Raw genomic sequence first — 110,802 nt, 5'->3', positions numbered from 1 at the left:
ATCGAGCAGCGCCATCTCGCCCAGCACCTCGCCGGGCCCCAGCACATTGACGGTGAGCGGCTGGGCGCGGTGCATCAGCTGGGATTCCACCGTCACCTCGCCTTCGACCACCAGGGCCATGAAGCCCTGGCCGCCGCTGGCGTCCTCACCCTCGCGCACGATGGCCTCGCCGCGCGAGAAGCGCCGCAGCTGCATGTAGGCCACCACCGTGACCGCGTCGTCCTCGCTGAGCTGGGCCAGGGCCGACGGCGAGCGCAGCAGGCCGGCGGCCTGCATGCCGTGGGGTGACGCCCGGACCCGCAGTCGGCGCCGCCGGGTTTCGCGCTGGCGCAGGAGTCGGTCAAGCAGTTGCATGGTGGCCTTCGGTACGGGGCAGGGTGTTGGCCCCGATTGTCACCCGATCGCGAGACGGGCCGGCCGGCGGTGGCACGTCGATTGCTATGACCCGGCATGCAACCGGCGTCTTCCCCGTCAGCCCTGGCCACCCTGGCCCCCGAACAGCAGGTCTGGCGCGACCCCCTGGCCCTGATGCTGGACTCCACCGGCGAGGGCGTCTTCGGTGTGGACCTGGACGGCCTGTGCGTGTTCATCAACCCGGCCGGCGCCCGCATGATCGGGTTCGAGGCGGCCGAGCTGCTGGGCAGCAACATGCACGACCTCACCCACCATTCGCACGCCGACGGCGCAGCCTACCCGGTGGAGGACTGCCCCATCTTCAATGCCTTCCGCCAGGGGCTGCCCTGCCGCATCGACAGCGAGGTGTTCTGGCGCCGCGACGGCTCGTGCTTTCCGGTGGAGTACAGCAGCCATCCCATCATCGACGCCGGGCAGGTGGTGGGCGCGGTCGTGACCTTCGTGGACATCACCGAGCGCAAGCGGGCCGCCGATGCGCTGCAGCGGGCCAAGAGCGAGCTGGAGGCCCGGGTGCGCGAACGCACGCACGAACTGGAGACCGCGCTGCACCAGGTGCGCGAACTGGCGGCGTGGTCCGAAACCGTGCGCGAGGAGGAGCGCACCCGCATCGCGCGCGAGGTGCACGACGAGCTGGGCAGCCTGCTGGTGGCGCTCAAGATGGACGTCAACTGGATGGACAAGCGCCTGTCCGAGCAGGAGGCCCGTCCACCCGAACAGGCCCAGGACATGCGCCAGCGCATGCGCTGCAAGTGCCAGAACATGAGCCGGCTGATCGAGAACGCGGTGGACAACGTCGGGCGCATCATCACCGACCTGCGCCCCAGCATCCTGGACCACCAGGGCCTGTGGGCGGCGCTGGAGTGGCAGGCCCAGGAATTCGTGCAGAGCGCCGAGATGGCACTGGAGTGGTGCATGCAGGCCGAGCCCGATGGCCCGTGGCCCGAACCCCCGGAGCCGCTGGCCATGGCGGTGTTCCGCATCTTCCAGGAAGTGCTCAGCAATGTGGGCCGCCACTCCCGCGCCGATCGGCTGGTGGTGCAGGCCGTCGTGCGCGGGGGCGTGCTGCGCCTGAGCGTCCATGACAATGGCGTGGGCGCATTGCCCCAGGCTTTCGAGGCGCCGGACGCCTACGGGATCATGGGCATGCGCGAACGGGCACGCCACTTCGGTGGCGTCATCGACATCCAGAGCGCACCAGGACAGGGCACGCGCATGTGCCTGACGGTGCAGCTCCCGGCAGGAGCCACGGCGTGAACACGCAGTTCGATCTGTTGACCGACACCATCCGGGTGCTCATTGGCGACGACCACCGCATCGTGCGCGAGGGTCTCAAGCAGATCCTGGCCGAGGCGCCGGACGTGCAGGTGGTGGCCGAGGCCCAGACCGGTCCCGAGGTGCTGGAGCAGGTGCGCGCCCTGGGCGGCCCCGAGGGCCTGCACCTGGTCATGCTGGACATCGCCATGCCTGGCCTGGACGGCATGGACGTGCTGCAGACCCTCAAGCGCGAATACCCGACCCTGCCGGTGCTCATGCTCAGCACCTACCCCGAACGCCAGTACGCGGTGCGCTGCATCAAGCTGGGCGCCTGCGGCTACCTGAACAAGAGCGCCGACCCCGACGACATGCTGATGGCCGTGCGCAAGGCCGCCGGGGGTGGCGTGTTCCTGTCGCAGGCCACGGCCGAGGCGCTGGCCGCTGCGGTGGGCCAGGGCGGCGCGCAGGCTGGGCCGGAAGCCCTGTCGCACCGCGAGTACCAGGTCTACCGGCTGCTCACCCAGGGGCGCACCGTGAGCGAAATTGGTGCGCAGCTCGGCCTGGCGGCCAACACCGTGAGCACCTACCGCGCCCGCATCCTGGAGAAGACCGGCACCAAGAACGATGTGGAACTGGCGCTGTACGCCCAGCGCCATGGCGCCACGCGCTGATTTGTAGGGCCAGCCCTACAGCGGGTGGTGCTGCCACCTGCGATCTGCATGCCTGAACGCCGGCTGGCATGCTCCCCACGGGTATCTGGCCCGTTGCTTGCAAGGGGCACCTCGTCCATCAACCCACGAGGTGCGCCATGTCCGAATTCTTTGACCCGTACAACGCCGACCGTCCCCTGATGCTCAAGTGCAGCTGCGGCCGTGACCACACGGTGGCCGAGCACCAGGCAGAAGAAGCCGTGCAGCGCGCGTCCGACCAGGCCGCGAAGACCCTGCGCGAACGCAGCGAGACGGCCGAGTTCGAGGCCTACAGCAACGAGTTCATCGAGGCCACGCTGGTCAAGGCCATCTTCCCGCACGACGAGCAGCGCCGCCGTTTCCTGCGCGCGGTGGGCAAGGGCACGGCCATGGCCGCCATTGCCAGCGTGGTGCCGGTGGCCAGCCTGCAGGCCATGGCCCAGGAGAAGGGCTCGCTGGAGAAGACCAACCTCAAGGTCGGCTTCATTCCCATCACCTGCGCCACGCCGCTGATCATGGCCCACCCGCTGGGCTTCTACAGCAAGCAGGGCCTGAATGTGGAAGTGACCAAGACCGCCGGCTGGGCCCTGGTGCGCGACAAGATGATCAACAAGGAGTACGACGCCTCGCACTTCCTCTCTCCCATGCCGCTGGCCATCTCGCTGGGTCTGGGCAGCAACGCCACGCCCATGAACGTGGCCACCATCCAGAACATCAATGGCCAGGCCATCACGCTGTCCCTGAAGCACAAGGACAACCGCGATCCCAAGAACTGGAAGGGCTTCAAGTTCGCGGTGCCGTTCGATTACTCGATGCACAACTTCCTGCTGCGGTACTACCTGGCCGAGAACGGCATCAACCCGGACACCGACGTGCAGATCCGTGTGGTGCCGCCGGCCGAGATGGTGGCCAACCTGCGGGCCGGCAACATCGACGGCTTCCTGGGCCCGGACCCGTTCAACCAGCGTGCCGTGTTCGACGAGGTCGGCTTCATCCACGTGCTGACCAAGGACCTCTGGAACGGCCACCCCTGCTGCGCCTTCGGCACCAGCACCGAGTTCATCCAGAAGAACCCCAACACCTTTGCCGCGCTGTACCGCTCGGTGCTGACCGCGGCGGCCATGGCGCGCCAGCCCAAGAACCGCGAGCTGATCGCCAAGGTGATCGCCCCCAGCCAGTACCTCAACCAGCCCGAGGCGGTGCTCAACCAGGTCCTCACCGGCCGTTTCGCCGACGGCCTGGGCAAGATCCAGAACGTGCCCGAGCGCGCCGACTTCGACCCGATGCCGTGGCAGAGCATGGCGGTGTGGATGCTCACCCAGATGCAGCGCTGGGGCTACATCAAGGGTGACGTGGACTACAAGGCGATTGCCGAGAAGGTGTTCCTGATCACCGATGCCCGCAAGTACATGAAGGAACTGGGCCAGGACTTCAAGGCCGGCCCGTCCTACGAGAAGCACACCATCATGGGCAAGGTGTTCGACCCGGCCAAGCCGGCGGACTACCTCAAGAGCTTTGCCATCCGGAAGGTCTGACCATGAAAACTCTCGGATTGCAATGGCGCGCTGCGCTGGTGTCGCTGCTGCTGCTGGTGCTCTTCCTGGGCGCCTGGCAGCTCGGCACCACCGGCCCCTCCATCGGCGGGGCCTCCACCGGCATGACGGCCGAAGAGATCGAGTACGCGAAGATGATGGGCAAGGACCCGGGCGCGGCCAAGGCCAGCGGCTTCCCGCCGCCGCTGGAAGTGGCCAAGGCCAGCTGGGAACACCTGTCGGACCCGTTCTACGACAAGGGCCCCAACGACAAGGGCATCGGCATCCAGCTCGCGCATTCGCTGGGTCGGGTGGCGCTGGGCTTCCTGCTGGCCATGGCCGTGGCCATTCCGCTGGGTTTCCTGATCGGCATGTCGCCGCTCATGCAGAAGGCCTTCAACCCCTTCGTGCAGGTGCTCAAGCCCATCAGCCCGCTGGCCTGGATGCCCCTGGCGCTCTACACCCTGAAAGATTCGGACGTGAGCGGCATCTTCGTGATCTTCATCTGCTCCATCTGGCCGATGCTGATCAACACCGCCTTCGGCGTGGCCTCGGTCAAGCGCGACTGGCTCAACGTGGCCGCCACGCTGGAGGTCAACCCGATCCGCAAGGCCTTCCAGGTGATCCTGCCGGCCGCGGCCCCGACCATCCTCACCGGCATGCGCATCAGCATGGGCATTGCCTGGCTGGTGATCGTGGCCGCCGAGATGCTGGTCGGCGGCACCGGCATCGGCTACTTCGTGTGGAACGAGTGGAACAACCTGTCGCTGACCAACGTGATCTTTGCGGTGCTGGTCATCGGCGTGGTGGGCATGCTGCTCGACCTGATGTTTGCCCAGGCGCAGAAGGTGGTGACCTATGTGGAGTGAATCCAGCGACCGCGAGGTCGTCATCCAGACCCTGTCCGCCGAGCCCGTCTCGGTCCTTCCGAAAGATCCCAAGATGAGCGGTTTCCTCAAGGTCGAGCAGCTGGCCAAGGCCTACCAGGCCGACAAGCCGGTGTTCGCCGACGTGTCCTTCGGCATCGACCGGGGCGAGTTCGTCTGCATCATCGGCCACAGCGGCTGCGGCAAGACCACCATCCTGAATGTGCTGGCCGGTCTGGACACCGCCAGCAGCGGCCACGCCTTCATGGACGGCCGCGAGATCGCCGGCCCCAGCCTGGAGCGTGGCGTGGTGTTCCAGGGCCATGCCCTCATGCCCTGGCTCACCGTGCGGCAGAACATCGCCTTTGCCGTCAAGTCACGCTGGCCCGACATGGCCCGCACCGACCTGGACGCGCATGTGGAGAAGTTCGTTGCGCTGGTGGGCCTGAGCCATGCCATCGACAAGAAGCCCAGCCAGCTCTCGGGCGGCATGAAGCAGCGCGTGGGCATTGCCCGGGCGTTCGCCATCCAGCCCAAGATGCTGCTGCTCGACGAGCCCTTCGGCGCGCTGGACGCGCTCACCCGGGGCACCATCCAGGACGAGCTGATGGGCATCGTGCGCGACACCCAGCAGACCGTCTTCATGATCACCCACGACGTGGACGAGGCCATCCTCCTGGCCGACCGCATCCTGCTCATGACCAACGGGCAGGACACACCCGCCGGCTACGTGCCCGGCGGCCTGGCCGAGGTGGTGGTCAATCCGCTGCCCCGCAGCCGCACCCGCAGCCAGCTCCACCACCTGGAGGGCTACTACCCGCTGCGCAACCACATCGTGGACTTTCTGGTCAGTCGCGCCAAGGCTCATTGAGCCCCCCTGCGCCGCTGCGCGGCTTCCCCCCACGGGGGGGACGGCACCAGCGGCCCGGCGAAGCCGGTTCCGCGGTGCCCCGCGGCTGGGGGGTGGCTTGCCGGCGCTTTTTGAATCCGGCTGATCCTTTGCTTTTCTTTTTTCTCTCTCTTTTCTTTCTTCACCACAACGAGGCAACACCATGAACCGTCTGGACGTCACCGAAAAAATCATCAGCACCAAAGTGGCCAAGGGCCTGACCTGGGCCGGCGTGGCCAAGAAGGTCGGGCAGTCCAAGGAATGGACCACGGCGCTGTGCCTTGGCCAGATGACCGCCACGCCCGAGCAGGCCAAGGTGGTGGGCAAGATCTTCGGGCTGACCACTGAGGAGCAGAAGTGGCTGCAGGTCGTGCCCTACAAGGGTTCGCTGCCCACCCCGGTGCCCACCGACCCGCTGATCTACCGCTGGTACGAGATCGTCAGCGTCTACGGCACCACCATCAAGGAACTCATCCACGAGGAGTTCGGCGACGGCATCATGAGCGCGATCGACTTCAGCATGGACATCGAGCGCCAGGCCGACCCCAAAGGCGACCGCGTGAACGTGGTGCTGTCCGGCAAGTTCCTGCCGTACAAGCAGTACTGATCGGCACACGGCCCATGGACCCGCGCCCGCCGCTGCCGCCGTTCACGGCCGAGACCGCCGCACAGAAGGTGCGCATGGCCGAGGACGCCTGGAACACCCGCGACCCCGACCGGGTGGTGAAGGTCTACACCGAGGACACGCGCTGGCGCAACCGCGCGGAGTTCCCGGTGGGGCGCGACCAGGTGCATGCCTTCCTGGTGCGCAAGTGGGCGCGCGAGCTGGACTACCGGCTGATCAAGGAGCTGTGGGCCTTCGAGGGCGCGCGCATCGCGGTGCGCTTCGTCTACGAGTGGCACGATGACTCCGGTCAGTGGTTCCGCTCGCATGGCAACGAGAACTGGCAGTTCAATCCGCTGGGCTACATGGAGCAGCGCCACGCCAGCATCAACGACCGACCCATCACCGAGGCCGAGCGCCTGTTCCGCTGGCTGCCGGGCCCCCGCCCGGCGGACCACCCGGGTCTGACCGAACTGGGCCTCTGAGCCCACCGCTCAGGGCAGCGGAATCCACTCGCGGTCGTCGTCGGGGGGCAGGGCGAAGCGCCCGGCCTTCCAGTCGGCCTTGGCCTGCTCGATGCGCTCGGGCCGCGACGACACGAAGTTCCAGAAGATGTGGCGCGGCCCCAGCGGTTCGCCGCCGAACAGGAACACGGTGGCCGGCTCCGGGGCGCTCAGGTCGATGTCGGTGTCCTGCCCGAACACCAGCAGCTGACCCGGCAACACCGCCTGGCCACCGAAGCTCAGGCTGCCGCGGGCCACATACACCGCCTGCTCGGCATGCTGCCCCGGCAGGCGCAGCCGGGCGCCCGCGCGGCATTCGGCGTGCAGGTAGAACAGGGGCGAGAGCGTGGCCACCGGGCTGCGCTGGCCGAAGGCCTCGCCGGCCACCAGGCGCATCCACACGCCGTCCTCGTCCCAGGCGGGCAGGGCGTGCTGCGGGGTGTGGGCAAAGGCCGGTGCGGTCTCTTCGTGCTCGGCCGGCAGCGCCACCCAGCTCTGCATCAGCTCCAGGCCGCTGCCGGCAAACGAGTCCGGGTGGCTGAAGCGTTCGCTGTGGCTGATGCCGCGCCCGGCGGTCATCCAGTTCACGTCGCCGGGGCGGATGAGCTGCTGCGTGCCCAGGCTGTCGCGGTGGGTCATGCTGCCGCTGAGCAGGTAGCTCACGGTGGACAGGCCGATGTGGGGGTGCGGTCGCACATCGGCCGCCCGGGTCTGCTCGGCGGGCAGGGTCACCGGACCGGCATGGTCCCAGAAGATGAAGGGGCCGACCATGCGGCGCTTCGCATAGGGCAGCACCCGCCGCACCTTCAGGCCGTGGCCCAGATCGGCCTCGCGGGCTTGGATCAGCATCTCGAACATGGCGCACTCCCCTCGGACCGCCGGCCGGCCCGCAGGGGCATTGTGGCCGCAGCCCGGGCCGGCAGGGGGTGCGCGACAATCCCACCCCCATGGACATTGCCGACATCCGCCAACGACTCCAGGCCTTCGGTGCCGGGCCGCTGCATGTGCAGCGCGTGCTGCGCACCTGGGCCAACGCCTTGCCGGTGGATGGCGGGCGGCGCAAGCCGCAGCACCACTTTCCGCGCCCGTTGTTCGAGGCGCTGCCGGCCCTGGTGGACGAGCTCCAGGGCCTGGCCACCCTGGGCTCGGTGCACCCCGGCGAGGACGGATCGGCCCGGCTGCTGGTGGCCCTGCGCGACGGCCAGACCGTGGAGAGCGTGCTGCTGCCGCGCGGCGGTGTGTGCGTGTCCACCCAGGTGGGCTGTGCGGTGGGCTGCACCTTCTGCATGACCGGCACCGGCGGCCTGATCCGCCAGCTGGGCAGCGCCGAGATCGTGGCCCAGGTGGCCCTGGCCCGGCGCCAGCGCGCGGTCAACAAGGTGGTGTTCATGGGCATGGGTGAGCCGGCCCACAACCTGGACGCGGTGCTCGAGGCCATCGACCTGCTCGGCACGCTGGGCAACATCGGCCACAAGAACCTGGTGTTCTCCACCGTGGGCGACGAGCGCGCCTTCGAGGCCTTGCCGCGCGGCCACGTGAAGCCGGCACTGGCCCTGTCGCTGCACACCACCCGTGCCGACCTGCGGGCGCAGCTGCTGCCGCGTGCCCCGCGCATCACGCCCGACGAACTGGTGGCCCATGGCGAGGCCTATGCCCGCGCCACCGGCTACCCGGTGCAGGTGCAGTGGACGCTGCTGGATGGCGTGAACGACACCGACGAAGAACTCGACGGCATCGTGCGGCTGCTGCAGGGCAAGTACGCGGTGCTCAACATGATTCCGTACAACGCGGTGGCCGGCCTGCCCTACGAGCGCCCCTCGTGGGAGAAGGCGGCCGACATCGCGCGGCGGCTGCACCGCCGGGGCATCCTGACCAAGCTGCGGCAGTCGGCCGGTCAGGACGTGGACGCCGGCTGCGGCCAGCTGCGCGCCCGTTCGTTGTCCAGCGGCGAGCAGGTGGTGGCCGTGCGCCGGCGCCGGCTCAGTGCAGCGTCAGCGGACACGACGTCGTCTTGACCCGCACCGGCACGGCGCGCGCCTCGAACGGTGCCTCTGCCGTGCCGCACAGTGCGGCGGCAATCGCCTGGGCCTGCCGGGCGATGGGCTCGATGTAGCGGCTGGGCTGGCCGTCGATGGCGATGCAGTCGCCCAGCGCATGGATGCGCGGGTCGCTGGTGCGCAGCGTGGTGGCGTCCACCGCAATGCCGTTGTGCCAGGTCAAGCCGGCGCTCTGTGCCAGCCGGGGCGGCGTGGCCAGGCCGGCGGCGGCAATCACCTGGTCGGCCGCAAAGCGTTGGCCGCAGGCAGTGGTCAGGCGCAGGGCGCCGTTCACCCGTTCCAGCCGTTGCACCTGCACCCCGCCCACAAAGCGGATGTTGAGGTCGGCCCAGGCCGCCAGCAGCGGCTCGGCGGCCTGCTGCTGCGGCCAGCGGCCCAGGGGGTGGGCGGCCTGGTCGAGCAGGGTGATGCGGTGGCCGCCCAGGGCCAGGTCGTTGGCCAGCTCGCAGCCGATCAGGCCGGCGCCCACGATCAGCACGTCGCGCGGTGTATCGCCCAGCGCGGCGCGCAGGCGACGGTAGGCATCGAGGTGGTTGATGCGCCAGCACAGCTCGGCCGGCAGCGCCGGCGGCAGGCAGGCCTGGGCGCCATGGGCCAGCACCAGGTGGTCGTAACGCAGCACGCCGCGTGTGGTGCGCAGGCTGCGGGTGTCGGGGCAGATGCGCACGGCCTCGGTGCGGGCCACCAGGCGCACGCCCAGGCGGGCGGCAGCAGCGGCACCGCTCTCGCGCACCAGGGCGCCGTCGTCCAGCCGGCGGGCCACAGCCACCGAGAGCAGGGGCTTGTCGTACACGTCACCTGCGCAGCGTGTGACCAGGGTGATGGGGAGCGCCGCATCGCGTTCACGCAGGGCCTGGGCCATGGCCCAGCCGGCCCGTCCGGCACCGACGATGACCACGCCGGCCGCGCCACCCCGCCGCGCCACGGGGACCGCAGCAGCGTCCGAGCGGGCCAGCAGTTCTGCGCGGCTGGGGGCGCGGTAGAGCCGGAAGTCGGCCTTGGTCACGCCGCACAGCGGGCAGGCCCAGTCGTCCGGGATGTCGGCATACCGCGTGCCGGCGGCCAGGCCGCCGTCGGGGTCGCCAACGGCCTCGTCGTAGATGTAGCCGCAGGCGTCGCAGATGTATTGCTGGTAGGGGGCGGCCGCAGCGGCCGTGGGTGTGTTCATGCCGGCATCACCTCGGCGGACAGCCGGGCGATCTCCTTGCGCAGGTGCTTGATGGCCGGCGTGACGATGGCCACGAAGTGCGATTCGCGCACCCGCCGCTGCACGTCCGAGCTCATGAGGTAGCCGCGCGCGCCCTGGTGCAGCAGGGCCGACTGGGCGGCGCGCAGGCTGAGTTCGGCACCGTGGGCGCGGGCATCGAGCACGTCGATGAAGAAGGCGGGCGAGGGGTCGAACGGGGTCTGGGCCAGCTTCATCACCCGGGCTTCCAGCGCATCGAGTTCGGCCTGCAGGTCGGCCGGGCGCTCGTCCAGGTGCTGGTTCACATGGCCGAGCTGGTCTTCCACCGCCCACATGCTGTCGATGGCGCCCTGCGTCACGCCCAGGGCCATGCCGCACTGGAGCATGACGAAGGCCCCGCGGATGCGGGCGATGAAGGGCTTGGCCGGGTCGGCCATGATCTCGTCGGTGCCGATGAAGTGGTCCTTCAGGCGCAGGGCCCAGGTGCCGGTGCCTTCCATGCCGGCAAAGCTGGGGCAGTCGCGCAGCTCCACACCGGGGGCGTCGCAGCGCAGCAGGAACATCACCTCGCGCACCACCTCGCCACGCTCGTCCACCACGCCGGCCAGCGCGCCGCAGGCATGGTCGGGCCCCAGGTTGCTGACCCAGGGCAGGCTGCCGCTGACCCGGTAGCCACCGTCCACCGGCACCGCCTTGAGCAGCAGGCTCTCGATCTGGGCATAGCTCTTCATGGGGTTGGACATGGCGGTGCCGCCCAGCGTGCGGCCCGTGGCGTGGGCCATGAGGGCCTCGCCGTTCAAGGCCGGGTTGCCGCTGGCCTGCATGTACAGGCCGCACACCGCCTGGCACCAGGCCATGAAGCCGGTGGCTCCGCACACCCGCGAGACCTCGGCCATGGCGCGGATGGCCAGGCCGTAGTCGCCGCGCCCGGCGGGTGCGTCCAGGTGGGCGCTGAAGGCCCCCAGGGCGGCCAGCTGCTGCAGCACCTCGCGCGGGTAGTGGCCTTGCCGGTCGATGGCCTCGGCCACGTCGGCCAGCGGCCCCCGGGCCACGGCGCGCACCGCGTCCAGCAGGCCATCGGCGCTGGTGGTCACGGCGTCGCGGGGAAGGTCGGCGGGGTTCATGCGGCCTCCTTGCGGCTCAGTCGGCCAGGGCGATGGTGAAGGGAATGGGGTTGCGCATGGTGTTGGCCACCGGCGAGTAGAAGTTGGCGTGCTGCACGATCTCGTCGAGCACCTCGCGCGGCGCATCACCTTCCACCACCACCTTCACCCGGATGGCCTGGAAGCCCATCTCGGGTGGCGTCTTTTCCAGGGCGCCACCGGCACCCCAGGCGGCCGGGTTGCCGATGTCGCCCTCCAGGAACACCTCCAGTTTGCTGAGCTTCACGCCCTTCCAGGTGGCCACGGCGGTGATGCCCACGGCCAGGCAGCCGCCCAGGCCGGAGAGCACGATCTCGCCCGGGGCCGGTGCGGTGTCCTGGCCGAACAGGTGCAGCGGCTCGTCCACCACCACCGGCGCGTGGCTGCCCACGTAGCTGAGCGACCGGTACTGCCCCTCCATGACGGTGTGGACCTTGTTGGTGCCCCGGCTGCCGGGGTTGGCCTTGCCCTTGGCGGCGAAGGTGGCCAGGCCGGCCGCGTCGATCGGGCGCAGGTACGCCTTGACGGTGGTGGGGGTGGTGGGGGCGAGGGTGTCGGACATGGTGTCTCCAGGGTTGAACAACAGGGTGGGCGGCAGCCGCATGGGGGATCAGGCCGCCAGGGCCAGTGCCGGGCGCGAGGTCTTGACCGGCAGGCCGGTCTCGATGGGCAGGCTGTCGTTGCGCGACCACTCGTTCCACGAGCCGAAGTACATGCGCACGTCCGAGAAGCCGGCCTGCTTGAGGGCGAGGAAGGTGTTGGACGCGCGGGCGCCCTTGAAGCAGTAGAGGTAGATGGTGTCGTCGGTGCCGATGCCGGCGGTGGCGCATTCCGCGCGCACCTCGTCGGGCGTCTTGAACACCGGGCCCTGCGGCGAGGGCTTCATGAAGCGGTACCACTCCACCCAGCGCGCACCGGGCAGACGGCCCTTGCGCGGTGCGAAGTCCTTGCCATAGGGCGAAGAGCTGTCGCCGATCCACTCGTCCACATCGCGCACGTCCAGCAGCACGGTGTCGGTGCCCAGGGCGGCCATCACGTCCTCCTGGGTCAGCATCACGTCGGTCATGGGCAGCTCGGGGAAGGTGGCCGGGGTCGGGGTGACCGCCTCGGTGGACACCGGCAGGCCGCTGGCCTTCCAGGCGCTGAAGCCGCCGTTGAGCACCTTGATCTTGGGGTAGCCCAGCCAGGTGAGCAGGTAGTAGCCCCGGCACGACTGGCCGTAGCCGCTGTTCATGGCGTCCTCGTAGAACACGGCCGTCTCGGCACCCGACAGGCCGGCCTTGCCCAGCGCATCGGCAAAGGTGGCCTTGAGTTCCATCAGGCCCTCGGGCGTGGAGGTGGCGAGATACGTGAACACCTCGCGCAGGTTCACCGCGCCCGGAATGTGGCCGGCGGCATAGGTGTCGGCATCGCGGGTATCGATGAGCACGACGGGTTCTGACGACATCAGGGCATGGAGCTGGGCAGGTGCGATCAGGGTGGCTTCGATGGACATGGAGACCTCGCGATGAAAGAGGGCAGGCAGGATGGCCTGTGCCTCTCATCGCAACGGTCGTGCCAGCAGGACGGCCCACCGCAAGCCCTTGATTTGCAAGGGATTCGACCGTTTGACCGCAGCGTGTCGCAGCCACTGTGTCGACACAATGTCGACATTGGGTCAACCGCTCGGGAGGGCCCTCAGCGCAGCCCGGCCTTCTTCAGCCGGTACGCAAACTGCCGCAGCGTCAGTCCCAGGCTCTGCGCAGCACGCGACTGGTTGCCGCCATGCTGCGCCAGGCAGTCGGCCAGCTGTTGTGCGTCGTGCGAATCGGCGCGCTGGTAGTCGCGCACCAGGGGGGCGGGCGCCGTGGTGGTCCGCTCGGGCCTTGCCGCCGGTGCAGCGCCGCCCGGCATGAAGCGCTGCAGCAGCGCCTCGTCCACCGCGGTGCGGTCGGCCAGCAGCACCACGCGTTCGATCAGGTTGCCCAGTTCGCGGATGTTGCCGGGCCAGTCGTGCGCGTCCAGCACCGCCAGGGCGCCGGGGGTCAGGTGCACGTTGCGCTGGTGGGCCTGGTTGGCGCGGCTGATGAAGTGCAGGGCCAGCGCGCGAATGTCTTCGCGCCGCTCGCGCAGGCTGGGCAGGCGGATGGGCACCACGTGGATGCGGTAGTACAGGTCGGGCCGGAAACGCCCGGCCTGCACGTCGCTCTGCAGGTCGCGGTGGGTGGCGGCCACCAGCCGCACGTTCACCCGCACCTCCTTGCGCCCGCCCAGGCGCACCAGCGTGCCTTCCTGCAGGGTGCGCAGCAGCTTGGACTGCAGCGACAGCGGCAGCTCGCCGATCTCGTCCAGGAACAGGGTGCCGCCCTCGGCCTGCTCGAACCAGCCGGCGCGCGAACCGGATGCACCGGTGAAGGCGCCCTTCTCGTGGCCGAACAGCTCGGACTCGAACAGCGTCTCGGGAATGGCGGCGCAGTTCACCTTGATGAAGGGCTGGGCATGGCGGCCGCTGGCCAGGTGCACCGCGCGGGCGAACAGCTCCTTGCCGGTGCCGGATTCGCCCAGCAGCAGCACCGTGGCCTGTGACTGCGACACCCGCTCCAGCTCGCCCAGGGCCTGCAGCAGCGCGGGCGAGCGGCCGATCAGGCCGTAGCGGGCGGTGTTCACTTCCAGCGCCCGGGTCAGTTCCTGGTTGCGCTCCTGCAGGGCGCGGGTCTGCTCGTCCACCAGGCGCTGCAGCTGCAGCAGCTGGCCGGTGAGCGTGGCCAGCAGGCCCAGCACCGCCAGGTCGTCATTGAGGTGGCGCTGCCGGCTGCGGATGCGGTGGCAGGCCAGCACGCCCTCGGTGCGCCCGTCCACCACCACCGGCAGGGCCACGAAGGCCACGGTCTGCGGCGGCAGCCGGTCGCGCGTGACCGCGCGGAACAGGAAGCCGGGTTCGGCGTCCACGTCCTGCACGATGGCGGGCATGCCGCTGGCCAGCACCCGGCCGGTGATGCCCTCGCCCGGGCGGTAGACGCCGCGTGCAGCCTCGCTGGCGGTCAGGCCGTAGGCATGGGCGATGCGGGCCACCTGGGTGTCCTGCGGGTCGCGCAGCACGATGCGCCCCCGGTTCAGGCCCAGCAGCTCGCTCATGAGGTGCAGCATCTCCCGCAGCACGAAACCCGGCGCCAGGCTGCGCCCCACCAGCTTCATGACCTCGCGCAGCAGCAGCAGCTCCTGGGCGCGCCAGTCGGTGTGGGGGGCGTCGGAGGCGGTGGAGGGCGGCGGTGGCATGTGCACAGGCACAAGCAAGCAACGCACCAGATCCACCCGGGGGTATGGCTCCGGGCGTGCATTGACACTTCTGCGATTGAAAAATATATTGCCAGCAATATGAACTGCGCCCTCGACACCAACGTCCTCGTTGCAGCGGTACGTAGCCCGACCGGGGCCTCGGCCGAGCTGCTTCGCCGGGCGTTGCAGCGCCAGGTGCCGGTGTTGTGCAGCGTGCCGCTGTTTCTGGAATACGAGGACGTGCTGACCCGTCCGGACCACCTGGCATCGGCCGGTGTGACGGCTGCCGATGTGCACAACCTGCTCGACGTGCTGGCGGGCGTGGTGCTGCCGGTCACCATCCAGTTCCTGTGGCGGCCCCAGCTCCGCGACCCGAAGGACGATCTGGTGCTGGAGCTGGCGGTCAACGGCCAGGGGCTGGGCGAGCCGGTGACGCTGATCACCTTCAACCAGCGCGACTTTCTGCCGCAGGCAAGGGCCTTCGGCATCCCGGTCATGGGACCGGCCCAGTTCTTTCAAGGAGTCTGACCATGGGAACCCCGAGCAACTACGCCCTGCGTCTGCCGACTTCGCTCAAGCAGGGCGCCGAACAGCTGGCCCGCGAAGATGGCACCACCCTCAACCAGTTCATCGTCAGTGCGGTGGCCGAAAAGGTCTCGGCCATGAAGACCGCCCAGTACTTCGTGGAACGTTCCGGCCGGGGCGATCTGCAGGCTGCCCTGGCCTTGCTGGGCCGACCGGGCGGGCAGCCGCCGGCCGAAGACGACCGCCTGCCGGGCTGATCGGCACCGATACAGCGGTACCGCCGGGTAAAATCGCCGCTTCTCAAGGAGCGTTGCAGCGCTGCCGCCCCCACCGCCGGGGCGATGTGGCGTCAGGCTTGGGTGGGCGCGAACAGGCCCGAACGACGCTCGCAGGACTGTTTTCCGAACACACCTGATGAGCACCCCGATGTCTTCTTCCGCTCCCGACGCCCTCACCCCCTCGGCCACCGTACAGCCCATGATGCTGTCCGGCCTGGAGCCGCTGCTCATTGGCCGCGACCACCTGTTCGTCAACATCGGCGAGCGCACAAACGTCACTGGCTCCAAGGCCTTCGCCCGCATGATCCTGGAAGGGCGGTTCGAGGACGCCCTGGCCGTGGCCCGCCAGCAGGTGGAGAACGGCGCACAGATCATCGACGTCAACATGGACGAGGCCATGCTCGACAGCCAGGCCGCCATGGTGCGTTTCCTCAACCTCATGGCCGGCGAGCCCGACATCTCCCGCGTGCCGGTGATGATCGATTCGTCCAAGTGGAGCGTGATCGAGGCCGGCCTGCAGTGCATCCAGGGCAAGGGCGTGGTGAACTCGATCAGCATGAAGGAGGGCGTGGACGAATTCAAGCGCCAGGCCCGACTGATCAAGCGCTACGGCGCGGCCACCGTGGTCATGGCCTTCGACGAGCAGGGCCAGGCCGACACCTACCAGCGCAAGATCGAGATCTGCGAGCGGGCCTACCGCATCCTGGTGGACGAGGTCGGCTTCCCGCCGGAAGACATCATCTTCGACCCCAACATCTTCGCCATCGCCACCGGCATCGAGGAGCACGACAACTACGCGGTCGACTTCATCGAGGCCACGCGCTGGATCAAGCAGCACCTGCCCGGCGCCAAGGTCAGCGGCGGCGTGTCTAACGTGAGCTTCAGCTTTCGTGGCAACGACCCGGTGCGCGAGGCCATCCACACCGTCTTCCTGTATCACGCCATCCAGGCCGGCATGGACATGGGCATCGTCAACGCCGGCATGATCGGTGTGTACGACGAGCTCGAACCGGTGCTGCGTGAGCGGGTGGAAGACGTGGTGCTGAACCGCCGCCCCGATGCCGCCGAACGCCTGCTGGAAATTGCCGAGACCGCGAAGGGCGCCGCCAAGGACGAGTCGCAGAAGAACGCCTGGCGCGAGCTGCCGGTGCGCGAGCGCCTGTCGCATGCGCTGGTGCGCGGCATCAACGACTTCATCACCGAAGACACCGAGGCCATGTGGCGCGAGATCGAGGCCACCGGCGGCCGGCCGCTCAACGTGATCGAAGGCCCGCTCATGGACGGCATGAACGTGGTGGGCGACCTGTTTGGCCAGGGAAAGATGTTCCTGCCGCAGGTGGTCAAGAGCGCCCGCGTGATGAAGCAGGCGGTGGCCCACCTGCTGCCCTACATCGAGGCCGAGAAGCAGGCCCTGCTGGCCGCCGGCGGCGACGTGAAGCCCAAAGGCAAGATCGTGATCGCCACCGTCAAGGGCGACGTGCACGACATCGGCAAGAACATCGTCACCGTGGTCCTGCAGTGCAACAACTTCGAGGTGGTGAACATGGGGGTCATGGTCCCCTGCCACGAGATACTGGCCAAGGCGCGTGAAGAGGGTGCCGACATCGTGGGCCTGTCCGGCCTGATCACGCCCAGCCTTGAAGAGATGCAGTTCGTGGCCTCGCAGATGCAGAAGGACGACTGGTTCCGCAGCCGCCAGGTGCCGCTGCTGATCGGGGGTGCCACCTGCAGCCGTGTGCACACGGCGGTGAAGATCGCTCCGCACTACGAAGGCCCGGTGGTCTATGTGCCCGACGCCTCGCGCAGCGTGAGCGTGGCGCAGGGGCTGCTGTCGGAACAGGCGGCGGCCTACATCGCCGAGATCCGCGCCGACTACGACCGGGTGCGCCAGCAGCACGCTTCCAAGAAGCAGACGCCGCTGTGGACGCTGGCCCAGGCCCGCGCCAACGCCACGCCGGTGGACTGGAGCGCCTACCAGCCACCGGTGCCCAAGTTCATCGGCCGCCGGGTCATTCGCAATGTGGACCTGGCCGAGCTCTCGCGCTTCATCGACTGGGGCCCGTTCTTCCAGACCTGGGACCTGGCCGGCCCCTTCCCCGAGATCCTCAAGGACGAGGTGGTGGGAGAGGAAGCCCGCCGCGTGTTCAGCGACGGCAAGCGCATGCTGCAGCGCCTGATCGACGGCCGTTGGCTCAGCGCCAGTGCGGTGGTGGGCCTGTACCCGGCCAACCAGATCAACCACGACGACATTGCGCTCTACGCCGACGAGTCGCGCGAGCAGCCGGTGCTCATCTGGCACGGCCTGCGCCAGCAGACCGAGAAGCAGGAGATCGACGGCCTCATGCGCCCCAGCCGCTGCTTGGCCGACTTCGTGGCGCCGCACGGCGTGGCCAGGGACTATGTGGGCGTGTTCGCCGTGACCGCCGGCCTGGGCGTGGAGAAGAAGGAAAAGCAGTTCCTCGACGACCACGACGACTACTCCGCCATCCTGTTCAAGGCCCTGGCCGACCGGCTCGCCGAGGCCATGGCCGAGTACCTGCACCACCGTGTGCGCACCGACTTCTGGGGCTATGCGGCCGATGAAGCCCTGTCCACCGAAGAGCTGATTGCCGAGAAGTACCGGGGCATCCGCCCGGCACCGGGCTACCCGGCCTGCCCGGACCACACCGTCAAGCGCGGCCTGTTCGACCTGCTGCAGGCCGAAGAGATCGGCATGGGCCTGACCGACAGCCTGGCCATGACGCCGGCTGCCAGCGTGAGCGGCTTCTACCTGGCCCACCCGGAGAGCACCTATTTCAACGTGGGCCGCATCGGCCCCGACCAGCTGGCCGATCTGGCGCAGCGCAGCGCCGTGGCGCAGGACGAATTGCAGCGCTGGCTGGCGCCCAACCTGTAAGCTGGCGATCCCGGATTTTTCAGGAGGAGACCACCATGAAGCACATCCGATTCGCCGCCATTGCCCTCGCGGGGCTGCTCGCCCTGCCGGCCCTGGCCCAGCAGCCCAAGCTCTCGTCCCTGTGCCCCACCTGCGGCATCGTGCAGTCGGTGCAGGCCGAGAAGCGTGAAGGCGAAGGCGGTGCCATGGGCATCGTCGGCGGCGCGGTCATCGGCGGCCTGCTGGGCAACCAGGTGGGCGGCGGCACCGGCAAGACGCTGGCCACCGTCGGTGGTGCCGTGGGCGGCGGCTACCTGGGCAACGAGGCCCAGAAGAAGCTCACCAGCAAGACCGTATGGGTGACCCAGGTCAAGATGAAGGACGGCAGCATCCGCCCGTTCGAGACCGCTGCCCAGCCGGCCTGGACCAGTGGCAAAGTGGTCCGGGTCAATGACCAGGGCCAACTGGTCCCTCTGAAGTAAGCCCTCCCACACGGTACATCGTCACGGCCACCTCGGCGGCCGTGACTTCTCGCTGTCTGCGCAAGTCGGCCACGGCACGTAATACGCGCATGCCGGGTTTAGGGTAATGCTGATCGAGCGCAGCAGCGCTCCTATGCGTGCTTGGGCAGCCTGAGGCCTTCGGAACTCTCGGGGCGAACGCATTTGCAACGACGAGTGTGGAGGCGCCGCATCGCAGTGATAGGAGGCGGCTTGAAACTGTGCTGGCTCTCATGCCGCGTTCGCATCCTCACGATCGCGTGGCTGCGCACCAAGAGCAAAAAGCACAGCACGCTTATTCCCGCTTTTGGTGCGGCAATCCATCGTAGTTCGAGTGCCTAGTGGCTTGTTGTGCCCGATTGTGGTGCGTTCGAGCAGACATGCGCTGCAACACCGGTGCATGGCGCATGCTGGACTTGTGGGTGCCGGTTCTGCCGGTGCATCCACACGAGTATGGAAGCGGCGTTACGGTTGGCTGCGGCTGGCACGGTCCGTGCTTAGGTGCTCCGGCGATTGATCAGCGCCCGTGGAGTTCCCGCGGAGCACTCAGCAACATGCGGCGCCGCAACCCCCGGGACGGCACCCTCCAGAACCCAAGAGGAAACACAGCATGAAAATGGTTTCAGCCATCATCAAACCGTTCAAGCTGGACGAGGTGCGCGAGGCACTGTCCGGCATGGGCGTGCAGGGCATCACCGTGACCGAGGTCAAGGGCTTCGGTCGCCAGAAGGGCCACACCGAGCTGTACCGCGGTGCCGAGTACGTGGTGGACTTCCTGCCCAAGGTCAAGGTCGAGGCAGCCGTGGCCGACGAACTGGTCGACCGCGTGATCGAAGCCATCGAAGGTGCCGCCCGCACCGGAAAGATTGGCGACGGAAAGATCTTCGTCACCAACCTCGAACAGGTGATCCGCATCCGCACCGGCGAGACCGGCAAGGAAGCGCTCTGATTCCCGCCCTCGAACCCGAAAGAAGACCGACATGAAAAAACTCATCGCTTCCCTCCTGCTGGGCGCGGGCCTGGCATTCGGTGGTCTGAGCGCCATTGCCCAGACCGCCGCCCCGGCCGCCGATGCGCCGGCGGCCACCGCACCTGCCGCAGCCCCTGCGGCCGAAGCCCCGGCACCCGCCGCCGCTGCCGCACCGGCTGCTGCCGAAGCCGCTGCCCCGGCCGCTCCTGAAGCCCCCAAAGAGACCGTCGACAAGGGTGACGTGACCTGGATGATGATCGCCACCGTGCTGGTCATCATGATGGTCATCCCCGGCCTGGCCCTGTTCTACGGCGGCCTGGTCCGCAGCAAGAACATGCTGTCGGTGCTGATGCAGGTCATGGTGGTGTTCTCGCTGATCTCGGTGCTGTGGGCCGTCTACGGCTACAGCCTGGCCTTCGGCGGCGAGGGCCTGATCATCGGCAACCTCAGCAAGGTGTTCCTGCTGGGCGTGACGCCGGAATCGCTGGCCGCGACCTTCACGCCCGGCGTGATGATCCCCGAGTACATCTTCATCGCCTTCCAGGCCACCTTCGCCGGCATCACCTGCGCACTGATCGTGGGCTCGTTCGCCGAGCGCATCAAGTTCTCGGCCGTGCTGCTGTTCTCCGCCCTGTGGTTCACCTTCAGCTACCTGCCGATCGCCCACATGGTGTGGGGTGCCGGTGGCTACCTGTTCGGCAAGGGCGCGCTGGACTTCGCCGGCGGCACCGTGGTGCACATCAACGCCGCCATGGCCGGCCTGGTGGGTGCCTACCTGATCGGCAAGCGCATCGGCTACGGCAAGGAAGCCATGGCCCCGCACAGCCTGACCCTGACCATGGTGGGCGCCTCGCTGCTGTGGGTGGGCTGGTTCGGCTTCAACGCCGGCTCCAACCTGGAAGCCAACGGAGGCACCACGCTCGCCTTCATCAACACCCTGGTCGCCACCGCCGCCGCCGTGCTGGCCTGGTGCATCGGTGAAGCCCTGGGCAAAGGCAAGGCTTCCATGCTGGGCGCTGCCTCCGGCGCCGTGGCCGGCCTGGTGGCCATCACCCCGGCCTGCGGCACCGTGGGCCCCATGGGAGCCATCATCATCGGCCTGATCTCCGGCTTCCTGTGCCTGTGGGGCGTGACCGGCCTGAAGAAGATGCTGGGTGCCGACGACTCGCTGGACGTGTTCGGCGTGCACGGCGTGGGTGGCATCGTGGGCGCCCTGCTGACCGGCGTGTTCTCGGCCGCTTCCCTGGGTGGCGTCAAGGCCGACGGCTACAGCATCGGCAGCCAGCTGATCGTGCAGGCCGAAGGCGTGGTGATCACCATGGTGTGGTCGTCGGTGGTGGCCTTCATCTGCTACAAGATCGTCGACATGGTGGTGGGTCTGCGCGTAACCGAAGAGGCCGAGCGCGAAGGCCTGGACATCTCCTCGCACGGCGAGACCGCCTACAACCGCTGATCCCCTGCGGTCGGGTTCCGGCCCGACCCGGCAGCGATTCCCGAAACCCGCGTGGCGATACCGCCAGCGGGTTTCGTCTTTGTGGGCTGCCTAGCATGTGGCGGCGGTCAGCTTGGCCGCCTGCCCCAGGAGACGCTGCATGCCTTCCCGTTCCATCACCTGTCTGCTGGCCACCGCGCTGGCCGTGTCCGCCACGCTGTGTGCTGCCGCTGCGGCCGACACCGACAAGCCGGCCCACAAGAAGAAGCCCGCCCGGGTGAGCGTTGTGAAGTCCGAGTCCGGCGAGACCGCCAGCGAGCGCGAACGCCGCCTCATCCGCGGGTGCCGGGGCCGGCCGGACGCGGGGGCCTGCCTGGGCTATGCCCGCTGATTTGCAGCCCCGCGTGCAAAAAATTCAAGGCCGGCCGGGGTGGTGCCCGCTACCATGCCCGGCATGTTGTCCACCCCCCCCGACCATCCGGGCGAGCTGATCGAGCGCATCCGCGCCGCCGCCGCCGACCGCAACGTGCTGCGCCTGCAGGGCGGTGGCACCAAGGCTTTTCTGTCCGAGCCCGTCCCTGGCGAGGTGCTTAGCACCACCGGGTACGCCGGCATCATCAGCCACGAGCCGTCGGAGCTGGTGGTCACGGTCAAGGCGGGCACGCCGCTGGCCGAGCTGGAATCGGTGCTGGCAGCGGCCGGGCAGTCGCTGGCCTTCGAGCCGCCGCACTTCGGCCCCGGTGCCACGGTGGGCGGTGCGGTGGCGGCCGGTCTGGCCGGCCCGGCCCGGGCCACGGTGGGCGGCGCGCGCGACTATGTGCTGGGCGTGCGCCTCATCAACGGCAAGGGCGAGCTGCTCACCTTCGGCGGACAGGTCATGAAGAACGTGGCCGGCTACGACCTGAGCCGCGCCCTGGCCGGCAGCCGGGGTCAGCTCGGCGTGATCGCCGAGGTCAGCCTCAAGGTGCTGCCGGTGGCGCCGGCCGAGGCCACCCTGGTGTTTCCGCTGGCCCAGCATGATGCGCTGGAACAGCTGCACCGCTGGGGCGGCCAGCCGCTGCCGCTGAACGCGTCCTGCTGGGTGCGTGACGACACGGCACCCGGCGCGCCCGAGCTGCTGTTCGTGCGCCTGCGCGGTGCGGTGGCAGCGGTGGACGCGGCCATCGCCCGCATGACCCGCGAGGTCAGCGGCCAGCGCATCGCCGATGCCCAGGCCCGCGCCGACTGGACCGCTTGCCGCGAACAGACGCTGCCCTTCTTCACTGCCCCGTCGCCGGCCCACGGCCTGTGGCGCGTGTCGGTGCCGCAGACCGCCCCGGTGCTGGACCTGCCCGCGCCGGTGATGGTGGAGTGGCAGGGCGCCCAGCGCTGGTGCTGGGCCCCGGTGGACCAGGCTGCCGCCATCCGCTCGGCAGCGCGCGCGGCTGGCGGCCATGCCAGCCTGTTCCGTGCACCGGCCAGCGGTGCGGCCGGTGTGGCTCGCGAGGACCTGGCCGAACCCGCCATTGCCGCCATCCAGGCCCGGCTGCGCGCCGAGTTCGATCCCGCCGGCATCTTTGCCGCCGCCTGAGCCCCACCATGCAAACCCACCTCTCTCCCGAATTCGCGCAGCGCGCCGACGGCCAGGCCGCCGAAGCGATCCTGCGCAAGTGCGTGCACTGCGGCTTCTGCACCGCCACCTGCCCCACCTACCAGTTGCTGGGCGACGAGCTGGACGGCCCGCGCGGCCGCATCTACCTGATCAAGCAGGTGCTCGAAGGCGCCGAGCCCACCCGCAAGACCCAGCAGCACCTGGACCGCTGCCTGACCTGCCGCAACTGCGAGACCACCTGCCCCAGCGGCGTGGACTACGGCCATCTGGTGGACATCGGCCGCGCCATCGTGGACGAGAAGGTCGAGCGCCCGGCCGGTGAACGCGCGGCGCGCTGGCTGCTCAAGGAGGGCCTGCCTTCGCCGCTGTTCGGCCCGGCCATGAAGCTGGGCCAGGCGGTGCGTGGCCTGCTGCCCGAATCGCTCAAGGCCAAGGTGCCCGCTCCCCGGCCGGCCGGCCGGTGGCCCACCGCCACCCACGCCCGCCGCGTGCTCATGCTGGGCGGCTGCGTGCAGCCGGCCATGGCGCCCAACATCAATGCCGCCACCGCCCGCGTGCTGGACGCCGCCGGCATCCAGACCGTGATCGCCCCCGAGGCCGGCTGCTGCGGCGCGGTCAAGTTCCACCTGAACGACCAGGACGGTGCCCGCGCCCAGATGCGCGCCAACATCGACGCCTGGTGGCCGCACATCGAACAGGGTGTGGAGGCCATCGTCATGAACGCATCGGGCTGCGGTGTGACGGTCAAGGAATACGGCCACATCCTGCAGGACGACCCGGCCTACGCCGCCAAGGCGGCGCGCATCAGCGAACTCACCCGCGACCTGTCCGAGCTGCTGCCCACGCTGGTGCCGGCGCTGCGCGACCGCGTCAAGCGCCCGGCCGCCGACCGCGTCATCGGCTTCCACCCGCCCTGCACGCTGCAGCACGGCCAGAAGCTCAAGGGCGGCGTGGAGCAGCAGCTGGGCGAGCTCGGCTTCACCGTGGCCGTGGCCCGCAACGAGGCCCACCTGTGCTGCGGCTCGGCCGGCACCTACTCGGTGCTCAACCCCGACATCGCCTACACCCTGCGCGACCGCAAGCTCGGCCACCTGAACGACCTGAAACCGGCCGTCATCGCCAGCGCCAACATCGGCTGCATCACCCATCTGCAGAGCGGCACCGAAACCCCGGTGCGCCACTGGGTCGAGCTGCTGGACGAAGCCCTGGCCTGACGCGGCACCATGATCCCGGCGCTGGCCACCCTGCTCGTGTTCCAGCTCGTGGGCGAGGTGGTGGTCATGTCGCTCGGGCTGCCGGTGCCCGGGCCGGTGGTGGGCCTGGCCCTGCTGCTCACGGTGCTGGTGCTGCGCCCGACCACGATCACCGCGATCAAGCCCACGGTGCAGGGGCTGCTGCAGCACCTCTCGCTGTTGTTCGTGCCGGCCGCCGTGGGCGTGATGCAGCACCTGCAGCGCCTGGGTGACGAGGCCCTGGCCATCGGCGTGGCGCTGGTGGCCAGCACGCTGGTGTGCATGGCGGTGTCGGCCTGGACCATGGTGTGGCTCATGAAGCGGCTGGACCGCACCGACCCACCGGCCGGGGACCCTGCACCATGAGCCCGCTGCCCGCCCTCGCCCTGCCCGGCGGCCTGGCCGATGTGTGGGTCTATCTGTCGACCACGCCGCTGCTGGGGCTGGCGCTCACGCTGCTGGTCTACCACGGGGCCTTCCTGATCTACCAGCGCGCCGGCTTCAACCCGCTGGCCAATCCGGTGGCCATCGCGGTGGTGGTGCTGGCCACGCTGCTGTGGCTCACCGGCACGCCGTACGCCACCTATTTCCAGGGCGCGCAGTTCGTGCATTTCCTGCTGGGCCCGGCCACGGTGGCGCTGGCGGTGCCGCTGTTCGAGCAGCTGCCCCGGCTCAAGCGCCTGTGGCTGCCGCTGCTGGGCGCGCTGGTGGCCGGCTCGGTGGCGGCCGCCGTGACGGCGGTGCTGGTGGGCTGGGCGCTGGGGGCTTCGCGTGCCACGCTGGCCTCGCTGGCGCCCAAGTCGGTCACCTCGCCGGTGGCCATGGGCATTGCCGAGAAGATCGGCGGCATCCCGTCGCTGACCGCGGTGCTGGTGGCGGCCACCGGCATCATCGGCGCGGCCAGTGCGCGCAGCCTGTTCAATGCCATGCGCATCCACGATCCCACGGTGCGCGGCTTTGCGCTGGGCACGGCGGCGCACGGCATCGGCACCGCGCGGGCGTTTCAGGTGAGCGACGAGATGGGGGCCTTCGCCGGCCTGGCCATGGGCCTGAGCGCGCTGTTCAGTGCGGTGGCCCTGCCGCTGCTGGGCGGGCTGCTGCTGCGCTGGCTCTGACGCGGCTCAGGCGGGGTCCGGCGGGGTCAGGTGGCGAGGGCGGCCTCGATATCGGCCGCCAGCTTGGCCGGTGCGTCCTGCGGCGCGTAGCGGCGGATCACCTGGCCGTCGCGTCCCACCAGGAACTTGGTGAAGTTCCACTTGATGGCCTTGCTGCCCAGCAGGCCGGGTGCCTCGGCGGTGAGCCAGCGGTACAGCGGGTGGGCGTCCGGGCCGTTGACATCGATCTTGGCCATCATGGGGAAGCTCACCCCGAAGTTGCGCTGGCAGAAGGTGGCGATTTCCTCGTTGCTGCCCGGGTCCTGGCTGCCGAACTGGTTGCACGGGAAACCCAGCACCACCAGGCCGCGTTCGCCATAGGTGCGGTGCAGTTCCTCCAGGCCGCCGAACTGCGGCGTGAAGCCGCAGGCGCTGGCCGTGTTGACGATCAGCAGGGGCTTGCCCTTGAACTCGGCCAGCGAGACGGTGTGGCCGTCGATGGTGGTGGCTTCGAAATCGTGCAGGGTGGGCATGGGGGCTCCTGAGTGTGGCGTGCGCGCGCCGGGTTGGCGGGCAAAAGTGACACCATCGTAGTAGCCGGCGGTCCGGCGCGGCATACTCCTGACGGATAGTCAGGCGGCCCGCAGGGTCGCCCACACCAGGAGACATTCCGTGCCGCTTCAGTACACCGTGGCGCTGGTGGGTTTTCCCCCGGCCGAGGTGACCACGCTGTCGTCGTTCTTCCGCATGGCTGCCCGCCGCCCGCCCGCCTATGTGGTGCAGGACGAGCCGCGCACGGCCGATCTGCTGCTGGTCAATGCCGACCACCCCCGGGCCATCGGCGCCGTGCGGCGCGCGGCCCTGCCGGCCAAGGTGATGCTGATCGGCCAGGCCGACGGCGGCACCGGCTGGCCGCTGCAGTCGCGCCCCGTCAGGCTGGTGCCGCTGCTGGGCGCGATGGATGCGGTGATGAACCCGCCCCCCGATCTCGAGCCGGAGCCCGAGACCCAGCCCCCGCGCGAGTTCGCCAGCACCGACGTGATGTCGCCCCGCGAATTCGTGAACACCGATGTCATGCCGCCCCAGGCGCTGCAGTCCCGGTTCCACCCGCAGAGCCGCGTCATGCCCGAAGTGCCCCGGGGCGAGGCATTGCTGGTGGCCCAGAGCCTGGTGGAAGGCCGCATCCTGCTCAAGCGGTTCCGCCAGTACGGCCTGGACATGGACTGGTGCCGCGAACCGCAGCAGGCCCAGACCATGATGGCCGCCCACCCCTACCGCCTGGTGGTGATCGACCGGGTGCAGGGCGAGCCTGACGGCCTGGCCCTGTGCCGCATGGCCAAGCAGCGCAAGCCGCAGACCCCGGTGGTGGTGATGTTCGCCACCACGGTGGGCAGCATGGAGCGCATGAAGGCCGGTCTGGCCGGTGCCGATGCCTACCTCTCGCGCTCGGTGTCCGAGGGCGAGCTGCAGCGCCTGCTGGTGCGGCACGACCTGGCCGAAGAGGGCGGGTTCCAGGCCACGAACTTCGGCGAGTTCTGACGCAGGGCCTCAGCCGTGCGCACGGGGTACCTCCACGGGTTCAGCCGTGCAGGTCGTCCCGGCGGGCGATCTCCAGCAGCCGTTCCAGCTCCACCGCGTGGTGCTGCTGGTTGTGCTGGTGCCACTTGGCGATCAGCCACATGGTGCCGGCCACCAGCACGCCGAAGGCGGTGATGGCCGCAAAGGCCGACAGGCCCATGCCGGTGGACAGGGCGTACAGCCCGCCCAGACCCAGGATGCAGGCCTGCTCGTTGAAGTTCTGCACCGCGATCGACCGGCCAGCACCCATGAGGTTGTGGCCGCGGTGCTGCAGCAGCGCATTCATGGGCACCACCAGGAAGCCGCCCAGGCCGCCCAGCAGCACCAGGAAGGGCGCGGCCACCCAGACGTTGTCGATGAAGTTCATCAGGATCACCAGCAGACCCATGCCGATGCCCAGCGGCATGACGCGGGTGGCCTGGTCCAGCCGCATCTTCATGGAGGCGATCACTGCGCCCACGGCGGTGCCGATGGCCACCACGCCCACCAGGCCGGAAGCCTGGGTGGTGCTGTAGCCCAGTGCGGCGGCCGCCCAGGCCAGCACGATGTAGCGCAGGTTGCCGCTCACGCCCCAGAACAGGGTGGTGGTGGCCAGCGAGATCTGGCCCAGGCGGTCGCGCCACAGGCGGGTGTTGCAGCGCCAGAAGTCCGGCAGCAGCTCCAGCGGGTTGCGTGGCATGGGGCGGGGCGTGACCCCGGTCAGCGGGATGCGCAGGTTGAAGATGGCGGCGGCGGCGTACACGAACACCAGCACCGCAATGGCCGCTTCGGCGGGGCGGTCGATGTGGGTGTCGAAGCCCGGCAGGTCGATGGACAGCAGCAGCGACGACAGCATCGGGCCGACCAGCTGGCCGCCCAGCAGCACGCCCAGGATGATGGAGGCGATGGTCAGGCCCTCGATCCAGCCGTTGGCCTTGACCAGCTGCGACGGCGGCAGCAGCTCGGTCAGGATGCCGTATTTGGCCGGCGAATAGGCCGCAGCACCCAGGCCCACCACGGTGTAGGCCAGCAGCGGATGGGTGCCGAAGAGCATGAGCAGGCAGCCCACGATCTTGATGGCGTTGCTGATGAACATGACCTGGCCCTTGGGCCTGGCGTCGGCAAAGGCCCCCACGAACGGGGCCAGCACCACATAGAAGAAGGCAAAGAGGGGCACCAGTGCGGCGCTTTGCCATTCCGGCGCATGGCGCGAACGGAGCAGTTCGATGGCGGCGACGAACAGCGCGTTGTCGGCCAACGAGCTGAAGAACTGCGCCGTCATGATGGTGTAGAAGCCGCGCTTCATGGCGATGATTTGGGTTGTCAGGTCCGCGGCTGGGGACGGCGCCCGCCGGTCTGGGCCGGCGTTTTATGCCACAGTGTGGCGAGCAAACCGAGTGTCTCCGGATGTATCCGGGGGTTATAGCACGGCCCCTCGCGAGGCCTTTTCACGCCCCCTCCTGCCTGCCGACCCATGCCGCGTCCCATCTCCGCCACCATCCACACCGCCGCCCTGCGCCACAACCTGCAACGCGCCCGCGACTGCGCGCCCGACGCCCGTGTCTGGGCGGTGGTCAAGGCCAACGCCTATGGGCATGGCATCGAGAACGCCTTCGAGGCGCTGCGCGGCGCCGACGGCTTTGCCCTGCTCGATCTGGACGAGGCCGAACGCATCCGGGCCCTGGGCTGGCGCGGCCCGGTGCTGCTGCTCGAAGGCACGTTCGAGCCGCGCGACCTGGAGCTGTGTTCGCGCCTGGGCCTGTGGCATGCGGTGCACTGCCACGAGCAGATCGACTGGCTGGCCGCGCACAAGACACAGGCGCCGCACCGCGTGTTCCTCAAGCTCAACTCCGGCATGAACCGGCTGGGCTTCACGCCGGACGCCTACCGCAGCGCCTGGACCCGGCTGAACGCGCTGCCGCAGGTGGACGAGATATCGCTCATGACCCACTTCAGCGACGCCGACGGCCCGCGCGGCATCGACCACCAGCTGGCGGTGTTCGAACAGGTCACGGCCGACCTGCCCGGCGAGCGCACCCTGTGCAACAGCGCGGCCATCCTGCGGCACGCCAGCCGCCCGCTGCGCGGCGAAGGCGTGCAGACGCTGGCGGCCGACTGGGTGCGCGAGGGCATCTCGCTCTACGGTGGCGCGCCCGACCACCCCGAGCACACGGCGGCCCACTGGAACCTGCAGCCGGCCATGACCCTGGCCACCCGCGTCATCGGCGTGCAGCAGCTGCAACCCGGCGACACCGTGGGCTACGGCTCCACCTTCACCGCCGACCGGCCCATGCGCATCGGCGTGGTGGCCTGCGGTTATGCCGACGGCTACCCGCGCCACGCCCCGACCGGCACGCCGGTGCTCGTCGACGGGCAGCGCAGCCGTACCGTGGGCCGCGTCAGCATGGACATGATCACCGTGGACCTGACGGCCATCCCGGGCGCCGGCATCGGCAGCGAGGCGGTGATGTGGGGCCGCAGCCAGGTGCGGCCGGATGCGGTGCTCACCGCCGACGAGGTGGCGCAGTCGGCCGGCACCATCTCCTACGAACTCACCTGCGGCGTGGCGCGGCGGGTGCCGTTCGTGGTGGACTGAGGCGCTGTCAGCGCCCGGTGCTGCGTCCCGGCGCGCAGTCGGCAAAGCCGTAGCGTTCGCAGAACGGGTTGCCGCGCACCGGCAGCCAGGCCGGGATGTCGTGGAAGTCGCGGGCCACCTGGGCCAGCACCTGGTCGCGGAAGGGCTGGAAGCGGAAGCCCTGGCCGTCGACCACCCAGAAGTCCACGCCCTGCACCGTCAGGCGCTGCACGCCGATGCGCTCGAAATAAGGCTCGAAGTCGGCGCGCACCGGCTCGTCGTACAGGAACACCCGGATCGGCTGGCCGTCGTACCGGCGGAAGTCGATGATCTGGTCGTCCTGCCGGGCGTGGTGGCGGCCCGGGCCGAACACCGGCACGTACTGCCGGTGGTGGTAGGCCAGCATGGCGGCGGGGTTGTAGGTGCGGGCCATCAGCGCGGCACCGGCCGGCAGGTCGGCCTGCAGCGCGGCCACGATGGCCGGCGTCTCGCGCAGGAACACGGCGCGGTCATACAGGCGGTTCAGCGGGGCATGGGTCCACCAGGACAGCGGCGCCCAGGCGATCAGGCCCACGGCCAGCAGGTGCGGCACCGACAGGGCCAGCGTGGCCCACCACGATGTCTTCAGCGCCGGCGCCGACAGCCGCAGCCCGGCCCACACCACGAACACCGGCACGAAGCCCAGCACCCAGTGCAGGCCCACGGTGCGGCGCAGGCTCACCAGCAGGAACAGCGCCAGCGGGAACATCCACAGCACGGCGGCCACCTTCAGCACCCGGGGCGACACGCCGTCGGCCCTGCGTGCGCGCAGCCCTTGCCACAAGAGCCAGGGCGTGAGCAGGTAGGCCGCCATGCCCAGGTAGGTGGCCACGGTGCGCCACGAGCCGCTGGAGCCTTCGTTGCGGTTGAAGACGTTGAACATCACGTTGCTCCAGCCGTGGAAGGCGTTGAAGCCGATGTTCAGCGCGATGCCGGGCAGCGCCCCCGCAAACACCACGAAGGGCGCCCAGGCGCGTTCGCGCCGCCAGCCCCAGGCGTGGGCCGCATAGGCAAAGCCCAGCAGGGCGGCGAAGTACTTGGACAGGAAGGCCAGGCCCAGCAGCACGCCGCACAGCAGGTACCAGCGCGCGGAGTGGGTGGTGGCCGCATCGGCGCGGAAGTAGGTCCAGACCGACAGCGCCATGAACAGAATCAGGGGCGTGTCCGTGGTGACCAGCACGAACATCCAGCTCCAGGGCAGCACCAGGTACACCGCGCCGGCCAGCCAGGCGCTGCTCTCGCGCGATGCCGGCAGGTATCGACGCAGCACATCGACGATGCCCAGGGCGATCAGGCTGGTCACCAGCAGCGTGACGCTGCGCAGCACCAGGGGCGAGTCGCCGCCCAGGCGCAGCAGCGCGATCAGCCAGCCCACCATGGGCGGGTGGTCGGAATAGCCCCAGGCCGGGAACACGCCCCACTGGTAGAAGAAGGCCTCGTCCCCGCTCATGGGGAAGGTGGCGGCCAGCAGCAGCTTGAGCAGCAGCGTGCCGATGAAGGTGAGTGCGAACAGCCGGCGCGCGGCGGGCAGCGAGGTGTCGTTCAGGGGCATCGACCGGGGTCCTTCAGGCGTCGAGCGCCAGCAGCCAGACGCCGGCCACGATCAGCCCGCAGCCGGCCAGCCGGGTCCAGGAAAACGGCTCGCCCAGCCAGGTGATGCCCAGCACCAGCGTCACCACGAAGCCCAGGCTCACCAGCGGGTAGGCCAGGCTCACGTCCAGCCGCGAGAGCACCCACAGCCACAGCACGGCGCTGGCCCCGTACAGGCCCAGGCCCAGCCACACCAGCGGGCTCGACAACGCATGCAGGTAGGTGCCGGCCACGTCGGTGCCGGCGGCACCGGCCGCCATGCCGCGCTTCATCACCAGCTGCGCCGCCGAGGACAGCAGCACGCAGAACACGGCCAGGGCCAGGGGAAGGGTCTTCATGCGCGTGCTCCGGGCATCAGGAGAGGTGGGGCAGGCCATGGGTGGCCAGCGCGCCGATCAGGCCCATGGCCAGCAGGGTCAGCCAGCTGAAGCGGTCGCGCAGGGCGAACTGCAGCGGGTCTTCGCCCACCAGTTCGCGCCGGCCGGTCTTGAGCCAGATGCGCATGAGCCACAGCAGCAGCACCGGCGCGGCGGCCCACAGCCAGTCGGGGTGGGCATAGAGCGCGCGGCTGTTCTGGCTGTCGATGTACAGCGCCAGCACCAGCACCGCCATGAAGCCGGCCGACAGCCCCATGGCGCGCAGCGAGGGCAGGTCGCTGGCCTGGTAGCCGCGGCCGGGGGCCAGGGTGCTGTGCTCGTCCACCAGCTCTTCCAGCTCGGCGCAGCGCTTGACCAGGGCCAGGCTCAGGAACAGGAAGATGGAGATGGCCAGCAGCCAGTTGGACAGGTCGACCCCGGTGGCCACCGCGCCGGCGCCGATGCGCAGCGTGTAGAGCGCCGAGAGCACCAGCACGTCGATCAGCGCCAGGCGCTTGAGGCGCACCGAGTACGCCAGCGTGGTGGCGGTGTAGAGCAGCAGCAGCGCGGTGAAGCCGATCGACACCGACGCCGCCAGCACGAACGCCGCCACCAGCATGATCCCCCCCAGCACCACAGCGGTGGCAATGCCCATGCGCCCGGCCGCCAGCGGGCGGTGGCGCTTGATGCGGTGCACCCGGTCGCTGGGCAGATCGAGCAGGTCGTTCACCAGGTAGGTGGCCGAGGCGCACAGGCCGAAGGCCACGAAGGCCAGCAGGGCCTGCAGCCAGGCCTGCGGTTCCAGGGAGTGGGCCGCCAGCAGCGGCACGAAGATCAGCGCATTCTTGGCCCACTGCTTCAAGCGGATGGCCTTGAGCACCGTACCCAGGGTGAGCGGTTCACGCGCGAATACGCGGGCCTGGGGATGGTCGGCCCGCAACGCCTGCAGCACGCCGGCCGGTGCGTTCACGGCCCAGGCCTCGGCCGCGCCGTCCCACACCGGCAGGTCGTCGCGGCTGTTGCCCACATAAGCCCAGCGCTCGTAGCCCAGGCCGCGCGCATGGCGCTCGATGGCCTGGCGCTTGGCGGCACGGCTCAGGTTGGGGCCGCCGGCCTCGGTGCCCAGCACGTCGGTGAAGCAGCCCAGGTGGTCGGCCACGGCGCGCACGGTGCGGATGTCGGATGCGCTGGCCAGCACCACCGTGCGGCCCTTGGCGCGTTCGGCCCGCAGCACCTCGATCAGGTCCTCGCGCCAGGGCAGGGTGGCCGGGTCGGGCGTCACCTGGTCGCCCAGCTGCTGCTTGAGGGCGGCCTTGCCGCCGGCCAGCCACAGCGGCAGCCGCAGCAGCGCCAGCGGTGTCTGCCGCGCCAGCCGCATGACCGACTCGTGCAGCGTGTCGCTGGGCGTGAGCGTGCCGTCGAGGTCGACGTACAGCGGCAGCAGGTCGGTGGGGGTGGAGGCGGTCAAGCGGGCGGTCCGTCGGAGGGAGCCGCGATTTTAGGCGGCGACCGCCCGGCGCCGGGTCACATGCCCAGCCAGGGGCGCACGCGCTCCAGACCGCTGTTCAGCAGGTCCAGCGCCACATGGCCCAGGGAGGCGGTGTAGGCCAGTGCGCCCACGCCCACCAGGCCCGAGGCCAGCAGCGCGATGCCGTCGCGCGCCATCCAGCCCAGGCTCAGCAGGATCAGGCTGATGCTGGGCAGCACGTTGCCGAAGGGCAGCGGCAGGAAGATGACCCCGGCCATCAGCACGATCCAGCCGCTCCACAGCACCCGGGTGCCGCCATGGCTCCACACCGACCAGCGCGGGCGCAGCCAGCGGTGGGCGCGTTCGTAGGTCCAGGCCAGGCCGTGCAGGCAGCGCCGGGTCCAGGTCTCGTTGAGGGTGAGGTCGCCCACGCGCCGGGGCAGCGGGAATTCGTCGTGGCCGCGCAGCCAGGCCCAGGCCAGGGCCACGATGGCAAAGCTCAGCACGGTGCCGGCGCCCGCGATCGGGATCACGGTGAGCGACGACATGAGCATCAGCAGCACAGCGGTCGAGGCATCGCCGTGCAGCTGCACCAGCTCGCGCACGTTGAGCTTCAGGTCGGGGGACTGTGCATGCTGGTCGGCCGCTTCGCGCAGCCGGCGCGCCAGGGGCTCGCTCATGCCGGGCGCGGGCCGGACACCCGGCCGGCCAGCCAGTGCAGGCCGCCGCAGACCACCAGCAGGGTGATCAGGCCGATGCCCCAGCCGATCCACACCAGGGCGCTCACCCAGCCGCCCAGGCCGTCGATGGAGGGCAGCACCTGGGAGAGCCACTGCACCACGTCCAGCCACATGAGCTGCAGGCCCTGGATCCAGGCCGGGTCGATCCACAGCGCCGCCCAGGTCGGCACCGGCCACTGACTGATGGTGGTGGCGGCGTCGGCGGCCACCTGGGTGGCCTCACCCGAAGCCACGGCCCCGATCAGCCACTCGGCCAGCCCGGCCGAGGCGGCGGCCAGGCCGGTCCAGATCAGCGCCAGCAGGGCAAAAGCGGCCCAGATGAGGGTCTTCATGCGGTTTCTCCGTGGTTCATGCCTCCACAGACAAGGAATTCGCCACGGAGTTCCGCGGGCTCACCAGCACCGCATCGCCTTCGCGCAGGCTCAGCTGCTCGAACGCAGCGGTGGCCAGGCGGGCCTCGATGAGTTCGCGCTCGCCGTGCGAGGGCTCCAGCTCCAGCCGCACTACCGGGTCCAGCACCAGGGCGCGGCGCAGCGTGGCGGTGACGGCGCCGGCCGGCACCGGCTGACCGGGCAGCAGGCGCTGGATCTGCAGCTCGTGCGGGCGCAGCGGCCGGGTGCCGTCGCCCACCAGGGGCACGCCGCCCAGGAAGCTGGCCACGAACGGGGTGGCCGGGTGTTCCCACACCTCGCGCGGGCTGCCCACCTGTTCGATGCGGCCGTGGTTCATGAGCACCACGCGGTCGGCCACTTCCAGGGCCTCTTCCTGGTCGTGGGTGACGAAGATGCTGGTCACGTGCAGCTCGTCGTGCAGGCGGCGCAGCCAGCGGCGCAGTTCCTTGCGCACCTGGGCATCGAGCGCACCGAAGGGCTCGTCCAGCAGCAGCACCTGCGGCTCCACCGCCAGGGCGCGGGCCAGGGCGATGCGCTGGCGCTGGCCGCCGGAGAGCTGCGACGGATACCGGTCGGCCAGCCAGTCCAGCTGCACCAGGCTCAGCAGCTCGTGCACCTTGGCCTGGATCTGTTTTTCGCTCGGGCGTTCGCGGCGCGGCTTGACCCGCAGGCCGAAGGCCACGTTGTCGGCCACGGTCATGTGGCGGAACAGCGCGTAGTGCTGGAACACGAAGCCCACGCCGCGCTCGCGCACATGCTTGTCGGTGGCGTCCTCGCCGCTGAACAGGATGTTGCCGGCGTCGGCCGTCTCCAGCCCGGCAATGATGCGCAGCAGCGTGGTCTTGCCGCAGCCCGAGGGGCCCAGCAGGGCCAGCAGTTCGCCCGAGGCTATGTCCAGATTGATCTGGTTCAGCGCGTGGAAGGTGCCGAAATGCTTGGAGATGTTCTGGATGGCGATGCTCATGACGCTTCCTTCAGGATCAGGCTGGCCGGCGCCGGGCGCTCCGGCGGCAGCTCGGCGGCGGCGCGCAGTTCGCGCTCGTGACGCCATTCGATGACGCTCTTGATGACCAGGGTGACGATGGCCAGCAGGGCCAGCAGCGAGGCCACGGCAAAGGCCGCCACCGACTGGTATTCGTTGTAGAGGACCTCCACATGCAGCGGCATGGTGTTGGTCTGGCCGCGGATGTGGCCCGAGACCACCGACACCGCGCCGAACTCGCCCATGGCCCGCGCATTGCACAGGATCACGCCGTACAGCAGGCCCCACTTGATGTTGGGCAGCGTCACATACCAGAAGGTCTGCCAGCCGCTGGCGCCCAGCACCTGGGCCGCCTGTTCTTCCTCATTGCCCTGGGCCTGCATCAGCGGGATGAGTTCGCGCGCGATGAAGGGGAAGGTGACGAAGGTGGTGGCCAGGATGATGCCGGGCACGGCAAAGATGATCTTGATGTCGTATGCGGCCAGCCAGGGGCCGAGCCAGCCCTGGGCACCGAACACCAGCACATAAATCAGGCCCGCCACCACCGGCGAGACCGAGAACGGCAGGTCGATCAGCGTGGTCAGGAAGGCCTTGCCGCGGAAGTCGAACTTGGCAATCGCCCAGGCGGCGGCCACGCCAAAGATCAGGTTCAGCGGCACCGCCACGGCGGCGGTGATCAGGGTCAGGCGGATGGCGGCCCAGGCGTCGGGCTCCTTGAGCGCCTCCAGGTAGGCGTCCAGCCCCTTGCGCAGCGCCTCGGTGAACACGGCGGCCAGCGGCAGCACCAGGAACAGGGCCATGAAGCCCAGGGCCAGGGCCACCAGGGTGATGCGCACCGCGCGCGATTCGGTGGTCTGGATGCTCATGCCGGGGCTCCCGAGCGGCGGCGCTGCCAGGCCTGCAGGCCGTTGATGATGAGCAGCAACACAAACGAAATACCGAGCATCACAGATGCAACCGCCGTGGCGCCGGCGTAGTCGTACTGCTCCAGCTTGCCGATGATGATCAGCGGCGTGATCTCCGACACCATGGGCACGTTGCCGGCGATGAAGATCACCGAACCGTATTCACCCACCGCGCGGGCAAAGGCCATGGCAAAGCCGGTCAGCAAGGCCGGGCCGATGGTGGGCAGGATCACGCGGGCAAAGGTCTGCCAGCGCGTGGCGCCCAGGCACATGGCGGCCTCCTCCAGCTCCTTCTCGGCGTCTTCCAGCACCGGCTGCACCGTGCGCACCACGAAGGGCAGGCCGATGAAGATGAGCGCGATCACCACGCCCGCCGGCTGGAAGGCCAGCTGGATGCCCAGCGGCTCCAGGTACTGACCGATCCAGCCATTGCCGGCCAGCAGCGCGGTCAGCGAGATGCCGGCCACGGCAGTCGGCAGGGCAAAGGGCAGGTCGACCAGGGCGTCGGCGATCTTCTTGCCCGGGAACTCGTAGCGCACCAGCACCCAGGCCACCAGCAGGCCGGCGAACACGTTGACCACGGCCGCGATCAGCGAGGCGCCGAAGGTCAGCCGGTACGAGGCCATGACGCGCGGCGAGGTGACCGCCTCGACGAACTGCACCCAGGTCAGCGAGAAGGTCTTGAACAGCAGTGCCGAGAGCGGGATCAGCACGATCAGGAACAGGTAGAACAGCGTGTACCCGAGCGTGAGGTGGAAGCCCGGCAGCACGCGCCGCGTGGCGCGCCGGCCCGCAGGGGCCGTGCTGGCAGGAAGGGTGGCGGTGTGCATGGGGGTGTTTACCGATTCGTGTACAGCGAGTCGAACTTGCCGCCGTCGTTGAAGTGCACCTTCTGCGCCTCGGCCAGCGAGCCGAAGTACTGCTCCACGGTGAACAGCTTGATCGGCTTGAAGGCGCTGGCGTACTTCTTCAGCACCGCCTCGTTGCGCGGGCGGATGTTGTGCCTGGCCGCGATCTCCTGGCCTTCGGGGCTGTAGAGGTAATCCAGGTAGGCCTTGGCCAGGGCGCCACTGCCCTTCTTGGCGGCGGTGCGTTCGACCACGGCTACCGGGTTCTCGGCCACGATGCTGGCGCTGGGGTGCACCGCATCGACCTTGCCGGCGCCGAATTCACGGTCCACCGACACCACCTCGGACTCGAAGGTCACCAGCACGTCGCCGATGTTGCGCTGCAGGAAGACGCCGGTGGCGTCACGACCGCCCCGGGCCAGCACCGGCACGTTCTTGTAGAGCTTGCTGACGAACTCGGCGGCCTGCTCGTCGGTGCCGCCGGTGCTGCGCACATAGCCCCAGGCGGCCAGGTAGGCCATGCGGCCGTTGCCGCCGGTCTTGGGGTTGACCACCACCACCTGCACGCCGGGCTTGATCAGGTCCGGCCAGTCCTTGATGTTCTTGGGGTTGCCGTTGCGCACCAGGAACAGCATGGTGCTGGTGGTGGGCGCGGCACCGTGGGGGAATTTCTGGCGCCAGTCCTTGGCCACCACACCCTTGTCGGCCAGGAAGTCGACGTCGGTGGTGGTGTTGAAGGTCACCACGTCGGCCTCCAGGCCATCGGCCACGGCGCGGGCCTGGGCGCTCGACCCGGCGTGCGACTGGTTCAGGGTGATGTCCTGCCCGGTGGTCTTCTTGTGGTGCGCGGCGAAGGCGGCGTTGAAGTCCTTGTAGAACTCGCGCGCCACGTCGTAGGACACGTTGAGCAGGCTGGTCTGGGCCTGGGCCAGGCCGGCGGCGCCGAGGGCCAGGGCGGCCAGGGTGGAGCGAAGGGCGGTGTTCATGGTCGTGAAGGGGGCAGAAGGGACAAAACGGGGGGCAGGTTCGGGAAGGGTGTGGATTCTGGGTGTGAGGCTTCAGATCACAAACGACAGTTTTCTTGTTTTCTTATGACGATCAGGCATGAGATGCCTCGGCCACCGGTGGTGCCGGCAAGGGCGCCAGCAGCGACTGCAGCAGGCCCAGCCCCAGCGGCCAGGGCCCGTGGCCCGAGGCCACATTGATGTGGCCGGCGTTGTTCAGCCGCAGGAATTCGCTCCCCCAGGCGCGGGCATAGGCGGCGGCCAGGCGGGGCGGGCAGTAGGGGTCGTTGCTGCTGGCCACCACCAGGCTGCGAAAGGGCAGCGCCTGGTAAGGCACCGGGGCGAAGTCGGCCAGCACGCCCCGGCGTTCCGGGTCGGCCGGGGCCACCAGCAGGGCGGCGCCGATCTGCGCCAGGGTCGCGGGCGGCAGGTGCGCGGTGGCGATGCAGCCCAGGCTGTGCGCCACCACCACCACCCGCTGGCCACCAGCGTCCTGGCTCGCCTGGCCGATGGTCTCGGCCAGCCGCGCCACCCAGGCGTCGCGCCGGGGCGCGACCCAGTCGTCCTGCTCGACCCGGCGCGCGTGGGGCAGCTGTTCGGCCCACAGGCTCTGCCAGTGGCCGGGCCCGGAATTGCGCCAGCCGGGCACGATGACGATGCGCTGCGCCATGGGGGCCGCCTTCACTTGCGGGTGTAGATCTGGTCGAAGGTGCCGCCGTCGGCGAAGTGCACCTTGCTGGCCTGGGTCCAGCCGCCAAAGGCGTCGTCGATCCTGAACAGGTTGACCTTGGGCAGCTGCTTGGCGTACTTGGCCTGGGCCTTGGTGGAGGTGGGGCGGTAGAAGTGCTTGCCGATCAGGTCCTGGGCTTCCTCGGTGTAGAGGAACTCCAGGTAGGCCTGGGCCACGGCGCGGGTGCCCTTCTTGTCGACGTTCTTGTCCACGATCGTCACGGCCGGCTCGGCCAGGATGGACAGGCTGGGGTAGACGAAGTCCACCTTGTTGCCGAACTCCTTCTCCAGCAGGTAGGCCTCGTTTTCCCAGGCGATCAGCACGTCACCCTGGTTGCGCTGCGAGAACGAGATGGTGGAGCCGCGCGCACCGGTGTCGAGCACCGGCACGTTGTTGTAGAGCTTGCCCACGAACTCCTGCGCTTTCGCGTCGCTGCCGTACTTGCGCTTGGCAAATTCCCAGGCGGCCAGGTAGTTCCAGCGGGCGCCACCCGAGGTCTTGGGGTTGGGGGTGATGACCTTCACGTCCGGGCGGATCAGGTCGTCCCAGTCCTTGATGTTCTTGGGGTTGCCCGCGCGGGTCACCAGCACGATGGTCGAGGCGTACGGCGTGCTGTTGAGCGGCAGTCGCTTCTGCCAGTCCTTGGGGATCCACTGGCCGTTGGTGTGCAGGGCGTCGGTGTCGCCGGCCAGGGCCAGGGTGGCCACGTCGGCGTCCAGGCCGTCGATGATGGAGCGGGCCTGCTTGCCCGAGCCGCCGTGGCTCTGCTTGATGGTCACGTCCTGCCCGGTCTTCGCTTTCCAGGCCTTGGCGAAGGCGGCGTTGATGTCCACGTACAGCTCGCGGGTCGGATCGTACGACACATTGAGCAGGGTCACCGGCGCGGGGGTGGCCTGGGCGAGGGCGGCGGTGGGCAGGGCCAGGCCGGCGGACAGGCTGACGAGTGTGGCGGTGAGGGCGGCGGCCGGCAGGGCCTGGATGAGTTGGCGGCGGGTGGTCATGGTGGGGTCCTTTCAGAGGGCCTGGGGCCCGGTGGTTGATGGACCGCATGATTCCGCCGCGCCCTCAGAAAGGGAACGAATACGTTTTTGCTTGTTTATGACGAAAACATCTGAGTGAGCGGCCGGCGATGCGCGGGTCGGCCACCTTGGCAGCGACGTTGCATCTGCTTACATTGAGGCCACAACCAAGGAGTTCGTCATGCCCATCCTGCGTGTTCCCTTGTTGCGTCGCACCGCGGCCCTGGCCCTGATCGGGCTGGCCTGCACGGCCGCATCGGCCCAGACGGTGCTGCAGCAGATCGCCTTGCGGGGCCAGATCAACCTGGGTTACCGGGTGGATGCGTCACCCTTCTCGTTCCGCGACGGCCAGGGCAAGCCGGCGGGCTACATGGTCGACCTGTGCCAGTCGGCGGTGGAGCGGGTGCAGGCGGCCACCGGCAAGGTGCTGCGGGTCAATCCGGTGGAGGTGTCGGCCGACCAGGTGGTGCGGTACCTGCAGGCCGGCACGGTCGATCTGCTGTGCTCGGCCACGTCCGACACGCCGGAGCGGCGCAGTGCCATGGCGTTCTCGCACCCGGTGTTCATCGCACAGACGCGGGTGCTGGTGCGGGCGGCCGACGGCATCTCGAATGTGGATCAGTTGCGCGACCAGTCGGTGGTGGTGATCGGCCGCACCACGGCCGACACCCTGGCCACGCAGCGCGCGGCCGAGCGGGGCTGGAAGGTGGCGCGCGCCCTGGACCCGGTGGCGGCCATGGGCCAGCTGGAGCTGGGCTGGGCCAAGGGCTACCTGCGCGACGAGGTGCTGCTGCTCACCCAGCTCTCCCAGGGCCGCAACCCTGAGGCCTACACCCTGCTGCCCCAGGTGCTCTCCAGCGAGCCCATCGCCATTGCCGTGCGGCCCGGCGATCCGCAGCTGCTCCAGGCGGTCAACGATGCCCTGGCGCAGGCCAATCGCAGCGGCTTGCTGGTGTCCACCTACCAGCGCTGGTTCATGGCGCCGCTGCCGCCGTTCAACCGGTCGATCAACCTGCCCATGTCGGCGGCACTGAAGGACGAACTCGCCCGCTGGCGCTGAGGTCGGGGCGGGGGGTCAGCCCAGCAACCACTCCCAGGCCGCCGCGGCCAGCGTGAGCAACAGCACGGTGCTCACCAGGGCGGGCACCAGCCAGTCCGGGCGCGCGGTGGCCGGCGCCACCGGCCGCCGCAGCCAGGCGGAGGGGTCGTCCGGATCGGGCTGCAGCGTGCTGGAGCGGAAGTCGACCGGTGTGCCGGCCGGGAGGCCGCTGCCGCGATGGCGGTGATCGGGTTGGGTGGGTTCGAAGGGTTGCATGGCCGTGCGGGGGGTGGTGCCAGAGCGGCGAAGTGCGGCAGTCTGTGGTCTCCCCGGGACGGCGTCATGGCCATCCGACGAGGCCGCCCGGCCACGGCAGGGCCGGCGGCGCTCAGGCCCAGACGGTGTCGAGCGCGGCCCAGGCGGCAGCGATCACCGGCTCGCCCGCGCGGCTGGCGCGGCACACGAAGCTCAGCTCGCAGTCCAGCGCCACCCGGTCGGCGATCACCAGGCCCCGCGCCTGCGCCTCACGGATGGCGATCGCATCCCGCACCAGCGACAGGCCCACGCCGCTGCGCACCAGGTCGAGCATGGACGCTTCCTGATCGACCAGGGCCACCCGGCGCGGCTCCAGCCCGGTGATGGATCCCGGGCCGAAGACGCGCCGCTGCAGCCGGTGGTGGGCGCTGGCCGGCGGGGTGGCCAGCCAGGGCAGGCTGGCCAGGGCCTTCCAGTCCATGCCGCGCACCTGCGGCCCCCACCCGGCGGGCGCCAGCACCCGGTACGTGAAGCGGGTGAGCGGGCGCACCAGCCAGTCGGCGCCCAGCGGGTCGTCCGGCAGATCGAGGTGGAAGCCCACGTCCAGCTCGCCCCGGTCGATGAGGGCCAGCACGTCGCCGCTCATGCCCTGGCGCAGCGCCGTGTCCACCTGCGGGCTGGTCTCCACCAGCTGTTTCAGGAAGGCGCCCAGGCGGGTGAATTCGGGGTCGAGGATGGTGCCGATGCGCAGCGTGCCGCGCACCGTGGTGTGCAGGGCGGCGGCGGCCTGACCGAACTCGGCCAGCCCGGCCAGGGCCTTGTCGGCCATGGGCAGCAGGGCGGCGCCGTCGGCGGTGAGCGCCATGCCCTGGGCGGTGCGGGTGAAGAGCTGCAGGCCGGTGGCCTCGGCCAGGGTGCGCAGCTGCAGGCTCACCGCCGGCTGGCTCAGGTGCAGCCGGGTGGCTGCGCGGGAGACATTGCCCTCGCGGGCCACGGCCACGAAGGCGCGCAGGGTCTGGGGCTCGATGGCGGGCAGCCGGGCCAGCGGGGAACGGGGCGCTCGGGGCGCGGGTGCATCGGCGGCCATGTTATTTGTCCTACAAATAAAGCAATGTCGCCATTCTCATTGGTTTTTTGCGTTGACCATTTGCACAATAGCGGTTTATTCAGGAGACCTTGCCATGAGCATCACAAATATCAACCACTTCATCAACGGCGCCGTCGTGGCCGGTCAGTCCACCCGCGCACAGGACGTGTTCAACCCCGCCACCGGTGCCGTCACCGGCCGTGTGGCCCTGGCCAGCACCACCGACGTGGACACCGCCGTGGCCGCCGCCCGCGCGGCCTTCCCGGCCTGGTCCGACACGCCCCCGATCCGCCGCGCCCGCGTGATGTTCAAGTTCCTGGAGCTGCTCAACCAGCACAAGGACGACCTGGCCCGCATGATCACCGCCGAGCACGGCAAGGTCTTCACCGACGCCCAGGGCGAGGTGGCACGCGGCATCGACATCGTGGAATTCGCCTGCGGCATCCCGCAGCTGCTCAAGGGCGACTTCACCGACCAGGTCTCCACCGGCATGGACAACTGGACCCTGCGCCAGCCGCTGGGCGTGGTGGCCGGCATCACGCCGTTCAACTTCCCCGTCATGGTGCCCATGTGGATGTTCCCGGTGGCCATTGCCGCGGGCAACACCTTCATCCTCAAGCCCAGCCCGATCGACCCTACCCCCAGCCTGTTCATGGGCGAGCTGCTCAAGAAGGCCGGTCTGCCGGACGGCGTGTACAACGTGGTGCAGGGCGACAAGGAGGCCGTGGACGCGCTGCTGGTGCACCCCGACGTGAAGGCCATCAGCTTCGTGGGCTCCACCCCGATCGCCAACTACATCTATGAGACCGGCGCCCACCACGGCAAGCGCGTGCAGGCCCTGGGCGGTGCGAAGAACCACATGGTGGTCATGCCCGACGCCGACCTGGACCAGGCGGTGGACGCCCTCATCGGCGCGGCCTACGGTTCGGCCGGCGAGCGCTGCATGGCCATCAGCGTGGCGGTGCTGGTGGGTGACGTGGCCGAGAGGATCATGCCCAAGCTGATCGAGCGCACCAAGGCCCTGAAGGTGCTCAACGGCACCAATCTGGCCGCCGAGATGGGCCCCATCGTCACCGACGTGGCCCGCCAGCGCATCACCGGCTACATCGATGCCGGCGTGAAGGAAGGCGCCAAGCTGCTGGTCGATGGCCGCGTGTTCGACGGCAAGGTGGCCGGCGAGGGCTGCGACAAGGGTTTCTGGCTCGGCGGCACGCTGTTCGACCACGTGACCACCGACATGAAGATCTACAAGGAAGAAATCTTCGGCCCGGTGCTCTCGTGCGTGCGCGTGGCCGACTTCGCCCAGGCGGTGCAGATCATCAACGACCACGAGTTCGGCAATGGCGTGAGCTGCTTCACCCGCGACGGCAACGTGGCGCGCGAGTTCTCGCGCCGCATCCAGGTGGGCATGGTCGGCATCAACGTGCCGATCCCGGTGCCCATGGCCTGGCACGGCTTCGGCGGCTGGAAGAAGAGCCTGTTCGGCGACATGCACGCCTACGGCGAAGAGGGCGTGCGCTTCTACACCAAGCAGAAGTCGATCATGCAGCGCTGGCCGGAGAGCATCGGCAAGGGCGCCGAGTTCGTCATGCCCACGGCGAAGTAACGAGCCCCCCCTGCGCGCCTTCGGCGCTTCCCCCCGGAGGGGGGACGTGACCCTTGGGCCGGCGGAGCCGGACCCTCGGTCACCCTGGATGGAGGCACTTTCGCCGGGTGGCGTTTTGCGGAGGCGGCATGGATGAGCTGAACAGTTCTTACTCGCCGGAGCTGGGGGACTGGGTCACGCTGACCACGGTCTTTCAGCCGATGGAGGCCTTCATGCTGCGCGGGGTGCTGCAGGCGGCCAGGGTGCCGGCTGCTGTGGCGGATGCGAACCTGGTGCAGGCGCATGGCTTGCTGGCGCCGGCGATTCCGGTGCGGGTGCTGGTGCCCGAGGGCTGCAAGTTACAGGCCGAGGCGGTGCTGGCGGCCTTCCACCGGGGCGAGTACCGGCTGGACGACGAGATGGCCGACGATCCGGCCGATGACGACATGAACAAGGGGTCTCACCCATGAGCACCGCAACCAACGAGCTGACGTTCGACCACATCATCATCGGCGCCGGCACGGCGGGCTGCCTGCTGGCCAACCGCCTGAGCGCGGACGCCTCCAAGCGCGTGCTGCTGATCGAGGCCGGCCGCAAGGACGACTACCACTGGATCCACATTCCGGTGGGCTACCTGTACTGCATCGGCAACCCGCGCACCGACTGGCTCTACCAGACCGAGGCCGACGCCGGCCTGAACGGACGCCGCCTGCGTTACCCGCGCGGCAAGACGCTGGGGGGCTGCTCCAGCATCAACGGCATGATCTACATGCGCGGCCAGCAGCGCGACTACCAGCGCTGGTCCGAGATCACCGGCGATGCCGACTGGTCGTGGGACCGCGTGCTGCCCTACTTCAAGCTGCACGAGGACCACTACAAGGGCGCCTCCGGCTGGCACGGTGCCAAGGGTGTGCAGGCCGAGCTGCTGGAGGGCAGCGTGGCCGGTGATCCGTGGCGCGAGGTGCTGCGGCACCGCCAGGCCGGCGGCGAATGGCGGGTGGAGAAGCAGCGGCTGCGCTGGGACGTGCTCGATGCTTTCGCCCAGGCCGCGCAGCAGGCCGGCATTCCGGCCAGCGAGGACTTCAACCGCGGCAACAACGAAGGCGTGGGCTATTTCGAGGTCAACCAGCGTTCCGGCTGGCGCTGGAACACGGCCAAGGCCTTCCTGCGGCCCACCTGCTATGGCCGTCCCAACTTCGAGCTGTGGACCTCGGCCCAGGTGGCGCGCCTGGTGGTCCAGACCGGTGCCGACGGCCAGAAGCGCTGCACCGGCGTGCAGGTCTGGACGGGTGACGAGATGGTCACGGTGCAGGCGCGGGGCGAGGTGATCCTGAGCGCCGGCGCCGTGGGCTCGCCGCAGATCCTGCAGCTCTCCGGCATCGGCCCGGGGGCCTTGCTGCAGCAGCACGGTGTGCCGGTGGTGCACGACCTGCCCGGCGTGGGCGAGAACCTGCAGGACCACCTGCAGATCCGCTCGGTCTACAAGGTGCAGGGCGTGAAGACGCTCAACACCCTGGCCAACTCGCTGTGGGGCAAGGCCATGATCGGCATGGAGTACGTGCTCAAGCGCTCCGGCCCCATGAGCATGGCGCCCAGCCAGCTCGGTGCCTTCACCCGCAGCTCGCCCGACCAGCCGTACCCGAACATCCAGTACCACGTGCAGCCGCTCAGCCTGGATGCCTTCGGCGAGCCGCTGCACCGCTTCCCGGCCTTCACCGCCAGCGTGTGCAACCTCAACCCCACCAGCCGGGGCCATGTGCACATCACCAGCGCGCGCTTCGAGGACGCGCCGGCCATTGCGCCCAACTACCTCAGCACGCCGGAAGACCGCCAGGTGGCGGCCGACAGCCTGCGGGTGACGCGGCGCATCGTGTCGCAGCCGGCGCTGGCCCCTTACAAGCCCGAAGAGTTCAAGCCCGGCGTGCAGTACCAGACCGACGAGGAACTGGCCCGCCTGGCCGGCGACATCGCCAGCACCATCTTCCACCCGGTGGGCACCACCCGCATGGGCCGCGCCGACGACCCGATGGCGGTGGTGGACAGCCACCTGCGCGTGCGCGGCATCGCCGGTCTGCGCGTGGTGGATGCCGGCGTCATGCCGGTCATCACCAGCGGCAACACCAACAGCCCCACGCTGATGATGGCCGAGCGCGCTGCCCGCTGGATCATGGCCGGGCAGTGACGGCCCGGCACCGGCAAGGCGTCAGCGCAGCCGGCCGACGTACTTGCTGTCGGGCGACGCCGGCGTCTCGGGCGGCGGCGGTGCAGCCGGCACCTGCCCGGCGCGCAGCGTGTCGGCCGCCGCCTGCAGCAGCGGCCTGCGCGCCGGCTCGGCCCGGGCCTGCAGCGCGGCTTCCAGCTTCTCGGCCCAGGGCAGCAACTCGGCATGGCCGTCCACCTCGGCGGCGCGCCGGGCCACCCGCGCGATCTCGCGCGCGTAGTCGGCATTCACCGCCATCCATTCGGTGTCGGTCACCCGTCCGGTCTTGCGCCGCAGCAGCACGTGCAGATGCGCCGCGATGCCGAACAGATCGGTCGATCCGCTCATGGCTCAGTGCCCCAGCTGTTCGTTGTGCAGCGACAGGTCCAGCCCGGTGCGCTCCGCCCCTTCGCTCACCCGCAGCGCCACGAAGCGCGAGGTGACCCACAGCACCACGGTGGTCATGAGCACGCTGTAGCCCAGCACCGCCACGCAGGCGATCAGCTGGGCCGTCAGGCTGGCCTGCACGCCCGAAATGGCCGGGTCGGCCAGCAGGCCGGTGAGCACCGCGCCCACCAGACCGCCCACGCCGTGCACGCCGAACACATCGAGCGAGTCGTCGGCGCGCAGCATGCGCTTGAGCGCGGTGGCGCCCCAGTAGCAGGCCACGCCGGCCACCAGGCCGATCACCAGCGCGCCGCGCAGCGTCACGAAACCGGCCGCCGGCGTGATGGCCACCAGACCGGCCACCACGCCCGAACACAGGCCCAGCAGCGTGGCGCGCTTGCGGGCCAGCCATTCGGCCGCCATCCAGGCGATGGCACCGCTGGCCGCCGCCAGGTGCGTGACCGCCATGGCCAGACCGGCGCGACCGTCGGCCGCCAGCGCCGAGCCGGCGTTGAAGCCGAACCAGCCCACCCACAGCAGTCCGGTGCCGGCCATGGTCAGGCCCAGGTTGAAGGGCACGAAGGGTTCGCGGCCGTAGCCGCTGCGAGGGCCCAGGGCATACGCCACCACCAGCGCGGCGGCACCGGCGTTGATGTGCACCACCGCGCCGCCGGCAAAGTCCAGCGCGCCCAGCTGCGCCAGCCAGCCGCCCGGCTCCCACACCCAGTGGGCGATCGGCACGTACACCGCCAGCAGCCACAGCGCCGTGAACAGCAGCAGGGCCGCAAAGCGCATGCGCTCCACCAGCGCGCCCACCACCAGGGCGCAGGTGATGATGGCAAAGGTGAGCTGGAACATGGCGAACACCGACTCCGGCACATGCCGCGCCATGTGGCTCACGGCCACCTGCCCGGTGCTGCCCAGAAAGTCCAGCCCGGCAAAGCCGATGCGCTCCAGCCCGCCGATGAAGCCGCCGGCCGCACCCCCCGGGGTGAAGGCCAGGGAGTACGCCAGCGCAAACCACAGCACGCTGACCAGGGCCGCAATGCCCACCACGCTGGCCATGGTGTTGATCACGTTGAAGCGGCGCACCATGCCGCCATAGAACAGGGCGATGCCGGGCAGCGTCATGAGCAGCACCAGCGCGGTGCTCACCATCAGCCAGGCGGTGTCGGCCCCCTGCAGGGTGCTGGCCGCCACCAGCGCCGGCCCGGAGGCCTGTTCGGCAGCGGCGGGCAGGGACATGCCCAGGGAGGCCCAGAGGCCCGTCAGGGCTGCATGGCGGTGCGGCAGGCGGTGGAACGCGGGAAGGAACGGACGGGAAAAACGTCGAATCCGGTGCATCGGGCATACCTTTCGTAACAGGTAGGACCGCTCAGCATTTCCTGTGCCAATGCAGGGAAAGCCCGTATGCACTGTGCTGGTGCCATACCCTACAGTGCATGCACTCGCTGCCGCAGCACCTGCGGCGTACCGCGGGGGACCGAGGAGACAACCCAGTCCAACCAGAACACACCCGGATCAAGGTCCACAGAGACCGCCGGACGCATCCCAGCCGACCCGACCAGGTCGGCTTTTTTTTGGCCGACGCGGGCAGCGACAATCGCCGATTGCCCTGATCGACCCATGGAACTCCTGCTCATCTCCCTGGCCTCGCTGGCCGCCGGCTTCGTCGACTCCATCGTGGGCGGTGGCGGCCTGTTGCTGCTGCCCGCCCTGTTTGCCACCTTTCCGTCAGCCCACCCGGCCACCTTGCTGGGCGTGAACAAGAGCGCGTCGGTGTGGGGCACCATCTCGGCCACGGTGCAGTACGCCCGCCGGGTCGAGATGCCCTGGCATGCCTTGCTGCCGGCCGCCGGCCTGGCCTTTGCCGGCTCCATGCTGGGCGCCTGGGTGGTCACCCAGGTCTCGCCCGATTCGCTGCGGGCACTGCTGCCCCTGGTGCTGCTGGCGGTGCTGATCTACACCCTGGCCCGCAAGGACCTGGGCCGCGACCACGCGCCCCGCTTCAGCGGCCGGCGCGAAACGGCGGCGGCCTGCGTGCTGGGCGTGACCATCGGCTTCTACGACGGCTTCTTCGGCCCGGGCACCGGCAGCTTCCTGGTGTTCCTGTTCGTGCGCTGGCTGGGTTACGACTTCCTGCACGCCAGTGCCAGCGCCAAGCTGCTCAATGTGGCCTCCAACGTGGCGGCGCTGTCGCTGTTTGCCTGGAAGGGCCACATCTGGTGGCACTACGTGGTGGCGCTCGGTCTGGCCAACGTGGTGGGCAGCGTGCTGGGCACGCGCATGGCGCTCAAGCACGGCAGCGGTTTCGTGCGGGAGGCCTTCATCGTGGTGGTGTCGGCCCTGATCCTCAAGACCGGGTGGGACGCCTGGGTGCGCATGCCCTGACGTCCCGCGCCGCGGTCACTGTGGCGCCATCTCGCTGAGCTTGAGCGGCGTGCCCACCGGTGCACCGGCCTGGCCGGCCTGCACGGCGGCAATGTCCTGCGGGTTCGGGTAAAGGCCTGCGATCAGGTAGTCGAACACGCGGCGGGCGATGGGGGCGGCAGCGGCCGCGCCAAAGCCGGCGTTCTCCACCACCACGGCCAGCGCCACCCGGGGGGCCTCCACCGGCGCAAACGCCACGTACAGCGAGTGGTCGCGCTGGTGCTCTTCCAGCTTGCGGGCGTCGTATTTGTCTTTCTGGCCGATGGTCACCGCCTGGGCGGTGCCGGTCTTGCCACCGCTGGTGTACGGCGCACCGGCAAACACCCGGGTGGACGTGCCTTCGGTGGTCACCGCCTGCATGGCGCGCAGCACGGTGGCCACGTGTTCGGGCTTGTAGCCCAGGTTCACCGGCTCGGGCCGGGGAATGGGTGTGCGGTCGCCGGTGATCACGCTCTGCGTGGCCAGCGTGAGGTGCGGCTTGTGCTGCACGCCACCGTTGGCCAGCGTGGCCATGGCATGGGCCAGCTGCAGCATGGTGAAGTTGTTGTAGCCCTGGCCGATGCCCAGCGAGATGGTCTCGCCGGCGTACCAGCGCTGCTGTTCGGGCCGCTTGTAGGTGGCGCGTTTCCAGGCCTGGCTGGGCAGCACGCCGCGCACTTCGCCCTTGAGGTCGATGCCGGTGATCTGGCCGAAGCCCAGCGGCTTCATGAAGTCGTGCATGCGGTCCACGCCCATCTCGTTGGCCAGCGAGTAGTAATACACGTTGCTCGACTTGACGATGCTGCGGTGCATGTCCACCGCGCCCAGCCCGCCATCGCCGTGGCTGCGGAACCGGTGGTTGCCGAACATCCAGAAACCGGGGTCGTTGATGACGGTGCCGGCGCTGCGGGTCCCGGTCTCCAGCGCGGCCAGCGCCATGAAGGGCTTGTAGGTGGAGCCTGGCGGGTAGGTGCCCCGCAGGGCGCGGTTGAGCAGCGGCTTGTCGATCGACTCGTTGAGGCTGCGCCAGTTCTCCACATCGATGCCGTCGACGAACAGGTTGGGGTCGAAGGTGGGCTTGGAGACGAAGGCCAGCACCTCGCCGTTGCGCGGGTCGATGGCCACCAGCGCGCCGCGCCGCTCGCCGAACAGCTCTTCCACCAGTTTCTGCAGCTGCAGGTCGATGGAGAGCACCACCGTGTCGCCCGGCGTGGCGGCCGACGAGGCCAGCGACCGCACGGCGCGCCCGCCGGCCGAGGTTTCCACCCGCTCGAAGCCGGTGGCGCCGTGCAGCGTCTGTTCGTACTGCTGTTCCGCGCCGAGCTTGCCGATGTACTCGGTGCCGCGGTAGTTGGCCTGGTCCTCCTCGGGCCAGTCCGCCATCAGCTCCTTCTCGCGCTGGTTGATGCGTCCGATGTAGCCCACCACGTGGCTGGCCGCCTCGCCATTGGGGTACTGGCGCAGCAGGCGGGCCTTGACCTCGACGCCGGGAAAACGGAAACGCTGCGCGGCAAAGCGCGCCACTTCCTCGTCGGTCAGGCGGGTGCGGATGGGCAGCGAGTCGAAGCTCAGCGATTCCTCGCGCAGCCGCTTGAAGCGGCGCACGTCGCGCGGCTCGATGTGGACGATGCGGGACAGCCCGGCGATGGTGCCGTCCAGATCCTGCACCTTGGAGGGCGTGATCTCCAGCGTGTAGGCCGAGTAGTTGGTGGCCAGCACCCGACCGGATCGGTCGATGATCTGGCCCCGGTTGGGCACCACCGGCAGGATGGCAGTGCGGTTGCTCTCGGCCTGGGCCAGCAGCTCGTCGTGGCGCACCACCTGCAACCAGATCAGCCGGGTCGCGATCAGCCCGAAGGCCACTAGCACCGCCAGGCCGATGACCAGCACCCGGGTCCTGAACAGGGCCAGGTCGGACTCGACGTTGCGCAGCTCGGTCATGTCAGATCGGGCGGTTGTCGTCCGGGTCGGGCGCGCGGCGCTGCGGTGCCAGCAGCAGCACCGTCACCAGCGGCCACAGCAGGGCCTCGATGGCGGGCGAGAGGAAGTTCTCGATGCCGGGGAATGGATCGCCGGCGGCCATGCGCACCAGCCACTGCAGCACATTGGCCGCCACGAACAGCGGCAGCACCTGCAGCGCCTGTTGCGGCACGGCAAACCACAGCAGGCGCCGGTGCATGGCAATCGCGCCGAAGCCCAGCACGGTGTAGGCCAGGGCATGCTGACCCAGCAGCGAGCCCTGGTGCACATCCATGGCCAGGCCGAAGAAGAAGGCCGCGCCCACACCCACGCGCAGGGGCTGATGGACGCTCCAGAACACCAGCACCACGGCCAGCAGGTCGGGCACCCAGGCAGCACGCCCGAACAGCCCCATGTTGAGCACCATGTTGGCCAGCAAGGCCATGACCAGGCTGAGCCAGATGAAGACCGGGTTGGCCGGCAGCAGCAGCTGCTGGCCGGGACGCATGATCATGGCGATGCCCTCCCGGCGGTGGCGGCAGCCTCGTCCGGCATGGCCGGCGGTTCTTCGCCGGTGATGTGGAGCACGATCACGTGCAGCGCGGCCTGCACCCGGGCCACCGGCTCGCAGCGGATGCGCGCGAACGACGAATCGGCCGCACGTTCGATGTCGGTCACCCGGGCCACGGCCAGGCCGGGCGGGTAGATGCCGTCCACGCCGCTGGTGGTGAGCAGGTCGCCCACCGCGATGTCGGCGTTGGCCACGGTGTAGCGCAACTCCATGCCGTCGCCCGAGCGCGAGGGCTGGCCGAAGGCGATGCTGCGCACGCCAGTGCGGGCGTTGAGCACCGGAATGGCCTGGTCGGGGTCGACCAGCAGGCTCACCTCGGACACCAGCGGGTACACCCGGGTGACCTGGCCCAGCACGCCGGATTCGTCGATCACCGGCGCACCGGCCTTCACGCCGTGGGTCTGGCCGCGGTCGATCACCACGCGGCGGGTGTAGGGGTCGGCCGCGTCGTACAGCACCTGGGCGCCGATGCCTTCCACCTGTGCCCGATCCCGCAGGCCCAGCAGTTCGCGCAGACGGCGGTTCTCCAGCGTTAGCTGCTCGACCTGCTGGCTGCGCTCGGACTGGCGCGCCAGGCGCTGCAGCGCCTCGGCCTCCAGCGTGCGGGACCGGTCCAGCGAGGTGAAGTAGCCGCGCACCGCCATGGCGGCCTCGATCGGCTGCATGACCAGCCACTGGCCCGGGTACAGCACGGTGGCCAGCGCGGTGCGCAGGGGTGTGGCCACCTTGAAGCGCAGGTCGGCCACCATCAGGAACAGCGCAATGGCGCTGAACACCACCAGCTTGGACAGGGCCGAGGGGCCCTGCTTGAAGAAGGGGGGTGGGGTTCGGTCCAGGGTGCCCAGTGGCATGGCGGCTCGCCCGGAACGGGTGTGGCTTATTCGCTGGTGAAGATGGTGCCCAGGCGCTCCATGCGCTCCAGGGCCATGCCGCAACCGCGCACCACGCAGGTCAGCGGTTCTTCGGCCACCAGCACCGGCAGGCCGGTCTCTTCGGCCAGCAGGCGGTCCAGGTCGCGCAGCAGCGCGCCGCCGCCGGTGAGCATCATGCCGCGCTCGGCGATGTCGGCGCCGAGTTCGGGCGGGGTGTGCTCCAGCGCCATCTTGACCGCCGAGACGATGTTGTTCAGCGGGTCGGTCAGGGCTTCGAGGATCTCGTTGCTGCTGATGGTGAAGCTGCGCGGCACGCCTTCGGAGAGGTTGCGGCCCTTCACTTCCATCTCGCGGACTTCGGAGCCGGGGAAGGCCGAGCCGATTTCCTTCTTGATGGCCTCGGCGGTGGGCTCGCCGATCAGCATGCCGTAGTTGCGGCGGATGTAGGCAATGATGGCGTCGTCGAAGCGGTCGCCGCCCACACGCACGCTGCCCTTGTAGACCATGCCGCCCAGGCTGATGACGCCCACCTCGGTGGTGCCGCCGCCGATGTCCACCACCATGGAGCCTGACGCGTCGGACACCGGCAGGCCGGCACCGATGGCCGCCGCCATGGGCTCCTCGATCAGGTAGACCTCGGAGGCGCCGGCGCCCAGGGCGGATTCGCGAATGGCACGGCGTTCCACCTGGGTGGAGCCGCAGGGCACGCAGATGATGATGCGCGGGCTCGGCTTGAACATCGAGCGCGGGTGGACCATCTTGATGAACTGCTTGAGCATCTGCTCGGTGACGGTGAAGTCGGCGATCACGCCGTCCTTCATGGGTCGGATGGCCTCGATGTTGCCGGGCACCTTGCCCAGCATGGCCTTGGCCTCGTGGCCCACGGCCTGGATGGTCTTCTTGCCCTGGGGGCCGCCTTCGTGGCGGATCGACACCACCGAGGGTTCGTCCAGCACGATGCCCTTGTTGCGGACGTAGATCAGGGTGTTGGCGGTGCCGAGGTCGATGGCCAGGTCGGTCGAGAACTGCCGACGGAACGCTTCAAACATGGTGAATGGGTCCTGTGGGGCACATCCGTCGGGGAGGGCGGACAGGCCCTGGTTGGGGTCCGGAAAGTGGTCCGGGAAACGGGTCCAAGTGCTTGATTTTTCGGAGAAAACCGCAAGCGCCGGAGACGGGTCCCTAAACCTTGGATAATACCGCAACCCCTGTGCATAACTGCATGCGAACCGGCGGTTTCGACCCGTTTACGCGCGGTTCATGCGCGCCGGTCGCCCCGACCCCACTCCCCCCCACCCGCCATGTCCCTCACCCTGAACGACATCGGACGCATCGCCCAGCTGGCCCGGCTGGAACTCGATGCCCCCCAGCGCGAGCGCCTGCTGGGTCAGCTCAATGGCTTCTTCGACATCGTCGAGCAGATGAAGGCGGTCGACACCACCGGCGTGCAGCCGCTGGCCCATCCCACCGCCGTGATGCAGGACGTGGCCCTGCGCCTGCGCCCCGACGAGGTCACCGAGCCGGACCAGCGCGAGGCCAACCAGGCCAGCGCCCCGGCCGTGGAGCGCGGTCTGTTCCTGGTGCCGAAGGTGATCGAATGAGCGACCTGCACCACCTCGGCGTGGCCGGTCTGGCCGATGCCATGGCCGCCGGCCAGACCTCCAGCGTGGAGGCCACCCGCCACTTCCTCGCCCGCGCCCGCGCCCATGCCGATCTCGGCGCGTTTCTGGCCATCGACGAAGACGCCGCGCTGGCCCAGGCCGCCGCGGCCGATGCCCGCCGCGCTGCCGGCGAGCAGGGCGCGCTGCTGGGCGTGCCGCTGGCCCACAAGGACATCTTCGTCACCCGGGGGCTGCCCACCACCGCCGGCTCGAAGATGCTGGATGGCTACCGCAGCCCGTTCGACGCTACCGTGGTGGCCCGTCTGGCCCAGGCCGGTGCGGTGACGCTGGGCAAGCTCAACTGCGACGAGTTCGCCATGGGCGGCAGCAACGAGAACTCGGCCTTTGGCGTGGCCCGCAACCCCTGGGATCCGACCCGCGTGCCCGGTGGATCGTCCGGTGGCTCTGCGGTGGCCGTGGCGGCCGGTCTGGCCGCCGCAGTGACCGGCACCGACACCGGCGGCTCCATCCGCCAGCCCGCCAGCTTCTGCGGCATCACCGGCATCAAGCCCACCTATGGCCGCTGCTCGCGCTACGGCATGGTGGCCTTTGCCTCCAGCCTGGACCAGGCCGGCCCGATGGCCCGCAGCGCGGCCGACTGCGCGGTGCTGCTCAGCGCCATGGCCGGTCCCGACATCGACCGCGACTCCACCAGCCTGGATCTGCCGGCCGAGGACTACACCCGCCCGCTGGGCCAGCCGCGTGCCGGTGCCACGGCCGCACAGCCGCTCAAGGGCCTGCGCATCGGGCTGCCGAAAGAGTTCTTCGGTGACGGCTGCGCCCCCGACGTGCTGGCCGCCGTGCGCGCCGCACTGGCCGAGTACGAGAAGCTGGGTGCCACGCTGGTGGACGTGTCGCTGCCGCGTACCGAACTGTCCATCCCGGTCTACTACATCATTGCCCCGGCCGAGGCCAGCTCCAACCTCAGCCGCTTCGACGGCGTGAAGTTCGGCCACCGCGCCGCGAAGTACGACGACCTGGTCGACATGTACCAGAAGACCCGCGCGCAAGGCTTCGGCCCCGAGGTGCAGCGCCGCATCATGATCGGCACCTACGTGCTGAGCCATGGCTACTACGACGCCTACTACATCAAGGCGCAGCAGATCCGCCGCCTGATCGCCCAGGACTTCCAGCAGGCCTTCGCCCAGTGCGACGTCATTGCCGGCCCGGTGGCGCCCAGCGTGGCCTGGACCCTCGGCGAGAAGGGCGATGACCCGGTGGCCAACTACCTGGCCGACATCTACACCCTGTCCACCTCGCTGGCCGGCCTGCCCGGCATGAGCGTGCCGGCCGGCTTCGGTGTCGGAGGTCTTCCGGTGGGCCTGCAGCTGGTGGGCAACTACCTGAAAGAGGCCGAGCTGCTGCAGGCGGCCCACGCCTTCCAGCAGGCCACCGACTGGCACACCCGTATCCCCCAAGGCTTCTGATCATGAGCAGCAGTTCTTCACCCCTGGTGCAGGGTTACGAGGTCGTCATCGGCTTCGAGACGCACGCCCAGCTCTCCACCCGCAGCAAGATCTTCAGCCGCGCGGCCACCGCCTTCGGTGCCGAGCCCAATACCCAGGCCTGCGCGGTCGATCTGGCCCTGCCGGGCACGCTGCCGGTGATGAACCGGGCTGCGGTGGAGCGGGCCATCCGCTTCGGCCTGGCCGTGGGTTCGCACATTGCCGAGAGCAGCGTGTTCGCCCGCAAGAACTACTTCTATCCCGACCTGCCCAAGGGCTACCAGATCAGCCAGTTCGAGATCCCGGTGGTGCAGGGTGGCGAGGTCAGCTTTTTCCTGGGCGACGAGAAGAAGACGGTGCGCCTGGTGCGCGCCCACCTGGAAGAAGACGCCGGCAAGAGCCTGCACGAGGACTTCGTGGGCCAGAGCGGCATCGACCTCAACCGCGCCGGCACGCCCCTGCTGGAGATCGTGACCGAGCCCGACATCCGCTCCAGTGCCGAGGCCGTGGCCTATGCGCGCGAGCTGCACAAGATCGTGACTTGGATCGGCATCTGCGACGGCAACATGCAGGAAGGCTCGTTCCGCTGCGACGCCAACGTCTCGGTGCGCAAGCCGGGTCAGCCGCTGGGCACCCGCCGCGAGATCAAGAACCTCAACAGTTTCAAGTTCATGCAGCAGGCCATCGACTACGAGGTCCGCTGGCAGATCGAGCAGATCGAGGACGGCCATGCCATCCAGCAGGCCACCGTGCTGTTCGACCCGGACACCGGCGAGACCCGCGCCATGCGCACCAAGGAAGACGCAGCCGATTACCGCTACTTCCCCGACCCCGACTTGCCGCCGCTGGTGATCGCCCGCAGCTGGGTGGATGAGGTCAAGGCCTCCATGCCCGAGCTGCCGCGTGCCATGGCCGAGCGCTTCGTGCAGCAGTACGGTCTGCCCGAGTACGACGCCACCACGCTCACCCAGAGCCCGGCCATGTCCGCCTACTTCGAGGCGGCGGCTCAGGCCAGTGGCCAGGCCAAGATGGCCAGCAACTGGATCATGGGCGAGGTCTCACGCCGCCTCAATGCCGAGGAGCGCGACATCGCCGATGTGCCGGTGGATGCCGCTGCCCTGGCCGCGCTGCTGGGCCGCATTGCCGACGGCACCATCTCCAACAACGCCGCCAAGCAGGTGATGGATGCGCTCTGGAAGGGCGAGGGCACGGTGGACGCCATCATCGAGGCCAGGGGCCTCAAGCAGGTGAACGACACCGGCGCCCTGGAAGCCATCATCGACGAGGTGATGGCGGCCAACGCCGAGATGGTGGCGCAGTTCCGCGCCGGCAAGGAGAAGGCCTTCAATGCCCTGGTGGGTCAGGCCATGAAGGCCAGCAAGGGCAAGGCCAACCCGCAGCAGGTCAACGACCTGCTGCGCCGGAAGCTGGGCTGACCGCACCCGCCGCGCTGGGGCCCCAGAGCTGGCGCAGCCGTGCCAGCTCTTCGTCGAAGCGGGCGTTGATGCGCTGCTTCTCGCGCAGCTGGGTGTCCAGAAAACGCTTCTGCACCTCGAACTGCGCGGCGTTGTCGTCCTGCTTGCGCTTGAGCCAGGCCGGGGCCTTGCTCGGGTCGGCCTGGTAGAACTCCAGTTCGGTCTCGATCTCCTTGCGCTGCGCCTTGAGGTTGTCCTCGCGGCGCTGCACCGCAGCGATCACGTCGTCGATCTGGCTCAGCACCTCGGCCCGCTCGCGGTCGTGCGCGGCCTGGTTGGGGTAGCGCAGCAGCAGGGCGCGTTCGCGCCGGCGCTCCTCGGCGATGCGGGCCTTCTCCTCTTCCTCGGCGCGCTGCCGCGCTTCGATGGCGGCCCGCTCCTCGCGGGTGTAGCTGGGGGGCAGCACCTTGCGCACGGTACCGGTGGCGCCGCGCACTTCCTGCTCGCGGTCGATGCAGGCGGCAATCGGCCGGTCGGAGGTGTGGCGCTTGCCGGTGCGGTCGACGCAGGTGAAGATTTCGCCGGTGTTCTGGGCAGACGCCGGGCCTGTCGACCCGATCAAGGCAACCAGGGAAAGGACAGCGGCGATCGGGTGGCGGGCAGACATCATGGGTGGGTTCAGGTCACACCGTAGCGTTGGCGGTAGGCCAGCACGCGGTCGCGGTGCTCGGCCGATGCAGAGGAAGGTTGTACATCCAGATACTGCAGCAGATCGCTCAGGGTGGCAATGGCGCACACGTGCAGGCCGAGCTGGCGTTGCACATATTGAACGGCGCTGTGGTCCACATCCCGCACCTGGCCGTCCGGGCCGACCTCGGTGGCCTTTTCCTGCCGGTCCAGGGCAATGGCCACCGCGTGCGGGATGGCGCCGGCGGCGCGGATGATGGCGATGGATTCGCGGGCGGCGGTGCCGGCCGACATCACGTCGTCCACGATCAGCACCCGGCCCTTGAGCGGCGCGCCCACCAGGGTGCCGCCTTCACCGTGGTCCTTGGCTTCCTTGCGGTTGTAGGCAAACGGCACGTTGCGGCCCAGCCGCGCGAGCTCGATGGACACCGCCGCGCCCAGCGGGATGCCCTTGTAGGCCGGGCCGAAGATCATGTCGAACTCGATGCCGCTGGCCACCAGGGCCTTGGCGTAATATCCGGCGAGGCGGCCGAGCTTGGCGCCGTCGTCGAACAGGCCCGCGTTGAAGAAGTAGGGACTCAGGCGCCCCGCCTTGGTCTTGAACTCGCCGAACTTCAGCGCCCCGGCCTCCACACAGAACTGCACGAATTCCTGAGCCAGTGCCGGGCTGCTGCCCGCCTTCTCCACCATGGGTGATCCCTTGTTCAAACTGACCAGCCTCAACCTCAACGGCATCCGTTCGGCCTCGACCAAGGGGCTGGAATCCTGGCTGGCGACGCACCGGCCGGATTGTATTTGCGTGCAGGAGGTCAAGGCCCAGGCGCCGGACGTGGCCGGCCGCTTCGAGACCCTGGCGGGGCTGCAGGGACACTTCCACTTTGCCGAGAAGAAGGGCTACTCGGGCACCGGCGTCTACACCCGGCAGGCCCCCAGCGAGGTCATCACCGGCTTCGGCAACCCGGAGTTCGATGCCGAGGGCCGCTACACCGAGCTGCGCTTCGACACGCCCCGGCGGCGCTTCTCCATCATCAGCGCCTACTTCCCCAGCGGGTCGTCCGGCCCGGAGCGCCAGGAAGCCAAGTTCCGCTTTCTGGACGCCTTCTTTCCGCACCTCATGGCCCTGAAGGCGCAGCGCGAATTCATCCTGTGCGGCGACATCAACATCGCCCACCAGGAGAAGGACCTGAAGAACTGGCGCAGCAACCAGAAGAACAGCGGCTTCCTGCCCGAGGAGCGCGCCTGGATGACCCGCCTGCTGACCGAGGGCGGGCTGGTCGACGTGTACCGCCAGCTGCAGCCCGACACCACCGACACCTGCTACACGTGGTGGAGCAACCGCGGCCAGGCCTATGCCAACAACGTGGGCTGGCGCCTGGACTACCACCTGGCCACGCCCGCCGTGGCCGCCACCGCCCGCACCGAGGCCATCTACAAGGGCGAGAAGTTCTCCGACCACGCGCCGATCACGATCGAGTACGAACTGCCGCGCTGAAGCGGCCTGGCCCGCCATGCTTCGCTACCAAACCCTGCCTGTCACCGCCTTCGCCCAGAACTGTTCCATCGTGTGGTGCGACCAGACCAATGAGGCCGCCGTCATCGACCCCGGTGGGGAGATCGAACGGCTTCTCGCCACCGTGGCCGAGCTGGGGCTGCAACTCCAGGCCATCTGGTTGACTCATGCCCACATCGACCACGCCGGCGCCGTGGGCGAACTGGCCGAGCGCCTGCAGCTGCCCATCGTGGGCCCGCATCCGGGCGACCAGTTCTGGATCGACGCCCTGCCGCAGCAGAGCGCCATGTTCGGCTTTCCGCCGGCGCGGCACTTTGCCCCCACCCGCTGGCTGCAGGACGGAGACATGGTGCAGATCGGTCAGTCCACCCTGGCGGTGCGGCACTGCCCGGGCCACACGCCGGGCCATGTGGTGTTCCATTCGGCCGAGGCGCAGCGGGTGTTCGTGGGCGACGTGCTGTTCGCCGGCAGCATCGGCCGCACCGACTTTCCGCAGGGCAACCATGCGCAGCTGCTGGCCAGCATCCGCGACAGGCTCTGGCCCATGGGGGACGACACCGTGTTCATTCCCGGGCATGGGCCGGAAGGCACGCTGGGGGAGGAGCGGCGGTTCAATCCGTATGTGGGGGAACGGTCCGGCGCCTGATCACGGGCCGAGCCACCTCGGGATCAGCCCTTGCGGGCCTGCTCGTACAGCCCCTGCACCTTGGGCACGTTGGCTTCCAGTTCCTTGATGCGGTTGGGTCCGCTGGGGTGGGTGGACAGGAAGTCCAGGCCGCCGGCGCCGTTGGCGGCGGTCATCTTCTGCCACAGGCTCACGCTGGCCTGCGGCTGGTAGGCCGAGCGGGCGGCCAGTTCCAGGCCCACCAGATCGGCTTCGGATTCGTCGTCGCGGCTGAACTTCAGGCTCAGCAGCTGGGTGCCCAGGTTGGCGGCCACATCGCCCAGCTGGCCCAGGCCCAGCAGCTGCGCCGCGATCGACAGGCCGATGCCGGTGGCATTGCTCTTGGCCACCCGCTCCCGGGCGTGTTCGCGCAGCGCATGGGCCATCTCGTGGCCCATGATCATGGCGGCCTCGTCGTCGGTGAGCTTGAGCTTCTCCAGGATGCCGGTGTAGAAGGCGATCTTGCCGCCGGGCATGCAGAAGGCGTTGATCTGCTCGCTGCGGATCAGGTTGACCTCCCACTTCCAGCGATTGGCGCGGTCGTTCCACTGTGGCGAATGGGGGATGAGACGCCGCGCGATGTTGCGCAGCCTCACCACCTGCGGGTCGGTGCCCGCCACCAGCACGCCCTTGCTGCTGGCCTCGGCCATCATCTGGCCATACTGCTTCTGGGCCGCACCCTCCAGCTCATCGGCCGGCACCAGGGTACGCAAGGCGGAAGACCGGCCCACGTCCACCTGAGCAGCCGCCGGCAGGGCCGCTGCCGCCGCACCGGCCGAGGCCGCCAGCAGGAAGCCCCGCCGCGACGACCACCGATGGGATGCCGGTTGATCGGGCGCCGGTTCGGCGGCGCGCGGGGCTTTGAGGTTGCAGAAGATGCACATGGGCAAAATGATAGACAAAGCCGGCGGTTCCGGCTTGCCCTTTCTGCCCGGCCCGCCATGTCCGCACCCGAAGCGATCACGACCCACCCCCCCGCTCCCGACGCACGCCCCACCTGGGGCGAGACCCTGCGCGTCTACCTGGAGCCCGCCAGCCTGCGCATGTTCGCGCTGGGCTTTTCTGCTGGCCTGCCGCTGCTGCTGGTGCTGGGCACGCTCAGCTTCCGGCTGCGCGAGGCCGGGCTGGACCGCACCACCATCGGCTACCTGAGTTGGGTGGGCCTGGCCTACGGCTTCAAGTGGTGCTGGGCGCCGCTGGTGGACCGCCTGCCCATCCCGGGTCTGACCCGGCTTTTGGGCCGGCGGCGCAGCTGGTTGCTGCTCTCGCAGCTGTGCATCGTGGCGGCGCTGTGCGGCATGGCGCTGGCCGATCCGCGCAGCCAGCTCGACGTGGTGGTGTGGTGCGCCTTGGCCGTGGCCTTTGCGTCGGCCACGCAGGACATTGCGCTGGACGCCTTCCGCATCGAATCGGCCGATGCCCGCCGCCAGGGCGCGCTGGCCGCCACTTACCAGACCGGTTACCGCCTGGCCATGATCTGGGCCGGTGCCGGTGTGTTGTGGCTGGCCGCGCGGGCCGAGGTGGCGCCGGCCGTGGCCGCCGCCGGCGCAGCCCCGGGCTCGCTCTACCAGCAGGTGGCCTGGACCACGGCCTACCTGGTCATGGCGGCGAGCATGGTGGTGGGCGTGGTCACGGTGCTGTTCTCGCGCGAGCCGGCCCGGGTGGAGCTGCCGCCCGCCCGCAACCTGGCCGAGTGGCTGCGGGGTGCCCTGGTTGAACCCTTTGCCGACTTCCTGCGCCGCTACCGCGGTCATGCGCTGCTGATCCTGCTGCTCATCGGCACCTACCGCATCAGCGATGTGGTGATGGGCATCATGGCCAACCCGTTCTATGTGGACATGGGCTACACCAAGGACGAGGTGGCCGCCGTGACCAAGGTGTACGGCGTCATCATGACCCTGGTGGGGGCCTTCATCGGCGGCGCGTTGTCGCTGCGCCTGGGGGTGATGCGGGTGCTCATGCTGGGCGCCATCCTGTCGGCCGCGAGCAACCTGCTGTTTGCCTGGCTGGCCGGGCACGGGCACGACGTGACCGCGCTGGTGATGGTGATCTCGGCCGACAACCTGAGCGCCGGAGTGGCCTCGGCCGCCTTCATTGCCTACCTCTCCAGCCTGACCAACGTGAGCTATTCGGCCACGCAGTACGCGCTGTTCAGTTCCATGATGCTGCTGGCGCCGAAGTGGCTGGCGGGCTACTCGGGCGCCTTCGTCGATGCCTTCGACTACCCGACCTTCTTCATGTCGACCGCTGCCCTTGGCCTGCCGGTGCTGGTGATCATTGCACTGGCCTCGCGCTGGACCACTCCGCCCCGTTGAAGGTGACCGTGCACCGCCGGTTTACAAATCTTCACGCCGGGCGCAGCGCAGCTTCATCCGCAGCCGCGAGCATCCGGACTTCGTCATTCCTCTTGCACCCACGACCCGCATGACCTCCCGCCTGCTGATGATCGAAGACGACCGCCGCCTCGCCCAGATGGTGGCCGAGTACCTGGGCCAGTCCGGTTTCGAGGTGGCGCACGCGCCCGATGGCGAGGCAGGGCTGGAACAGCTGCGCCTGATCCAGCCCGAGATGGTGATCCTGGATCTGATGATGCCGGGCATCGACGGTCTGGAGGTCTGCCGCCGCATCCGCGCCCTGCCCGACGAGCTGGCCCGCACACCGGTGCTCATGCTCACCGCCAAGGGCGACCCCATGGACCGCATCATCGGCCTGGAGATCGGGGCCGACGACTACTTGCCCAAACCTTTCGAACCCCGCGAACTGCTGGCCCGTGTGCGCGCCGTGCTGCGCCGCCGGGGCGAGCCGGGGGCCGGCGCTGCCAGCCGCATCACGCCCATCATGCGTTTCGGTTCTCTGGAGATCGACCGCGACGCCCGCAGCGTGACCGTGGCCGAACAGCCCTGCGAACTCACCTCCTACCAGTTCGACCTGCTGGTGGCCATGGCCGAGCGGGCCGGCCGCGTGCTCACCCGCGATCAGATCATGGAAGCCGTGCGCGGCCGCGAGCTGGAAGCCTTCGACCGCTCCATCGATGTGCACATCGGCCGCATCCGCAGCGCCATCGAGGACGACAGCAAGGACCCCAAACGCATCCTCACCGTGCGCGGCGTGGGCTATGTGTTTGCCAAGCAGCAGGACTGAGGCCGGCGCATGAGCTTTGCCGTCTTCGGTCAGCGCCTGTACCTGCGCATCTGGCTGGCCGTGGTGGCCGCCGTCACGGTGCTCACGCTGGTGGTGGGATGGCTGTGGCAGCAGGCACTGGAGCGCGACCGGGCCGAGCGCGAAGCTCGCGTCACCCGCACGGTGATCGTGCGCGACGGCAACGGCGAGGTGCTGGGCGACGCCCCCACCCAGGCCGTGCGCATCCCCGGAGAGGGTTGGCAGTTCGAGGTGCGCATGAACGACGGGCAGACACTCTATGTGCTGCTGCCCCGGCCCAACCGCACCGGCGCACCGCCGCCCGCCCGGGCGCCCGACTGGCTGCTCACCCCGGCCGGCTTTGCCTGGCTGCTGGGCCTGGTGGCCTTTGCGGTGGCGCTGGGCGCCTACCCCATCGTGCGGCGCCTGACCAAGCGTCTGGAGACGCTGCAGAAAGGCGTGGAGCGCTGGGGTTCGGGCGACCTGTCCACGCGCCTGCCCGAGACCGGGCAGGACGAGGTGGCGTATCTCGCCGGGCGCTTCAATGCGGCGGCCGAGCGGGTGCAGACCCTGCTGCAGTCCCACAAGACGCTGCTGGCCAATGCCTCGCACGAGCTGCGCTCGCCCCTGGCGCGCATCCGCATGGGCCTGGCGCTGCTGGGTCAGGATGCCGGCTCGGCCCTGCAGCGCGCCGAGATGGCCCGCAGCATCGACGAGCTGGACCAGCTCATCGACGAGATCCTGCTGGCCAGCCGGCTCGACCTGCGTGATGGCGCCGACCCCGCCGCCCTAGGCCCGAAGGAAGAGGTGGACCTGGTCGGCCTGGCCGCTGAAGAGTGTGCCCGCACCGGCGCCCTGCTGCAGATGGACGAGGGCAGCGGCGAACTGGTGGTGCCGGGGCACGCCCGCTTGCTGCGCCGCCTGCTGCGCAATCTGCTGGAGAACGCCCGGCGCTATGGCCGCGCAGCAGGAGCGACCGATGCCGAAGTGCAGGTGAGCGTCCGCCCGGTCACCGAGCAGGGCCGCACCCTGGCGCTCATCAGCGTGGACGATCACGGCCCCGGCGTGCCCGCCGACCAGCGCACGCGCATCTTCGAGCCGTTCTACCGCCTGCCGGGCGCCAGCGAACGCGAAGGCGGTGTGGGTCTGGGCCTGTCGCTGGTGCGCACCATCACCGAACGCCACGCCGGCACGGTGGGGGTGACCGACCGGCCCGGCGGTGGTGCCCGCTTCGAGGTGCGGCTGCCGGTCGCTTGAGACACCCCGGGAAACCCCGCCCCCGCAGAACGCTGCCGTTCCCCTGTTCTGGGGATATCCAGAATCCCGCCGCCCCCCCAGAATCGCGCCCGTGCTGTCACACAACCTGACAAGTTGGCCTAGACCGACCGCCCTGGTTGCCAGGGCTCAACGATTTCCAACGACGTCCTTCAGGGGACTTGCTACAAGCCACCGCGAGGTGGCTTTTTTTTGCCTTCTGCTTCACGCAGGTGCAGCCAGTCCACGATGTCGGCCTCTGGCTGGTAGCCCTGCACCAGGCGCTGCAGCAGGGCACGCACCGTGGCCAGGTCGCCCGCCTGCATGGCGCCATCCAGCGCGGCCAGTTCGGTGACCAGTGCGTCGGCGGGCAGCTGGTCTTCGTGCGCTTTCATGATGCGCGGGTGGGTGGTGGGCTGCGGGTCGTCGCCGATCAGCAGTTCCTCGTACAGCTTTTCTCCGGGGCGAAGCCCGGTGATCTCGATGGCAATGTCGCCATCCGGCCGCTCGGGCGTCTTCACCGTGCGGCCCGAGAGTTCGACCATGCGGTGGGCCAGGTAGATGATGCGCACCGGCTCGCCCATGTCGAGCACGAAGACCTCGCCCCCCGTGGCCATGGCGCCGGCCTGCATCACCAGCTGGGCCGCTTCGGGAATGGTCATGAAGTAGCGGGTGATGTCGGGGTGGGTCAGGGTGATGGGGCCGCCGGCGGCGATCTGTTGTCGGAACAAGGGCACCACCGACCCACTGGAGCCCAGCACATTGCCGAAACGCACCATGCAGAAGCGGGTGCGGTCATCTCCGCGGTCGCTGTCCATGGCCTGCAGCACCATCTCGGCCAGGCGCTTGCTGGCGCCCATGATGTTGGTGGGCCGTACCGCCTTGTCGGTGCTGATCAGGACAAAGTGGCTCACCCCTGCGTCGCGCGCGGCCTGGGCGCAACACCAGGTGCCCCACACGTTGTTGCGGATGCCTTGCACCGGGTTGTGCTCCACCAGCGGTACATGCTTGTAGGCGGCTGCGTGGTAGAGCGTGTGCGGCTGCCACGACTGCAGGATGGCGTCCATGCGTGGGCGGTCGGTCACCGAAGCCAGCAGCGGCACCAGCGCCACGCCGGAGTCGGAGCGCTGCACCAGCGCCTGCAGTTCGTGGTGGATGGCGTACAGCGCAAACTCGCTCTGCTCGATCAGCAGCAGGGTGGCGGGCCGCTGCTGCACGATCTGGCGACACAGCTCGCTGCCGATGCTGCCGCCAGCGCCGGTGACGGCCACCACATGATCGGTGACCAGCTGGCCCATGAGGGCCGGGTCCGGACTCACGGGTGCGCGGCCCAGCAGGTCCTCGATGTCGAGTTCGCGCAGATCGCTCAGGCTCACACGGCCCGAGGCCAGGTCGGACACACCGGGCAGGGTGCGCACATGCACCGGGTGCGCGCGCAGCCGGTCCACGATCTGTCGGCGTTGCACCGGGTAGATGGAGGGCAGGGCCAGCAGCACATCGTTCACACCGTCGCGCGCGATCACCCGGTCCAGATCGTGCGGACCATGCACGTCGCGCCCGTCCAGGCTGCGGCCCTGGAGGCGTGGATCGTCGTCCACGAAGCCCACCAGCCGGTACTCGGTGCTGCGGGCCAGCGCGGCGGCCAGCTGCCGACCGGCTTCGCCAGCACCATAAATCAGCACGCCCGGCCGCGCCTTCTCGGCCAGCAGGTGCCGGTACAGGCCGCCGAGCCACAGGCGGATAACCAGCCGGCTCAGACCCACGAACACCAGCAGCAGCAGCGGCTGGATCAGCCCCACCGAGCGCGGCACGCTCTGAACGCCCACCAGCGTGAAGACCGTGGCGAAGAATAGTCCGTACAGGGCCATGGCCTGGGCCAGGGCCACGGTGGCATTCCAGCCCGCATAACGGAAGATGGCCCGGTACAGGCCGAAGCGCACGAACAAGGGAATGGCCAGGGCGATCGACACCGCCACCGGCCACAGGTAGGCGCCCTCCAGCCGCAGCCAGACCTCCAGCCGCATGTACAGCGCCACCCACACCGCCAGGGTGCACAGCGAGGCATCCACCAGCAGGGCCAGCAGTCGCTTGACCGGGCGCGGCAGCTCCAGCAATTTGGACGCGGTGACCGAGGTATCGGGATGGGGCGTCATGGTGATGGCAGGGTCAGTGGCTCACGCCGTCGCTGCGCAGCACCTTCACGGCGGTGAGCCACAGGATGCGCAGGTCGAACGCCAGGCTCTGGCGGCGCAGGTATTCGGCGTCCAGCGCCACCTTCTGGGGAATGGGTATTTCGTCACGCCCGTTCACTTGCGCCCAGCCGGTGAGGCCCGGCACCAGCTCGTGCACGCCGGCCTCGGTGCGCAGGGCGATCAGGTCGTCCTGGTTGAACAGGGCCGGGCGCGGCCCGACAAAGCTCATGTCGCCGCGCAGGATGCTCCAGAGCTGGGGCAGTTCGTCCAGACTGCTCTTGCGCAGGAAGGGTCCGATGGGCGTGAGCCATTGCGCCGGGTTCTCCAGCAGGTGGGTGGCCACCGCCGGCGTGTCGATGCGCATGCTGCGGAACTTGGGCATGCGAAAGATGCGGTTGTGGCGACCCACACGGTCGCTCCAGTACAGCGCCGGACCGGGGGAGGTGACGCGGACGGCCAGGGCGACCAGGGCGATGGGCAGCGCCAGTAGCAGGGCTGCAGGTACGGCGAGGGCGAGGTCAAACAGGCGTTTGAGGGTCATGGCCGAAAACCCTTTGCAGCGCGGCGCAGACCTTCGTCTACCGAAATGGGCGGTTCCCAGCCCAATGTCTGGCGCGTGTGATCGATGTTGACCTGGAGATTTCCCAGCAATCGTTGCGCCAAGTCACCTCTACCCATCCACCGCGCACCTGCCCACAGGACGCTGGTGGGAACCCTGAACATCAGCGGTGACCGACCCATCGCGTTTCCTAGCCGCTGCAGCAAGTCAGCCGTAGACAAGTCTTCTCCGTCACTGACCAGGAATGTCTGATTTGCAGCACGGGGATGATCGATACAGCGGATCAAGAGATCCACCAAGTTGTCGACCGCTACCAAGCTACGCCGGTTGTGGATCACGCCAGCCAACGGCAGAGGCACGCGTTTGTGAAGTACCCGCATCAAGATATGCATGTTGCCGGGTGCATTCGGGCCGTGCACCAAAGGAGGCCGGACGATGGTCCACTCCATGGACTCGGCCTCTGCCAGCTGGCGCAGTGCCAGCTCGGCCTCCGCCTTTGATTGGGCGTAGGGCGAGTGCGGAGCGAGCGGGTCTTGGGCTTCGATGGGGCGTACAGTAGTGGCGTTGCCCTGAACGCCGATGGAGCTAACGAATACAAATCGGCGCACACCCTCTGCGGCGGCGGCTGCAGCACAGGCCTTGGTCATCTCGGTGTTCACCAGACGAAACGCCGCCAGGGGGTCGGACGCCTCATCTTGCATGACATGGGCGCGTGCCAGCAGGTGAATCACGGTATCGCAGCCCTTGATCAGCGGTCTCCAGTCGTCGATGGTGGTGCCGGGCGAGGGCAGCACGACCTGTGGCACCTGCAGAGAGGCGTCTGGCGCACGCACAGCGGCGCGAACCGGCCGGCCCTGCGAGTGCAGCGTGTTGACCAGGCGCCGCCCGACGAAACCGGTGGACCCAGTGATCAGGGTGGTCATGATTCAGGCGGGATGAAGCAGCCCGGCCAGGCGTTGCCAGAGACGGCTGGCCAGTTTGTGTGCCCAGAAAGACACTGTGAGATGGGGCACGCCGTTCTTCTGCAGTGCGTGGAAGATCTCTTGATTTTGCCGAACGATGTTGCGCCAGCTCTGGTTGGTGGCGCCCCCCACACGCATCCTCACTTGCACGCGCGGGATGTAGGCGCACCGCACACCACCACGCTCAAGGTACCGCATCATGAACTCGGTGTCGGCTGCCAGGCGATAGGTCAGGTCAAACTGGCCCAGGCGCTCCAGGGCTGAGCGCCGAATGTAGAACGTGGGATGTGCCGGACACCAGCCACGGGCAAAGCTCCCCTTCTCAAACGGCCGCGATTTCCAATAGCGCACTACTTTGCGGTTGTCTTCCGACACGTACAGGAGATCGCCGAAGCAGGCCTCGACGCTAGGGTCATCCTCAAACGCCTTGGCCACGCGCGCCAGCACATCGGCGTCGGCAAAAAAGTCGTCGGCGTTCAGGAAGCCGATGACCTCGCCTGTGGCGCGGCTCAGGCCCTTGTTCATGGCGTCGTAAATGCCCTTGTCCGGTTCTGAGCTCAGCACAAGATTCGGGTGCCGATGGGCCTCCACCACCTGTACCGTGCCATCGGTGGACTGACCATCGATCACCAAGTGTTCTACATCAGGATGGCTCTGGCTGGCGACGGAGCGTACGGTGTCCGCGATGGTGGCGGCGCTGTTGTAAGAGACGGTGATGACGGTGATTTTCACGGGGACGACCATTGCCCCAAGACGCGGGCATAAAAAGAAAGGGTATCCCGATAGCAGCTCTCCCAGGAGAACCGCTGGGCATTATGTAAGCCACGCGACTGGACGCCAGCGCAAAACCCGGCGTCCTCCAGGCGACGCAGCTGTTCGGCCACGCCCTCCGCGTCGGGCCGATCCAGCAAGAGACCGGCGTCGCCGGCAGCCTCGGGAATGGACGAGACATTCACCGCTATGACGGGACAGCCAGCGGCCATGGCTTCAATCACCGGGATGCCAAAGCCCTCGTAGCTCGACGGGTAGATCAGCGCGTGCGCCCGGTTGTAAAGCGCATTGAGAAGGGCACTGGGCGCGCGGTCGATGTGCGTCCACCGGCCAAGCAGCCGATGCTCAAGGCGCCTATGGTCTCTTTCCTTCAGTGGTCCACCACCGACCACCACCAGTCGATGGCCAGGGCACAGAGCCACGGCGTCCACCGCTACAGGGAAATTCTTGTAAGCGCTGCGGTCACCGACAAACACTGAGTAGGGCCCATCGGGTGCCGAGTGCGGCGCTACCAAGGCCTGGGCTTCTTGTTCAGGCACGCGCCTAAACGAGTCGGAAAAACCCAGGTGAATGACGCACGTGTTTTCTTCTCGCACGCTCGGGCAGTAGTAAAGAAGATCTCTGCGAGTGCTTTCCGAGATGCAGATTACCCCGTTGGCCGACTCGACAGCCTGCCGCTTTTGCCACGAATGCGCCCAGCGCGCAGGCCCTCGCCAGAAGCGCTCATAGGTGAAGTCATAACAACTCTGCACATGCGGCACACGCCCTGACGAAGGTCTACGGTAGTAGCTGGAATGCACCAGCTCATCCCGCCCGGCCAGTGCCGGCGCTCGGAGATAGCGAGCCATGCGAACGGGCCGCGTATCTAAACGAGTCTGGTGCGATGGAATGTCCAAGTTCGCCCGAAAGATATTCTGCTTGGCGCCCTGCGCTTCGATGGCGACAGCCGATAGCCCATCACGAAGCAAGCGAGACCACAGCTCGCTCCAGTAGACGGAGATGCCTCCCGCACGCTGCAAGGAAAAAATGATGTTGTCCAGACAGGGGTTCATGCGTACCAAGGGCACTCAGGCATCCAGCAAAGAGAGCTGGCCACGCTCGACGGCCACCATGCGCCTGACGAGCTCTTCAAAGGACACCTCGGCGCGCCAGTTCAATTCATGTGAGGCCTTGGACGGGTCTGCATGGCCCTCTTTCAGGTCGGTTGGTCTGAAAAGGGAGCTATCAACGTCAACCCAATTCCGCCAGTCGATACCGCAGGCTTCGAAGACCAGTTCTATGAAATACCTAAGGCTGTGCGTCTTGCCAGTTGCTATCACGAAGTCAGTCGGGTTGGGCTGTTGAAGCATGCGCCACATGGCGTCTACATACTCGGGCGCCCAACCCCAGTCACGGGCGATGTCGATGTTGCCCAGCCTCAGGCGCTCGCCAGATCCCGCCGCGATGCGGCAGGCTGCCTGCACGATCTTGCGTGTCACGAAGCGGGCACCCCGCAAGGGTGACTCGTGGTTGAACAAGATACCCGTGCAGGCAAACAGAGAGTAGGCCTCGCGGTAGTTGGCCACTTCCCAGAAGGCAGCGGCCTTGGCAACCGCGTAAGGGCTGCGGGGCCGGAAGGGTGTCTCTTCGCTGGCTGCCAAGGTACCCGTATCACCAAAACATTCGCTCGAGCCTGCACTGTATAGACGGATAGGCTTGCCAATAAACCGTATCGCTTCCAGCAAGTTCAATGTCCCAGTGGCGATGCTCTCCAGGGTTTCTACAGGCTGCTCAAAGGAGAGACCCACAGAGCTTTGTCCAGCGAGGTTGTAGACCTCATCGGGAGCGGCCTGAGTCAATCCCTGAAGCACGCTGCGAAAGTCGTTCAGGTTGATGGACAGTCGCTGAATGCGGGAATCGACTCCTAACCGGGCCAAGTTGACGGACATCGAGGCATGAACATCACGAGACGCCCCGTACACCCGATAGCCCTTTGACAGCAGAAGCTTGGCGAGATAGGCGCCATCTTGTCCGCTGACACCGGTGATAAGTGCAGTTCTCATTAATGATTGATTGAATGGCGTCAGTTGAAAGATGCATGTGTGCCTGAATCAGATAATTGTCTCCGATTCCGAAAGTTGGGCTCAAGCTTGCCGAAAATGATCCACAGGATCACAGCAAGTAAAATGTATAAAGCAAAGCTCCCAGAAGCAAGCGGAGGTACGAAGCAAAATGAAGTCATCAACAAAAACGAGCCAAGATCACGGGTGCGGAGAAACTCTAGATAGACAGCTCGGATAAAAGATCCGAGAATAACAGAGTAGGCAATGATCCCGAGAAGGCCGAAATCCATGTAGGCCACCAGCCATGGAAGTATCCCTGGAGTGTGTCCAAGCTCCGCGCTTCCCGGAAATAGTGTCCCGTGAAGGATTGTGGCGCCGTACTCGAATGGCTTTTCGGGGAAAAGACTGCGCGGTACAAAGTACCAAAGCGATGAAAGGGCGGACAGCCCTTTCGTATGCCCCTGAAAGTCAATCAGATCTACGGCAAGTGCGGTAACCGAAACATAATCCGCAAAGTACCTTATGACACCAGAAAACAGTCCTAACTCACCATTCGGACCCAGAAGAATCGAGAACAAGGTAACAGTTGCGACGGCTAGTCCAATGAGGCAGGAAAAGGGCAGTTTGCTTCGATAGAAGTGGTGATGGATGGCAGCGATGATCGGAACAAGTAGTACTGCAGTCTTGGATCCAGTGAAGTACATCATCAATACCGCTGCACCAACCACAAGTAACTGAAGCCCCTTTCCGTGTTTGGAGTGAGCCACTACGTGCAGTGCAATGAGAAAACAAAGCACGACACATGCCTGATACAGAAGCCACCAGTGCCCGAATCCCGTGCGAAGGCTAATATAGGCTTCTCGTGGAGATGTGATCCAGAGTAAATTCTCAACATCGGATCTTGCCAAAAGCAAAAATGCAGCAAGTGCGCCTGCTAATAAGAGAAACCAAAAGGCGCCTTTGATATGAATGCCTGAAGGGCTGAAGTTCAAGCTCGTCAGTCCAAGGGCAAAAGTGCATTGAAATGGATTCTTTGGGGTGAAGTATCCAACAGCAACCCCGACACCGTAGGTGATGTGCAGCCAAAGAGTATAAGAGATTGCGGCGGCTGAGGCGCCGAAGCTCGCAGGCCCTTGAATAGACGAGTAGGCTGACAGCAAGCCCATTGCAACTAAATCCAAGAACACAAAAAATGCAATCGGGTTGATTAGATTGCGTTGATGCTTCAGGAGTGAATAAGCGACCAGAAAAAGACAAAGCCCTGCCAAAACCAAGGAGGGCAAATAAATCGATAGTAGTCCTTGTCCGCTCGTATCCATCTATCAAGAGAGGCTAAGTTTTCGCTTCAAGCGATATGGGATATTGGTGAGCGGCCGAGTGAGAATGATGACAAAAAGCCATGTAGACCGAAAAAATCCAAGTTGAAGAGATTGAAATCTTTTGGATTCAATCAAATGCTGTTTGAATGATCTTGCAGCATAGATACTAGGAATGAGTCTCGCAATCCAAGGAAGGCTATAAAGCTTGGTCAGCCTTTTATAGCTTTCGGTGGCTCCGCCGAGCTCTCTGTGAATATGTGTGTCTACAGTCATTCTGAATGTGCCAGATATCAATGCGTCACATACGAAATACCAATCCCCGGCGAATTTGTCTGAAAGCTGAAGGTCGGATATTGCATCCTTTCGGAATACCCCGTAAAACGCACCGTTATCAGTGACTTTAAACAGAAATCGGGTAATCCTGTGCCTTGCATCAACGTGATCCGCGTCGAAGATGCGACCTCCGTACTTGTGAACTCCTGCATTACAGTACACAGGGAGACCGGAGACAAGAGCAAGTGCGGCATCTTGGTGAAGGATGTTCAGGCACGACTCAACATAGTTTGATTCGATCCAATCGTCGTCACCAAGCCACATGAAATAGGACCCTCTTGCCATTGATAGAACCCAGTTGAAATTTCCAGTCCCGCCCAAATTGGTAGGCTGCCGAAAGAACTGTATGCGTTGGTCATGATTGGCGAGCTCCCTGCACATGGCCTCTGTATCATCTGTCGATCCATTGTCAGAAACAATGATCTCTATATGGTTGTAGGTTTGTTTTTGGGCAGAAGTAATAGCGCGCAGCAGCTGTGTGGACCGGTTGTATGTTGGGATGCCGATCGTAACCAATGGGGGGCTACTTTCCATTTTTAATCCGTAGGTGAACAAATTTAAGAAGATCTTTTGCGCCGATAGCAGTAAAGCACATCATCCAAAAGCCGGTCGCAAACAAAAAAGCGGCAAGCTCGGTCCGAGACATGGTCGAGGTATCGCAAGATAGAGCGACCAATAAAGGTGGAATGGAATAAGCCGCTGGCCTGAGCAAATCAAGTTTGAGCCAAGGAAAAAACTCGCCCCGGAGCAAATGTCGGTGCATTAGGTAAACTCCAAGTACGCAGTATCCGAGGTTGATTCCAATCCAGCCGAGTGCGGCGCCTTGCGTGCCGAAATTTGAAGCTAGCCACCACACGGTTGGTGGAAACAAGATCACGGCGACAATATTCTGAGTGAATGCTAGTTTCGCCCAATTATGTGCCAGTTGAAGCGCGTATGGAATTTGCACCATTGAGTTCAATGCGTTGCCTACAGCCAGCATTGACAGCATTGGATATGTCGCAGAGGCCAGTTCATGTGATCCAGCCCAAAACAAAATGATCTCTTGAGGAAAGAATATCAACAGACCAACGGATGGAACCACAAGAATTGTTATTATCTGACATGCTAGATGATGACTTGTGATTAGCTCTTGGGATTTTGATGCTGTGGTTGAGAGCAGCGATAGGCGAGGATACACTGTCGCAAAAACCGGGGCTGCTAACTTTAATATGAGTGAAGCAACTGTGGCGCAAAATGAATAGACGCCAAATGTCTTCATGTCCGTGAGTGCGCCGACAATAAGCTTGTCTGATTGGGAAATCACCGCGCCCATCAGGTTCGTTCCCAATACTTGAGCGGCGAATCCTCGGCCGCTGAGAATTTCCAAGGGCGAAATTCGCCGCCTGTTGTTTTTAGTGTCTGAAAATTGTCGACATGCCAGCTTGCGAAGAAAGAGTGTGCTCACAAGCTGGATCAAGAGAATGAACTCGAAAAAAATGATAATGGATGGTTGAATTATCTTTATTGCAAGAAATCCGCCGCCAAACTGAATGATTGCTGTGGTTGACAGCACCAGGTTGATTCCTACCTGTTTTTCCAGTCCGGCCAAAACGTTGCTGTAATAGGATTGAAGCCATCGCAGGCAAATAGAGCTTCCTGAAAGAACGATGGCAAGTTGTACTTCGGCTTGTCTGAGTGATTGGTATTTGAAGTATGTGGTCGAGATTGGGCCCGACAGTGCAATAATCAACAACAACGTGAGTGCTGCCCCACCGATAGCAAGATTCTCCCCGCTCCTGAAAGCTGCGTAGTTTCCAGAGCTGTTTTCTATAGCAGCTCTTGCGCGGGAGAAAAACTGATTAGCGATCTGCCCGAAACTCGTGTCCATCGATGCCACAACACCTGTCACGATGGTGTGGAATCCGATAAGGCCGTAAGCTTCGGCCCCCAGCAGAATAAGGTAGAACGGCAGAAAGATGACGCCTGCCCCAATCGTTATTGCCGATCCGGCGATATTGGCAACGAAATTCTGGGCAAGCCGCATCACCGTCTCTCATCTTCTCTTGAGAAATCCGCTAGGCGCCACCGTAATTTTGAGTTTGTCGTCGTATTGTCGATCGATGGAGAACTCTGGATTTTCTTGGAGATATTGTTTGAGCGCAGTTTTTGGATTGTCCCCCGGACCCCATGGGCGGTCATGAAACAAAGCCTTTGGCATATCTTCGATCACGGTGTCAAAGACTACGCAATAACTGCCAGGGGACGTCAGCGGCGCGTAAATCTTGAGTTCTTCAAGCACGTGTTGATGGGTATGGTTGCTGTCCAAAAACACTAGTGTGCTTTTAAATTTTTTGGCGATTTCACGGACCTCGTCCGCTACATCGCTGGAGATGCTGGAACCTTGAATGAGTTTAATTCGGGACGCCATCGGGTGCTCTTCGATAGCTTTCCGGTTGTGCGGCCGGATGTCGATATCGATACCAACAACAAGTCGATTGGATGCAGAAGGATTAATAGTGTGTGTTCCTGATTGGATGGCGTCAGAAAGATCGAGCAGCGCCAAAAGAGAGGCGCTCAGAATGACAGAGCCGCCATGCGCAACACCGGTCTCAATTATCAGGTCAGGTTTGACTTGCCAGATAAGCTCTTGGATCGCAATTACGTCCTGAGGATACTGAATGATTGGTCGACCCATCCACTCAAAATGATATGAGTACTTGTGAGAGTTGGCCTTATTCATCCAAAGCCTCGTTAAGTACTCAAAATCAGAGTCTTGTCCCTGTTGCTTGATCTCGACGGCACATTCGGACTTGAATTTGTCGTATGGTGTCACAATTGATTCCTATGGATGAGTTTTGCTGGGTTGCCGACTACGGTGGAATATGATGCTACGTTGCGTGTTACGACGGCGCCTGCTCCGACGCGGGCATGCGCACCGATGGAAAGCCTTGGGAGCACCACAGAGCCTGCGCCAACGAACGCTGCAGTGTCGATGGTAACGAGTCCGCACACAGTTGCCCCTGGTGCCACATGTACACCATTTCCAATAGAAGATTCGTGATCAATCGATGCACGGTGGTTGATGATACATGCGTTGCCAATAGAAGCTTCAGCTGCAACAACAGCCCCCGGTAGTACTTGTGAACCCTCCCCCAAACTGGCGGAATCGTCCACAAATGCGTTGGGATCAATGAGTGGGCTTAGGTTTAGGCCGGCATTCCTCATCTGGGTCAGCACTTTTATTCGCTCATCTCCGTGCGCCCCCCCAATGCAAATCACTCCACTGTATTCAGATGGGTTGGGGACAGTTGATAGCCAACCCTCGAAAGCATTGGGTCCGCGAAAGGCGGGAGCTCCGAAAATACAGGGCACATCGGGCCGTTTATCAATGGTGGCTGAGATGACGCCACCAATCCTGTGCACAACTCCGGCAACTACCTTTGCATGCCCGGAAGCACCCCAAATAACAAACCTACGCACCATGGTTGATCAGATTCCTTAAAACTGCCGATACTCGCGCAATAGCGGTGGTGGGTATGTCGTGATAACTTGGTAGATTGATTGCGCGATTGGGGATATCCCATGCGTGTTTGTTACTTGGTTTGGGTTCGAAGGGCGATAAGCCAGATAAGGGCCAGAAGAAGACGCGGGCATCGATGTTTTGGGCGCGAAAGGCTTTCAACATGTCATCCCTGTTGATTCCAGTTGCGGGGTCAAGGACCGCTGTAGGCATCCAAGCGCCTAGAGTAACGCCTAACGGTTCGGGGTTAAGATTCACGCCGCTTAATCCTTCAAGGTGGCTTCGGTAGATGCTCAGAATCTCTCGCTTCCGCGAAATTAGATCATCGATCCGCTCTAATTGTGCACATCCAATAGCTGCTTGGATATTGGACATCTTGTACTTGAAGCCAACCATGTCGGGCCAAAACTGCTTGATCTGGCCAGCTGCCCTGCCATGATTACTAAGGGTCAGAACTTTCTCGTACAGCGCGCTGTCATTGGTGACGAACATGCCCCCTTCGCCGGTGGTGAGTGTCTTTGTGCCGTGGAAAGAGAATGTGCCGAAGGTGCCCATGGAGCCCGCCTTGTTGCCGTGATAAACGGAGCCAATTGCTTCAGCTGCATCTTCCACTACCGGAATGCCATATGTCCTTCCAATGGCAAGCAACTTATCCATCTCGCAGAGGTTTCCATACAGATGCACCGCGAGAATCGCCTTGGTTCGTGGTGTGATGGCCGCTTCCACTTGCTCGGGATCCAGACACCAAGAGTCAGGCAGTATGTCAACGAATACCGGATTCGCCCCCAGATGAACGATCGGAGCTGCAGAAGCAATCCAATTGGTGTCAGCCATGATAACTTCGTCTCCTGGTCCGACCCCGAGACCTGCAAGCCCGAGATGCAGAGCTCCGGTGCAACTTGACGTAGCAATTGCATATCTGACGCCTAGGTGTTCCTTGAAACCGCCCTCAAAGCGCACAATGTAATCGTAACAACGCTCGCCCCATCCGTTAGCGGCGGCGTCCGTCGCATAGCTGACCTCAAGATCAGTGATCGAAGGCTTGGTGTAGAGAATACGTTCGTTCATTGCAGCATCAGTTCTGGAACCGCTAGCACGAAACGCGTGCCGGTCGGCAGTTGACTCTTCATTTGCGCCACGACCTCGGTGGCGATGTTCCAGGGCAGGATCAGTACGAAATCCGGGTTTAATGCCATTAATGCATCCGGATGGACGATTGGAATATGGCTACCGGGCATGTACTTGCCTTGTTTGGCCTTGGCCGCATCCGCCACCAGTGGCAACAAATCCGTCTTGACGCCTGCGTAGTTCAGCAAGGTGTTGCCTTTGGCAGCCGCTCCATAGGCGACGACCGTTTTCCCCCCCTTCTTCTGCTCCAGCAGAAACGACAGGAGGTCATTCTTGACGCGATCGGCCTTGGCCTGGAACGTAGTGTAGGTCTGCAAGTTTTGTAGGCCACTCGATTGTTCAAGCTGCAGGATGTCGCCCACCGCAGCGGTGTTGGCCCGTGTGTCTTCAGCATGGCAGCCGAATACGCGCAGGCTTCCGCCGTGGGTGCCTAGGGTCTGGACGTCGTGTACGCGAAGGCCGGCAGTTTGAAAGATGCGTTGTACCGTGCCAAGCGACAGGTACGAGAAGTGCTCGTGGTAGACGGTGTCGAACTGTGATTGCTGTATCAACTGCAGGAGATGTGGGAACTCCAGCGTGATGGTGCCCCCGGGCTTGAGTGCTGCCTTCAGCCCTCGGGTGAAGTCATTAATGTCGGGTACGTGGGCGTAGACATTGTTGCCAGTTATCAGGTCGGCCTGCTTGCCCTGGGTTGCCAACCGCCTGGCCAGGGCTTCGCCAAAGAACTCTCGCAGCACGGGAATGCCCAATTGCTCGGCGGCCTGCGCGGTGCTGGCCGTTGGTTCAATGCCCAAGCAAGGAATACCCATTTCCACAAAGTTCTTCAGCAGGTAGCCGTCGTTCGATGCCACCTCAATGACGAGACTGTCAGTGCACAGAGCCAGGCGTTGTCGCATGTCTTGCGCGTATTGGCGAGCGTGGCGCAGCCATCCCTCGGAAGTACTTGAGAAGTAAGCGTAGTCGGCATTGAACAGTTCATCGGCCTGGGCGTAGTCCTCGGTCTGCACCAGCCAGCAGTGGTCGCAAACGCGAATTTTTAGCGGGAAGTACTTTTCTGGGCGGGTGAGGTCGTCCTGCGTCAGGTACGCGTTGGACGGAGGGGCGAATCCCAGATCAAGGAAGGTGTGCTGTAGCGGCTGGCCGCAGTGGCGACATTTCATGACAGGCTGATACCTTTGAAGTCGTGGGGCAGGAACGAGAAGGAGCGGTCGCGGGCAGAGATCTCGCCGATGGAAAGGGGCCAATCAATAGACAGCAGAGGATCGTTGATGCTCAGTCCGCCTTCGCTGGCGGGGGCGTGGGCCGCGGAGTGCAGGTAAAGCATTTCGACGTCGTCGGTGAGGCTCTGAAAGCCATGGGCGCATCCCTGGGGAATCAGGAGGGCACTCATGTTTTCGGGTGACAACACCTCGGCATGCCATTTGAGGAAGGTGGGCGAGTCTTTTCTCAGGTCAACCGCTACATCCCAGATCTCCCCGCGCAGGCAGCGGACCAATTTGGCTTCTGCATGTGGCGGATGCTGGAAATGAAGGCCACGAACGGTGCCCTTATGGCGCGTGTAGGTCAGGTTGGCCTGGGCCACGGGCCCAAGCCAACCCGCTGCCGACAGTTCTTCGGTGCAAAAGGCCCGCGCCAGGTATCCCCTTGAATCGCCCAACTGGCGCGAAACCACACGGTGTAGGCCGGCAATAGGTGTGGGGAACAGTTCCAGGCGGGTCATGCGGCCTCCATCCAGGCGGCGATGTCGCCGTCGCAGAGTTCGGCTGCGGGCTGGCCCTGGCTTTGGGCGAGATACCAACCCATGGTCCGGCGAACCGATTCGTCGAGCGAGAAGCGTTGTTGCACTCGAAGGATGGCTTTCGCGCGCGATGGGTCCAGTGCCAGCAGCCCTGCCTCGTGAGGCCCGGCGTCAACCTGGCCATAGGCGACATCGCTTCTGTGAAACGTCTGCCGTGCGAGTTCGATGACTTCGCGAACCGGCGCGGTGGCGTTTGCAAATGGCCCGAAGTTGTAGGAGCCAGCGAGTTCCGGGGTGTGCCACAGGTGCTCGGCCAGTACCAGATAGCCCGCCAGCGGTTCGATCACGTGCTGCCACGGCCGCACGGCGTCGGGGCTTCGGATGTCCAGCGTGCGGTTGTCTTGCCAGGCGCGCACAGCGTCGGGGATGAGGCGGTTTTCAGACCAGTCTCCGCCGCCGATGACGTTCCCCGCGCGAGCGCTGGCCACGGCGATGCCGCCGGCCTCAAGGAAGGACAGACGCCAGCTCTCGATCACCATTTCGCAGGCGGCCTTGCTGGCGCTGTAGGGGTCATGGCCGCCAAGTGGGTCTTCTTCCCGGTACGGCCACACCCACTCACGGTTGCGGTAGACCTTGTCGGTGGTGACCATCACCGCCACACGGCACCGCTGACAATCGCGCAGCGCCTCCAGCACGTGGGCAGTGCCCATCACATTGGTGTTGAAGGTGGCCACCGGTGATGCGTAGCTGGCGCGCACCAGTGCTTGGGCAGCCAGATGAAGCACTACATCGGGCTGACTCTCGCGTACGGTGTTGCGGACGGTGGACTCGTCACGGATATCGCCAATGCGGCTGGTGCAACGCCGGTCCAGCGAGAGCAGTTGATACAGGCTGGGGCTGGTGTGAGGGGCGAGCGAGAGCCCGATCACTTCTGCCCCCATTGTTGAGAGCCAGTGGGTCAGCCAGGCGCCTTTGAAGCCCGTGTGTCCTGTCACGAGCACCCGCTTGCCGCGCCAGAACCCTGGGTTGGGTGAAGAGCCTTTGGTCACGGCCATTGTTTCCATGGCGCCTTGCCCCCGCTCCACAGTTCTTCGAGGTGGTTCTTTTCCCGAAGCGTGTCCATGGGTTGCCAGAAGCCCTCATGCTCAAAGGCGCGAAGCTCGTCCTTCGCGACCAACCGGGCCAGGGGTTCTGCCTCCCAACTCGTGCGGTCTCCGTCGATGAGCTCGATCACATCGGGCGAAAGTACAAAGAACCCGCCGTTGATCAGGCCACCGTCCCCACGGGGCTTCTCGGTGAATCCGGCGACACGCTCGCCGTCGAGCTCCAGGGCGCCATAGCGCCCTGGTGGCCGAACCGCGGTCACTGTGGCCATTCGACCGTGCGACTGGTGGAACCGGATCAGGGCGCTGATGTCGACGTCCGAAACGCCGTCGCCGTAGGTAAAGCAGAAAGAGGTTTCGCCTTCGAGGTAGCGGCGCACTCGCCGCAGTCGGCCGCCGGTGAGTGTGTCTTCGCCCGTGTCCACCAGCGTCACCCGCCATGGCTCTGCTTTGCGCTCATGTACCTCCATCTGGTTGGTGCTCATGTCGAAGGTCACGTCCGACATATGGAGGAAATAGTTGGCGAAATATTCCTTGATCACGTAGCCCTTGTAGCCACAGCAGATCAGGAAATCGTTCACCCCGTGGGCGGAATACATCTTCATGATGTGCCAGAGGATCGGGCGCCCGCCAATTTCGATCATGGGTTTGGGCTTGAGGTGCGTCTCTTCCGAGATCCTCGTGCCAAGGCCGCCGGCCAGAATGACTGCCTTCATGCCTTCACTCCGCGCTGACATTGACGTTGTAGCCGTGCTGCTTCAACAGGGCATGCTGCTTGGCCTGCTGCAGATCGTGCGCCACCATTTCTGCGCACATTTCGCGCGCCGTTATCTCCGGAGTCCAGCCCAACTTCTGCTTGGCTTTGCCCGGGTCGCCGAGAAGGGTCTCCACTTCTGCGGGGCGGAAGTAACGCGGATCAATGCGCACCACCACTCGGTCAGCAGGCGCTGCGCCAGCGCCGGCGGGCGCATTGGTCCAGATGGCCACTTCATTCACGCCGCTGCCTTCCCAGCGCAACTGCATGCCCAGCTCTTCGGATGTCCATTCGATGAACTGGCGCACGCTGTATTGCTGACCAGTGGCAATCACGAAGTCCTCTGGCCGTTCTTGCTGCAGCATGAGCCACTGCATCCGAACGTAGTCCTTGGCGTGACCCCAGTCGCGCAATGCATCGATGTTGCCCATGTACAGACAGTCCTCGAGGCCTTGCTGGATGTTAGCCAGACCCCGCGTGATCTTGCGGGTCACAAAGGTCTCGCCCCGGCGCGGGCTCTCGTGGTTAAAGAGAATGCCGTTACAGGCATACATGCCATAGGCCTCGCGATAGTTCACCGCAATCCAGTACGCATACAGCTTGGCCACGGCGTAGGGGCTGCGCGGGTAGAAGGGCGTGGTCTCTTTTTGCGGTACCTCTTGCACAAGGCCGTAAAGCTCGCTGGTGCTGGCCTGGTAGAAGCGGGTCTTCTTCTCCAGTCCCAGGATGCGGATAGCCTCCAGGAGACGCAGCGTCCCGATAGCGTCCACATCGGCGGTGTATTCCGGGCTCTCAAAGCTGACGGCTACATGGCTCTGGGCGCCCAGGTTGTAAAGCTCATCAGGCTGTGTCTGCTGGATGATGCGCACCAGATTACTGGTGTCAGTGAGGTCTCCGTAATGCAGCTTGAAGCGGGCGTTCTCGATATGTGGATCCTCGTAGATGTGGTCTACCCGCGCGGTGTTGAAGCTCGATGCGCGGCGTTTGATGCCGTGAACCTCATAGCCTTTATCAAGCAGGAACTCTGCAAGATAGCTGCCGTCTTGGCCGGTGATGCCCGTGATGAGTGCAACCTTGGTCATGTTTTAAAAGTCAGGAGCGAGCGTGTTATTGGTATGAATGAAGAAAGTCGGTGTATGCAGATTGCAGACCTTCCTTCATCGCCACGGAGGGGCGCCAGCCAGTCGAGCGCAACCTGCTGCTGTCCATCAGCTTGCGAGGCGTTCCGTCCGGCTTTGAGGGATCAGGGGTGATCACCCCCGTGAAGCCGACCACCGTGGCAATCAGCCGTGCAAGATCAAGGATGCTCATATCGGAGCCGGATCCGACGTTGAGATGGCTGATGGTCGTTCCAGTAGACGAAACGTACGCCGCACGGTCGAGATTCATGACATGAACGCTCGCGGCGGCCATGTCGTCCACATGCAGAAATTCGCGTAACGGTTTGCCGGTGCCCCAAATCCGGACTGAATCAGCGCCCTGGATCTTGGCTTCATGAAATCGGCGAATCAGCCCTGGAATGACGTGTGAGTTATCCGGGTGGTAGTTGTCGCCCGGTCCATACAGGTTGGTTGGCATGACGCTACGGTAGTCGATGCCATGCGAAGCTTGGTACTGCCGGTTGAAACTCTCGCACATCTTGATGCCGGCAATCTTGGCAATCGCGTATGGCTCGTTGGTAGCCTCCAGTGGTCCGCTGAGGAGAGCTTCTTCACGGATAGGCTGTTCTGCTAGCCTGGGGTAGATGCAGCTAGACCCGAGGAACAGAAGCTTCTTGACTCCCGCGGCGAATGCTCCTTGGATCACGTTGGTCTGTATGACCAGGTTGTCGTAGATGAATTCCGCCGGGTAAGCATGGTTGGCATATATGCCGCCAACCTTGGCTGCAGCGAGATAGATCTCATCCGGCTTCTCCTGACGCAGGAAATTTTCAACTGCTTGCTGGCGCGTCAGGTCAAGCTCGGATCTTGATCGTGTGAGGATCTGCTGCTCGGGAATGCCGATCTGCCTGAGACGCCTCACGATGGCTGACCCCACCATGCCACGATGGCCTGCCACAAAAATCCTGGGAGATGTGTGATTCATGGGTTGAGTGATTGACCGAAGTCCACAAGCGCGTCAAACGCCGAACCCGCCTGATCCTTGGACGAAACAAGCACTGTCTCGGAGATAGGCCACCGAATGGCCAGTACCGGATCGCTCCACAGTATGGAGCGTTCGTGGCTCGGTGAGTAATACGCCGTGGTCTTGTAAAGAAAATCCGCCGATTCGCTGGTGACCAGAAACCCGTGCGCCAGCCCGGGTGGAATCCAGAGCTGGCGGTGGTTGTCCTCACTGAGTTGCACCCCTACCCACTGCCCGTAGGTGGGCGAATCGCGCCGGATGTCCACCGCCACGTCGAACACGCTGCCGCGCACGACCCGCACCAGCTTGCCCTGGGCATGCGGTGGCAACTGGTAATGCAGTCCGCGCAGTACCCCTTTGGAGCTGCGGCTGTGGTTGTCCTGTACGAAGTTCACGTCCAGTCCGGTGGCTTCCTTGAAGGCCGACTGGTTGAAGCTTTCCATGAAGAACCCGCGGCTGTCGCCGAACACCTTGGGCTCCAGGACGAGGACGTCGGGAATCGCCGTGGGAGTCACCTTCAGGTTCACGGACGCCCCCCGAAAACGCGATCGTCCAGCAGACGCTCCAGGTAACGCCCATAGTTGTTCTTGCGCAGCGGCGCGGCCAGGGTCAGCAGTTGCTCGCTGTTGATCCAGCCGGCACGCCAGGCGATCTCTTCGGGACAGGCGATCTTCAGACCCTGGCGGTGCTCCAGCGTGGCAATGAACTGCCCCGCGTCGAGCAGGCTGTCGTGGGTGCCGGTGTCCAGCCAGGCGTAGCCGCGCTGCATGATCTGCACATTGAGCTGGCCGCGCTCCAGGTAGGCCTGGTTGACCGAAGTGATCTCCAGTTCGCCACGGGCGCTGGGCTTCACGGCCTTGGCGATGTCCACCACCTGGGCATCGTAGAAGTACAGGCCGGTCACCGCGTACGGGCTTTTGGGCTGGGCGGGCTTCTCTTCGATGCTGCGGGCGCGGCCCTGGTCGTCGAATTCCACCACGCCGTACCGCTCCGGGTAGGTCACGTGGTAGGCGAAAACGGTGGCGCCCGAGGTCTGCCCATCGGCCGCCTTGAGCAGCGGCGCAAAGTCGTGGCCGTAGAAGATGTTGTCGCCCAGCACCAGAGCGCTGGGCGCACCGTTCAGGAAGGTCTCGCCGATCAGGAAGGCCTGGGCCAGGCCGTCCGGGCTGGGCTGCACCGCGTATTCCAGCCGAATGCCCCAGGCGCTGCCGTCGCCCAGCAGCTGCTGGAAGCGCGGCGTGTCCTGCGGTGTGCTGATGATCAGCACCTCACGGATGCCCGCCAGCATCAGCGTGCTCAGCGGGTAATAGATCATGGGCTTGTCATAGACCGGTAGCAGCTGCTTGCTGATGGCCAGCGTGGCAGGATGCAGGCGGGTGCCCGATCCGCCGGCGAGGATGATGCCTTTGCGTGCGGTCATGGTGGTCAGAGGATCTCGTAGAGCATGCGCAACACGCCAGTGTGCCAGTGGGGCAGCCGCAGACCGAAGGTGGACTGCAGCCGGTTTGTATCCAGACGTGAGTTGAGCGGGCGCTGCGCCGGGGTGGGGTAGGCCGACGTGGGGATGGCCTCCACCGTCTGCACCTTCAGGGGCAGATCGGGCTTCAGGCGCTGTGTCGCATCGAACACGAACTGCGCATAGCCATGCCAGCTGGTGTGGCCAGCAGCCGCAAGATGGAAGGTGCCGGTGATGCCCTGGGTGATGGCCTGCCGTATGGCGTGGGCGGTGACGTCCGCAATCAAATCGGCACCGGTGGGGGCGCCGATCTGGTCGTCGATGATGCGCAGCAGTTCGCGCTCAGCACCCAGGCGCAGCATGGTGCGCGCAAAGTTGCTGCCCCGCGAGGCATAGACCCAGCTGGTGCGGAAGATGAGGTGACGGGCTCCGCTGGCGCGAATGGCCTCTTCACCGGTCAGCTTGGTGCGGCCATACATGCTGAGTGGACCGGTGGGGTCGTCCTCGGCCCTGGGCCGGGTGCCGCTGCCGTCGAACACGTAGTCGGTCGAGTAGTGAACCAGCCAGGCGCCGCGTTCGGCCGCCAGCTGCGCCAGCAGACCCGGGGCCTCGGCGTTGACGGCATGGGCCCGCTCTGGCTCGGACTCGGCCCGGTCCACCGCGGTGTGCGCGGCGGCATTCACGATCACATCCGGTTGCACCTGGGCCACCAGAGCGCGCAACTGATCGGGCTGCTCCAGGTCCGCTCCAGTGCGGTCGGCTGCGTGCAGGCTGCCCAACGGTGCCAGGCTGCGCTGCAGTTCCCAGCCGACCTGTCCGTTGGCGCCGAGCAGCAGGATCTGCATGGTTCAGCCTTTGCGGGCAAATGGCCAACGAGCAAACAGCGCGCGCATACGTGCAGCTTGTTCAGGATGAGGGCGGAACTGGCGAAATGACTCCCGCAAGAAAATCCCGATCAATCCCGCCATCAGTCCCGCCATCGTGCCCAGAGCCAGCCAAGCCAAATGGCCGAGCCCAGCAGCCTTGACCGGTGTAGTGGGCGCCTCCAGCACAACGTCCTCAGTCGCACCCGTGGCGATCAGCCTGTTGAAAGACATACGACGCTCCAAGGTGTCGATGTTTCCGATCACAGCACCGAGATTGCTTGCCAGCTGGCCGGATACATCACCATTGGCGTCTGCAGCAGCCAGCCGCAACCGTAGAGACTCTGCCGCCCTTCGGAGGGCTTGCGCCTGCTCGTCCATGGAGCGGAATTCCGCCTCCAGTCTGATCAGTTCGTCCGCTGAAGGCCGTGACTTCTCCAGCGCAACGTCGATCAATGTCTGAGCCAATACCTGGGCAGCCTGAGGCGTTGGTCCCTGCACCTGAAGGCTGATGCTTCCGTCAGGACGTGCCCTGACCTGAGCGACCACCACCTCACTACCCAACTGAATACGTTGACGGGACCTGGACATCGTGTCGGGCGATTTCAACAGCAAGGGCAGCAACTTCTGTCGTTCTCCGCGAAGAGTCAGGAGTGCCTGGTGGTCAACCTCCAGCGGCAGACCAGCAACCGGATCTATCGTTGCGGTACTGATGTAGCGTGCTGGGGTAAGCAAGGCAAACGCCAGCGCGATCAGGCCTGCACCCAAGCTGCACCCGAGCAATAGCCAGAGGTTTTCCAGCACGGTCAGCAACAAGGAAAACGGGTCATCGCCACCGGCCTGGGTACCCAGCTCATGACTCATCTCGGTTGGGTCTTTCATGGATGGCCGCTTGTCTTCACATGCCACGAGAGCTCGACTTGCTCTGCACGTTGGCTACCCAGTCCGGGTGGTCCAGGTACCACTGCACCGTCTTGCGGATGCCGGTCTCGAAGGTCTCGGCCGGCTTCCAGCTAAGCTCGCGTTCGATCTTGCGGGCGTCGATCGCGTAGCGACGGTCGTGGCCGGGGCGGTCCTTCACATGGGTGATCTGGGTGGCGTATGACTGGCCGTCGGCGCGCGGGCGCAGCTCGTCGAGCAGTGCGCAGATGGTGCGCACGATCTCGATGTTGGGCTTCTCGTTCCAGCCGCCGATGTTGTAGGTCTCGCCCACCTGGCCGGCTTCCAGCACGCGCCGGATGGCGCTGCAGTGGTCGGCAACAAACAGCCAGTCGCGGATCTGCATGCCGTCGCCATACACCGGCAGGGGCTTGCCCGCCAGGGCATTGACGATCATCAGCGGGATGAGCTTCTCGGGGAAATGCAGCGGCCCGTAGTTGTTGCTGCAGTTGGTGGTGAGCACCGGCAGACCGTGGGTGTGGTGCCAGGCGCGCACCAGGTGGTCGCTGGCGGCCTTGCTGGCGCTGTAGGGGCTGTTGGGCTCGAAGCCGTGGGTCTCGGTGAAGGCCGGCGCATCGGGCGCCAGGCTGCCGTAGACCTCGTCGGTGCTCACATGCAGGAAGCGGAACGCGGCCTTCTCGGCTTCGCCCAGTCCGCCCCAGTAGCCCCGCACCGATTCCAGCAGCCGGAAGGTGCCGACGATGTTGGTCTGAATGAAGTCCTCGGCGCCATGAATGGAACGGTCCACATGACTCTCGGCAGCGAAGTTCACCACCGCGCGCGGCCGGTGCCGGGCCAGCAGCTCGGTCACCAGGGCTGCATCGCCGATGTCGCCCTGCGCGAAGATGTGCCGGGCATCGCCCCGCAGCGGCGCCAGGTTCTCCAGGTTGCCGGCGTAGGTGAGCTTGTCGAGGTTGACCACCGGCTCGGCGCTGCGCGCCAGCCAGTCCAGCACGAAGTTGGCGCCGATGAAGCCGGCGCCGCCGGTGACCAGAATCATGGTGTGTCCTTGGGCGCAGGGGCTTCGGATGCTGCCCTGCCATAACGGTCTTCGAAACGCACGATGTCGTCCTCGCCCAGGTAAGAGCCCGACTGCACCTCGATAAGCTCCAGCGGGATCTTGCCGGGATTCTCCAGCGAGTGCACCTGCCCCACCGGTATGAAGGTGGACTGGTTCTCGGCCAGCAGATACGTCCGCTCGCCATTGGTGATGCGGGCCGTTCCACTCACCACCACCCAGTGTTCGGCACGGTGATGGTGCATCTGCAGCGAGAGTTTGGCGCCTGGCTTGACCGTGATGCGTTTGACCTGGTAGCGCTCGCCCTGGTCGATGCTGTCGTATATCCCCCAGGGACGGTAGACCTCGCGGTGGATCTGGTGCTCACTGCGGCCTCGGGCCCGGAGCTGCTCGACGACCTGCTTGACATCCTGCATGCGGTGGCGATCGGCCACCAGGACGGCGTCCTTGGTCTCGACCACCACCAGGTCGCTCACACCCAGAGTGGCCACGAGCCGGCTGGTGGCGTGCACATGGCTGTTGCGGGTGTCAAATGCCATCACATCGCCCAGCACGGCATTGCCTTGAGCGTCGTGCGAGCTTGCCTCCCACAGCGCATCCCAGGAGCCGATGTCGCTCCAGCCGGCATCCAGAGGCACGACAGCGGCGTCGGGGGTTTTCTCCATCACGGCATAGTCGATCGACTCGGACCGGCATGCATCGAAAGACGCCCGATCGATGCGGACGAAGTCCATGTCGCGTGAAATGGTCGCCATGGCGGCCTGGCAACTGGTCAGTATGTCGGGTGCAAACTGGGCCAGCGCGTTCAGGTAGGCCTGGGCCCGGAATACGAACATGCCGCTGTTCCAGAGAAAGCGGCCACTGTCGACATAGGTCCTCGCCGTGGCGGCATCCGGCTTCTCGACAAAGCGGGATACCCGGTAGCCAGGACCGATCGCTTCTCCCGTTTCGATGTAGCCGTAACCCGTTTCTGGCCGATGGGCCACCACGCCACAGGTCACCAGGAGACTACGGCGCGCGAGATCAACCGCATGACGGATGCAGCGCTGGAAGGCCGCCAGATCCGGGATGAGATGGTCTGCCGCCATGACCACCAGTACCGGGTCGTCGGCGTCTGCCGATGCCAGCGTCTGCAGCGCGGTCAAGGCAATGGCCGGAGCCGTGTTGCGACCTACGGGCTCCAGCATCAATGTGGCCTGTGCGTGGCCGGCCAGGCGGGTCTGCTCGGCGGCGATGAACCGGTGATCCTCATTGCAGACGATGATGGGCGGACGACCATCCAGCCCTTCCAGCCGGCCCAGTGTGGCCTGCAGCAGGGTGGCACCTCCTGGGGCCAGCGGCAGGAACTGTTTGGGGTATTGCCCACGCGACAGCGGCCATAGCCGGGTGCCGCTGCCGCCGGCCATGATCACCGGCTGAATGTCCGACATCGTTTTTCCCCTGTCGTTCTCTTTATGGCAACTATTGGCCTTTGGTCAGTTTATCTCTGACAGTTGCCAGCCCGGCATTCCTCGGGCGGCGGACACGGGTCAATGCCCGTGCGTCACCTGCTCGCCCGCGGCCAGCCGGTACACCGTGCTGCAGTACGGGCACTTGCCCTCACCCGTCTTGGCCACGTCCAGGTAGACCTTGGGGTGGGTGTTCCAGAGTTTCATGTCGGCCAGCGGGCTGGGGCAGAACACCCCGCCGTGGGCGTTGAGGTCCTTGGCCTTGAGTTCGACGGTGCCTTGGCTCATGGCGGATTCCTTCAGACCTTGGACAGCCAGCCGGCGTACTTGGGGTTGCGGCCGTTGACGATGTCGAAGAAGGCCGACTGGATCTTCTCGGTGATGGGGCCACGGCTGCCCACGTAGTCGCCCTTGCCCAGCTCGATGCGGTCGAGTTCGCGGATGGGGGTCACTTCCGCGGCGGTGCCGGTGAAGAAGGCTTCGTCGGCGATGTAGACCTCGTCGCGGGTGATGCGCTTCTGGACGATCTCCAGGCCCAGGTCCTTGGCGATGTGGAACACCGTGTTGCGGGTGATGCCGTTGAGGGCGCCAGCCGACAGGTCGGGGGTGTAGATGACGCCGTTCTTGATGACGAACAGGTTCTCGCCGGCGCCTTCGCTGACGAAGCCGCTGGAGTCCAGAAGCAGGGCCTCGTCGTAGCCCTCGTCGGTGGCTTCCATGTTGGCCAGGATGCTGTTGGTGTAGTTGCTCACCGCCTTGGCCTGCGTCATGGTGATGTTGACGTGGTGGCGGGTGTAGCTGCTGGTCTTGACGCGGATGCCGCGCTTCAGGCCTTCTTCGCCCAGGTAGGCGCCCCAGGCCCAGGCGGCGACCATCAGGTGGATGGTGTTGCCCTTGGGGCTCACGCCGAGCTTGCGGTCACCGATCCAGGTCAGCGGGCGGATGTAGCAGCTCTCCAGGTTGTTGGCGCGCACCACGGCCTTCTGGGCCTCGTTGACTTCCTCCATGCTGAAGGGGATCTTCATGCGCAGGATCTTGGCGCTGTTGAACAGGCGCTCGGTGTGCTCTTCCAGGCGGAAGATCGCGGTGCCGCCCACCGTGTTGTAGGCCCGCACGCCCTCGAAGGCCCCGCAGCCGTAGTGCAGGGTGTGGGTCAGCACGTGGATCTTGGCGTCGCGCCAGTCCACCATCTGGCCGTCCATCCAGATCTTGCCGTCGCGGTCGGACATCGAGGGAACGATGGGGCTCATGGGGGTCCTTTGAAGAGGCTGTCGGAATAGGGGGAATGCCCTGGGGGCAAGCCGTTGATTTTACGGTGCATCCGGGGGCAGGCTGCCGGCCTCGGCCGGGCGCTGCAGCTGCCAGGAGGCCAGTTTGCCGGCGGCGAATCGGGCCTCCACCCAGGCGCCCCCCGGGTCGGTCCAGCGCAGCACCTGGGGCTCCTCGCCCTCGGGCGTGAGCACCTGGCCCAGCGACCGGGTGATGGCCATCACATGCAGCAGGGTGTCACCCTTGTGCAGCTTCGAGTTCAGCATGACGGCGCTGTCCACATGGCCGATGGGCCGGTTGGCCGCGCGCCTGACGATGGTCATGAGCCGGGTCACGTGCAGCAGCAGCCACATGACCAGGCCGCCCGAGACGGCGGCCACCCCGGGCCAGCCGTACTGGCGGTGGGCGAAGATCAGCAGGGCGGCGGCGGCCAGGGCGATGAGGGTGCGTTGAACGGTCATGGGGCGGAATTGTCGCGTGAGCCGGGCCGGTGCCCGGCCGGGTTCAGGCCAGGCTGCGGGCCAGCTCCATGGCCTCCTCGATGCGGTCCACGCCGTGCACCGTCATGCCGGGGAAGAGCTCCGTGCCGCCGCGCTCGGCCTTGCGCGGCAGGTTGGCGCGGGGCACCACCGCCACCGAAAACCCCAGCTTGGCCGCTTCCTTCAGGCGCTCCTGGCCACGCGGGGCCGGGCGCACCTCGCCGGCCAGACCCACTTCGCCGAAGGCAATGAAGCCCTTGGGCAGCGGCCGCCCGCGCAGGCTGCTCGTGATGGACAGCATGACGGCGAGGTCGGCCGCCGGCTCGCTGATGCGCACCCCACCGACCGCATTGACGAACACGTCCTGGTCCATGCAGGCCACGCCGGCGTGGCGGTGCAGCACGGCCAGCAGCATGGCCAGCCGGTCGCGCTCCAGGCCCACCGACAGCCGCCGGGGCGACGGCCCGCCGGTGTCCACCAGCGCCTGCAGCTCCACCAGCATGGGCCGGGTGCCTTCCAGCGTGACCATGACGCAGCTGCCCGGCACCGGCTCCGCGTGCTGCGACAGGAAGATGGCGCTGGGGTTGCTCACGCCCTTGAGGCCGCGTTCGGTCATGGCGAACACGCCGATCTCGTTGACCGCGCCGAAGCGGTTCTTGATGGCGCGGATGAGCCGGTAGCTGCTGTGGGTGTCGCCCTCGAAGTACAGGACGGTGTCCACCATGTGCTCCAGCACCCGGGGGCCGGCCAGCGCGCCCTCCTTGGTCACGTGCCCCACCAGCACGATGGCGGTGCCGCTGGCCTTGGCCGCGCGGGTCAGGTGGGCGGCGCATTCACGCACCTGGGCCACCGAGCCCGGCGCGCTGGTGAGCTGCTCGGAGTACACCGTCTGGATCGAGTCGATGACGGCAATGGCGGGCTTGAGCGCGTCCAGCGTGGCCAGGATCTTCTCCAGCTGGATCTCGGCCAGCACCTTCACCTGCGAGCCGTCCAGGCCGAGCCGGCGCGAGCGCAGGGCCACTTGGGCACCACTCTCTTCGCCGGTCACGTACAGCGTGGTGTGCGACTGGCGCTGCAACGCATCCAGCGCCTGCAGCAGCAGCGTGGACTTGCCGATGCCCGGATCGCCGCCGATGAGCACCACACCGCCTTCCACGATGCCGCCGCCCAGCACGCGGTCGAGCTCGTCCAGCCCGGTGGGGGTGCGCTGCACGTCCTGCGCCTCGATCTCGGACAGCGGCTTCACCTCGGTCGACGGCGCCAGCGCGGCAAAACGGTTCTTCGAGGGGGCGGACGATTCCGCCACCGATTCCACCAGCGTGTTCCAGGCGTTGCAGTGCGGGCACTTGCCCAGCCAGCGCGGTGTGGTGCCGCCGCATTCGCTGCAGGTGAACAGGGTCTTGTCTTTGGCCATGAAGGTGCAGATGGGAGCGAACGAGGGGGCCATATAGTCGCATGCCATGCCCCACCGACCCGTACCCGTTGCCGCAGAAGCCCCCGGGGCGTCGGCCGCCGTGCGCGAGTGGAACCGCCAGCTGCAGCGCATCGACCGGCTGCAGACCCAGCTGGCCGGGCTGCAGGCCCTGGGTCAGGCCCATCGACTGGCGCTGCAGACCGCCACCGCTACGGTGCGTGAAGCCTTGCGGGAGCTGCAGCGCCAGCTGGCCCGGCGGCTGACCGACGCCCTGGACGGCAAGCAGCTGGCCGGCCCGCACCGCCAGGCCGCCCTGGTGCAGCTGGCCCGCCTGGCCACCGAACTGCTGGCGGCCGGCGATGCCACGGCCCGCGATGCGCACGATCGCCTCAGCGATGTACCGCTGGCCGAACGCCAGGCCCGCAGCCGGGCGGCCTGGCAGCAGCGGGTGGAGGGCTGGCGCCAGCAGACCCACGAGCAGCAGGCCCGCCGCGAGGCCCGGCAGGCCCGGCGGGACAGCCGCCGCGAACAGCGGGCCGCCCGGCGCTGCGCCGCCGACATACCCGCCCTGCCGCCGGCCGATGTCCTGCCCGAAGAAGACCCCGCCCTGTTGCTGCGCCGCCTGTTCCGCCAGCTGGCCAGCGCCCTGCACCCGGACCGGGAGCCCGACCCTCGGCAGCGCGAACGCAAGACTGCCCTCATGGCCGAGGCCAACCGGGCCCATGGCAGCGGTGACCTGCCGGCCTTGCTGCGCCTGCAGCAGCAGGTGCTGCAGGCCGAACCCGCCAGCCAGTGGGATGACGCCCGGCTGGCCGCCCTGGTGCAGCTGCTGCGCCAGCAGGCCGCCGATCTGGAGCGCGAGCGGGCGGCCCAGCAGCAGGCCCTGGCCTGGGAGGCCGGCCTGCCCGGCGGCGTGCCGGCCCGCGAGGACACCCTGGCGGCATCGCGCGAGGCCGCGGTGCAGGCCCTGGAGCAGGCCTGCCGCGATGCCCGCGACACCCTGGCCCGCACCACCACCTCCGGCGGGCTTCAGCGCTGGCTGGCCAGTGCCGCGACCACGTCGGACTGAGTGACCATGCCCACCAGCCGCCCTTGCGCATCGACAATGGGGATGTGGTGGTGGCCGGTGCTGGCAAACAGCGGGATCAGCTCGGCCAGGTGCCGCTGCTCGCCCGCCACGCGCACCTGGCGGGTCATGACGTCGGCCACCCGGTGTTCGTCATCGGCGCGCAGCAGGTCGGCCCGGGTGACGATGCCCACCAGCGCACCGTGGGCGTCCAGCACCGGCAGGGCCTTGATGCGGTGCTCCAGCAGCAGCTCCAGCGCCTGCGTCACACCGGTGTCGCGGGTGGCGGTCACCAGGCGGCGCGACATGATGTCGCCACACCGCAGCCGGTCCAGCTGCTGCTGGTGCGCCTGCCAGCGCGCGTCGTGCAGCAGTTGCCGCAGTTCGTCACGGCCGATGTCGAGCACCCGGTTGTAGCGGGCCAGCACCGCGTCGAGCGCGGCATCTTCGTCCCGCGCATCGGGTTCGCTGGACGCCGGGGCCGGCCGGTGGGGGTAGGCGCGGCCGGTGAGCGGGTTGAAGACCAGACCGGCCAGGGTCATGAGCGCCGCGTTGAGCAGCACCGGGTCCAGCACGAAGGCCGGGTCGGTCGTGCCGCCGAGGGCCATCAGCAGGGCCGATGCACCGCCGGGCGGGTGCAGGCAGCGCAGCAGCATCATGAGGCCGATGGCGCTGCCCACGGCCACCGCCGCCGCCAGCTCCGGCCGGCGGAACAGGTGCACGCAGGCCACGCCCACCAGGGCTGAGAGCGTGTTGCCGGCCACCACCGCCCAGGGCTGGGCCATGGGGCTGCCCGGCACCGCAAACACCAGCACGGCGGTGGCACCCATGGGCGCGATCAGCCAGGCGTCGACGCCGGACCAGCGCGTGATGAGCCCTGTCAACAGGATGCCCATGGCTGCGCCGACCACCACCCGCAGCCGCTCCCGGGCATCGGCGGTGGAGCGCTCGGGCCAGAGCCGGCGCAACCAGTCGGTCAGGGCCTGCATCAAGGTCCGTCCGTGAAGCCCTCGGCCAGCGAACGCACCACATCGGCGGCCGGCATGACCCGACAGCCACGGGCGTTCTGTCCGGCCCACAAGGGCGAGAAATCGCCCCGGCCTTGCGCCTCCCAATGGGTGCGCAGCGGCGCCATGGCGGCGGTGGCGGTGGGAAAGGCCGGCGCGGTGGCCGGCATGCAGCCCAGCTCGCGCATGGCCCGGTTGACGATGCCGCGCGCCGGTCGACCGGTGAACGCCGTGGTGAGTGCGGTGTGGCCGGCCTCCGGGCTTTGCAATGCGGCGCGGTGCACCGCGCTGGTGGTGGCCTCGGGGCAGCACAGGAAGGCCGTGCCCACCTGCACGCCGGCGGCGCCCAGCGCCAGGGCGGCGCGCACACCGGCCGCGTCCGCCACGCCGCCGGCGGCCACCACCGGCACCTCCAGTGCGGCCACCAGCTGCGGCAGCAGCGCCATCAGGCCCATCTGACGGGAAAGATCGTCGCTCAGGAAATGACCCCGGTGCCCGCCGGCCTCCAGCCCCTGGGCAATGACCGCATCGGCCCCGTGCTGCTGCAGCCACCGGCCCTCTTCCACCGTGGTGGCCGAGGACAGCACCACGCCGCCCCAGCGCTTGATGCGCGCCACCAGAGCGGCGTCGGGCAGGCCGAAATGAAAGCTCACCACCCGGGGCGCCAACGCCTCCAGCGCGTCGGCGAAGGCGGCGCTGAAGGGCTGGCGGCCGGCGCCGGGCGCCACGGCCGAAATGTCGATGCCCGCCTCGGCATGGAAGGGGGCCAGCGTGGTCCGCCAGGCGGCTTCGGCCAGCGGGTCGATCACCGGTGGTGTGTGGCAGAAGAAGTTGACGTTCCAGGGCCGCCGGGTGAGGGCCTGCAACGAGAGCAGCTCGCTGCGCAGCGAGTCCGGCGTGTGGGTGGCGCCGGGCACCGATCCCAGCGCACCGGCTTCGCACACGGCGGCGGCCAGTGCAGCACCCTGGGCGCCGGCCATGGGCGCCTGGATCAGCGGCAGGGCCGTGCCCAGCAGCGCGAGCAGGCGGTCGCGCGGGACCATCAGGGCACCAGCGACAGGAACAGGAAGGCCGCGAACAGCACCAGGTGCACGGCGCCCTGCATGAGGTTGGTGCGGCCGGTGCCCAGGGTGATGGCGCTCACCAGCAGGGTGATGCCCAGCAGCGCGATGTCCTTGTGGCTCAGGCCCAGCACCAGGGGCAGGTCCAGCCACACGGCCGCGATCACCACGGCCGGAATCGTCAGGCCGATGCTGGCCAGCGCCGAGCCCAGGGCCAGGTTCATGCTGGTCTGCAGCCGGTCGGCGCGGGCGGCCCGCAGGGCGGCCCAGGTTTCCGGCATCAGCACCAGCATGGCGATGGCAATGCCGATGACGGCCTTGGGCGCGCCGGCCGAGGCCACCGCCGCCTCGATGGCCGGTGACAGCTGTTTGGCCAGCCCCACCACCGACACCAGCGCCACCAGCAGCAGGCCGAAGCTGGCCCAGGCCTGGGCGTTGGTGGGCGGGGAGGCGTGCTGGTCTTCGTCCGAGGCGTTGGCGGGCGGGAGAAAGTAGTCGCGGTGGCGCACCGTCTGCACGAACACGAACACCCCCCAGGTGGCCAGCGACGACAGCGCCACGAACACCAGCTGCGACACGGTGTACACGCCTTCGCCCGCACTGGTGGTGAAGGCCGGCAGGACCAGCACCAGACCGGCCAGCGACACCAGGGCGGCCAGCGCGGAGTTGGCGCCGGCGAGCTGGAAGCTCTGTTCGTGGTGGTGCAGGCCGCCCACCAGCAGGCACACGCCGACCACGCCGGTGGTGATGATCATCACGGCCGAGAAGATGGTGTCGCGCGGCAGGGTGGCCTTGTCAGGCCCGCCGGCCAGCATCATCGAGATGATGAGCGCCACCTCGATGACGGTGATGGCCAGGGCCAGCACCAGCGTGCCGAAAGGCTCGCCCACCCGGTGGGCCACCACCTCGGCGTGGTGCACGGCAGCGATCACCGCGCCGATCAGGGCGATCGCGCAGGCAGCGGTCAGCCAGGCGGCGGGTGTCATGAAGGTGGCGCCGGCCAGCAGCAGGGCAGCCAGCAGCGGCACCAGCCAGGTCCAGGCATCGGTCCAGCGGTTCATGGGTCTCCTTGATTGATCGAATGAGCAGGGATTTTGCGCGATGGCTCACTAAGATCGACCGCTTCGTGCCACCACGGTTTCCGACCCATGCAAGTTCCCTCCAACACGTTCAAGCAGGCGCTGGCATCTGGCCAGCCGCAGATCGGCCTGTGGGCCGCGCTGGCCAGTCCCTACAGCACCGAGCTGCTGGCGGGCGCCGGTTTCGACTGGCTGCTCATCGACGGTGAGCACGCGCCCAACGACCTGCGCAGCACCCTGGCCCAGCTGCAGGCCGTGGCCAGTGCCCGGCAAGCGTATGGCGATCAGCGATCCCACCCGGTGGTGCGGGTGCCGGTGGCCACCGGCGAGGTGGGCGTGTCCCTCATCAAGCAGGTGCTGGACCTGGGCTGCCAGACCCTGCTGGCCCCCATGATCGACACGCCCGAGCAGGCCGCGCAGGTGGTGGCCGCCACCCGTTATGCGCCGGCCGGCATCCGCGGCATGGGCAGTGCGCTGTCACGGGCCTCGCGCTGGCAGGCCCACAGCCGCTATGTGCACGAGGCCGACGCGCAGATGTGCGTGCTGGTGCAGGCCGAAACTGTGCTGGCCCTGCAGAACCTCGATGCCATTGCCGCCACGCCCGGGGTCGATGGCGTGTTCATCGGCCCGGCCGACCTGAGCGCGTCCATGGGCTACCCGGGCCAGTCCGGTCACCCGGAGGTGCAGGCGGTCATCGAAGACGGCATCCGCCGCATCCGTGCCGCCGGCAAGGCGCCGGGCATTCTGGCCACCCAGGAAGCCACCGCCCGCCGCTGGCTCGACGCCGGGGCGCTGTTCGTGGCGGTGGGGGCGGACACCATGCTGCTGGATACCGCCGCCCGCGCCCTGCGGGCGCAGTTCAGGCCAGGGCCGGGAACAGCTTGACCAGGCCGGTGGCCATCACCTCCACCGCGAGTGCCGCCAGGATCAGGCCCATGAGCCGGGTCATCACATTGATGCCGGTCTGGCCCAGGAAGCGGGCGATGGGTTCGGCCAGGGTGAAGCACACGGCCGTGGCCAGGGCGATCACCACGCCGTAGCCCACCAATGCGGCGTGCTGCAGGAAGGTCTTGGCCTGGTCGGCATAGATCACCACGGTGGACATGGTGGCCGGGCCGGTGAGCAGGGGAATGGTCAGCGGCACCACGGCGATCGAGGCGCGGGCCGAGGCGTCCTGCACCTCGCCCTCGGTGGCCTTGGCCTCGGCCGGCTGGGCGTTCAGCATGGACAGGGCCGAGGTCAGCAGCAGCATGCCGCCACCCACCTGGAAGCTGGCCAGCGAGATGCTGAAGAACTCCAGGATCTGCAGGCCGATGATGGCGCAGGTGGCGATCACCGCAAACGCGCTGCAGGCCGAGATCAGCACCGTGCGCTGCCGCTGCTTGCGGCTGAACCCCTGCGTGTAGTGGATGAAGAAGGGCACGATCGCCAGCGGGTTGACGATGGCGAGCAGGGTGATCAGCGGCTTGAAGTCCATGGCCGCTATTGTGGGGGCGACCGACCCGCCGCCGGGCCGCCCCAAGGCGGGTCAGCCCCCTCGGGGGGCAGCGACCGGCGCAGCCGCGGAGCGTGGGGGCTCCTTCAGTCTGAACATGCCGTAGCCCTCCATGTGCAGCACCTTCTCGCCCTTCTGGTTGAACATCTCCCACACGGTACGCACCAGGCCCACATCGGGCCGGCTGTTCATGGGGCGCTTCTCGGTGATGGTGTGCTGCAGCCGCAGCACGTCGCCGGGGAACACCGGCTTGAGCCACTTCAGGCTTTCCAGGCCGGGCGAGCCCAGGCTGGAGGTCTCGTGCAGGAAGTTGGTCACCATCAGCCGCATGGCCATGGCGCAGGTGTGCCAGCCGCTGGCGCACAGCGCGCCGAACACCGAGGCGCGGGCGGCCTCGTCGTCCAGGTGGAAGGGCTGCGGGTCGAACTGGCCGGCAAAGGCCAGGATGTCTTCGCGGGTGGGGCTCAGGCTGCCCAGGTCGCGCACCTGGCCGACCTCCAGGTCTTCCCACCAGATGCGGATCGGGCCGCGCGGCATGTCGACAGCTTGCATGGTCAGCGTCCTCCGGAAATGTCCATCAGGGTCATGGTGGTGTAGCTGGCGGCCGGCGAGAGCAGCCAGACGATGGCCTGGGCCACTTCGTCGGCGGTGCCGCCGCGCTGCATGGGCACGGTGTGGGCCAGGTCACGCACCCGGTTGGGCAGGCCGCCGGAGGCGTGGATGTCGGTCTCGATCAGGCCAGGCCGCACCGCGTTCACCCGGATGCCCTCGGCCGCCACCTCCTTGGCCAGGCCGATGGTGAAGGCGTCGATGGCGCCCTTGGCCGCTGCGTAGTCCACGTACTGGCCCGGCGAGCCCAGCCGCGAGGCCGCACTCGACACGTTCACGATGACCCCGCCCTCGCCGCCGTGCAGCGTGCTCATGCGGCGCACCGCCTCGCGGGCGCACAGCATGGAGCCGATCACATTGATGTCGAACATGCGGTGCAGGCGCTGCGCATCCATCTGGTCGACCCGGGCGCTCACGTCCACCACGCCGGCGTTGTTGACCAGCCCGGTCAGGCGTCCGAAGCGGGCGTCGATGCGCCCGAACAGCGTGACCACCTGGGCCTCGTCCGACACGTCGGCCTGCACCGACATGGCCTGTCCGCCCTCGGCGCGGATGGCCCGCACCACCTCGTCGGCGGCCAGCGAATCGCGGGCGTAGTTCACCGCCACCGACCAGCCCTGGCGGGCGGCCATGCGCGCGGTGGCCGCGCCGATGCCGCGCCCGCCGCCGGTGACCAGCAGCACCCCGGCATGGCGGGTGTCCTGACTCGAATCCATAAACCTGTCTCCTGCACGGTCGGCGGACCTGGCGTACAAACCGGAACCCGCCGTTGTTCGACAACGCGTTCATTACAACAGCCCCGGAGACCCGCCATGCGTCCCACAGTGGACTACTTCCTTGCGCCGCAAAGCCCCTGGACCTACCTGGGCCACGCCCGCTTCGTGGCCATGGCCCGCGATGCCGGCGCCACCATCCGCCTGCGTCCCATGGACCTGGGCCGGGTGTTCCCGGTGTCCGGCGGGCTGCCGCTGCCCCAGCGTGCACCGCAACGCCAGGCCTACCGGCTGGTGGAGCTGGAGCGCTTTGCGCAGTGGCTCAAGCTGCCGCTGAATCTGCACCCCAGATTCTTCCCGGTGGCGGGCGATCCGGCCTCGCGCCTGATCTGCACCGTGGACCGGCACGACGGCCTGGACGCCGCGCTGGCCCTCACCGGCGACGTGCTGGCGGCCGTGTGGGTGCACGAGCTCGACATCGCCGATGCGGCCACGCTGGCGCAGCTGCTGGCCAAGCAGGGTCTGCCGGCCGAGCGGCTGGCGGCCTCGCAGCAACCGCAGGCCCAGGCCGACCTGGACGCCCACACCCAGGCCGCCATCGATGCCGGCGTGTTCGGCGCGCCGAGCTTCGTCATCGGCGGCGAGATCTTCTGGGGCCAGGACCGCCTCGACTTCGTCCAACGCCGCCTGCTGCAGCGCTGAATCTTTCATTCCCCACAGGAGCACATCACCATGGGTCAGACCATCACCTTGAAGGCCGCCGACGGCCACAGCTTCCCCGCCTACGTGGCCGAACCGGCCGGCACGCCCAAGGGCGGCATCGTGGTGCTGCAGGAAATCTTCGGCGTGAACTCGCACATCCGTTCGGTGGCCGACGGTTACGCCGCTGCGGGCTACTTCGTGGTGGCGCCGTCCACCTTCCACCGCGTCCAGGCCGATGTGGAACTGGGCTACACCGAGGCCGACATGGGCACCGGCTTTGGCTACAAGACCGCCGTGGACGGGCTGCCCGAGCCCGGCGTGATGGCCGACATCCAGGCCGCCATCGACCATGCCGCGAAGGCCGGGAAGGTGGGCATCGTGGGCTACTGCTGGGGCGGTCTGCTGACCTGGCGCTCGGCCTGCATGCTCTCGGGCCTGTCGGCGGCCGTGCCCTATTACGGCGGCGGCATGACGGCCCAGCCCGATGCGGCCCGCCAGCCCCGCGTGCCGGTGCTGGCCCATTTCGGTGACCAGGACCACTGGATCCCGCTGGACACGGTGGAGGCCTTCCGCGCTGCCCAGCCCGGCGTCGAGGTGCACGTGTACCCGGCCAACCACGGCTTCAACTGCGACCAGCGCGGCTCCTACAACGAGGCCGCCGCCCGCACCGCCCGCGAGCGCACCCTGGCGTTCTTCGCCCGCCACGTGGGCTGACGCCATGATGCGGGCCGGACTCGTCGGGACGCTGCTGGCCGCTGCGGCCGGCTGGTTATGGGGCACCGCCAGCGCGGCCGACTACAGCGGCCCGCTGTTCGACGCCCACCTGCACTACAACGACGAGGCCTGCGTGCACGCCACCGGGAACAGTCCGGTGTGTCCGCATCCGTTGGCCGACGTGCTGCAGCGCATGCGCGAGAGCGGCGTGCGTGGTGTGCTGGCCAACTCCCGCCCCAATGACGGCACGCGCGCCCTCGCGGCTGCCCGCGACAAGACGGCGGCCGCCGGCGTGACGGTGGTCCCGTTCGTGCGCCTCTACCGCCACCGGGCCGACTACAACAACTGGTTCCGCGACCCGTCCATCGCCGAGATGGTTCGCAGCGAGCTGGAGCGCGGCACCGCGGCAGGCCCGTACCGGGGTCTGGGCGAGTTCCACCTGTACGACAGCGCCAACGCGCGCGGCCCAGTGGCGCAGCAGCTCATGGCGCTGGCCGAAGAAAAGGACCTGGTGGTGCTGGCCCACGTGGACGAAGCCGCCATCGACCTGCTGATGCAGGCCACGCCCTCACGCGGGCAGAAGCTCAAGCTCATCTGGGCCCACACCGGCATTGGTGGAACGTCGCCGGCCGAGGTGGAGGCGCTGCTGCAGCGCTACCCCGGCCTCATGGGCGAGCTGTCGTACCGGCCGGGACTCACCTGCGAGGGTGGCCAGCTGTGCCCGGCCTGGCGCGAGCTGATGCTGCGCCACCCGGGCCGGTTCCTGGTGGGGTCCGACACCTGGGTGAATGCCCGCTGGCAGTCGTATGGACAGTTGATGCGCGACTACCGTGTGTGGCTGGGCGGCCTGCCGCCCGATGTGGCCCGGCGCATTGCCTGGGGGAATGCGGCTGGCCTGTTCGGCCTGGCCGATCCGACATCAGCGCCGGCGACCTCAGCGCCCCGCTGAGCGCGCCAGGTAGCGCTTGCGCCAGAACAGCGCCACCAGCGCCACGGTGGTCAGCGCCATGGCGCCCATGGCCCACCAGAAGCCGTTCTCCAGGTGAATCAGCGGGATGAACTCGAAGTTCATGCCGAAGATGCCTGCGATCAGGTTGAGCGGCAGGAAGATGGCGGTGAGCGCGGTGAGCGTGCGCATGATGTCGTTGGTGCGGTTGCTCTGCGCCGAGAAGTGCATCTGCACCGCGGTCTCGGCGTTCTGCTCCAGCCGCCGCACGTGGTGCACCACGCGTTCGATGTGCTCCAGCACGTCGCGGCTGCGCACCCGCAGCAGCTCCAGCCCGCGCTGGCCGCCGGTGTCGTCGTCGGGTTCCCAGCCGGCCAGCCCTTCGATCCAGTCCAGCACCGCGGTGCGCTGGTCTTCGCAGATGTCGTCGAGCTGGTGCAGGGCGATGCGGGCTTCCAGCAGCGCCGACCAGTTGGTGAAGCGGGTGCGGGGCTGCAGCAGTTCGGTCTGCCAGTGGTCGAGCTGGCGCGAGAGCTCGCGCCGCAGGTCGAGGTAGCCGTCGACGATCTGGTTGACGATGCGCAGCATCAGGTCGGCCGGCTGCTGGGGCAGGTGCGGGCCGGCGCTGCGGGCCTGACCACCCGGTGCGGCCAGCAGACGGCTGGCGTAGTGGGCCAGGGCCTGGCAGCCCTGCGGGTGCACGCTCAGCAGCACCCGGTCGAACACCGCAAAGCCCACCGGGCTGGTGTCGATGCGGCGCAGCACCGGCGGCCCGCCTCTGCGGGCGCGGCGCGGTTCGGGGGCGGGCGGCTGGGCCGGGGCGCCATCGGCCTCGGCACTGGCCAGGCGGCGGAACACCAGCAGGTCGTAGCGCGAGGTGTAGTCGTGGTGGGAGGGCAGCTGCGCATTGAGCAGGTCCGACACGTGCAGGTCCAGCAGCGTGCAGCCGCACAGCAGCTGCAGCATGCCCTGCAGGGCCGGCAGCTCGGCCTCGAACTCCGACCGGCTGCAGGCCACCCACAGGAACCCCCGGTCACTCAGGCCGGTGGGCAGGTGATCGGCCTCGGTGACCGACTGGGCCTCGATGTGAAAGATGCGCATGCGCCAGAGGCCGGGTGGCGGCGCCGCCTCAGCCGCGCAGGGCCCGGGCGGCTTCCCGGGCGAAGTAGGTCAGGATGCCGTCGGCGCCTGCGCGCTTGAAGGCCAGCAGGCTCTCCATCATCACGGCGTCGTGGTCCAGCCAGCCGTTCTGGGCAGCGGCCTTGAGCATGGCGTATTCGCCGCTGACCTGGTAGGCAAAGGTGGGCACCGCAAACTCGTCCTTCACGCGGCGCACGATGTCCAGGTACGGCATGCCGGGCTTGACCATCACCATGTCGGCGCCCTCGGCCAGATCCAGTGCCACTTCGCGCAGCGCCTCGTTGCTGTTGCCGGGGTCCATCTGGTAGACCTTCTTGTCGGCCTTGCCCAGGTTGGCCGCCGAGCCCACCGCGTCGCGGAACGGGCCGTAGAAGGCGCTGGCGTACTTGGCGCTGTAGGCCATGATGCGGGTGTGCACATGGCCGGCGGCTTCCAGCGCCTGGCGGATGGCGCCGATGCGGCCGTCCATCATGTCGCTGGGCGCCACGATGTCCACACCCGCCGCCGCCTGGGTGAGCGCCTGCTGCACCAGCACCGCCACCGTGGGGTCGTTGAGGATGTAGTTGTGGTCGTCCAGCAGACCGTCCTGGCCGTGGCTGGTGTAGGGGTCCAGCGCCACGTCGGTCATCACGCCCAGCTGCGGGAAACGGCGCTTGAGTTCGCGCACCACCCGGGGCACCAGGCCGTCGGGGTTGGCGGCCTCGCGGCCATCCGGCGTCTTGAGCGACTGGTCGATCACCGGGAACAGCGCCATGACCGGAATGCCCAGCTGCACGCACTCCTCGGCCACCGGCAGCAGCAGGTCCAGGCTCAGGCGCTCCACGCCCGGCATGGAGCCCACCGCTTCGCGCCGCCCCTGGCCGTCCAGCACGAACACCGGGTAGATCAGGTCCGACGGGTGCAGCCGGTTCTCGCGCACCAGTTCGCGGGTGAAGGAGTCGCGGCGCAGGCGCCGGGGGCGGTTGGCGGGGTAGGGGGCGGGGGTGTGCATGCGGCCTATTGTGGCAAATCCCGTTCAAGCCGACGGAATACCGAACGGCGTGTCGAAACACACGCCAACGGATACATGTTCGCCAAAAAACACTGGCGTAAACACACCCAAAGGTGTTAACTTCGCATGTAACAAATTATTGCGTTTTATACCCGTACCCGTACCCGTTAACCCCTGACGCACTGGTGCCATCATGTCCACCCTCAAGCAAGTCGTGTCGAACCCCATGCCCCAGGTCACCCAGGACGATTCCGAAGAATGGTCGATCGACGCCCACTGGCCCACGCTGGTGCAGGGCCTGGCCGACCAGATCACCCAGAGCCTGAGCGCGCTGCAGACCCATCTGGACCAGCTGCTGCTCAAGGAACGCATCACCCGCCTGGAGCACCGCTCGCTCAGCATCCCGGCCGACCGCATCAAGCAGGCGGGCATGGTGGCCCAGCAGATCCAGCGCTTCCACACCGGGCGCATCCGCCAGTCGCACGAGCGGATCAACATGGCCGAACTGGTCGAGAACCTGCTGCAGGAGCGCCGCAAGGACTTCGCCATCATCGGCGTGGAAGTCCGCCGCAAGCTCAAGCCGGTCGATGTGCTGACCGACCCCACCGTGGCCTACGCCTTCATCAATGCGGTGCTGGACTGGGCCATGCCCTTCGGACAGCGCATCGATGTCCGTCTGGACATCAACAGCTGGCCGCCCCATGCCCGGCTGCAGATCCGTGCCAACAACGACGGCGTGCCGGCCTCCAGCCAGGCCCAGCTCGACGGCATGGCCTGGCTGCTGGTGCGCCAGATCGCCCAGGCGGCCGGTGGCATCGAACTGAAGCGTGAGGTGAGCGAGGACCATGTGTCGGTCACGGCCATGTTCACCCGCACGGTGCAGGCGGTGGACGGCATCGCGGCGGTCGACCTGTCGGACGACCAGTCCTCCATGTTCAAGTCGCTGCAGGGTGTCCACGCCCTGACCATCTCGCCCAGCCTGCAGGTGCGGGCCGATGTGCGCGACGCCCTGCGCGAGATCGGCATCATGTCCGACAGCGTGGTCGACATCGAGCAGGCCCGCGACGCCCTGCGCCACCGCATGCCCAGCCTGATCGTGGTCGACTCCGACCTGAAGGGCCCGGCCTTCGACGCCTTCCGCAAGGAGGTCCTGCGCGACGTCATGGAGTTCCCGTTCGTCGAGATCTCCGCCGACAACAACTCCTTCGACATGTCCGGCTTCGACGAGATGTCCATGGCCAAGGTCGGCCGCGGCAACATCCGCGAGGCCCTGGGCACCGCCGTCATGTTCGAGCTGGCCAAGATGATGTGAGCTGCGTCACGCCGGATCGGTTGGATTCCGGCATGGGCTGGGGTAACATTTCAGCGGGTCTGCGCGAGCGGACCCCCCGCTTTTCCTCCCTGAGCGGGTGCCTTGGTGTGTGACAGCAAAAAGGCTTCCCAACCCGGCCCTGGTGGCCGGGTTTTTTTTGGTGCGGGCTAAACTGGCCGCATGCTCTGGGTCAAATCCTTCCACATCGTGTTCGTGGCCAGCTGGTTCGCCGGGCTGTTCTACCTGCCGCGCATCTTCGTCAACCTGGCCATGGTGCCGCCGGAAAGCGTGGCCGAACGCCAGCGCCTGTTGCTGATGGCCCGCAAGCTGATGCGCTTCACCACCTTGCTGGCGGTGCCGGCGCTGGCCCTGGGGCTGTGGTTGTGGCTGGGTTATGGCATCGGTCGGGGTCCGGGCAACGGCTGGATGCATGCCAAGCTGGCCGTGGTGGCGCTGGCCCTGGGCTACCACCACCTGTGCGGACGCATGGTCCGCCAGTTCGAGGCGGGCGCCAACCGGCGCGGCCATGTCTGGTACCGCTGGTTCAACGAGGCGCCGGTGCTCATGCTGGTGGCAGCCGTGGTGCTGGTGGTCGTCAAACCCTTCTGACGTCTTGGCACGCCGCAGCTCCGCCCTGCCGCTGGGCCTGCTGTTCGCCGGTCTGGTGGTCTACGCCAGCCTCTACCCGTTCGACGGCTGGCGCATGCAGGGCGTGGCGCCGCTGGCCTTCATGGTGGCGCCCCTGCCGCAGTACTGGACCGGCTTCGATGTGCTGTCGAACCTGGTGGGTTATGCCCCGCTGGGTTTCCTGTTGACGGTGGCCTTGCTGCGTGCAGGCGTGGTCGCCCGCTCCGCCCTGTGGGCCACGCTGGCCTGTGCGGCGCTGTCGCTCTCGGTGGAGACGCTGCAGACCTTCCTGCCGGCGCGGGTGCCCTCCAACGTCGATCTGGTCCTCAACACCGCGGGCGCTGCACTGGGTGCCATCGTGGCCAAGGTCATGCAGCGTCTGGCCTGGCTGGATGCCTGGTCGCGCTGGCGGGCCGACTGGCTGGCACCGCATGCCCACGGCGGCCTGGTGCTGCTGGCCCTCTGGCCCTTTGCACTGCTGTATCCGGCGCAGGTGCCCTTCGGGCTGGGCCAGGTGGGCGAGCGGGCACTCGCCGGCCTGCAGGACATGGTGGAGGGAACGCCGTTCGCCCTGTGGCTGCCGTCGCAGTCGCTGGCCACCGCGCCGCTGAGCCCGCTCTCGGAGGCCTGGTGCATCGCCCTGGGCCTGCTGGCACCGCTGATGCTGGGCTACTCGGATCTGCGCACCCTGCGCGGCCGTCTGCTGTTCGTGCCCGCGCTCTTCCTGCTCGCCCTGGGCGTGGTCGGGCTGTCGGCGGCCCTGACCTACGGCCCGGTGCACGCCTGGGCCTGGATCCATCCGCCGGTGCTGGCCGGTTTCGGCCTGGCCGGAGTGGTGGCCCTGCTGGCCCTGTGGCTGCCGCGCCGTCTGTGCAACGTGCTGATGCTGCTGGTGCTGGCGGTGCTGCTGACCGTGCTCAACCAGTCGGCCGACACGCCGTACTTTGCCCAGTCGCTGGAGGCCTGGGAGCAGGGACGCTTCATCCGTTTTCACGGGTTGTCGCAGTGGCTGGGCTGGCTCTGGCCGTTTGCCGCCCTGCTGTACGGCCTGCGGGCCGTCGTCGCACCACCCCGGGCCTAGAATCGCCGGATGGCCGACCATCCCTCCTATTACCAGCGTCACATCTTTTTCTGCCTGAACCAGCGCGACGGCGAAGCCTGCTGCGCCGACCACCAGGCCCAGGCCGCCTTCGACCGGTGCAAGTCGCAGGCCAAGGCCATGGGGCTGCTCGGGCAGGGCAAGGTCCGGGTCAACAAGGCGGGCTGCCTGGACCGCTGCGCCGGTGGCCCGATCGCGGTGGTCTACCCCGAGGCGGTCTGGTACACCTACGTCGACCAGGCCGACATCGACGAGATCGTCACCTCCCACCTGCGCGACGGCGTGGTGGTGCAGCGCCTGGTCACCCCGCCCGACGTCGGCCGTTGAGCCGCTGGCACCCGTGAACGCCCAGACCGAGCTGCTGCAGGTGGAGGGGCCGGCCGGCGTGCTGGAGGCGGCCATCGACCGGTGTGGTGGTGTGGCCGCCGGCACCGCAGTGATTGCTCACCCTCATCCTTTGTTCGGCGGCACCATGACCAACAAGGTGGTGCAGACCCTGGCCCGTGCCGCCGTACTGGCGGGGCTGGACGCGGTCCGCTTCAATTTCCGGGGCGTGGGCGCCAGCGCCGGTGCCTGGGACCAAGGCCGGGGTGAGCGGGACGACATGCTCGCGGTCATCGAGCGGCTGGCGCCTGCCGGCCCGCTGGTGCTGGCCGGCTTCTCGTTCGGCGCCTTCGTCACCAGCCATGTGCTGGCTGCGGTGCAGGCCCAGCGCGATGTGCGCCATGTGGTGCTGGTCGGCACCGCCGCCAGCCGGTTTCAGGTCGCAACGATTGCGCCGGAACTCCATGCCCGCACCCTGGTCGTTCACGGCGAAGCCGACGACACCGTGCCGCTGGCATCGGTCATGGACTGGGCCCGACCCCAGACCCTGCCGGTGACGGTGGTGCCCGGCGGCGGACATTTCTTCCATGGCCAGCTCCCCCTGTTGCGGGATCTGGTCTGTCGCCATTTGCGGGCCTGAAACCCGCCTGTCTTTTCTCCTGAGGATTCTTCCGTGCTGAGTTTTTTCCGATCCGCCGCGCTGGCCGTTCTGGCCGCCTGTGCCGTCCATCTCCCCGCCCAGGCCCAGATGCCCCAGCCGCCCGAGATAGCCGCGCGCGCCTATCTGCTGATGGATGTCACCACCGGCCAGGTGCTGGCCGCCAAGGATCCGGATGCGCCGGTCGAGCCGGCCTCGCTGACCAAGCTGATGACCGCCTACATCGTGTTCGATGCCCTCAAGGCCGGCAAGATCACCCTCAACCAGACCTTCGGCGTGAGCGAGCGGGCCTGGAAGATGCCGGGTTCCCGCATGTTCATCGACCCCAAGATGCAGGTGCCGGTGGAAGACCTGATCAAGGGCATGATCGTGCAGTCCGGCAATGACGCCACCGTGGCCCTGGCCGAGGGTGTGGCCGGCTCGGTGGAGCGCTTCGTCCAGCTCATGAACGACCAGGCCAAGGCCCTGGGCATGACCAACACCGGGTACCGCAACACCGAAGGCCTGACCGAGCCCGGCCACACCACCACCGCGCGCGACCTGGCCCGCCTGGCCACCCGGCTCATGAACGATTTCCCGCAGTACGTGGGTTACTACGCCATCCAGCGCTACCGCTACCCCGGCACCCCGGCCACCAACGACACCAACCGCAACACCCTGCTGTTCCGCGATCCCACGGTCGACGGCCTGAAGACCGGGCACACCGCTGCCGCCGGTTACTGCCTGATCGCCACGGCCCGCCGCCCGGTCCCGGGTCTGGGCGACGGCCCGGCCGGCCAGCGCCGCCTGGTCAGCGTGCTGCTGGGGGCGTCGAGCGAAAACGCCCGCGCGGCCGAAAGCCAGAAGCTGCTGAACTGGGGCTACACCGCCTTCGACACCGTACGCCTGCTGGCCGCTGCCCAGCCGGCGGCCACGCCCAAGGTCTGGAAGGGCAAGTCCGATGTGGTCAAGCTCGGTCGTCCCGAAGGCGTGGTGGTGTCCGTGCCGGCCGGCGAGGGCGCCCGCCTGAAGTCCGAGGTGATCCGGCAGGAGCCGCTGGTGGCCCCCCTCCAGAAGGGCCAGTCCCTGGGCACCCTCAAGGTGACCACCGCCGCCGGTGCCACCGTGGCCGAAGTGCCGCTGACGGTGCTCGACACCGTCGAGGAGGCCGGCGTCTTCGGCCGTGCCTGGGACGCCATCCGCCTCTGGATCCAGTGATGGCCTGAGCGCCGTTTGGCGCAAAACCGGCCCCGTGCTACAGTAGAGGGCTTTTCGGAATTTTCCGAGGAGCTTTCGTTTTCGCTTTTTTCAAACGTTTAGGGACGTTTTTCAATGCCAACCATCAACCAACTCGTGCGCCACGGCCGGGAGGTCGAAAAGACCAAATCCAAGAGCCCGGCCATGGAAAACTCGCCGCAACGCCGCGGCGTGTGCACCCGCGTCTACACCACGACGCCGAAGAAGCCGAACTCCGCGCTGCGCAAAGTGGCCAAGGTTCGTCTGACCAACGGCTTCGAGGTGATCTCCTACATCGGCGGTGAAGGCCACAACCTCCAGGAACACAGCGTCGTGCTGGTCCGTGGCGGTCGTGTCAAGGATCTGCCCGGTGTGCGCTACCACATCGTCCGTGGCTCGCTGGACCTGCAAGGCGTGAAAGACCGCAAGCAGGCGCGTTCCAAGTACGGTGCCAAGCGCCCCAAGAAGGCCTAAGCGCTGTATTCCGGTGTCGGTTCCGCCCTGGCAGGCGGTGCAGACGCAGTGGCCCACAACACGGAATCGTCCGTGCGGGTCGAGTAAGTGAGAGTTCTTGCATGGCTCTCGCGGTGCCTGAGAAGGTGCCAACTGAAGCAAACATGAGGTGAAAAAATGCCACGTCGTCGCGAAGTCCCTAAACGTGAAATCCTGCCGGATCCCAAGTTCGGCAATGTCGAGCTCTCCAAGTTCATGAACGTGATCATGGAAGGCGGCAAGAAGGCGGTTGCCGAGCGCATCATTTACGGTGCCCTCGAGCAGATCGAGAAGAAGACCGGCAAGGATCCGGTCGAAATCTTCTCGACCGCCATCAACAATGTGAAGCCGATGGTCGAGGTGAAGTCCCGCCGCGTCGGTGGCGCCAACTACCAGGTGCCCGTCGAAGTGCGTCCGGTGCGCCGTCTGGCCCTGTCGATGCGCTGGCTCAAGGAAGCCGCCCGCAAGCGCAGCGAGAAGTCCATGGCCATGCGCCTGGCCAACGAGCTGATCGAGGCCACCGAAGGCCGTGGCGGCGCCATGAAGCGCCGTGACGAAGTCCACCGCATGGCCGAGGCCAACAAGGCCTTCAGCCACTTCCGTTTCTGATCCGGGGCAACACCCCAGGTCATCCAGAACCGAGAGCCCGCAACCCCTGAACCAGGGACGCGGGCTCGATCCTTTTTCGGAGTATTTCCATGTCTCGCACCACGCCCCTCGAGCGGTACCGCAACATCGGCATTTCCGCGCACATCGACGCCGGCAAGACCACCACCACCGAACGCATCCTGTTCTACACCGGTGTGAACCACAAGATCGGTGAAGTGCACGACGGCGCCGCCACCATGGACTGGATGGAGCAGGAGCAGGAGCGTGGCATCACCATCACGTCCGCTGCCACCACCTGCTTCTGGAAGGGCATGGACCTGTCCTACCCCGAGCACCGCTTCAACATCATCGACACCCCCGGCCACGTGGACTTCACCATCGAGGTGGAGCGCTCCATGCGCGTGCTGGACGGTGCCTGCATGGTGTACTGCGCCGTGGGTGGCGTGCAGCCCCAGTCGGAAACCGTCTGGCGCCAGGCCAACAAGTACAAGGTGCCGCGTCTGGCCTTCGTGAACAAGATGGACCGCACCGGCGCCAACTTCTTCAAGGTCGTCGACCAGATGAAGGTCCGCCTGAAGGCCAACCCGGTGCCCGTGGTGATCCCCATCGGCGCTGAAGACAACTTCAAGGGCGTGGTCGACCTCATCAAGATGAAGGCCATCATCTGGGACGAAGCCTCCCAGGGCATGAAGTTCGAATACCACGACATCCCGGCCGAGCTCGCCGGTACCGCTGCCGAGTGGCGCGAGAAGATGGTCGAGGCCGCTGCCGAAGCGTCCGAAACCCTCATGAACAAGTACCTGGAAGAGGGCGACCTCTCCGAGGAAGAGATCAAGCTCGGCCTGCGCACCCGCACCCTGGCCACCGAGATCCAGCCGATGCTGTGCGGCACCGCCTTCAAGAACAAGGGTGTGCAGCGCATGCTGGACGCCGTGATCGACTTCCTGCCCTCGCCGGTGGACATCCCCCCGGTGGCCGGCACGAACGAGAAGGAAGAGGAAACCTCGCGCAAGGCCGACGACGCCGAGAAGCTGTCGGCCCTGGCCTTCAAGCTGATGACCGACCCCTACGTCGGTCAGCTGACCTTCGTGCGCGTCTACTCCGGCGTGCTCAAGAAGGGCGACACCGTCTTCAACCCGGTCAAGGGCAAGAAGGAGCGCATCGGCCGTATCGTGCAGATGCACGCCAACAACCGCCAGGAAGTGGAAGAGATCCGCGCCGGCGACATCGCTGCCTGCGTGGGCCTGAAGGAAGTGACCACGGGCGAAACCCTGTGCGATCCGGATGCCGTCATCACCCTGGAGCGCATGGTCTTCCCCGAGCCCGTGATCGCTCAGGCCGTGGAACCCAAGACCAAGGCCGACCAGGAAAAGATGGGCATCGCCCTGCAGCGCCTGGCCTCCGAAGATCCGTCCTTCCGCGTCAAGACCGACGAGGAATCCGGTCAGACCATCATCTCCGGCATGGGCGAGCTGCACCTGGAGATCATCGTCGACCGCATGAAGCGTGAATTCGGCGTGGAAGCCAACGTGGGCAAGCCGCAGGTGGCCTACCGCGAGACCATCCGCAAGGAAGTCGCCGAAGCCGAAGGCAAGTTCGTGCGCCAGTCGGGCGGCAAGGGCCAGTACGGTCACGTGGTGTTCAAGATCGAACCCAACGAGGCCGGCAAGGGCTTCGAGTTCGTCGACGCCATCAAGGGCGGCGTGGTGCCGCGCGAGTACATCCCGGCGGTCGAGAAGGGCGTGATCGAAGCCCTGAACTCCGGCGTGCTGGCCGGCTTCCCGGTGGTGGACGTCAAGGTCACCCTGCACTTCGGTTCGTACCACGACGTGGACTCGTCCGAACAGGCCTTCAAGATGGCCGCCATCTTCGGCTTCAAGGAAGGCTGCAAGAAGGCCAACCCGGTCATCCTCGAGCCGATGATGGCCGTGGAAGTCGAGACCCCGGAAGACTACGCCGGCAACGTGATGGGCGACCTGTCCAGCCGTCGCGGCATGGTGCAGGGCATGGAAGACATGCCCGGCGGCGGCAAGGCCATCAAGGCCGAGGTGCCGCTGTCCGAGATGTTCGGCTACTCGACCACGCTGCGTTCGGCCACCCAGGGCCGTGCGACCTACACCATGGAGTTCAAGCATTACTCCGAGGCGCCGCGCAACGTGTCCGAAGCCATCGTGGCTTCGCGCGCCAAGTAATCCAGACTGTCTTCGGCCGCCCTGCGGGGCGGGCCTGTTGCCCGTGACGGGCCCTGGCCGGAGACGTTAAACACACACGGGCATTGTTCTTTATCGAGGTATTTGCA

Annotated in this window: 115 protein-coding genes and 1 riboswitch (1 of these 116 only partly in view); of the genes, 48 read left to right on the top strand and 67 right to left on the bottom strand. The window is 67.1% G+C overall.

Annotated features, from left to right (window positions below):
* On the bottom strand, positions 1–354 hold the 5' portion of the coding sequence (locus WD026_RS11850) for a cyclic nucleotide-binding domain-containing protein (protein ID WP_425723862.1). The gene continues 234 nt to the left of window position 1, outside the view; only the first 354 of its 588 coding nucleotides appear in the window; its start codon is at positions 352–354; the stop codon falls past the left edge of the window.
* A gap of 96 nt (positions 355–450) precedes the next feature.
* On the opposite strand from WD026_RS11850, the gene WD026_RS11845 reads away from it, so the two are divergent.
* The 7 genes from WD026_RS11845 to WD026_RS11815 all read left to right on the top strand — a co-directional run bounded on the left by WD026_RS11845 (position 451) and on the right by WD026_RS11815 (position 6,733).
* Positions 451–1,668, top strand: coding sequence for a PAS domain S-box protein (locus WD026_RS11845; RefSeq protein ID WP_425723861.1), 1,218 nt, complete (start codon positions 451–453; stop codon positions 1,666–1,668).
* 17 nt (positions 1,669–1,685) lie between these two features.
* Entirely contained in the window at positions 1,686–2,339 is a 654-nt protein-coding gene (locus WD026_RS11840; protein WP_425724168.1) for a response regulator transcription factor, read from the top strand.
* A gap of 137 nt (positions 2,340–2,476) precedes the next feature.
* Complete coding sequence (locus WD026_RS11835) at positions 2,477–3,892, top strand: CmpA/NrtA family ABC transporter substrate-binding protein (RefSeq protein ID WP_425723860.1); 1,416 nt, start codon at positions 2,477–2,479, stop codon at positions 3,890–3,892.
* Between the two features lie 2 nt (positions 3,893–3,894).
* Positions 3,895–4,758, top strand: a complete 864-nt coding sequence (ntrB, locus tag WD026_RS11830; protein WP_425723859.1) for a nitrate ABC transporter permease — start codon at positions 3,895–3,897, stop codon at positions 4,756–4,758.
* Entirely contained in the window at positions 4,748–5,626 is an 879-nt protein-coding gene (locus tag WD026_RS11825; protein ID WP_425723858.1) for an ABC transporter ATP-binding protein, read from the top strand. The genes ntrB and WD026_RS11825 overlap by 11 nt, the downstream gene beginning before the upstream one ends.
* A gap of 181 nt (positions 5,627–5,807) precedes the next feature.
* On the top strand, positions 5,808–6,251 hold the full coding sequence (gene cynS, locus WD026_RS11820) for a cyanase (protein ID WP_425723857.1): 444 nt from the start codon (positions 5,808–5,810) through the stop codon (positions 6,249–6,251).
* Positions 6,252–6,265: 14 nt separating this feature from the next.
* Positions 6,266–6,733, top strand: a complete 468-nt coding sequence (locus tag WD026_RS11815) for a DUF1348 family protein (protein WP_425723856.1) — start codon at positions 6,266–6,268, stop codon at positions 6,731–6,733.
* Between the two features lie 9 nt (positions 6,734–6,742).
* On the opposite strand, the gene WD026_RS11810 is transcribed toward WD026_RS11815, so the two are convergent.
* Complete coding sequence (locus WD026_RS11810; RefSeq protein WP_425723855.1) at positions 6,743–7,609, bottom strand: pirin family protein; 867 nt, start codon at positions 7,607–7,609, stop codon at positions 6,743–6,745.
* Between the two features lie 89 nt (positions 7,610–7,698).
* Between WD026_RS11810 and WD026_RS11805 the strand changes: the two genes are divergently transcribed.
* Positions 7,699–8,766 carry an RNA methyltransferase gene (locus WD026_RS11805; RefSeq protein ID WP_425723854.1) on the top strand — a complete coding sequence of 356 codons (1,068 nt, stop codon included), beginning with the start codon at positions 7,699–7,701 and terminating at the stop codon, positions 8,764–8,766.
* On the opposite strand, the gene WD026_RS11800 is transcribed toward WD026_RS11805, so the two are convergent.
* The 5 genes from WD026_RS11800 to WD026_RS11780 form a co-directional block, all read right to left on the bottom strand.
* Complete coding sequence (locus tag WD026_RS11800; RefSeq protein ID WP_425723853.1) at positions 8,732–9,976, bottom strand: FAD-dependent oxidoreductase; 1,245 nt, start codon at positions 9,974–9,976, stop codon at positions 8,732–8,734. The two genes, WD026_RS11805 and WD026_RS11800, sit on opposite strands and share 35 nt — an antisense overlap.
* Positions 9,973–11,118: an acyl-CoA dehydrogenase family protein gene (locus WD026_RS11795; RefSeq protein WP_425723852.1), complete on the bottom strand. Its 1,146-nt coding sequence runs from the start codon at positions 11,116–11,118 to the stop codon at positions 9,973–9,975. The genes WD026_RS11800 and WD026_RS11795 overlap by 4 nt, the downstream gene beginning before the upstream one ends.
* Before the next feature lie 16 nt (positions 11,119–11,134).
* Positions 11,135–11,698 carry an OsmC family protein gene (locus WD026_RS11790; RefSeq protein WP_425723851.1) on the bottom strand — a complete coding sequence of 188 codons (564 nt, stop codon included), beginning with the start codon at positions 11,696–11,698 and terminating at the stop codon, positions 11,135–11,137.
* 48 nt (positions 11,699–11,746) lie between these two features.
* Positions 11,747–12,631, bottom strand: coding sequence for a sulfurtransferase (locus WD026_RS11785; protein WP_425723850.1), 885 nt, complete (start codon positions 12,629–12,631; stop codon positions 11,747–11,749).
* Positions 12,632–12,813: 182 nt separating this feature from the next.
* Positions 12,814–14,391 carry a sigma 54-interacting transcriptional regulator gene (locus tag WD026_RS11780; protein WP_425723849.1) on the bottom strand — a complete coding sequence of 526 codons (1,578 nt, stop codon included), beginning with the start codon at positions 14,389–14,391 and terminating at the stop codon, positions 12,814–12,816.
* A gap of 99 nt (positions 14,392–14,490) precedes the next feature.
* Between WD026_RS11780 and WD026_RS11775 the strand changes: the two genes are divergently transcribed.
* The 11 genes from WD026_RS11775 to WD026_RS11725 all read left to right on the top strand — a co-directional run bounded on the left by WD026_RS11775 (position 14,491) and on the right by WD026_RS11725 (position 24,909).
* Positions 14,491–14,919: a putative toxin-antitoxin system toxin component, PIN family gene (locus tag WD026_RS11775; protein WP_425723848.1), complete on the top strand. Its 429-nt coding sequence runs from the start codon at positions 14,491–14,493 to the stop codon at positions 14,917–14,919.
* Between the two features lie 2 nt (positions 14,920–14,921).
* Positions 14,922–15,173: a YlcI/YnfO family protein gene (locus tag WD026_RS11770; RefSeq protein ID WP_425723847.1), complete on the top strand. Its 252-nt coding sequence runs from the start codon at positions 14,922–14,924 to the stop codon at positions 15,171–15,173.
* Between the two features lie 39 nt (positions 15,174–15,212).
* Positions 15,213–15,311: riboswitch (S-adenosyl-L-homocysteine riboswitch) on the top strand.
* 82 nt (positions 15,312–15,393) lie between these two features.
* A complete protein-coding gene (metH, locus tag WD026_RS11765) occupies positions 15,394–18,090 on the top strand; it encodes a methionine synthase (RefSeq protein ID WP_425724167.1) in 2,697 nt (898 codons plus the stop codon).
* Positions 18,091–18,125: 35 nt separating this feature from the next.
* Complete coding sequence (locus WD026_RS11760; RefSeq protein ID WP_425723846.1) at positions 18,126–18,551, top strand: glycine zipper 2TM domain-containing protein; 426 nt, start codon at positions 18,126–18,128, stop codon at positions 18,549–18,551.
* A 628-nt stretch (positions 18,552–19,179) separates the two neighbouring features.
* Complete coding sequence (glnK, locus tag WD026_RS11755; RefSeq protein WP_086121866.1) at positions 19,180–19,518, top strand: P-II family nitrogen regulator; 339 nt, start codon at positions 19,180–19,182, stop codon at positions 19,516–19,518.
* Between the two features lie 31 nt (positions 19,519–19,549).
* On the top strand, positions 19,550–20,992 hold the full coding sequence (locus WD026_RS11750) for an ammonium transporter (protein ID WP_425723845.1): 1,443 nt from the start codon (positions 19,550–19,552) through the stop codon (positions 20,990–20,992).
* A 139-nt stretch (positions 20,993–21,131) separates the two neighbouring features.
* Complete coding sequence (locus WD026_RS11745) at positions 21,132–21,362, top strand: hypothetical protein (RefSeq protein ID WP_425723844.1); 231 nt, start codon at positions 21,132–21,134, stop codon at positions 21,360–21,362.
* A 54-nt stretch (positions 21,363–21,416) separates the two neighbouring features.
* Entirely contained in the window at positions 21,417–22,541 is a 1,125-nt protein-coding gene (gene glcE, locus WD026_RS11740; protein WP_425723843.1) for a glycolate oxidase subunit GlcE, read from the top strand.
* A gap of 8 nt (positions 22,542–22,549) precedes the next feature.
* Positions 22,550–23,776 (top strand): glycolate oxidase subunit GlcF, encoded by a 1,227-nt coding sequence (glcF, locus tag WD026_RS11735; protein WP_425723842.1) that lies wholly within the window; start codon positions 22,550–22,552, stop codon positions 23,774–23,776.
* 9 nt (positions 23,777–23,785) lie between these two features.
* The gene (locus WD026_RS11730; RefSeq protein WP_425723841.1) at positions 23,786–24,160 is read left to right on the top strand and encodes a CidA/LrgA family protein; all 375 of its coding nucleotides are present in this window, start codon (positions 23,786–23,788) and stop codon (positions 24,158–24,160) included.
* Positions 24,157–24,909, top strand: coding sequence for an LrgB family protein (locus WD026_RS11725; protein WP_425723840.1), 753 nt, complete (start codon positions 24,157–24,159; stop codon positions 24,907–24,909). Before WD026_RS11730 ends, WD026_RS11725 begins: the two co-directional genes overlap by 4 nt.
* A gap of 26 nt (positions 24,910–24,935) precedes the next feature.
* Here the strand turns inward: WD026_RS11725 and WD026_RS11720 are convergent, their stop codons facing one another.
* Positions 24,936–25,421 carry a glutathione peroxidase gene (locus WD026_RS11720; RefSeq protein ID WP_425723839.1) on the bottom strand — a complete coding sequence of 162 codons (486 nt, stop codon included), beginning with the start codon at positions 25,419–25,421 and terminating at the stop codon, positions 24,936–24,938.
* Between the two features lie 139 nt (positions 25,422–25,560).
* Here WD026_RS11720 and WD026_RS11715 point away from each other — a divergent pair, with 139 nt between their 5' ends.
* Entirely contained in the window at positions 25,561–26,427 is an 867-nt protein-coding gene (locus WD026_RS11715; protein WP_425723838.1) for a response regulator transcription factor, read from the top strand.
* A gap of 40 nt (positions 26,428–26,467) precedes the next feature.
* Here the strand turns inward: WD026_RS11715 and lplT are convergent, their stop codons facing one another.
* Entirely contained in the window at positions 26,468–27,751 is a 1,284-nt protein-coding gene (gene lplT, locus WD026_RS11710; RefSeq protein WP_425723837.1) for a lysophospholipid transporter LplT, read from the bottom strand.
* Positions 27,752–27,919: 168 nt separating this feature from the next.
* Here lplT and alr point away from each other — a divergent pair, with 168 nt between their 5' ends.
* Positions 27,920–29,041, top strand: coding sequence for an alanine racemase (alr, locus tag WD026_RS11705; RefSeq protein ID WP_425723836.1), 1,122 nt, complete (start codon positions 27,920–27,922; stop codon positions 29,039–29,041).
* A gap of 7 nt (positions 29,042–29,048) precedes the next feature.
* On the opposite strand, the gene WD026_RS11700 is transcribed toward alr, so the two are convergent.
* From WD026_RS11700 to WD026_RS11650, 11 genes are all read right to left on the bottom strand, one after another.
* Positions 29,049–30,611, bottom strand: a complete 1,563-nt coding sequence (locus tag WD026_RS11700) for an ArnT family glycosyltransferase (RefSeq protein ID WP_425723835.1) — start codon at positions 30,609–30,611, stop codon at positions 29,049–29,051.
* Positions 30,612–30,624: 13 nt separating this feature from the next.
* On the bottom strand, positions 30,625–30,987 hold the full coding sequence (locus WD026_RS11695; protein WP_425723834.1) for an SMR family transporter: 363 nt from the start codon (positions 30,985–30,987) through the stop codon (positions 30,625–30,627).
* Between the two features lie 16 nt (positions 30,988–31,003).
* Positions 31,004–32,473 (bottom strand): UbiA family prenyltransferase, encoded by a 1,470-nt coding sequence (locus tag WD026_RS11690; protein ID WP_425723833.1) that lies wholly within the window; start codon positions 32,471–32,473, stop codon positions 31,004–31,006.
* Positions 32,474–32,529: 56 nt separating this feature from the next.
* Complete coding sequence (locus WD026_RS11685) at positions 32,530–33,153, bottom strand: exopolysaccharide biosynthesis protein (RefSeq protein WP_425723832.1); 624 nt, start codon at positions 33,151–33,153, stop codon at positions 32,530–32,532.
* A complete protein-coding gene (locus tag WD026_RS11680) occupies positions 33,150–33,545 on the bottom strand; it encodes a hypothetical protein (RefSeq protein ID WP_425723831.1) in 396 nt (131 codons plus the stop codon). Before WD026_RS11680 ends, WD026_RS11685 begins: the two co-directional genes overlap by 4 nt.
* Positions 33,546–33,561: 16 nt before the next feature.
* Positions 33,562–34,569 carry a sulfate/molybdate ABC transporter ATP-binding protein gene (locus WD026_RS11675; protein ID WP_425723830.1) on the bottom strand — a complete coding sequence of 336 codons (1,008 nt, stop codon included), beginning with the start codon at positions 34,567–34,569 and terminating at the stop codon, positions 33,562–33,564.
* Positions 34,566–35,453, bottom strand: coding sequence for a sulfate ABC transporter permease subunit CysW (gene cysW, locus WD026_RS11670; RefSeq protein WP_425723829.1), 888 nt, complete (start codon positions 35,451–35,453; stop codon positions 34,566–34,568). The genes WD026_RS11675 and cysW overlap by 4 nt, the downstream gene beginning before the upstream one ends.
* The gene (gene cysT / locus WD026_RS11665; protein WP_425723828.1) at positions 35,450–36,322 is read right to left on the bottom strand and encodes a sulfate ABC transporter permease subunit CysT; all 873 of its coding nucleotides are present in this window, start codon (positions 36,320–36,322) and stop codon (positions 35,450–35,452) included. The genes cysW and cysT overlap by 4 nt, the downstream gene beginning before the upstream one ends.
* Positions 36,323–36,330: 8 nt before the next feature.
* Positions 36,331–37,326, bottom strand: coding sequence for a sulfate ABC transporter substrate-binding protein (locus tag WD026_RS11660; RefSeq protein WP_425723827.1), 996 nt, complete (start codon positions 37,324–37,326; stop codon positions 36,331–36,333).
* A gap of 112 nt (positions 37,327–37,438) precedes the next feature.
* Complete coding sequence (locus WD026_RS11655) at positions 37,439–38,014, bottom strand: RBBP9/YdeN family alpha/beta hydrolase (protein ID WP_425724166.1); 576 nt, start codon at positions 38,012–38,014, stop codon at positions 37,439–37,441.
* Positions 38,015–38,025: 11 nt separating this feature from the next.
* The gene (locus WD026_RS11650; RefSeq protein ID WP_425723826.1) at positions 38,026–39,075 is read right to left on the bottom strand and encodes a sulfate ABC transporter substrate-binding protein; all 1,050 of its coding nucleotides are present in this window, start codon (positions 39,073–39,075) and stop codon (positions 38,026–38,028) included.
* A gap of 199 nt (positions 39,076–39,274) precedes the next feature.
* Here WD026_RS11650 and WD026_RS11645 point away from each other — a divergent pair, with 199 nt between their 5' ends.
* Entirely contained in the window at positions 39,275–40,153 is an 879-nt protein-coding gene (locus tag WD026_RS11645; protein ID WP_425723825.1) for a transporter substrate-binding domain-containing protein, read from the top strand.
* 15 nt (positions 40,154–40,168) lie between these two features.
* On the opposite strand, the gene WD026_RS11640 is transcribed toward WD026_RS11645, so the two are convergent.
* Together WD026_RS11640 and WD026_RS11635 are read right to left on the bottom strand one after the other, a co-directional pair.
* On the bottom strand, positions 40,169–40,408 hold the full coding sequence (locus WD026_RS11640) for a hypothetical protein (RefSeq protein WP_425723824.1): 240 nt from the start codon (positions 40,406–40,408) through the stop codon (positions 40,169–40,171).
* A 112-nt stretch (positions 40,409–40,520) separates the two neighbouring features.
* Positions 40,521–41,474, bottom strand: coding sequence for a LysR family transcriptional regulator (locus WD026_RS11635; RefSeq protein WP_425723823.1), 954 nt, complete (start codon positions 41,472–41,474; stop codon positions 40,521–40,523).
* Between the two features lie 94 nt (positions 41,475–41,568).
* Between WD026_RS11635 and WD026_RS11630 the strand changes: the two genes are divergently transcribed.
* The 3 genes from WD026_RS11630 to WD026_RS11620 all read left to right on the top strand — a co-directional run bounded on the left by WD026_RS11630 (position 41,569) and on the right by WD026_RS11620 (position 45,241).
* Positions 41,569–43,080 carry a CoA-acylating methylmalonate-semialdehyde dehydrogenase gene (locus WD026_RS11630; RefSeq protein WP_425723822.1) on the top strand — a complete coding sequence of 504 codons (1,512 nt, stop codon included), beginning with the start codon at positions 41,569–41,571 and terminating at the stop codon, positions 43,078–43,080.
* Positions 43,081–43,208: 128 nt separating this feature from the next.
* Positions 43,209–43,529, top strand: a complete 321-nt coding sequence (locus WD026_RS11625; RefSeq protein ID WP_425723821.1) for a putative signal transducing protein — start codon at positions 43,209–43,211, stop codon at positions 43,527–43,529.
* On the top strand, positions 43,526–45,241 hold the full coding sequence (locus WD026_RS11620; protein ID WP_425723820.1) for a GMC family oxidoreductase: 1,716 nt from the start codon (positions 43,526–43,528) through the stop codon (positions 45,239–45,241). The genes WD026_RS11625 and WD026_RS11620 overlap by 4 nt, the downstream gene beginning before the upstream one ends.
* Positions 45,242–45,262: 21 nt before the next feature.
* Here the strand turns inward: WD026_RS11620 and WD026_RS11615 are convergent, their stop codons facing one another.
* Together WD026_RS11615 and WD026_RS11610 are read right to left on the bottom strand one after the other, a co-directional pair.
* Positions 45,263–45,607 (bottom strand): hypothetical protein, encoded by a 345-nt coding sequence (locus tag WD026_RS11615; RefSeq protein WP_425723819.1) that lies wholly within the window; start codon positions 45,605–45,607, stop codon positions 45,263–45,265.
* Positions 45,608–45,610: 3 nt separating this feature from the next.
* Positions 45,611–46,891, bottom strand: coding sequence for an ammonium transporter (locus WD026_RS11610; protein WP_425723818.1), 1,281 nt, complete (start codon positions 46,889–46,891; stop codon positions 45,611–45,613).
* A gap of 381 nt (positions 46,892–47,272) precedes the next feature.
* Here WD026_RS11610 and WD026_RS11605 point away from each other — a divergent pair, with 381 nt between their 5' ends.
* Positions 47,273–48,037: a sulfite exporter TauE/SafE family protein gene (locus WD026_RS11605; RefSeq protein WP_425723817.1), complete on the top strand. Its 765-nt coding sequence runs from the start codon at positions 47,273–47,275 to the stop codon at positions 48,035–48,037.
* Positions 48,038–48,052: 15 nt separating this feature from the next.
* On the opposite strand, the gene mrdA is transcribed toward WD026_RS11605, so the two are convergent.
* From mrdA to WD026_RS11585, 4 genes are read right to left on the bottom strand one after another with little or no spacing between them, the layout of a single operon-like run.
* Positions 48,053–49,996, bottom strand: a complete 1,944-nt coding sequence (mrdA, locus tag WD026_RS11600) for a penicillin-binding protein 2 (protein WP_425723816.1) — start codon at positions 49,994–49,996, stop codon at positions 48,053–48,055.
* 1 nt (position 49,997) lies between these two features.
* Positions 49,998–50,528 (bottom strand): rod shape-determining protein MreD, encoded by a 531-nt coding sequence (gene mreD, locus WD026_RS11595; RefSeq protein WP_425723815.1) that lies wholly within the window; start codon positions 50,526–50,528, stop codon positions 49,998–50,000.
* Entirely contained in the window at positions 50,525–51,436 is a 912-nt protein-coding gene (gene mreC, locus WD026_RS11590; RefSeq protein ID WP_425723814.1) for a rod shape-determining protein MreC, read from the bottom strand. The genes mreD and mreC overlap by 4 nt, the downstream gene beginning before the upstream one ends.
* A gap of 26 nt (positions 51,437–51,462) precedes the next feature.
* The gene (locus WD026_RS11585) at positions 51,463–52,506 is read right to left on the bottom strand and encodes a rod shape-determining protein (RefSeq protein ID WP_302176191.1); all 1,044 of its coding nucleotides are present in this window, start codon (positions 52,504–52,506) and stop codon (positions 51,463–51,465) included.
* 252 nt (positions 52,507–52,758) lie between these two features.
* Between WD026_RS11585 and gatC the strand changes: the two genes are divergently transcribed.
* From gatC to gatB, 3 genes are read left to right on the top strand one after another with little or no spacing between them, the layout of a single operon-like run.
* On the top strand, positions 52,759–53,058 hold the full coding sequence (gene gatC / locus WD026_RS11580; protein ID WP_425723813.1) for an Asp-tRNA(Asn)/Glu-tRNA(Gln) amidotransferase subunit GatC: 300 nt from the start codon (positions 52,759–52,761) through the stop codon (positions 53,056–53,058).
* Complete coding sequence (gatA, locus tag WD026_RS11575) at positions 53,055–54,545, top strand: Asp-tRNA(Asn)/Glu-tRNA(Gln) amidotransferase subunit GatA (RefSeq protein WP_425723812.1); 1,491 nt, start codon at positions 53,055–53,057, stop codon at positions 54,543–54,545. Before gatC ends, gatA begins: the two co-directional genes overlap by 4 nt.
* Before the next feature lie 2 nt (positions 54,546–54,547).
* Positions 54,548–55,999, top strand: coding sequence for an Asp-tRNA(Asn)/Glu-tRNA(Gln) amidotransferase subunit GatB (gene gatB, locus WD026_RS11570; RefSeq protein WP_425723811.1), 1,452 nt, complete (start codon positions 54,548–54,550; stop codon positions 55,997–55,999).
* On the opposite strand, the gene WD026_RS11565 is transcribed toward gatB, so the two are convergent.
* Positions 55,968–56,648 (bottom strand): DUF4124 domain-containing protein, encoded by a 681-nt coding sequence (locus WD026_RS11565; protein ID WP_425723810.1) that lies wholly within the window; start codon positions 56,646–56,648, stop codon positions 55,968–55,970. The genes gatB and WD026_RS11565 overlap by 32 nt on opposite strands.
* Positions 56,649–56,656: 8 nt before the next feature.
* Positions 56,657–57,355, bottom strand: a complete 699-nt coding sequence (gene pyrE, locus WD026_RS11560; protein WP_425724165.1) for an orotate phosphoribosyltransferase — start codon at positions 57,353–57,355, stop codon at positions 56,657–56,659.
* A 10-nt stretch (positions 57,356–57,365) separates the two neighbouring features.
* Between pyrE and WD026_RS11555 the strand changes: the two genes are divergently transcribed.
* Together WD026_RS11555 and WD026_RS11550 are read left to right on the top strand one after the other, a co-directional pair.
* The gene (locus WD026_RS11555) at positions 57,366–58,157 is read left to right on the top strand and encodes an exodeoxyribonuclease III (protein WP_425723809.1); all 792 of its coding nucleotides are present in this window, start codon (positions 57,366–57,368) and stop codon (positions 58,155–58,157) included.
* Positions 58,158–58,173: 16 nt separating this feature from the next.
* Positions 58,174–58,821: an MBL fold metallo-hydrolase gene (locus WD026_RS11550; protein ID WP_425723808.1), complete on the top strand. Its 648-nt coding sequence runs from the start codon at positions 58,174–58,176 to the stop codon at positions 58,819–58,821.
* 23 nt (positions 58,822–58,844) lie between these two features.
* Here WD026_RS11550 and WD026_RS11545 read toward each other — a convergent pair whose 3' ends face one another.
* Positions 58,845–59,723, bottom strand: a complete 879-nt coding sequence (locus tag WD026_RS11545) for a M48 family metallopeptidase (RefSeq protein WP_425723807.1) — start codon at positions 59,721–59,723, stop codon at positions 58,845–58,847.
* A gap of 57 nt (positions 59,724–59,780) precedes the next feature.
* Here WD026_RS11545 and WD026_RS11540 point away from each other — a divergent pair, with 57 nt between their 5' ends.
* The 3 genes from WD026_RS11540 to WD026_RS11530 all read left to right on the top strand — a co-directional run bounded on the left by WD026_RS11540 (position 59,781) and on the right by WD026_RS11530 (position 63,234).
* Complete coding sequence (locus WD026_RS11540; RefSeq protein WP_425723806.1) at positions 59,781–61,154, top strand: AmpG family muropeptide MFS transporter; 1,374 nt, start codon at positions 59,781–59,783, stop codon at positions 61,152–61,154.
* A 109-nt stretch (positions 61,155–61,263) separates the two neighbouring features.
* Positions 61,264–61,980 carry a response regulator gene (locus WD026_RS11535; protein WP_425723805.1) on the top strand — a complete coding sequence of 239 codons (717 nt, stop codon included), beginning with the start codon at positions 61,264–61,266 and terminating at the stop codon, positions 61,978–61,980.
* A 9-nt stretch (positions 61,981–61,989) separates the two neighbouring features.
* The gene (locus WD026_RS11530; RefSeq protein ID WP_425723804.1) at positions 61,990–63,234 is read left to right on the top strand and encodes an ATP-binding protein; all 1,245 of its coding nucleotides are present in this window, start codon (positions 61,990–61,992) and stop codon (positions 63,232–63,234) included.
* A 182-nt stretch (positions 63,235–63,416) separates the two neighbouring features.
* On the opposite strand, the gene WD026_RS11525 is transcribed toward WD026_RS11530, so the two are convergent.
* The 28 genes from WD026_RS11525 to radA all read right to left on the bottom strand — a co-directional run bounded on the left by WD026_RS11525 (position 63,417) and on the right by radA (position 90,644).
* Positions 63,417–65,384: a polysaccharide biosynthesis protein gene (locus tag WD026_RS11525; protein ID WP_425723803.1), complete on the bottom strand. Its 1,968-nt coding sequence runs from the start codon at positions 65,382–65,384 to the stop codon at positions 63,417–63,419.
* Positions 65,385–65,397: 13 nt separating this feature from the next.
* A complete protein-coding gene (locus tag WD026_RS11520; RefSeq protein WP_425723802.1) occupies positions 65,398–65,964 on the bottom strand; it encodes a sugar transferase in 567 nt (188 codons plus the stop codon).
* Entirely contained in the window at positions 65,961–66,905 is a 945-nt protein-coding gene (locus tag WD026_RS11515; protein WP_425723801.1) for an NAD-dependent epimerase/dehydratase family protein, read from the bottom strand. Before WD026_RS11515 ends, WD026_RS11520 begins: the two co-directional genes overlap by 4 nt.
* Positions 66,906–66,908: 3 nt before the next feature.
* The gene (locus WD026_RS11510) at positions 66,909–67,676 is read right to left on the bottom strand and encodes a glycosyltransferase family 2 protein (RefSeq protein ID WP_425723800.1); all 768 of its coding nucleotides are present in this window, start codon (positions 67,674–67,676) and stop codon (positions 66,909–66,911) included.
* The gene (locus tag WD026_RS11505) at positions 67,673–68,767 is read right to left on the bottom strand and encodes a glycosyltransferase family 4 protein (RefSeq protein WP_425723799.1); all 1,095 of its coding nucleotides are present in this window, start codon (positions 68,765–68,767) and stop codon (positions 67,673–67,675) included. The genes WD026_RS11510 and WD026_RS11505 overlap by 4 nt, the downstream gene beginning before the upstream one ends.
* A 15-nt stretch (positions 68,768–68,782) precedes the next feature.
* Positions 68,783–69,757: a GDP-mannose 4,6-dehydratase gene (locus WD026_RS11500; RefSeq protein WP_425723798.1), complete on the bottom strand. Its 975-nt coding sequence runs from the start codon at positions 69,755–69,757 to the stop codon at positions 68,783–68,785.
* A gap of 20 nt (positions 69,758–69,777) precedes the next feature.
* The gene (locus WD026_RS11495; RefSeq protein WP_425723797.1) at positions 69,778–71,076 is read right to left on the bottom strand and encodes an oligosaccharide repeat unit polymerase; all 1,299 of its coding nucleotides are present in this window, start codon (positions 71,074–71,076) and stop codon (positions 69,778–69,780) included.
* Positions 71,077–71,079: 3 nt separating this feature from the next.
* Complete coding sequence (locus WD026_RS11490; RefSeq protein ID WP_425723796.1) at positions 71,080–71,943, bottom strand: glycosyltransferase family 2 protein; 864 nt, start codon at positions 71,941–71,943, stop codon at positions 71,080–71,082.
* Positions 71,933–73,435 carry a lipopolysaccharide biosynthesis protein gene (locus tag WD026_RS11485; RefSeq protein ID WP_425723795.1) on the bottom strand — a complete coding sequence of 501 codons (1,503 nt, stop codon included), beginning with the start codon at positions 73,433–73,435 and terminating at the stop codon, positions 71,933–71,935. The genes WD026_RS11490 and WD026_RS11485 overlap by 11 nt, the downstream gene beginning before the upstream one ends.
* A gap of 9 nt (positions 73,436–73,444) precedes the next feature.
* A complete protein-coding gene (locus WD026_RS11480) occupies positions 73,445–74,224 on the bottom strand; it encodes a cephalosporin hydroxylase family protein (protein WP_425723794.1) in 780 nt (259 codons plus the stop codon).
* Entirely contained in the window at positions 74,221–74,874 is a 654-nt protein-coding gene (locus WD026_RS11475; protein WP_425723793.1) for a NeuD/PglB/VioB family sugar acetyltransferase, read from the bottom strand. The genes WD026_RS11480 and WD026_RS11475 overlap by 4 nt, the downstream gene beginning before the upstream one ends.
* Positions 74,864–75,979, bottom strand: coding sequence for a DegT/DnrJ/EryC1/StrS family aminotransferase (locus WD026_RS11470; protein WP_425723792.1), 1,116 nt, complete (start codon positions 75,977–75,979; stop codon positions 74,864–74,866). The genes WD026_RS11475 and WD026_RS11470 overlap by 11 nt, the downstream gene beginning before the upstream one ends.
* Positions 75,976–77,199 carry a methyltransferase domain-containing protein gene (locus WD026_RS11465; protein ID WP_425723791.1) on the bottom strand — a complete coding sequence of 408 codons (1,224 nt, stop codon included), beginning with the start codon at positions 77,197–77,199 and terminating at the stop codon, positions 75,976–75,978. The genes WD026_RS11470 and WD026_RS11465 overlap by 4 nt, the downstream gene beginning before the upstream one ends.
* Positions 77,196–77,759, bottom strand: a complete 564-nt coding sequence (locus WD026_RS11460; protein ID WP_425723790.1) for a dTDP-4-dehydrorhamnose 3,5-epimerase family protein — start codon at positions 77,757–77,759, stop codon at positions 77,196–77,198. Before WD026_RS11460 ends, WD026_RS11465 begins: the two co-directional genes overlap by 4 nt.
* Positions 77,756–78,832 (bottom strand): CDP-glucose 4,6-dehydratase, encoded by a 1,077-nt coding sequence (rfbG, locus tag WD026_RS11455; protein ID WP_425724164.1) that lies wholly within the window; start codon positions 78,830–78,832, stop codon positions 77,756–77,758. Before rfbG ends, WD026_RS11460 begins: the two co-directional genes overlap by 4 nt.
* Positions 78,823–79,596: a glucose-1-phosphate cytidylyltransferase gene (gene rfbF / locus WD026_RS11450; protein ID WP_425723789.1), complete on the bottom strand. Its 774-nt coding sequence runs from the start codon at positions 79,594–79,596 to the stop codon at positions 78,823–78,825. The genes rfbG and rfbF overlap by 10 nt, the downstream gene beginning before the upstream one ends.
* Positions 79,597–79,600: 4 nt before the next feature.
* The gene (gene gmd, locus WD026_RS11445; protein WP_425723788.1) at positions 79,601–80,716 is read right to left on the bottom strand and encodes a GDP-mannose 4,6-dehydratase; all 1,116 of its coding nucleotides are present in this window, start codon (positions 80,714–80,716) and stop codon (positions 79,601–79,603) included.
* A gap of 25 nt (positions 80,717–80,741) precedes the next feature.
* A complete protein-coding gene (locus tag WD026_RS11440; RefSeq protein WP_425723787.1) occupies positions 80,742–81,719 on the bottom strand; it encodes a GDP-L-fucose synthase family protein in 978 nt (325 codons plus the stop codon).
* On the bottom strand, positions 81,716–82,279 hold the full coding sequence (gene rfbC, locus WD026_RS11435; RefSeq protein WP_425724163.1) for a dTDP-4-dehydrorhamnose 3,5-epimerase: 564 nt from the start codon (positions 82,277–82,279) through the stop codon (positions 81,716–81,718). Before rfbC ends, WD026_RS11440 begins: the two co-directional genes overlap by 4 nt.
* A gap of 2 nt (positions 82,280–82,281) precedes the next feature.
* Positions 82,282–83,178 (bottom strand): glucose-1-phosphate thymidylyltransferase RfbA, encoded by an 897-nt coding sequence (gene rfbA / locus WD026_RS11430; RefSeq protein WP_425723786.1) that lies wholly within the window; start codon positions 83,176–83,178, stop codon positions 82,282–82,284.
* Positions 83,179–83,183: 5 nt separating this feature from the next.
* On the bottom strand, positions 83,184–84,059 hold the full coding sequence (gene rfbD / locus WD026_RS11425; RefSeq protein WP_425723785.1) for a dTDP-4-dehydrorhamnose reductase: 876 nt from the start codon (positions 84,057–84,059) through the stop codon (positions 83,184–83,186).
* A 3-nt stretch (positions 84,060–84,062) separates the two neighbouring features.
* Positions 84,063–84,959, bottom strand: a complete 897-nt coding sequence (locus tag WD026_RS11420) for a hypothetical protein (protein WP_425723784.1) — start codon at positions 84,957–84,959, stop codon at positions 84,063–84,065.
* Positions 84,960–84,975: 16 nt separating this feature from the next.
* Positions 84,976–86,016 carry a dTDP-glucose 4,6-dehydratase gene (gene rfbB, locus WD026_RS11415; protein WP_425723783.1) on the bottom strand — a complete coding sequence of 347 codons (1,041 nt, stop codon included), beginning with the start codon at positions 86,014–86,016 and terminating at the stop codon, positions 84,976–84,978.
* Positions 86,013–87,464, bottom strand: coding sequence for a mannose-1-phosphate guanylyltransferase/mannose-6-phosphate isomerase (locus tag WD026_RS11410; protein WP_425723782.1), 1,452 nt, complete (start codon positions 87,462–87,464; stop codon positions 86,013–86,015). The genes rfbB and WD026_RS11410 overlap by 4 nt, the downstream gene beginning before the upstream one ends.
* Before the next feature lie 99 nt (positions 87,465–87,563).
* A complete protein-coding gene (locus tag WD026_RS11405) occupies positions 87,564–87,770 on the bottom strand; it encodes a zinc-finger domain-containing protein (RefSeq protein ID WP_425723781.1) in 207 nt (68 codons plus the stop codon).
* Positions 87,771–87,781: 11 nt separating this feature from the next.
* A complete protein-coding gene (locus tag WD026_RS11400; protein ID WP_425723780.1) occupies positions 87,782–88,732 on the bottom strand; it encodes a branched-chain amino acid transaminase in 951 nt (316 codons plus the stop codon).
* 60 nt (positions 88,733–88,792) lie between these two features.
* Positions 88,793–89,212: a glycerate kinase gene (locus WD026_RS11395; RefSeq protein WP_425723779.1), complete on the bottom strand. Its 420-nt coding sequence runs from the start codon at positions 89,210–89,212 to the stop codon at positions 88,793–88,795.
* Between the two features lie 43 nt (positions 89,213–89,255).
* Entirely contained in the window at positions 89,256–90,644 is a 1,389-nt protein-coding gene (radA, locus tag WD026_RS11390; protein ID WP_425724162.1) for a DNA repair protein RadA, read from the bottom strand.
* Positions 90,645–90,690: 46 nt separating this feature from the next.
* On the opposite strand from radA, the gene WD026_RS11385 reads away from it, so the two are divergent.
* Positions 90,691–91,713 carry a hypothetical protein gene (locus WD026_RS11385; RefSeq protein WP_425723778.1) on the top strand — a complete coding sequence of 341 codons (1,023 nt, stop codon included), beginning with the start codon at positions 90,691–90,693 and terminating at the stop codon, positions 91,711–91,713.
* On the opposite strand, the gene WD026_RS11380 is transcribed toward WD026_RS11385, so the two are convergent.
* From WD026_RS11380 to WD026_RS11370, 3 genes are read right to left on the bottom strand one after another with little or no spacing between them, the layout of a single operon-like run.
* Positions 91,674–92,699: an HPP family protein gene (locus WD026_RS11380; RefSeq protein ID WP_425723777.1), complete on the bottom strand. Its 1,026-nt coding sequence runs from the start codon at positions 92,697–92,699 to the stop codon at positions 91,674–91,676. The two genes, WD026_RS11385 and WD026_RS11380, sit on opposite strands and share 40 nt — an antisense overlap.
* Positions 92,699–93,760 (bottom strand): NAD(P)H-dependent flavin oxidoreductase, encoded by a 1,062-nt coding sequence (locus tag WD026_RS11375; RefSeq protein WP_425723776.1) that lies wholly within the window; start codon positions 93,758–93,760, stop codon positions 92,699–92,701. The genes WD026_RS11380 and WD026_RS11375 overlap by 1 nt, the downstream gene beginning before the upstream one ends.
* Entirely contained in the window at positions 93,760–94,839 is a 1,080-nt protein-coding gene (locus tag WD026_RS11370; RefSeq protein WP_425723775.1) for a calcium:proton antiporter, read from the bottom strand. Before WD026_RS11370 ends, WD026_RS11375 begins: the two co-directional genes overlap by 1 nt.
* Before the next feature lie 87 nt (positions 94,840–94,926).
* On the opposite strand from WD026_RS11370, the gene WD026_RS11365 reads away from it, so the two are divergent.
* Positions 94,927–95,742 carry an aldolase/citrate lyase family protein gene (locus WD026_RS11365; protein ID WP_425723774.1) on the top strand — a complete coding sequence of 272 codons (816 nt, stop codon included), beginning with the start codon at positions 94,927–94,929 and terminating at the stop codon, positions 95,740–95,742.
* Here WD026_RS11365 and WD026_RS11360 read toward each other — a convergent pair.
* The 3 genes from WD026_RS11360 to WD026_RS11350 are packed head-to-tail and all read right to left on the bottom strand — an operon-like array spanning position 95,717 to position 97,677.
* On the bottom strand, positions 95,717–96,334 hold the full coding sequence (locus tag WD026_RS11360; RefSeq protein WP_425723773.1) for a MarC family protein: 618 nt from the start codon (positions 96,332–96,334) through the stop codon (positions 95,717–95,719). The genes WD026_RS11365 and WD026_RS11360 overlap by 26 nt on opposite strands.
* Before the next feature lie 51 nt (positions 96,335–96,385).
* Positions 96,386–96,904 (bottom strand): MaoC family dehydratase, encoded by a 519-nt coding sequence (locus WD026_RS11355; protein ID WP_425723772.1) that lies wholly within the window; start codon positions 96,902–96,904, stop codon positions 96,386–96,388.
* 2 nt (positions 96,905–96,906) lie between these two features.
* Complete coding sequence (locus WD026_RS11350; RefSeq protein WP_425723771.1) at positions 96,907–97,677, bottom strand: SDR family oxidoreductase; 771 nt, start codon at positions 97,675–97,677, stop codon at positions 96,907–96,909.
* A gap of 96 nt (positions 97,678–97,773) precedes the next feature.
* Here WD026_RS11350 and WD026_RS11345 point away from each other — a divergent pair, with 96 nt between their 5' ends.
* The 3 genes from WD026_RS11345 to WD026_RS11335 are packed head-to-tail and all read left to right on the top strand — an operon-like array spanning position 97,774 to position 100,039.
* Entirely contained in the window at positions 97,774–98,376 is a 603-nt protein-coding gene (locus WD026_RS11345) for a 2-hydroxychromene-2-carboxylate isomerase (protein WP_425723770.1), read from the top strand.
* Positions 98,377–98,406: 30 nt separating this feature from the next.
* On the top strand, positions 98,407–99,090 hold the full coding sequence (locus WD026_RS11340; RefSeq protein WP_425723769.1) for a dienelactone hydrolase family protein: 684 nt from the start codon (positions 98,407–98,409) through the stop codon (positions 99,088–99,090).
* Positions 99,091–99,097: 7 nt separating this feature from the next.
* Positions 99,098–100,039, top strand: coding sequence for an amidohydrolase family protein (locus WD026_RS11335; RefSeq protein WP_425723768.1), 942 nt, complete (start codon positions 99,098–99,100; stop codon positions 100,037–100,039).
* Here the strand turns inward: WD026_RS11335 and WD026_RS11330 are convergent.
* Positions 100,025–101,137, bottom strand: a complete 1,113-nt coding sequence (locus WD026_RS11330) for a magnesium transporter CorA family protein (protein ID WP_425723767.1) — start codon at positions 101,135–101,137, stop codon at positions 100,025–100,027. The genes WD026_RS11335 and WD026_RS11330 overlap by 15 nt on opposite strands.
* Before the next feature lie 28 nt (positions 101,138–101,165).
* Entirely contained in the window at positions 101,166–102,167 is a 1,002-nt protein-coding gene (gene hemB, locus WD026_RS11325; protein ID WP_425723766.1) for a porphobilinogen synthase, read from the bottom strand.
* 193 nt (positions 102,168–102,360) lie between these two features.
* On the opposite strand from hemB, the gene WD026_RS11320 reads away from it, so the two are divergent.
* The 9 genes from WD026_RS11320 (at position 102,361) to fusA (ending at position 110,695) form a co-directional block, all read left to right on the top strand.
* The gene (locus WD026_RS11320) at positions 102,361–103,479 is read left to right on the top strand and encodes a hypothetical protein (RefSeq protein WP_425723765.1); all 1,119 of its coding nucleotides are present in this window, start codon (positions 102,361–102,363) and stop codon (positions 103,477–103,479) included.
* A 180-nt stretch (positions 103,480–103,659) separates the two neighbouring features.
* Positions 103,660–104,088 carry a CopD family protein gene (locus WD026_RS11315; protein WP_425723764.1) on the top strand — a complete coding sequence of 143 codons (429 nt, stop codon included), beginning with the start codon at positions 103,660–103,662 and terminating at the stop codon, positions 104,086–104,088.
* A 4-nt stretch (positions 104,089–104,092) separates the two neighbouring features.
* Complete coding sequence (locus tag WD026_RS11310) at positions 104,093–105,187, top strand: VanZ family protein (protein WP_425723763.1); 1,095 nt, start codon at positions 104,093–104,095, stop codon at positions 105,185–105,187.
* 9 nt (positions 105,188–105,196) lie between these two features.
* Positions 105,197–105,532, top strand: coding sequence for a (2Fe-2S) ferredoxin domain-containing protein (locus tag WD026_RS11305; protein ID WP_425723762.1), 336 nt, complete (start codon positions 105,197–105,199; stop codon positions 105,530–105,532).
* A gap of 13 nt (positions 105,533–105,545) precedes the next feature.
* On the top strand, positions 105,546–106,169 hold the full coding sequence (locus WD026_RS11300; RefSeq protein WP_425723761.1) for an alpha/beta hydrolase: 624 nt from the start codon (positions 105,546–105,548) through the stop codon (positions 106,167–106,169).
* Positions 106,170–106,277: 108 nt separating this feature from the next.
* Positions 106,278–107,384 carry a D-alanyl-D-alanine carboxypeptidase family protein gene (locus tag WD026_RS11295; protein WP_425724161.1) on the top strand — a complete coding sequence of 369 codons (1,107 nt, stop codon included), beginning with the start codon at positions 106,278–106,280 and terminating at the stop codon, positions 107,382–107,384.
* Between the two features lie 114 nt (positions 107,385–107,498).
* Positions 107,499–107,876, top strand: coding sequence for a 30S ribosomal protein S12 (gene rpsL / locus WD026_RS11290; RefSeq protein ID WP_009516237.1), 378 nt, complete (start codon positions 107,499–107,501; stop codon positions 107,874–107,876).
* A 156-nt stretch (positions 107,877–108,032) separates the two neighbouring features.
* Complete coding sequence (rpsG, locus tag WD026_RS11285) at positions 108,033–108,503, top strand: 30S ribosomal protein S7 (RefSeq protein ID WP_425723760.1); 471 nt, start codon at positions 108,033–108,035, stop codon at positions 108,501–108,503.
* An 89-nt stretch (positions 108,504–108,592) separates the two neighbouring features.
* The gene (gene fusA / locus WD026_RS11280; RefSeq protein WP_425723759.1) at positions 108,593–110,695 is read left to right on the top strand and encodes an elongation factor G; all 2,103 of its coding nucleotides are present in this window, start codon (positions 108,593–108,595) and stop codon (positions 110,693–110,695) included.
* Positions 110,696–110,802 lie beyond the last annotated feature (107 nt).

The organism is Hydrogenophaga sp. R2, assembly GCF_049843595.1.
Lineage (GTDB): Bacteria > Pseudomonadota > Gammaproteobacteria > Burkholderiales > Burkholderiaceae_C > Hydrogenophaga.
The sequence above is the reverse complement of the archived record's forward strand: the minus strand, read 5'-3'. Positions and strand labels throughout refer to the sequence as shown.

Coding starts and splice junctions, on each gene's coding strand:
- WD026_RS11760 (WP_425723846.1), top strand. CDS start 18,126: ATGAAGCACATCCGATTCGCCGCCATTGCCCTCGCGGGGCTGCTCGCC.
- WD026_RS11635 (WP_425723823.1), bottom strand. CDS start 41,474: ATGGCCGCCGATGCACCCGCGCCCCGAGCGCCCCGTTCCCCGCTGGCC.
- WD026_RS11545 (WP_425723807.1), bottom strand. CDS start 59,723: ATGTGCATCTTCTGCAACCTCAAAGCCCCGCGCGCCGCCGAACCGGCG.
- mrdA (WP_425723816.1), bottom strand. CDS start 49,996: ATGACCGAGCTGCGCAACGTCGAGTCCGACCTGGCCCTGTTCAGGACC.
- WD026_RS11460 (WP_425723790.1), bottom strand. CDS start 77,759: ATGACCCGCCTGGAACTGTTCCCCACACCTATTGCCGGCCTACACCGT.
- WD026_RS11720 (WP_425723839.1), bottom strand. CDS start 25,421: ATGCCCACCCTGCACGATTTCGAAGCCACCACCATCGACGGCCACACC.
- WD026_RS11625 (WP_425723821.1), top strand. CDS start 43,209: ATGGATGAGCTGAACAGTTCTTACTCGCCGGAGCTGGGGGACTGGGTC.
- alr (WP_425723836.1), top strand. CDS start 27,920: ATGCCGCGTCCCATCTCCGCCACCATCCACACCGCCGCCCTGCGCCAC.
- WD026_RS11375 (WP_425723776.1), bottom strand. CDS start 93,760: ATGGTCCCGCGCGACCGCCTGCTCGCGCTGCTGGGCACGGCCCTGCCG.
- radA (WP_425724162.1), bottom strand. CDS start 90,644: ATGGCCAAAGACAAGACCCTGTTCACCTGCAGCGAATGCGGCGGCACC.
- WD026_RS11550 (WP_425723808.1), top strand. CDS start 58,174: ATGCTTCGCTACCAAACCCTGCCTGTCACCGCCTTCGCCCAGAACTGT.
- WD026_RS11815 (WP_425723856.1), top strand. CDS start 6,266: ATGGACCCGCGCCCGCCGCTGCCGCCGTTCACGGCCGAGACCGCCGCA.
- cysT (WP_425723828.1), bottom strand. CDS start 36,322: ATGCACACCGCCACCCTTCCTGCCAGCACGGCCCCTGCGGGCCGGCGC.
- WD026_RS11520 (WP_425723802.1), bottom strand. CDS start 65,964: ATGACCCTCAAACGCCTGTTTGACCTCGCCCTCGCCGTACCTGCAGCC.
- rfbG (WP_425724164.1), bottom strand. CDS start 78,832: ATGGCCGTGACCAAAGGCTCTTCACCCAACCCAGGGTTCTGGCGCGGC.
- WD026_RS11385 (WP_425723778.1), top strand. CDS start 90,691: ATGCCCCACCGACCCGTACCCGTTGCCGCAGAAGCCCCCGGGGCGTCG.
- WD026_RS11340 (WP_425723769.1), top strand. CDS start 98,407: ATGGGTCAGACCATCACCTTGAAGGCCGCCGACGGCCACAGCTTCCCC.
- WD026_RS11730 (WP_425723841.1), top strand. CDS start 23,786: ATGATCCCGGCGCTGGCCACCCTGCTCGTGTTCCAGCTCGTGGGCGAG.
- WD026_RS11410 (WP_425723782.1), bottom strand. CDS start 87,464: ATGTCGGACATTCAGCCGGTGATCATGGCCGGCGGCAGCGGCACCCGG.
- mreC (WP_425723814.1), bottom strand. CDS start 51,436: ATGCCACTGGGCACCCTGGACCGAACCCCACCCCCCTTCTTCAAGCAG.
- lplT (WP_425723837.1), bottom strand. CDS start 27,751: ATGAAGCGCGGCTTCTACACCATCATGACGGCGCAGTTCTTCAGCTCG.
- glcE (WP_425723843.1), top strand. CDS start 21,417: ATGCCCGGCATGTTGTCCACCCCCCCCGACCATCCGGGCGAGCTGATC.
- WD026_RS11835 (WP_425723860.1), top strand. CDS start 2,477: ATGTCCGAATTCTTTGACCCGTACAACGCCGACCGTCCCCTGATGCTC.
- WD026_RS11490 (WP_425723796.1), bottom strand. CDS start 71,943: ATGGAAAGTAGCCCCCCATTGGTTACGATCGGCATCCCAACATACAAC.
- WD026_RS11680 (WP_425723831.1), bottom strand. CDS start 33,545: ATGAAGACCCTCATCTGGGCCGCTTTTGCCCTGCTGGCGCTGATCTGG.
- WD026_RS11630 (WP_425723822.1), top strand. CDS start 41,569: ATGAGCATCACAAATATCAACCACTTCATCAACGGCGCCGTCGTGGCC.
- WD026_RS11465 (WP_425723791.1), bottom strand. CDS start 77,199: ATGAAATGTCGCCACTGCGGCCAGCCGCTACAGCACACCTTCCTTGAT.
- WD026_RS11745 (WP_425723844.1), top strand. CDS start 21,132: ATGCCTTCCCGTTCCATCACCTGTCTGCTGGCCACCGCGCTGGCCGTG.
- WD026_RS11645 (WP_425723825.1), top strand. CDS start 39,275: ATGCCCATCCTGCGTGTTCCCTTGTTGCGTCGCACCGCGGCCCTGGCC.
- WD026_RS11805 (WP_425723854.1), top strand. CDS start 7,699: ATGGACATTGCCGACATCCGCCAACGACTCCAGGCCTTCGGTGCCGGG.
- WD026_RS11775 (WP_425723848.1), top strand. CDS start 14,491: ATGAACTGCGCCCTCGACACCAACGTCCTCGTTGCAGCGGTACGTAGC.
- glcF (WP_425723842.1), top strand. CDS start 22,550: ATGCAAACCCACCTCTCTCCCGAATTCGCGCAGCGCGCCGACGGCCAG.
- WD026_RS11605 (WP_425723817.1), top strand. CDS start 47,273: ATGGAACTCCTGCTCATCTCCCTGGCCTCGCTGGCCGCCGGCTTCGTC.
- gmd (WP_425723788.1), bottom strand. CDS start 80,716: ATGACCAAGGTTGCACTCATCACGGGCATCACCGGCCAAGACGGCAGC.
- WD026_RS11320 (WP_425723765.1), top strand. CDS start 102,361: ATGTCCACCCTCAAGCAAGTCGTGTCGAACCCCATGCCCCAGGTCACC.
- WD026_RS11505 (WP_425723799.1), bottom strand. CDS start 68,767: ATGAACCCCTGTCTGGACAACATCATTTTTTCCTTGCAGCGTGCGGGA.
- WD026_RS11785 (WP_425723850.1), bottom strand. CDS start 12,631: ATGTCCATCGAAGCCACCCTGATCGCACCTGCCCAGCTCCATGCCCTG.
- WD026_RS11335 (WP_425723768.1), top strand. CDS start 99,098: ATGCGGGCCGGACTCGTCGGGACGCTGCTGGCCGCTGCGGCCGGCTGG.
- WD026_RS11540 (WP_425723806.1), top strand. CDS start 59,781: ATGTCCGCACCCGAAGCGATCACGACCCACCCCCCCGCTCCCGACGCA.
- rfbA (WP_425723786.1), bottom strand. CDS start 83,178: ATGACCGCACGCAAAGGCATCATCCTCGCCGGCGGATCGGGCACCCGC.
- WD026_RS11305 (WP_425723762.1), top strand. CDS start 105,197: ATGGCCGACCATCCCTCCTATTACCAGCGTCACATCTTTTTCTGCCTG.
- WD026_RS11610 (WP_425723818.1), bottom strand. CDS start 46,891: ATGTCCCTGCCCGCCGCTGCCGAACAGGCCTCCGGGCCGGCGCTGGTG.
- WD026_RS11750 (WP_425723845.1), top strand. CDS start 19,550: ATGAAAAAACTCATCGCTTCCCTCCTGCTGGGCGCGGGCCTGGCATTC.
- WD026_RS11845 (WP_425723861.1), top strand. CDS start 451: ATGCAACCGGCGTCTTCCCCGTCAGCCCTGGCCACCCTGGCCCCCGAA.
- WD026_RS11475 (WP_425723793.1), bottom strand. CDS start 74,874: ATGGTGCGTAGGTTTGTTATTTGGGGTGCTTCCGGGCATGCAAAGGTA.
- WD026_RS11365 (WP_425723774.1), top strand. CDS start 94,927: ATGCAAGTTCCCTCCAACACGTTCAAGCAGGCGCTGGCATCTGGCCAG.
- WD026_RS11780 (WP_425723849.1), bottom strand. CDS start 14,391: ATGCCACCGCCGCCCTCCACCGCCTCCGACGCCCCCCACACCGACTGG.
- WD026_RS11530 (WP_425723804.1), top strand. CDS start 61,990: ATGAGCTTTGCCGTCTTCGGTCAGCGCCTGTACCTGCGCATCTGGCTG.
- mreD (WP_425723815.1), bottom strand. CDS start 50,528: ATGATCATGCGTCCCGGCCAGCAGCTGCTGCTGCCGGCCAACCCGGTC.
- WD026_RS11650 (WP_425723826.1), bottom strand. CDS start 39,075: ATGACCACCCGCCGCCAACTCATCCAGGCCCTGCCGGCCGCCGCCCTC.
- WD026_RS11700 (WP_425723835.1), bottom strand. CDS start 30,611: ATGCCCCTGAACGACACCTCGCTGCCCGCCGCGCGCCGGCTGTTCGCA.
- cysW (WP_425723829.1), bottom strand. CDS start 35,453: ATGAGCATCCAGACCACCGAATCGCGCGCGGTGCGCATCACCCTGGTG.
- WD026_RS11405 (WP_425723781.1), bottom strand. CDS start 87,770: ATGAGCCAAGGCACCGTCGAACTCAAGGCCAAGGACCTCAACGCCCAC.
- cynS (WP_425723857.1), top strand. CDS start 5,808: ATGAACCGTCTGGACGTCACCGAAAAAATCATCAGCACCAAAGTGGCC.
- WD026_RS11485 (WP_425723795.1), bottom strand. CDS start 73,435: ATGCGGCTTGCCCAGAATTTCGTTGCCAATATCGCCGGATCGGCAATA.
- WD026_RS11330 (WP_425723767.1), bottom strand. CDS start 101,137: ATGCGCATCTTTCACATCGAGGCCCAGTCGGTCACCGAGGCCGATCAC.
- gatB (WP_425723811.1), top strand. CDS start 54,548: ATGAGCAGCAGTTCTTCACCCCTGGTGCAGGGTTACGAGGTCGTCATC.
- fusA (WP_425723759.1), top strand. CDS start 108,593: ATGTCTCGCACCACGCCCCTCGAGCGGTACCGCAACATCGGCATTTCC.
- WD026_RS11420 (WP_425723784.1), bottom strand. CDS start 84,959: ATGAAAGACCCAACCGAGATGAGTCATGAGCTGGGTACCCAGGCCGGT.
- WD026_RS11655 (WP_425724166.1), bottom strand. CDS start 38,014: ATGGCGCAGCGCATCGTCATCGTGCCCGGCTGGCGCAATTCCGGGCCC.
- WD026_RS11565 (WP_425723810.1), bottom strand. CDS start 56,648: ATGATGTCTGCCCGCCACCCGATCGCCGCTGTCCTTTCCCTGGTTGCC.
- pyrE (WP_425724165.1), bottom strand. CDS start 57,355: ATGGTGGAGAAGGCGGGCAGCAGCCCGGCACTGGCTCAGGAATTCGTG.
- gatA (WP_425723812.1), top strand. CDS start 53,055: ATGAGCGACCTGCACCACCTCGGCGTGGCCGGTCTGGCCGATGCCATG.
- WD026_RS11800 (WP_425723853.1), bottom strand. CDS start 9,976: ATGAACACACCCACGGCCGCTGCGGCCGCCCCCTACCAGCAATACATC.
- WD026_RS11380 (WP_425723777.1), bottom strand. CDS start 92,699: ATGCAGGCCCTGACCGACTGGTTGCGCCGGCTCTGGCCCGAGCGCTCC.
- WD026_RS11515 (WP_425723801.1), bottom strand. CDS start 66,905: ATGACCACCCTGATCACTGGGTCCACCGGTTTCGTCGGGCGGCGCCTG.
- WD026_RS11500 (WP_425723798.1), bottom strand. CDS start 69,757: ATGAGAACTGCACTTATCACCGGTGTCAGCGGACAAGATGGCGCCTAT.
- WD026_RS11685 (WP_425723832.1), bottom strand. CDS start 33,153: ATGAGCGAGCCCCTGGCGCGCCGGCTGCGCGAAGCGGCCGACCAGCAT.
- WD026_RS11640 (WP_425723824.1), bottom strand. CDS start 40,408: ATGCAACCCTTCGAACCCACCCAACCCGATCACCGCCATCGCGGCAGC.
- WD026_RS11395 (WP_425723779.1), bottom strand. CDS start 89,212: ATGACCGTTCAACGCACCCTCATCGCCCTGGCCGCCGCCGCCCTGCTG.
- WD026_RS11725 (WP_425723840.1), top strand. CDS start 24,157: ATGAGCCCGCTGCCCGCCCTCGCCCTGCCCGGCGGCCTGGCCGATGTG.
- ntrB (WP_425723859.1), top strand. CDS start 3,895: ATGAAAACTCTCGGATTGCAATGGCGCGCTGCGCTGGTGTCGCTGCTG.
- rpsL (WP_009516237.1), top strand. CDS start 107,499: ATGCCAACCATCAACCAACTCGTGCGCCACGGCCGGGAGGTCGAAAAG.
- WD026_RS11295 (WP_425724161.1), top strand. CDS start 106,278: ATGCCCCAGCCGCCCGAGATAGCCGCGCGCGCCTATCTGCTGATGGAT.
- WD026_RS11525 (WP_425723803.1), bottom strand. CDS start 65,384: ATGACGCCCCATCCCGATACCTCGGTCACCGCGTCCAAATTGCTGGAG.
- WD026_RS11660 (WP_425723827.1), bottom strand. CDS start 37,326: ATGAACACCGCCCTTCGCTCCACCCTGGCCGCCCTGGCCCTCGGCGCC.
- WD026_RS11535 (WP_425723805.1), top strand. CDS start 61,264: ATGACCTCCCGCCTGCTGATGATCGAAGACGACCGCCGCCTCGCCCAG.
- metH (WP_425724167.1), top strand. CDS start 15,394: ATGATGCTGTCCGGCCTGGAGCCGCTGCTCATTGGCCGCGACCACCTG.
- glnK (WP_086121866.1), top strand. CDS start 19,180: ATGAAAATGGTTTCAGCCATCATCAAACCGTTCAAGCTGGACGAGGTG.
- WD026_RS11790 (WP_425723851.1), bottom strand. CDS start 11,698: ATGTCCGACACCCTCGCCCCCACCACCCCCACCACCGTCAAGGCGTAC.
- WD026_RS11810 (WP_425723855.1), bottom strand. CDS start 7,609: ATGTTCGAGATGCTGATCCAAGCCCGCGAGGCCGATCTGGGCCACGGC.
- rpsG (WP_425723760.1), top strand. CDS start 108,033: ATGCCACGTCGTCGCGAAGTCCCTAAACGTGAAATCCTGCCGGATCCC.
- gatC (WP_425723813.1), top strand. CDS start 52,759: ATGTCCCTCACCCTGAACGACATCGGACGCATCGCCCAGCTGGCCCGG.
- WD026_RS11695 (WP_425723834.1), bottom strand. CDS start 30,987: ATGAAGACCCTTCCCCTGGCCCTGGCCGTGTTCTGCGTGCTGCTGTCC.
- WD026_RS11400 (WP_425723780.1), bottom strand. CDS start 88,732: ATGAGCCCCATCGTTCCCTCGATGTCCGACCGCGACGGCAAGATCTGG.
- rfbD (WP_425723785.1), bottom strand. CDS start 84,059: ATGCAGATCCTGCTGCTCGGCGCCAACGGACAGGTCGGCTGGGAACTG.
- WD026_RS11585 (WP_302176191.1), bottom strand. CDS start 52,506: ATGTTTGAAGCGTTCCGTCGGCAGTTCTCGACCGACCTGGCCATCGAC.
- WD026_RS11440 (WP_425723787.1), bottom strand. CDS start 81,719: ATGAATCACACATCTCCCAGGATTTTTGTGGCAGGCCATCGTGGCATG.
- hemB (WP_425723766.1), bottom strand. CDS start 102,167: ATGCACACCCCCGCCCCCTACCCCGCCAACCGCCCCCGGCGCCTGCGC.
- WD026_RS11615 (WP_425723819.1), bottom strand. CDS start 45,607: ATGAGCGGATCGACCGATCTGTTCGGCATCGCGGCGCATCTGCACGTG.
- WD026_RS11770 (WP_425723847.1), top strand. CDS start 14,922: ATGGGAACCCCGAGCAACTACGCCCTGCGTCTGCCGACTTCGCTCAAG.
- WD026_RS11825 (WP_425723858.1), top strand. CDS start 4,748: ATGTGGAGTGAATCCAGCGACCGCGAGGTCGTCATCCAGACCCTGTCC.
- WD026_RS11350 (WP_425723771.1), bottom strand. CDS start 97,677: ATGGATTCGAGTCAGGACACCCGCCATGCCGGGGTGCTGCTGGTCACC.
- WD026_RS11315 (WP_425723764.1), top strand. CDS start 103,660: ATGCTCTGGGTCAAATCCTTCCACATCGTGTTCGTGGCCAGCTGGTTC.
- WD026_RS11355 (WP_425723772.1), bottom strand. CDS start 96,904: ATGCAAGCTGTCGACATGCCGCGCGGCCCGATCCGCATCTGGTGGGAA.
- rfbF (WP_425723789.1), bottom strand. CDS start 79,596: ATGAAGGCAGTCATTCTGGCCGGCGGCCTTGGCACGAGGATCTCGGAA.
- WD026_RS11360 (WP_425723773.1), bottom strand. CDS start 96,334: ATGGACTTCAAGCCGCTGATCACCCTGCTCGCCATCGTCAACCCGCTG.
- WD026_RS11470 (WP_425723792.1), bottom strand. CDS start 75,979: ATGAACGAACGTATTCTCTACACCAAGCCTTCGATCACTGATCTTGAG.
- WD026_RS11495 (WP_425723797.1), bottom strand. CDS start 71,076: ATGGATACGAGCGGACAAGGACTACTATCGATTTATTTGCCCTCCTTG.
- rfbB (WP_425723783.1), bottom strand. CDS start 86,016: ATGATTCTGGTCACCGGCGGCGCCGGCTTCATCGGCGCCAACTTCGTG.
- WD026_RS11345 (WP_425723770.1), top strand. CDS start 97,774: ATGCGTCCCACAGTGGACTACTTCCTTGCGCCGCAAAGCCCCTGGACC.
- WD026_RS11795 (WP_425723852.1), bottom strand. CDS start 11,118: ATGAACCCCGCCGACCTTCCCCGCGACGCCGTGACCACCAGCGCCGAT.
- WD026_RS11675 (WP_425723830.1), bottom strand. CDS start 34,569: ATGAGCATCGCCATCCAGAACATCTCCAAGCATTTCGGCACCTTCCAC.
- WD026_RS11620 (WP_425723820.1), top strand. CDS start 43,526: ATGAGCACCGCAACCAACGAGCTGACGTTCGACCACATCATCATCGGC.
- WD026_RS11370 (WP_425723775.1), bottom strand. CDS start 94,839: ATGAACCGCTGGACCGATGCCTGGACCTGGCTGGTGCCGCTGCTGGCT.